Genomic DNA, 112,578 nt, shown 5'->3' with positions numbered 1-112,578 from the left:
TCGAGCAGGGCCAGGTAGCTGGCCCGGCGCAGGATCGCCTGCAGCAGGCCGAGCACGCGGTGCAGGGCGGCATCGGCCTGCGCCGAGCGCGCCGCGGCATGCAGCAGCGCTGGCAGCACCCGATCCAGGCGCGCACGCGCGGCATCGGAGAGCGTGCGCACGCCCAGCGACTGCACGAAACCGCGCAAGGCCTGGTCGGCGCCGTCAGGGTCTGCAAAACCAGCCTCGCGCAGCACCTGCACCTGGCCAGCGTCGGGCAGGCCGCGCCAGTAGTCGGCCAGCGCATCGGGCGCCAGCGCGCGCTCACGCGGCGCCAGCAGTTCGGCGAACTCGGCGGCGACGCGGTCGCGCTGCACCTGCAGCGCTGCGTGCAGCGCGGCCCAGTCGGCATGGCCAAGGCCGAAGGCGATGCGCGCGCGGTCCAGCGGATCCTCCGGCAGCGCGTGGGTCTGCGCATCGCGCAGCATCTGCAGGCGGTTCTCCACGCGGCGCAGGAAGCGATACGCCTGCGCCAGCGCGGCGCCGTCCTCGGCCGCGACCTGGCCGGCGGCGACCAGCGCGCGCAGCGCCGGCAACAGGCGGCGCTCGCGCAAGGCCGCTTCGCGACCGCCGCGGATCAATTGCAGCGACTGCACCAGGAACTCGATCTCGCGGATGCCGCCGGCGCCGCGCTTGATGTCGTCCAGGCGGTCGTGGCGCGCCACTTCGGCGGTGATCGCCGCCTTCATCTCGCGCAGGCCGTCCAGCGCGGTGTAGTCGAGATAGCGCCGGTACACGAACGGGCGCAGCGCCTGCAGCCATTCCTCGCCGGCGGCGATGTCGCCGGCCACCGCGCGCGCCTTCAGCCAGGCGTAGCGCTCCCAGTCGCGGCCTTCGCGCTGGAAATACTGGTCCATGCCGGCGAACGACAATGCCACCCGGCCGGCCGTGCCGAACGGGCGCAGACGCAGATCCACGCGGTGCGCGAAGCCGTCCGCGGTGGTCTCGTCGAGCAGCCGCGCCAGGCGCTGGCCGAGCCGCGCGAAGTATTCCTCGGCGGCCAGCGCCCGCGCGCCGTCGGACTCGCCGCCCTGCGGATAGGCGTAGACCAGATCCACGTCGGAGGAGAAATTCAGCTCGCCGCCGCCGAGCTTGCCCAGGCCGAACACCACCAACCGCTGCACGCTGCCGTCGGCGGCACGCACCACGCCATGGCGCGCGGCGAACTCGCCTTCCAGCGCCTGCAGCGCCAGTGCCAGGCAGTCCTCGGCCAACTGCGTGCTGCCGGCCAGGGTCGCATCGACCTCGTCCAGGCCCAGCACGTCGCGCCACACCAGCCGCGCCGAGGCGGCCGCACGGTAGCGGCGCAGCTGCGCCGGCCACGCCGCCGGCTGCGCCGGATCCAGTTGCGGCAGCGGCAAGGACGGCGGGTCCGGCTGCGCCAGGTGCGCGAGCAGCGACGGCTGCCGGCACAGCGTGTCGAGCAGGAAATCGCTGGCCAGCAGCGCGCGCGCCAGCGCGTCCTCGAAACCGGGATGAGACGGCCACGGCTGCGCGGCCACGGCCTGGCGCAGGCGTGCCAGGCTGCGTTCGAGGGTGGGCTGCAGGGTGGCGGGAACGGCGAAGGGAGCAGAAGCCATCGGCCGATGATGGCATCCCGCGACGACCGCGGACAGGACCGCGGCGTGGATGCAATCAAACGCGCGCCGTCGGACACGGCGAGCGCAAGGGAAGCGTCGTGATTGCAGCATCGGCCCCAGCCAGGGCGGAGCTGTCTGCGCTGCATACGAGGAACTTCATTCCGACGTGTCCGACGCTTGCTGGATCTCCCACCACCGCGCGTCGCGGCTGAAGCCGCTCCCACAGGTGAAGCACCCACATTCTCGGCAACCCCACGGTGCAGCAATGCACTGTGGGAGGGACTTCAGTCCCGACCCGACGGCCCATCCGGCGCCGAAAGGCCGTTCCACCGTCGCACGTTACGACGGAGGCCATTCCCGCACAGCTCCAAAATCCACGCAGAACGCAGCTTTTCAGCACTTTTCGCAACGTTTCGCAGACCTTGTCGCCAGCCCCGTCACGACGATGGTGTATCATGGCCGTCTCGACGGAGCCCCTGTGCGCCCTGCGCCGCCCGCTCCGTTCTTCGATCCTGCAGCGCCGTGGTGTTGACGCGGCCGTCCGGGATCGCCCCCGCAGACCAGTGCGGCGCCCGTGGCGCCCTGTCGTTCCGTCTTGCTTGCCTGACGCGTGCGGGCCGGGGGTCATCACCTCACCGTTCCAGGACAGGAGAAGACATGTCGGAGTTCCACGCCCATTTCGGATGGTTCAAGCGCCGCCGCCAACTGCAGGTGGAAGAAGTCACCGTCGTCGACAAACCCATGCTCAAGCGGGCGGTCGGCGCGGCGGCGCTGGGCAACGCGATGGAATGGTTCGACTTCGGCGTGTACGGCTACCTGGCCGTGACCCTGGGCCACGTGTTCTTCCCCAGCACCAACCCGACCGCGCAGCTGATCGCCACGTTCGCGACCTTCACCGTCGCGTTCCTGGTGCGCCCGCTGGGCGGGCTGGTGTTCGGCCCGCTGGGCGATCGCTACGGCCGGCAGAAGGTGCTGGCCGCGACCATGATCCTGATGGCGCTGGGCACGTTCTCGATCGGCCTGATCCCCTCCTACGCGCGCATCGGCATCTGGGCGCCGATCCTGTTGCTGGTGGCGCGGCTGGTGCAGGGCTTTTCCACCGGCGGCGAATACGGCGGCGCGGCGACCTTCATCGCCGAGTACTCCACCGATCGCAACCGCGGCTTCATGAGCAGCTGGCTGGAGTTCGGCACGTTGGGCGGCTACATCGCCGGCGCCGCCACGGTGACCGCGCTGCACTTTGCGTTGAGCGATGCGCAGATGCACGACTGGGGCTGGCGCGTGCCGTTCCTGATCGCCGGCCCGCTGGGCCTGCTCGGCCTGTACATGCGCATGAAGCTGGAGGAAACCCCGGCATTCCAGGCCTATGCCGAGGAAGCCGAAAAGCGCGAGCACGACGCGCCCGGCCTGGGCGCACTGTTCCGCATCCACTGGCCACAGTTGCTCAAGTGCGTGGGCCTGGTGCTGGTGTTCAACGTCACCGACTACATGCTGCTGACCTACATGCCCAGCTATCTCAGCGTCACCATGGGCTATGCCGAGAGCAAGGGCCTGCTGCTGATCATCATCGTGATGCTGGTGATGATGCCGCTCAACGTGCTCGGCGGATTGTTCAGCGATCGCCTGGGCCGCAAGCCGATGGTGATCGGCGCCTGCATCGCGCTGCTGGTGCTGGCGGTGCCGTGCCTGCGGCTGGTCGGCACCGGCAACGACTGGCTGATCTTCCTCGGCCTGATGCTGCTGGGCGTGGCGCTGGTATGCTTCACCAGCTCGATGCCGTCGACCTTGCCGGCGCTGTTCTACACCCCGGTGCGCTACAGCGCGCTGTCGATCGCCTTCAACGTGTCGGTGTCGCTGTTCGGCGGCACCACGCCGCTGGTCACCGCGTGGCTGGTCGAGCGCACCGGCGATCCGCTGGTGCCGGCGTACTACCTGATGGGGGCGGCGGTGGTCGGCATCGCGACCATGGCCTTCGTGCGCGAAACCGCCGGCCTGCCGCTGCGCGGTTCGCCGCCGGCGGTGGCCAGCGAAGCCGAAGCGCATGCGCTGCTGCGCAGCGACGAGCCGCTGACCGTGGATCCGACCCGGCCGGAACTGCCACCGTCGCCGGAACCGCCGTCGCAGGCCATGCCGACCTGACGCACACGCAACCGGCGCCGCGCACCCCGCTTCGACGACGGTTCGCGGCAGTCGAGGCGCAGCGGCGCTGCCGGCGGCGCATGTGCACGCGCCGTCGCGGACAATCCACGTCCCCGCGCCCGGGCTTCGGGCGCAGCGCACGATGCGGCGCTTCCGTCATGGGCAACCGGCCGAGCGCCTTCGCCTCGGTCGCGCGTCCATCAGGCGACCTCTTTCGACACGGCAGACCGATGTTCGGCGCCACGCCTGCCGAACACGATCACGCTGCAGAGCGCGAAGGTCCAGACACTGATGCCGCCATACAACATCACCCATTGCATGCCGTGGATCATGGCTGCCGCCGCGACGTCGGGCGGAACCGTCGGCGTGGAGAGGCCCTGCCCCGCCGCGTGTGCGGTTCCGCCGGAAAGCCGCTCAGCCAGCCCCCGCAGCAACGTGACGTCGACCGTCGGCAGCGTCCGGCGGAGAAAGGACAACACGCCCTCCACCAGGATGAATCCCATGACCGCGATATTGATCGCAAGGCTGATCAGGCGCGCACTGGTGTCCATGCCGGAGGCCATGCCGGTACGCGCGACGCAGACCGACGCGGTGATGGTATTGGTCACCGGGGTGTTGACGATCCCCAACCCGGTACCGGCCAGTAGGCACCCGGGGAGCATCGTCAACCAACTGGCCCGCACCGTGCCGCTGCCCCACGCCATCAGCAAGAAGCCGGCTCCGATCGCAAACAGACCGGCAGGAATCACGGTATGCGCGCGGTAGCGCAGCGCCAGCCGCTCGCCCAACGGCGGCAGCACCAGGGTCGGCAAGGTGTAAGCCAGCAGCGAAAGTCCGGTGGCCACGTTGCCGTAGCCCAGCCCATGCTGGAACAGCAGCGGCAGATAGATCATGAGCGGCCAGAAGCTGAAGTTCATGCCCATCGAGCCCAACAGGGCGCCGGAAAAGTCGCGGATGCGGAACACCGAGAAGTCGAACATGGGCGCGTCGGCGCGGCGCTCCGCCACAACGAACGCGACGCAGCTGCCGCTGGCGATGATCAGACTCGCCAGCGACGAAACGCTGCCAAAGCCGGCTACCGGCCCTTGCGTGATGAACCACGCCAAGGCGAGCACCGCGACCGACAGCGAGACGATCCCGGCGACGTCCAAACGGCGCCGCTGCGGATCGCGCGACTCCTCGACACCGACAAGCGCCAGTCCCAGGGCGATCGCGGAAATGGGAACGTGCACAAGGAAAACCCATTCCCAACTCCACAACGCGACGATGCCGGCACCGATGATCGGGCCGAAACCCAGGCCGATGCCGAAGACGATCCCCCAGATCCCAAACGCCTTGGCACGGGCCGTCGCGTCTGCGAATTGCTGCGAGAGCACGGCGAACTGGCACACCAGCATGGCGCCCCCGGCCATCCCCTGAAGGAAGCGACCAGCGATCAGCAGCTCCGTGCTCCCTGCCAGGCCGCATACCAAGGAGGTCACGCCGAACAGGAACACGCAGATCAGGAAGATCCGCTTGCGCCCGTAGCGGTCGGCCAGCGTGCCCGTCGCCATCAGCACGGTGGTGCAGGCGATGGTGTAGGCATTCATGATCCACTGCAGATCGCGGAAGCTGCCATGCAGCGCCGCTTCGAGGAGGGGAAGGATCACCGGCACGCTGGAGATCTCCAGACCGAACATCAGCGAAGCCAGGCAGGCGGCCGCCAGCGTGAGGGTGTTCCTGCGCGCGGAAGGAAGGTGCGTCATGGGCTTTTCCTAGAGGGACATCCGCCCGCGGCGCCGAGCGGACCGACCGGTGCACGGCGGGTCGATTCGGGCTTGGGAGCGGCTGACTTCCAGTCTGCGAGCACACAATGGATGATGGAAATGATTTAATTTTCTTGAATTAATTAAAAAATGGACTGAATCGCATGGACTACGATCCGGATCTGTTACGCACCTTCGTTGCGGTGAACGAGACTGGCGGCTTCACGCGCGCAGGCGAACGGCTGCACCTCACCCAGTCGGCCATCAGCCATCACATTCGCAAACTGGAAGCGCAGGCCGGCACGGCACTGCTGAATCGCACAACCCGCCGGGTGAGCCTGACCGAAGACGGCGAAGACTTTCTTCGCCATGCGACGCAGGTGCTGCAGGCGCATGACGCGCTCGCACGGCGTTTCCGGCGTTCTCCGGTGTCCGGCACGGTGCGTTTCGGTGCCCCCGAAAGCTACGTCGGCGATCGCCTTCCGCCGATGCTGGCGCGGTTCGCACGGATGTTTCCGGCGGTGCGGCTGGACGTGACGGTGGATACCTATGCCGCGCTGCACGAGCAGATCGTTGCGGGCTCCCTCGACCTGGCGGTGACACTCGCACTGGAGGACGACCCGACAACGCCCCTGCTGCGCCGGACCCGCTTCGTGTGGGCGGCCGCGCCAGCGTTCGCGCCGGCCGCGAATGCGCCAGTCCCGCTCGCTTTTGCACCCAAGCCCTGCCTGCACCGGCAGGTGGGAACCGCTGCACTGGAGCGCGCCGATCTCGCCTGGCGAGTGGCATTCACCTCGCCAAGTCAGCAGGGACTGCGTGCCGCCGTGAAGGCCGGCCTGGCCATCACCGCCCTGCCCCAGGAAGATCTGGAAGCGGGAATGGTCGCCTTGGACGAGCGCTTTGGATTGCCGCCGTTGCCGCACGCCAGCTTCCGGCTGCTGTGGAGCGAGGCCAACCGAACGCCGGCAGCGGAGGCGCTAGCGCAACAACTGTCGCAATCACCCGAGGCACTTTCCGGCAGCGACGCGATGCCCGCCGACTGAAATAAAAAAGCCCGCTTGCAGCGAACTGCCAGCGGGCTTTGCTCCCTCCCCCACGTCGGGATGCAGGGCGATCTTGGGCGCTTTTTTTGGACATTGCACGCTGCACTGCAAAACGATACCGGGCAGTACATTCTGCGTGGGCGGGAATGGGGAGACGGGAATGGGGAATAGATAAAGCGGGGATACGCGCGTTGCATGCTTTCGCATGCCGGCGTGGCGCGGCGCACAGCGCATCCACCCGCAGCCAGCGAAGCACGCCCAACGCGATCTCTGTCGCGCTAAGGCGATGCCGCCGGTGCCGGGGCCTCCGGCAGCCAGGCCGGCTGCTTGTCGTACCACTCGCGCGCGCCGAGCAGATGCCATTGCCGCTGTTCGCCGCGCAGCGCCACGCCCACGCCGAGCACGCCCCAGCGCGCATACAGATCGCCCTGCGTGCCGGCATCGCCGACGCGCAGGCGAGCGCGCAAGGCCACGCGTTCGTTTTCTGCAGCGACCCGATCCAGCCACAGTGCATCCTTGCGCCAGCGCAGTTGTCCGCTGGCCTGCAGTTGCCCGGCGTCGGCCAGCTTCAGCAACCACGCCGGCGCATCGCTGTGCTGCGCGAACACCGCCAGCACCGGGCCGGCGTCGCGCATCTGCATCTGCACCTGCGCATCGGCCTGCACCGGCGCCGCCGCAGCGATGCGGCCCTGCGGAATGCGCAGCGTCGCCCACCAGTCGCCCTGCCTGGGCTGGGTGCCGTAGCGCACGCCCTGCAGGCGCAGGGTGCTGCCGCTGAGATCGAAGCGCTTGTCCTGCAGCTCGGCGCGCCGCAGCCGCGCGTCCAGGTCGAGATCGCCGGCCAGTTCCAGGCCCGCGGTCTGCAGCCGCGCCTGGCGGCCGAGCACGCGCACGGTGCCCTGGCCGACCTGGCCGGACGCATCCAGCTGCAGATCGCCGCTGAGCCGGCCATCGCCGCCGAGCACACGCACCTGCGCCGCCGGCAGGTAGCGGTTGTAGGCGCGCAGGTCCGGCACGCGCGCATCGGCGAAGCGCAGCCGCGCCTGCAACGAGTCGCGCAAGGTGGCCAGCGCGCCGTCGCCCTGCAAGTCCAGTTGCAGGTTCTCGCCTTCGACGAAGCTGGCATTGGGCGCGTCCAGCGGCGCCAGCGCGAAGCGGCGCATGCGCACGTCCAGTTGCGTGCGCGGCTGTTCGGCGCTGCCGACGATGCGCCCGGCCGCCTGCGCCTTGCCGCTCAGCCGCACGCGCATGATCTCCGCCACCGCCTGCACGTCGGGTACGTCGAGACGGCTGCCGGGCTGCAGCGCGCCCTGCCGCAACTGCAGATCGGCGGCGACGTCGCCGCCGCCATCGAGCTGGAACCACGGCTTGCGCACCAGCAGGTCGCTGATCCAGTTCAACGATTCGAAATGCCAGCGTCCCTGCACGCGGCCGGAGGTGCGCGGCAGCAACGCCGCCGGGTCGTCGAACGGCACCTGGCGCCCGGCGATGCGCAGGTCGGCATCGAGCATGCTGCGCGGATCGACCTGGCCGGGCAGGCGCGCACGCGCGCGGATGTCCTCGCCTTCCACGTCCAGCAGCAGCGTCAGCACGCCGCGATCGGTGGCGCCCACGCCGGCATGCAGCGGCACCCGCCAGTTGAGCGCACTGCCGGGCTGCAGCGCGCCGCGCAGCAGGTGCAGATCGGCCTGCACGTGGCCCAGGCCGGGTTCGGTACTGAGTTTGGTGGTGTCGCCGGCGGTGTCGATGCGCAGGGCCACGCTGCGGCCATGCATGCGCAGCGCCAGGTCGGTGATGCCCAGCTTGCGCAGCCCCGGCGCCTGCGCGCGGTAGTGGCGCGGGAACGAGAAGCGCGCGTCCAGCGTGGCCTGGTCGGCGATCTGGCGCTTGCCGTAGCGCACGCTGGCATCCTCGAACACGATCTGCGAGCGGAACAGTTCCGACGGGCCGCCACGCAACTGCTTGAGGAAACCGACGGTGCCGTGGCCCTTGCCCTCGACCGCAAAATCGCCGAAGCGGGCGCGGCGCAGCGTGCCGCTGTGGATCGCGTCGAAGCGCAGGGTCCAGCCCTGGTCGCTGGGCGGTGGTGGCGGGATCATCTCCTCGACGCGGTCCATCTCGCCGATCACGTTCACCGCCTCCATCCACGGCAGGCGCACTTCGCGATGCAGCAGCGGCAGCAACGCGATGCGCGCGCTGGCGCGGTCGGCGCGCACCTGCCAGACGTTGCGCTGCACGTGGCCGCGCATGCGCACGTTCCAGGCGGTGATGAAGCCGGGCAGCACGGTGACGGCCGGCCCGGTGTGCATGCGGAACTTCTCCGGCTTGCGGTTGGTGGCCAGGTCGAACAGCGGCGTGTTGAGGAACACGTTGCCGGCCAGCAGATACAGCAGGTAGGCGATCAGCAGGCCGCGCAGGAGCAGGCGCCAGCCGCGCGGCAGACGCCGGTAGCGAGCATGGACGGCGGTCAGTGGGCGGGCGGAGAGCGGCACCGCCGCACTATCGCCGCGGCGCGGCGTGGAACGCGTGAAAGCGACGGTGGCGCATACCCGGCGTTGCGTGGCGGTGCACGCAGGGCCGCCAGGCCGCTCCATTGCACCGGCTGCATGCGCGCTGCGTCCTGCCATCGCAAACCAGACCCCACAAGGAGAGTGGAGAAACCAGCGCCCCTCTCCCACCGGGAGAGGGGTTGGGGTGAGGGTCCGGCGCGCGAAGCGCCGCACACATCGCACACACCGTGGCGTACATCCTCATCGCTGCGTCCGTGGCGCCCGCATGCGCCGCCACGCGACAGGCGCAGAAAGTGGGGACACACCCCAACGCGGGCCTCGGCCCGATCCGCGATAATTGCCCTCCCCTTCCCACGCCATGGTCGCCGCATGTCCGCCGAACGTATCCTCCATCCCCGCCTGCGCGAACGCATCGTCAGCGCCGAGGCCGCGGCGGCGTTGATCCAGCCCGGCGAGACGGTGGCGATGAGCGGCTTCACCGGCTCCGGCTATCCCAAGGCGGTGCCGATGGCGCTGGCGCAGCGCATCGAGGCGGCGCATCTGCAGGGCCAGTCGTTCAAGATCCAGCTGATGACCGGCGCCTCCACCGCGCCGGAGCTGGACGGCGCCCTGGCCAAGGCCGACGGCATCGCCCTGCGCATGCCGTTCCAGTCCGACCCGGACGCGCGCCAGCGCATCAACGCCGGCAGCCTGGACTACATCGACATCCACCTCAGCCACGTCGCCCAGCACGTGTGGTTCGGTTTCTATGGGCAGATCGACACCGCGGTGGTGGAAGTGGCCGGCATCCGCGAGGACGGCAGCCTGATTCCGTCGACCTCGGTCGGCAACAACAAGACCTGGCTGGACCTGGCGAAGAAGGTGATCGTCGAGGTCAACGACTGGCAGCCGGCCGGCATCGACGGCATGCACGACGTGTACTACGGCACCGCGTTGCCGCCGCATCGCAAGCCGATCCCGCTGCTGCATGCCGACGACCGCATCGGCGAGCCGTCGCTGCGCTGCGACCCGGACAAGATCGTGGCGGTGGTGCGCACCCACGGCCCCGACCGCAACAGCCCGTTCACGCCCGCAGATGCCACCAGCCAGCGCATCGCCGAGCACCTGATCGCGTTCTTCCAGCACGAGGTCGGCAAGGGCCGGCTGCCGCCGAACCTGCTGCCGCTGCAGTCCGGCGTGGGCAACATTCCCAACGCGGTGCTGGCCGGCCTGGCCAGCAGCGGCTTCCGCGACCTCAGCGCCTTCACCGAAGTGATCCAGGACGGCATGCTCGACCTGTTGCGCAGCGGCGTGCTCAAGGTCGCTTCGTGCACCGGCTTCGCGCTGAGCCCGGAGGCCAACGAGGAGTTCAAGCGCAACATCGACTTCTACCGCGAGCGCATCATCCTGCGCACGCAGGAGATCTCCAACCATCCGGAACTGGTGCGGCGGCTGGGCTGCATCGGCATGAACGGCATGATCGAGGCCGACCTGTACGGCAACGTCAATTCCACCCACGTGATGGGCAGCCGCATCATGAACGGCATCGGCGGCTCCGGCGACTTCGCGCGCAACGGCTTCCTGTCGATCTTCCTCAGCCCCAGCACGGCGAAGCACGGCAGCATCTCCTCGATCGTGCCGATGGTCAGCCACGTGGACCACACCGAGCACGACGTCTCGATCATCGTCACCGAGCACGGCCTGGCCGACCTGCGCGGCCTGCCGCCGCGGCAGCGCGCGCAACAGTTGCTCGCGCACTGCGTGGACCCGAGCTACCGCGCGCAGTTGCAGGACTATTTCGACCGCGCCCTGCACGCCAGCTACGGCAAGCACACCCCGCACCTGCTGCCCGAGGCGCTGTCCTGGCACCAGCGCTGGTTGGATACAGGGACGATGCACGCGGGCGGCTGAGTCACCGATCGGCAGCGGGGCATGCAGCCCTTCCTACATTGCAGCCCTGCCATCCCGACATCTGCGCGGGTGGTCGGCGCCCTTGTAGCAGCGGCTTCAGCCGCGACGCATTTTCCCGAGGTCGCGCTTGAAGGCGCTCCTACGACGGCTGCCGATGATTCTGGAGTGCCGCTGAGCACTGCGGGACCGCGCGTCGGGACTGAAGTCCCTCCCACAGTGCGGTCCTGTGCCATCCCGACATCTGCGCGGGTGGTCGGCGCCCTGGTAGCAGCGGCTTCCACCCGCAACCCGTTTTCCCGAGGTCGCGCTTGAAGGCGCTCCTACGACGGCTGCCGATGATTCTGGAGTGCCGCTGAGCACTGCGGGACAGCGCGTCGGGACTGAAGTCCCTCCCACAGTGCAGCCCTCTCGCATCCAGAATCTGCGCGAATGTGCGGCATCGTCGCGGGAGCGGCTGCGGCCGCGACGGGCGTTACGGGTCACGCTTCTCGCGGCTGAAGCCACTCCTACGACACCGCTGCGGATTCGGTGGTCGCTTGCAGGTTGTCGGCGCCAGATGCGGTCTCGGGCGCGGTCAGGAACGCCAGCTTGCGGCCGCGCGGCAACTGCTTGAGCACGTACTCGGCGCGCGAGGCGGCGGCGCGGTCGGGATAGGCACGGCTTGCCAGCAGCCGCACCGGTGGGTTGGCGCGGGTGTACTTGGCACCGGCGCCGCGCAGGTGCGCCTGGAAGCGTGCCTGCAGGTCCGGGGTGATGCCGGCGTAGTAGCTGCCGTTGCGGCATTCGAGCAGGTACAGGAACCAGGGCGAGTCGGCGGCCATGCAGGCATTATCGACACGGTGGCCGGTTTCGCCAGCAGCGGCGTCCGCACATGCGCGCATGCGACTCGGGCAGCACCTATCGGTCAGACCCCGATGTCGGCCAACGCTGCGCTGGCGGCATCGGCCAGTTGTCGATCTTCGGCGGTCAGCTTGACCCCACGCGCATGGCGCTGGAACAGCGTCGCGCCGAGCAGGGCCTGGTGCGTCCGGCAGGCGATCGCCGCTATGCCCCCGGCCCCTCAATGCGCGGCTTGTACATCCCATCGCGCCACTTCCACGCCGCCGCGCTGAACCGGCGACAACCGGTCTTAACGCCCCGCCAACACCTTGCCAGCCGCTGCCACACACCGGCATACCGTGGTCACCGGATGGGCGGATAACGTCATCACCGGCACGCAGCCGTCGATACCGAAGCTCTCTCCCTTCGCATTCGGCGGCGCGTCCGGCCCCTCTTCCGGGCCTCCCCCGCCCCCACGCACGCAGCCGGTCAGGCTGCGTGCGTTTCTCCCAACAGCGCCCTCAGGCCGCCTGCGCCACGCGCGCCTGGCGCCGTGCGCGCACCGCCTGCGCCAGCCGCTCGAGCACCTGCACCGAGCTGTCCCAGTCGATGCAGCCATCGGTGATGCTCTGGCCGTAGACCAGCGGCTGGCCGGCGACCAGGTCCTGGCGGCCGCCGCGCAGGTGGCTCTCGACCATGGCGCCGACGATGCGGGTCTGCCCAGCCTCGAGCTGACGGGCGATGTCCTCGATCACCTTGGGCTGGTTGTCCGGGTTCTTGCCGCTGTTGGCGTGGCTGGCGTCGACCATCAGTCGCGCCGGCAGGCCGGCCTTCTCCAGCACCTGCGCCGCTGCGGCCACGCTGTCGGCGTCGTAGTTGGGCTGGGTGCCGCCGCGCAGGATCACGTGGCAGTCCGGGTTGCCGGCGGTGGCCGCCACCGCGGTCTGCCCGTCCTTGGTCACCGCCAGGAAATGATGCGGATGCGAGGCCGCGCCGACCGCATCGACCGCGATCTTGACGTCGCCGCTGGTGCCGTTCTTGAAGCCCACCGGGCACGACAGGCCCGAGGCCATCTCGCGGTGCACCTGGCTCTCGGTGGTGCGCGCGCCGATCGCGCCCCAGGCCACCAGGTCGGCGATGTACTGCGGCGAGATGATGTCGAGGAACTCCACGCCGGCCGGCAGACCCAGGCGGTTGATGTCGCGCAGCAGGCCGCGCGCCAGGCGCAGGCCCTTATTGATGTCGAAGCTGCCGTCGAGGTTGGGGTCGTTGATCAGGCCCTTCCAGCCGACCGTGGTGCGCGGCTTTTCGAAGTACACCCGCATCACGATCTCCAGCGCATCGCCGTAGGTCTCGCGCAGCGGGCGCAGGCGCTGCGCGTACTCCATCGCCGCGACCGGGTCGTGGATCGAGCAAGGACCGATCACCACCGCCAGGCGGTCGTCGCGGCCGTGCAGGATCTCGTGCAGCGCCGCGCGCGCGGCGGCGACGGTCTGCGAGGCTTCTTCGTCGCAGGGCAGCAGCGCCTGCAGTTGGGAGGGCGGAGTCAGCGGTTCGATCTTGCGGATGCGCAGATCGTCGGTGTGCGGGGCCATGTGCGTGTCTCGTCGGGGGGCTGGGTGGGGGCCAGATCCGGCGGCATGAAAAAAGCCGCCAGGTTCGCTGGCGGCTTTCGGGATTGCGGCTGAAGTGTCCTTCAGGGTGAACGCGATCCTTCCTCCGCCAGCGGCATCGGAAAACCGTAATACCAAAAGTAAAAGCTGCGGCAGGAAGCGTTCATGGGACGTAGTGATAGCACAGGGTTTGCGGCAGCGCCACAGTTGCATCGGCAACTTGTGGAGCCGGGAAAGGGGAACCGGGAATGGGGAATCGGAAAAGCGGTTCAACGCGGCGGTAGGGCCATGATGTCGCCGTCATCGCGTAGGAGCCTTTGACGCGTGGGTTCTTACGTGGCGCTGCGCGCTCCGGACCCTCACCCCAACCCCTCTCCCGGAGGGAGAGGGACTAGAGCGCATCCCGAATCCCCACTCCCGAATCCCGGCCCCTCAGAAATCCAACACATATTCCATCGCCACCTCGCGGCCGATCGCGTCGTACAGGGTGGTGTTGTAGAACTGGTAGCCGTAGTAGCGCTCCTTGTTGTCGTAGCCGACGGTATCGAGCACGTTGTTGATGTACAGGTTGACCTTCATCTTCGGGGCGATGCGGTAGCCGGCGGTGAGGTTCCAGTACAGCGCAGGGCCGACGCGACCGAAGTAACGCGTGGTGCTCTCGCCGAAGTGGCGGTTGCCGCTGTCGGTGACGCGGCAGGCGTCGGAGGGGCTGGGCTGGTAGCCGTCGTCGAAGCGGGTGCAGGTGCCCCAGTTCACCGCCTGGGTGGAGCCGAAGCGCTTGGCATAGAGAGTGAGATCCAGCGGACCGCCGTTCTCCCAGTGCACGCTGCCGCGCAGCTTGCTGCGGATCTTCTGGTCGCGCAGGTTCTTGTCGTCGTCGGTGCGATAGGTCTGCTCGTGGTAGCCGATCAGATTGTTGTAATCCAGGGTGAAGCTGAAGTTGCCCCAGCGCGCGGTGTTGAGGCGGTACTTCAGCGAGGCGTCGACGCCGGACACGTGCATCTGCGCGATGTTGATCGGCCCCTGCTCGATGCCGGTGACGCGGCCGGCGGCATCGCGCGCCACGCGCGAAAGGATGCGCGCGCAGTACTCGGCGCCGCCGGGATTGACCCACACGCCGCCGGCGGTGGTCAGGCCGGTGCGGCAGCCGGCTTCGGCGCTGAGCACCTCGTCGCGGTTGAGGTCCTTGATCATGTCCTGCAAGCGAATCCGGTAGTAGTCCGCGGTCAGCGACAGGCCCTCGGCGATGTCCCAGACGAAGCCGGCGGTGACCGAGCGGCCGTGTTCCGATTCCAGGTCCGGGGTGCCGCGGCGATTGACCTGCATCAGGTAGAACACGTCGCTGTTCTCGGCACTGCAGCCGCCGGTGAGGTAGTAGCCCTTCTGGATGCAGCGGTACTGGTCGATCACGGTCTGTTGGGTGGAGCTGGGTTCGCCGAGCACGTAGTGCATGTCCGGGGCGCGGAAACTGGTGGCGACGCTGCCGCGCAGCAGCAGCGTGCTCAGTGGCCGCCATTCCAGGCCGGCGCTCCAGGTGGTGTCGCGCTGGGTGCCGATCGCCGCGCCGAGGTCGCTGCCGTAGGCGCGGTAGTCGCCGTAGCGGTCGTGGCGCGCGGCCAGGCTGGCGTTGAGCGTGGACAGCAGCGGCACGTCGAACTCGATGCCGCCGGAGTAGCGCAGGCGCTCGCCGCCGCCGTAGTCGACCACGTCCAGCGGATAGCAAGTATTGGCGCAGGGATCGGGCGACAGCCGGTAGCCCTGCTTGGCCACTTCGCCCACCGCGGCGAACTTGATCGGCCCGGCCCAGCCCTGCAGCAGCTCGCCGGTGATGTTGGCGCTGGCCTGGTTGACCCAGGAATCGGCACGGTTGTGCGCCTTCACCGCCAGGTCGTTGTACTGCGCGCCGGTCAGCGGCTGGTACCAGCGCGACTCGTCGAGATCGTAGATCGGCGTGCCGTCGGCGGTGCTGCCCAGTTGCGGGCCGAGAAAGTAGGCGGTGGCCTTCTGCGTGTCCACGGTGCGCACGTATTCGTCGACGGTGTAGCGCGCGCGGCCCACCGCCACTTCCCAGTCGAAGCGATCGGCGAGGCGGCCCTTGAGGCCGGCACTCAGGTCCCAGGACAGTTCCCTGGTTGTGTTGGCCAGGTTCTTCCAGCCGCCGGATTCGTAGCGGGTGAGCTGGCGGATCGCGTACAGGTCGCGGTCGCTGCCGGTGTCGTGGAACGGGCCGAGGTAGACGTAGGGCGGGTCGTAGGTCCAGTAGCCCAGGCTCTTGGTCGTGGACAGCGTGCTCCAGGCCTGCACGCCGTTGTCGAAGTCGAAGGTGCCGTACAGATACGCCGAGCCGCTGTCGCCGCCGCTGGCGGCCAGCCAGTCGGCGTAGTCGTGGGCCATGCCGCAGTAGCCACCGAGGTTGCGCACGGTATCGCTGTTGTAGTCGTAGTTCAGCCGCTGCGCGTCGACGAACTGGTCGCCGAAGCGCGCACAGGTGCCGCTGGGCGGCGCCAGGCGCGTGTTGTTGCCGGCGTCGACCAGGCTCAGGCCGGTGAATGGATTGAAGCCGTACTTGCGCGCCTGCGCGGTCCAGTTGCTGTAGGACTCGTCGTCCTGGTCGTCCATCTTCGGCCGCTCGCCGACCGAGAGCGGATCGCGCCGGGTCCACTGCAACGCGTAGGTCAGGTTCCACTTGTCGCCGCTGCGCCCGCCGACCCAGGACAGGTCGACCACGTCGCGCCCGCCGGCGGTGGTGGTGCCGCCGCGCAGGCGCACCTGGTTGCCCTCGTAGCCTTGCTTGAGGATCACGTTGATCACGCCGGCGACCGCGTCCGAACCGTAGATGGCCGAGGCGCCGCCGGTGAGGATCTCGATGCGCTCCACCGCCGCGGAGGGGATGTTGGCGTAGTTGGCGAAGTTGCTCTCGCCGGCGTACGGCTGCGGGTAGTCGGCGACGCGGTGGCCGTTGACCAGCAGCAGGGTGCGTCCGGGGCCAAGGTCGCGCAGGCTCACCGGCGAGGCGTTGGGCGTGTGCGAGCCGTACTTGGTGTCGGCCTCGACGCTGCCCTGCTGGTTGAGCGTGCTGAGCACGTCGTAGACGGTGAGAAAGCCTTCCTGCTGGATCTGCTGCGCGCTGATCGTCAGCACCGGCTCGGCGCCCTCCACTTCCGAGCGTTTGATCCGCGAGCCGGTCACCACGACCTGGCCAAGGTCGGTGGCGGCGGCCTTGGGCGCGGCGGTGTCGGCGTCCTGCGCGCGCGCCTCGGCAGCGCCGTACAGCGCCAGCACGATGCCGAAAGCGAGGGTGGTGGATGAGCGAAGTGGCATGCGGTGTCCCCGGCAGCGAATGGAAGCAGCGCCGTGCGAACACGACCTGCGGTGCCCTCTTCGCTGCGCCGCGCCCACGACCGTGCCGCGCATGCTGCCGGCACGCGCCACCCTGCGCCGGCCGCGACGCAAACAAAAGGACGAACATGCGGGCGTGCAGATCCCCCTGGACGCCCGTGCGTCCTAACCTGCATGGCGCTGAAAACGCTGTCAACACGCGGCTACAGCGCACTTGTAGACGATTGCTCGTTGTGCGCGATTCGCCGCGCAGCGCGTCGATTCTCGCCGTATCGCCACCGCAGGCCGTGCCAGCCGCACCTCTGGCGGAGACGCTGCTGGGCAACGATGGACTGCATGCGCATCGCGATCGCGTGCCCCTCTCACGTTGGGAGAGGGGTTGGGGCGAGGGTCCGGCGCGCAGCGTCTCGTGGTGTTTGAGGTGCATGGAGCGAAGCCTGCATTCGCATCCGTCCGGTTGGGTCACTGCCGCCTGGCACGCCTGTGCCGCGCCTCGGTCGGGAAGATCGCACAAGCCCGGCACAGGCAGCTTCCATGACCCGCTTCGCTGCTTACCGCAGCTCGGCGAGAAACGCCGTTGTCCTCGCGGGAGCGGCTTCAGCCGCGACAGGCATTCCCGGTAGCGCCTCGTCGCGGCTGAAGCCGTTCCTGCAACATGGCTCCGCCGTCTTTACCAAAGTGCCCTACAGACGCTCGGTAAAGCAGGTTCTGCCGCGGCGCGATGCGTGGATGCGCCGCGGCGTTGGCCAGGGTGCACGAACGCGCAGACAAACGCATCGGCATGCCGCCATGTCGACAGCACAAAAAAAGAGCCCCGCATCGCTGCGGGGCTCCTTTCGACTGCGTGGAACAGGTCGGCCGAGGCCGGCTGGATCAGAAATCCATGCCGCCCATGCCGCCCATGCCGCCGCCCATGCCGCCCGGGGCAGCCGGCTCTTCCTTCTTCGGGGCCTCGGCCACCATCGCTTCGGTGGTGATCATCAGGCCGGCGATCGAGGCGGCGTTCTGCAGCGCCGAACGGGTCACCTTGGTCGGATCCAGGATGCCGAACTCGACCATGTCGCCGAACTCGCCGTTGGCGGCGTTGTAGCCGAAGTTGCCGCTGCCTTCCTTGACCTTGTTGAGGATCACGGACGGCTCTTCGCCGGCGTTGGTGACGATCTCGCGCAGCGGCGCTTCCATCGCGCGCAGCGCGATCTGGATGCCGTGGGTCTGATCTTCATTGGCGCCCTTCAGCTCGCCGATCGCGCTCAGCGCGCGCACCAGCGCCACGCCGCCGCCCGGGACCACGCCTTCTTCCACCGCCGCACGGGTCGCGTGCAGGGCGTCTTCGACGCGCGCCTTCTTTTCCTTCATCTCGATCTCGGTCGAGGCACCGACCTTGATCACCGCCACGCCGCCGGCCAGCTTGGCCACGCGCTCCTGCAGCTTCTCGCGGTCGTAGTCCGACGAGGTCTCTTCGATCTGCGCCTTGATCTGCTTGATGCGCGACTCGATCGCCGAGGTGTCGCCGGCGCCGTCGATGATGGTGGTGTTCTCCTTGGAGACCTGCACCTTCTTGGCGCGGCCCAGGTCCTTGATGGTCGCCTTCTCCAGCGCCAGGCCCACTTCCTCGGAGATCACGGTGCCGCCGGTCAGCACGGCCATGTCTTCCAGCATCGCCTTGCGACGGTCGCCGAAGCCCGGGGCCTTGACCGCCACGACCTTGACGATGCCGCGGATGGTGTTGACCACCAGGGTCGCCAGCGCCTCGCCTTCCACTTCCTCGGCGACGATCAGCAGCGGCTTGCCGGCCTTGGCCACGCCTTCCAGCACCGGCAGCAGGTCACGCACGTTGGAGATCTTCTTGTCGTGCAGCAGCACGAACGGGTCGTCCAGGTCGGCCTGCTGGCTCTGCTGGTTGTTGATGAAGTACGGCGACAGGTAGCCGCGGTCGAACTGCATGCCCTCGACCACGTCCAGCTCGTTCTCCAGGCCCGAGCCTTCCTCGACCGTGATCACGCCTTCCTTGCCGACCTTCTTCATCGCGTCGGCGATGATGTTGCCGATCGACTCATCGGAGTTGGCGGAGATGGTGCCGACCTGGGCGATGGCCTTGTCGTCGGCGGTGGGCTTGCTGATCTTCTTCAGCTCGGCCACGGCGGCCACGACGGCCTTGTCGATGCCGCGCTTGAGGTCCATCGGGTTCATGCCGGCGGCGACCGCCTTGGAACCTTCGCGGATCAGCGCCTGCGCCAGCACGGTGGCGGTGGTGGTGCCGTCGCCGGCGTTGTCGGAGGTCTTGGAGGCGACTTCCTTCACCATCTGCGCGCCCATGTTCTCGAACTTGTCGGCCAGTTCGATTTCCTTGGCGACGGAGACGCCGTCCTTGGTGATGGTCGGCGCGCCGAAGCTCTTCTCGAGCACGACGTTGCGGCCCTTCGGGCCCAGGGTGGCCTTGACGGCATTGGCGAGGATGTTGACGCCGCGCACCATGCGCGAACGGGCGTCTTCACCGAAACGGATATCTTTGGCAGCCATGTTGAGTTACCTCGGGAATAGGGAATGGAGAACAGGGAATCGGCAGATCAAGAGCGGGCGGTCGGGACGGGACGGAAATCGCGGGCGACGAAGGCGCCTGACCGATTCCCGATTCACCATTCCCGATTCCCACGATCGGCGGCGCTCTTAGCCGACGATCGCCAGAACGTCGTCTTCGCGCAGCACCTTGTACTCGACGCCTTCGGCCTTGTAGCTGGAACCGGCGTACTGGCCGTAGATGACCTTGTCGCCGACCTTCAGCGCCGGGGCGCGCACGCTGCCGTTGTCCAGCGGCTTGCCGGCGCCGACGGCCACGACTTCACCCTTGGTGGACTTTTCCTTGGCCGAATCCGGGATCACGATGCCGCCGGCGGAGATTTCGTCGGCTTCGATCGGCTTGACTACGACGCGGTCGTGAAGCGGCTTGATGCTCATTGAGTGAGACCTCTTAAGTGATTGATTGGTCTAGGAAAGGCCGGCGATGTTAGCACTCGCCCATGACGACTGCCAGCAACGCTCGCGAAAAAACCCGGTAGCGCCGGGATGCGCCTGATGTAGTGCCGCGGCCGGGGCTTTCAAGGGCGAGAGGCAAAAAATTTTTGCCAGGAACGTGCATTCGGTGGCAAGCAGTGACCGAATCCCGTCACAGTGTCACAGAGGCAGGCTAGGCTGAGCGCGGACCCATGGGGGGGATCCGTCACCAAAAGGAGTTGTCGATGAAGCCATCCGCCGTTGCGCTGCCGCTGGCCTGCCTGCTCGCCCTTGCCGGGCCGGCCCAGGCCGCCGTATTCATCAATGAATTGCATTACGACGATGCCACCGCCGCCGGCGACACCGGCGAAGGCGTGGAGATCGTCGCCACCGCCGGGGAGAGCCTGAGCGGCTACCGCGTCTACCTGTACAACGGCAGCAACCCGGGGTCGGCCACCGTCTACGCCAACAGCGCGGTGCCGGCCGGCAACCTGGTCAGCTGCGGCGGGCAGGTGCGCATCGCCACCGTCAGCTACGCCAGCAACGGCATCCAGAACGGGCCCAACGACGGCCTGGCGCTGGTCGACGGCAACGGCAAGGTGGTGCAGTTCCTAAGCTACGAGGGCGCCATCACCGGCGGCGGCGGCCCCGCCGCGGGCATGACCAGCCAGAACCTGCCGGTCAGCGAGAGCAACAGCACCCCGGCCGGCACCTCGCTGCAGCTGCGCGGCAACGGCAGCGCCGCGGCCGACTTCAGCTGGAGCGACAGCGCCACCAGCACCTTCGGCGCCTGCAACAACGGCCAGACCTTCGCCGGCGGCGGCGGCGGCAACGCCGCGCCGACCGTGACCGTCACCACCCCGACCCAGGGCGCCACCGACTTCCCCGCCGCCGGCGACCTGGCGGTGACCTTCAGCGAGGCGGTGAGCCTGGCCAGCGGTGCGTTCGGCCTGAGCTGCCAGCAGTCCGGCAGCGTGGCGCTGACCTACCCCAGCAGCGGCACCCAGTTCGCGCTGTCCACCAACACCGCGCTGAAGGCCGGCGAGAGCTGCACCCTGAGCATCGTCGCCGCACGCGTGAGCGATGCCGACGGCGCGCATCCGGCGCAGGATCGCAGCGTCGCCTTCAACGTCGCCAGCGGCTCGGGCGGCGGCGGCAATGGCGCCGGCAGCTACTACTCGCGGGTCAACACCTCCAGCCCCAGCCAGCTGCGCTGCTCGCTGCACGAGACGATCAAGGGCCACACCGTCTATCCGTACAGCAGCAGCTCCGGCACCGACACCTGGGCCATCCTGGAGATCGCCGACGAGGATCCGAACAACAGCCAGCGCGTCCTCGACGCCTACCGCAACCGCAGCTATGCCAAGGGCACCGACCGTGCCGGCAGCGGCAGCGGCCTGAAGTACAACCGCGAGCACAGCTGGCCGAACTCGCTGGGCTTCGGCACCGCCACCGGCAACAAGGGCCTGCCCTACGCGCCGTACACCGACACCCACATGCTGTACCTGACCGACGCCACCTGGAACGCCGACCGCGGCAACAAGCCCTACGCCAAGTGCGACAGCAACTGCGGCGAGCGCGCCACCGAGGCCAACGCCGGCTTCGGTGGCGGCAGCGGCCGCTACCCGGGCAATTCCAACTGGGTGCGCACCCCGGACGGCAACAGCGGCACCTTCGAGGTGTGGGACCACCGCAAGGGCGACATGGCGCGTGCGGTGATGTACATGGCGATCCGCTATGAGGGTGGCGTGGATGCCAAGACCGGGCAGTCCGAGCCGGACCTGGAGCTGACCGACGACCGCAGCAAGATCGTCAAGACCTCGTCCTCGCCGGCCTACATGGGCCTGCTGTCGACCCTGATCGCGTGGAGCCAGCAGGACCCGCCGGACGACGCCGAGCGTGCCCGCAACGAGGTGATCTACAGCTTCCAGGGCAACCGCAACCCGTTCATCGACCACCCGGAGTGGGCGACCTCGTCGCTGTTCACCTCGGCCAAGCCGGCCAGTTGCCAGTTGCTCAACTGAGCCGTGGTGCCTCGCCCGCTGCATTTGCAGCGGGCGGGGATGATCAGCCATTCGGCTGCTGAAAAACCCGGGATTCGGGATTGGGGATTCAGAGCGGCGCCGGCTTTCCCCGCGGGCGCCGCCAAAGCGCGGCCGGCATCCCTATACTGTCGGCCGCATGTCCGCGCCCGCCCTCCGCTTGCTGCTCAGCACCTGCCCCGATCCGGCCAGCGCCGCGCGGGTCGCCCAGGCGCTGGTCGACGAACGCCTGGCCGCCTGCGTCAGCCGCCTGCCCGGCGTGCAGTCCACCTACCGCTGGCAAGGCGAGGTGGAACAGGGCGAGGAAGTGCTGCTGCTGATCAAGACCGCCGCCGACCGCCTGCCCGCGTTGCGGCAGCGGCTGTGCGCGTTGCACCCGTACGAGGTCCCCGAACTGGTCGAACTCGAGGTCGCCGGCGGCCTGCCGGCCTACCTGCAGTGGGTGCATGCCGAAACCCGTGAGGAACCGTAAGCCGATGACCCTGCTGCACCGCCTCGCCGCCCTGTGCCTGCTGGCCGTGGCCGCTTTCCCCGCCCTGGCGATCAGCGAAAAGGACCTGCTGCCGGTGGACCAGGCCTTCGCGCTGAGCGCACAGGCACCCGAACGCGGCCGCATCGCGCTGCACTGGGACATCGCCAAGGGCTACTACCTGTACCGGCACCGCATCGCGGTGAAGGTGATCGGCGGCTTCAAGCCCAACCCGACCCTGCAGTTGCCGGCCGGCCACAAGAAGACCGACCCGTACTTCGGCGAGGTGGAGACCTACCGCGACGAACTGAACGCGGTGCAGAGCGGCATCGCCGATCCCGGCACCAGCCGCGTGCAGCTGGAGGTACGCTACCAGGGCTGTGCCGACGCCGGCGTGTGCTATCCGCCGCAGAAGCGCCTGCTCGAGGTGACCCTGCCGGCCGCCACGGCCGCCACCGATCCCGCACCGGCACTGCCGCCGCCGGCCGCAACGGGCGGGCTGCCGGGCAGCGGCCCGGGCGCCGGCAACGGCGCCAAGCCGCTGTTCGGTCCCGGCCCCGGCACCGCGGCGGTGCAGGGCCTGCCGCTGCCCTCGGACCAGGCATTCCAGCTCGAAGCCATCGTCGGCGACGGCAATACCCTGCTGCTGCGCTTCACCCCGGCGCCCGGCTATTACCTGTATCGCGACCGCACCGCGCTGGCGCTGGAGGGCGCGCCCGGCATCCGCACCGGCATGCCGCGCTGGCCCAAGGGCAGCTCGCACCAGGACGAACACTTCGGCAACGTGGTGGTGTACTTCGACCAGACCGAGGTCACCGTGCCGCTGCAGCGCCAGCGCGCCGACGCCACCGCCGCGACCCTGGTGGCGACCTTCCAGGGCTGCCAGACCGACGGCATCTGCTACCCGCCGATGACCCGGCGGGTGAAGCTGGCGCTGCCCAAGGGCACCGTCACCCCGGCCGACCAGGCCGAGGTCAGCCCGCTGCTGGTGACGCCGCTGGACAGCCGCCAGGCCGACGCCAACGACGCGGCCGCGGCCACGGCCGCCGATGCCCTGCCGGCGACGCCGGACGCCTCGGCGCACAACGCCGCGCGCAGCGCCGCACCGCCGCCGGCCACGCAGAACCTGCTGTGGATCCTGCTGCTGGCGCTCGGCGGCGGCCTGCTGCTGAACCTGCTGCCGTGCGTGCTGCCGATCCTGTCGCTGAAGGTGCTGGGCCTGGCGCAGAGCGGCGAGAGCCGTGGCCGCGCCCGCAGCCATGCGCTGTGGTACACGCTGGGCGTGCTCGCCTCCTTCGCCGTGGTCGGCGGCATCGCCGTGGCAGCGCGGCTGCTGTGGGGCTTCCAGCTGCAGCGCCCGGGCTTCGTCGCGGTGCTGGTGTACCTGATGTTCGTGGTCGGGCTGAGCCTGTCGGGGGTGTTCACCCTCAGCGCCAACCTCGGCGGCGTCGGCCAGTCGCTGTCCACGCGCAGCGGCCCGGTCGGCGACTTCTTCACCGGCGTGCTGGCCTGCGTGGTGTCCAGCGCCTGCATCGGCCCGTTCATGGGCCCGGCGCTGGGCTATGCGCTGACCGCGCCGCCGGCGATGGCGATGCTGGTGTTCCTGACCCTGGGCCTGGGCCTGGCGCTGCCGTTCCTGCTGATCGGCTTCGTGCCGTCGCTGGCCAGGCGCCTGCCCAAGCCGGGCGCGTGGATGGAGACGCTCAAGCAGGTGCTGGCGTTCCCGATGTACCTGAGCGCGATCTGGCTGCTGTGGGTGCTGGGCAAGCAGCGCGGCGTGGACGCGGTGGCGCTGCTGCTGATCGGCGCCACCCTGCTGGCGCTGGGCCTGTGGTGGTTCGAGCGCGCGCGCTGGCGCGACCACAAGACCGGCATGCGCCTGGCCGCCGTGCTGCTGCTGGCCGCGCTGGTGCCGGCCTGGGGCGTGACCCGGCTGCCGCCGCCCAGCGCCAGCGTCGAGCGCAACACCGTGGCCTATTCGCCGCAGATGCTCGACCGCCTGCGCACCGACAACCGCGTGGTGTTCGTCAACATGACCGCCGACTGGTGCGTCACCTGCAAGGCCAACGAACGCAACGTGTTCGACAGCGACGCGTTCCGCGACACCATCAAGCGGGTGGACGCGGTGTACATGAAGGGCGACTGGACCAACGAGGATCCGCGTATCAGCGCCTTCCTCGCCGAGCACAAGGCAGTGGGCGTGCCGCTGTACGTGGTCTATGGCCCTGGCGCGCCGCCGACGGTACTGCCGCCGGTGCTGAGCCAGGCGGTGGTCGAGGACGCCCTGCTGCGCGCGGCGCGATGACCCCCGCCAGCGCGCGCCTGCTGGCGGTCGCCGCGGTGGCGGCGGTGCTCGGCGTGGCGGCGGCGCACTGGTGGGAACGGCGGACGCCGGCGCTGGCCCCGGCAACGTCCGCCACGGCCAGCGGCCATGCGGCCGCGCCGCCGGTCGCCGCGGCGCGCCCGGGCGATCTGGCCCCCGCGCTGCGCCTGCCCACGCTCGACGGCGGCCACCTGACCCTGGCCCAGTTCCGCGGCCGGCCGCTGCTGGTCAACGTCTGGGCGAGCTGGTGCGAACCCTGCGTGCGCGAGATGCCGGAACTGGACCGGCTGGCGCGCGCGCAACCCAGCGACGGCCTGCAGGTGCTGGGCATCGCCCTGGACCGTGCCGAAGACGTGCGCGCCTTCCTGCAACGGGTGCCGATCGGCTACCCGATCGCGCTGGAGACCCCGGGCCCGGCCGACGCCAGCGTGCGCCTGGGCGACACCCAGGGCCTGCTGCCGTACAGCGTGCTGATCGACGCCGACGGCCGCATCGTCAGGCAGAAGCTCGGCCCGTTCGCGCCGGGCGAAGTGGAGGGCTGGGTGGGCGGCGGCGCGCAGCCGACGCAGTAGCCGGCGAGCCAGCCGCCGATGCGCGCCCTTGTGGGAGCGACGTCCGCGTCGGCGACGCATTGCCGATAGCGCTGTCGCGACCCACCTCGCGCCTCCCAAGCGGCTTGCGGCGAGCCTGCCGGGTTCACTGTGGGAGGGACGTCAGTCCCGACGCATTGGATTATCGGGAAAGCGCACTGCAGCGTCGTGAGAGTTGCCTCCCACGCCACGTCCACGCCGCACCGGATCAGTCCGCTAGAACGCCTGCCGCTGCCGCGCTTCGCCAACATTGCCATTCCCGGTCCGCACCTGCGCCAGCATCGCCAGCTCCTCGGCCAGGCGCTGCGCGGCGGTGCGCAGTTCCGGCACCGCGGTGATCTCCCACAGCACGCCACGCAGCAGCGGCCCGATGCAGTACAGCCCGGCGACCGGATGGCCGCTGCCGTCGCGCACCCGCAGGCGCTCGTCCACCTGCAGCCCCAGGCCCAGTGGATCGGCCTGCAGCAGGCCGGCGTCGCGCATCGTGGCGACCAGCGGATGGCTGGTGCGGGCGACGTCGGTGTCCAGCCCGGTGGCACGGATCAGCACATCGAAGTCCTCGGTGCGCGCGTTGCTGCTGGCGCGATCGCGGATCACCGCTTCCACCGCGGTTTCGCCCAGCCGCGCGCGCAGCAGGCGCCCGGCGCGGATGCGCAGCTGGCCCTGCGCCTGCAGTTGTGCCAGCGCGGCCGCCGCGGCCGGCGCCAGCCGATGCCGCGCCGCTTCCCAGTACGGCCGCAGGTGGCGCAGGAAGCGGGCGCGCGCCGCCGGCGCCAAGCCTTGCCAGAACGGCTGCAGGTGCGGACGCAGCGCATCCACCACGCAGCGCCAGTCCTCCACCACCGTGGTCAGTTGGCGCAGGCTGCGCACCAGGCCGCGCAGGTCGTGGCTGCGCAGCGCCTGCACGACGCTGGGCGGCAGGCTCACCGGCGCGCCCGGCACCGCCAGGTGCGCCTGCGGCGCCAGGCCGCGCCGCGACAGCGCGGTGATCGGGCCGCGGTGTCCGCGCCGGCGCAGGGTCAAGGCCACATCGGCCATGGTCAGGCCGGTGCCGACCAGCAACAGCCGCGCCTGCGGCGGCACCTCGTCCAGCACGCCGTCCTGCCACGGCCAACCGATGTAGCGGCGATGCACCGCCAGGCGCGGGCCGATGCCCGGCAGCGCCGCCGGCGGCAGCGCGCCGATCGCCAGCACCACCACGTCAGCGACTACGGCCTCGCCATTGGCCAGGAACAGGCGGAAGCCGTCGGGATCGCGCTCCACCGCCACCGCCTCCTCGCTCACCCGCGCCACTTCGACCGGCGACGTCGCCAGCGCGTCGTTCAGGTGCTGCTGCAGGTAGCGGCCGTACAGCAGCCGCGGCAGGAACTGCAGGCGTTGCGCGGCATCCAGCTGCAGGGCGTCGGCGAAGCCGCCCGGCTCCTGCGGATCCACGCCCAGGTCCTTGGCGCGCACGTTCAACACGTGTTCCGGCCGCGCCGCACCGTAGGCGATGCCGCGGCCGTAGGTGTCGGCCACGCCGACCAGGGTGATGTGGCGGGCGGCGCCCTGCCTGGCCAGCGTCGCGGCCAGCACGTTGCCGCAGAATCCTGCGCCGATGATCGCAATTCGCATGGCTCGCACCTTGGCCGGTCGGGCGTTCTTTGTGCCCGGGATGCCGGCCGACGGTGTAAACCCTCGGTTAATGCGTGCGCAGATCGCCATGGCAATGCGGCATCAGCACATGGGCGATGTCCATGAGCCAGGCTGCACGGCGATCGGCAAGGCCGAGCCGAAGGCCGCTGACGCCGCGGCAGACACAGAAGCGCTCGGTCCGCACGTACCGACGGCGCGACCCTCGCGGCTCGCGGCTGTGGCCTCCTCGCGCGGCGTCGCCACGGGGCCGATCAAGCTCCGCGCGTTCTCGCCGGCAACGACGCCGTCCGCCGCCTCGTGTCGGACACTGCGCGGGCCGCATCGGCAAGGTGCCGCGCCGGACCCGGCGTAGGTGAGCCGTCGGCAAGGAGCGCCGTGGTGCGCCGATCCGGGCGCTAACGCCCCGGCGGACGCTGCACCAGGCCGGGCGCATCGGCGACGAAGGTGTCGAGCACGCCGTCGGCGACCTTGACCGGGCCGCCGAAGCGGGTGGCGCCGGGGATGGACGGGATCGCCGCGGCCTGCGCGGCGAGTTGCCCGGCGGTGGCGAAGGCCTGCTCGGCCCCCGGATCGCCGGCCAGCGCCTGGTTCAGCCCGTCCACGCTCAGGCGCAGCGCGCGGCCCCACAGCGCGGTCGCGTCCAGCCATGGCGCTGCCTCGGCCACGAACGCGCCGGTGGTGGTGCCGGCACGGATGCGCTGCGGTGCCGCCACCAGGTCGTCGGCGGCGCGGCCCAGCGCGGCCAGCGCCGCACTGCGGGCGGCCGGATCGCCGTCGGCCAGCGCGTCGCGGGCGGCGTCGATCAACGCCTTGAGCCGCGGCGCCTGCGGCTGCCAGGGCAGATGGCCGAAGGTCGGTGCCAGGTGCTGGGTGTCGAAGAAGGTCAGCAGCGCGTCGGCGACCTGCACATCGCCGCCGGCCAGGTCGCGCGCGGCCGCGCGCCAGGTGCGCGGCGCGTCGTAGCCGCGGTCGTTCCAGGCGAAGGCGAGCAGCCCGGCCACCGCCGGCCGGCTGGCCACTTCCTGGTTCATCGGGTTGGACACGATGCCGCTCAACTCAGCCGACAGCCCGGCCTGGCGGCGGTCGTACGGCGCCAGCAGCAGGCGCCCGGCGGTCTCGGCGAAGTCGTTGACCGGGTAGTTGTCCCACAGCAGCGTCTTGCGCCCGAACGCCTTGGTCGCGTTCTTCGCGTCGCTGACCGAGATCGACGCGGGGACCACGTCGGTGCCGGTCCACTGCACCACCACGCGCGGATCCAGCGCCTTGCGCAGCGTCGCCTTGTACGGCGACTCGGTGACGTTGAAGTACTCGGTCGGCACCATGATCAGCGCGCCGTGGCCGGCCGCGGCGATGTCCGCCTGCACCGCGTTGAGCAGCCGCGCCTGCGCGGTGGCCGCGGCCTGCTCGCCGGCCGGGCCGAACGCGGTGGCGTCGCCGGGGCAGTTCCACTTGGTGTATTCGATGTCGTCGAAGGCGATGTAGAAGCTGCGCACGCCGCGCGCGCGCAGCGCGGCGAACTTGCGCCGGATCGCCTGCAGGTCGGCCGCATCGCTGTAGCAGATCGACGGCCCCGGCGAGAGCGCGTAGACGAAGTTGATGTGCTCGCGGTTGGCGACCGCGGCCAGCTTGCCCAGCGCCGCCAGCGTGGCCGCCGGGTAAGGCGCGCGCCAGCGGTCGCGCGCGAACACGTCGTCCTTGGGGCTGTAGATGTAGGTGTTGGCCTTGAACCGCGCCAGGAACGCCAGGTGCGCGGCGCGTTCGGCCATGCTCCAGGGCTTGCCGTAGAAACCCTCGATCGTGCCGCGCACCGGCATCGCCGGCGCGTCGGTCACCGCCACCGAGGCGATGCGCCCGGGCGCGACCAGTTGCCGGAAGGTCTGCGCCGCGTGGTACAGGCCGGCGTCGTCGCGGCCGGCCAGCACGATCAGCGTGCCGCGACCGCGGGCCATGCTGCCCAGCGCATAGCCTTCCGCGCGTTCCGGCACGTCCAGGTCGACGGCGGCCAGCGCATCGCGCACCGGCGCCGCGTCGACGGTGCCGAGCACCACCGACACCGCCTGCGGGTCGTGCGGCAGTGTGCCGGCGCGGCGGATGCGGGAAACCCCGGCATCGCGCAACACCGCACGCACCAGTGCGTCGGTGGCCGGGTCGGCCTTGCCGGCCTGCACCAGCACCACCGACGGCCCCAGCGGCAGCTCCGGCCCGAGCAGGCGCAGCGCGGTCGGCGTCGGGTACACCGCCGGCAGGGTGGCCGGCGCCGCCGCCAGCGCGGGCGCGGTCGCCCCGGCCAGCAGCGCGAACGCCAGGATGTGGCGGCCAAGGCCACAACGGCCAATACGCTCGGTTCGCATGCGCCTACCCTCGACTGGTATTTCAGTTATTTTGAAATGGTATATACCACTTCCGCCGGCGCGTCGACGCGCGGTGGCGATGGCGCTGCAATGTGGCCGGCCCATGCTGCAGCGACACTTGCATGGCCCGCACAAGATGCGACATAACCGCAGGCAGTGGCGCGGCCCGTTGGCCGCCCGCCATGCCTGCGCTGACGCGACGCAGACCGGCGAAAAATCAAACATTTGTTTAAAACACCCGCAACTTCGCCGAACTGGACAGCAATGCCGGCTTCGCGCAGACTGCCGCCCTTTCCGCTGCTTTGTTCCCGATGGCGCGACTGCTGCTGCTGCATGGCCCCAACCTCAACCTGCTCGGCACCCGCGAGCCGGGCGTGTACGGCCATGCCACCCTGGCGCAGATCGATGCCGCGCTGCAGGCCCAGGCCAGCGCCGCCGGCCACGCGCTGGAGAGCCTGCAGTCCAACGCCGAGCACGTGCTGGTGGAGCGGGTGCAGGCCGCGCGCGGCGACGGCACCGCCTTCATCCTGATCAACCCGGCGGCCTTCACCCATACCTCGGTGGCGCTGCGCGACGCGCTGGCGGCGGTGGCGATCCCGTTCATCGAGATCCACCTGTCCAACCCGCACAGCCGCGAGCCGTTCCGCCACCACAGCTATTTCAGCGACCACGCGGTCGGCGTGGTCTGCGGCTTCGGCGCCGACAGCTACCGCTACGCGATGGACGCGGCGCTGACCCGCCTGGGAGCGGCCGCATGAGCCGCGCCCACACCCAACCGGCACCGCACACCCCCGTCTGAGTCCCCGGGCCGCGCGCCCGGTCTTTTTCAAAGTCACCTCACGAGGCCGTTATGGATCTCCGCAAAATCAAGAAACTGATCGACCTGCTGGAAGAATCGAATCTCGCCGAGATCGAGATCAAGGAAGGCGAGGAAAGCGTGCGCCTGGCGCGCACCCCCAAGGGCATGACCGCCAGCGCGCCGCAGTACGTGGCCGCCGCCCCCGCGGCCGCGCCGGCCGCCGCCGCGCCGATGCCGATGAGCTCGCCCACCGAGGCTTCCACCGGCGGCAGCGCCAAGCCCGGCAACGCCCTGCCCGAGGGCCACGTGCTGCGCGCGCCGATGGTCGGCACCTTCTACACCTCGCCGGCCCCGGACAAGCCGGCCTTCGTCAGCGTCGGCCAGGCGGTCAAGGCCGGCGAGACCCTGGCGATCATCGAGGCGATGAAGATGTTCAACCCGATCGAAGCCGACGTCTCCGGCACCATCGTCGCGATCCTGGGCGAAAGCGGCCAGCCGGTGGAGTTCGATCAGCCGTTGTTTGTGATTGGCTGAGACGCCGGAAATCGGGAGTGGAGAATGGGGAATCGTCAAAGCGGCCGCACGAGCGGCTCGACGTCTGGCGCGACTCCATGGATCTGGTGGAAATGATCTACCGCCTCTCCGAGACGTTTCCGGCGACGGAACGTTTCGGGCTGACGGCGCAGCTGCGCCGCGCAGCGGTCAGCATTCCCGCCAACATCGCCGAAGGCGCGGCACGCCGCTCCACTCCCGAATACCTGCGTTTTCTGTCGATCGCACGTGGCTCGCTGTCCGAGGCCAGCACGCACCTGCAGATCGCGCGCCGGCTCGACTACACCTCCGACATCGCGGCACTCGACGGATTGATCGATACGATCTTCGCCAAACTGACCGCATTGATGAATGTTCTGAGCAAGCGCGGAGATTGACGATGCACGCCGTCCTCCATTCCCGATTCTCCATTCCCAATTCCCGGCCTTCCCATGCTCGATAAAGTCGTCATCGCCAATCGCGGCGAAATTGCGCTGCGCATCCTGCGCGCGTGCCATACGCTCGGCATCCGCACGGTCGCGGTGCATTCCACCGTGGACCGCAACCTCAAGCACGTGGCCATGGCCGACGAGTCGGTGTGCATCGGCCCGGCGCCCTCCTCGGAGAGCTACCTCAACATCCCGGCGCTGATCGCCGCGGCCGAGGTCACCGACGCCCAGGCCATCCACCCCGGCTACGGCTTCCTGTCGGAGAACGCCGACTTCGCCGAGCGCGTGGAGCAGTCCGGCTTCATCTTCATCGGGCCCAAGGCCGACACCATCCGCCTGATGGGCGACAAGGTCGAGGCGATCCGCGCGATGAAGGCCGCCGGCGTGCCGTGCGTGCCCGGCTCCGGCGGCCCGCTGGGCGAGGACATCGTCGCCAACACCAAGATCGCCCGCGAGATCGGCTACCCGGTGATCATCAAGGCCGCCGGCGGCGGCGGCGGCCGCGGCATGCGCGTGGTGCATTCGGAGGCCGCGCTGAAGGCCGCCATCGAGACCACCAAGTCCGAGGCCAAGGCCGCCTTCAGCAACGACCAGGTGTACATGGAGAAGTTCCTGGAGAATCCGCGCCACGTGGAGATCCAGGTGCTGGCCGATGGCCAGGGCGGCGCCATCCACCTGGGCGAGCGCGACTGCTCGATGCAGCGCCGCCACCAGAAGGTGGTGGAGGAAGCGCCGGCGCCGGGCATCACTGAGGAACTGCGCAACGAGATCGGCAAGGTCTGCGTGGACGCCTGCATCCGCATCGGCTACCGCGGCGCCGGCACCTTCGAGTTCCTGTTCGAGAACGGCCGCTTCTATTTCATCGAAATGAACACGCGCATCCAGGTGGAGCACCCGGTCACCGAGCGCATCACCGGCATCGACCTGGTCTGCGAGCAGCTGCGCATCGCCGCCGGGCACAAGCTCAGCATCAAGCAGAAGGACATCGTCCTGCGCGGCCATGCGATCGAGTGCCGCATCAACGCCGAGGACCCGGAAACCTTCATGCCCAACCCGGGCCTGATCACCGGCTTCCACCCGCCCGGCGGCCCCGGCGTGCGCGTGGACACGCACATCTACAGCGGCTACAAGGTGCCGCCGAACTACGACTCGATGATCGGCAAGCTGATCGTGCACGGCCCCGACCGCGAGACCGCGATCGCGCGCATGCGCGTGGCGCTGAGCGAGATGGTGGTGGACGGCATCAAGACCAACATCCCGCTGCAACAGCGCATCATGCGCGACAAGGGCTTCCAGGCCGGCGGCCAGAACATCCACTACCTGGAAAAGCGCCTGGCCGAGCGCAAGAACAAGTCGATTGCGTTGGTTTGACAGCCGGGAATGGAGAAACGGGAATCGGGAATCGGCAGTGCCGGCTCCCGATTTTCGACGGAGAAGGCCGCGACCTCGCCGCAGGATCGGGACGGAACGAATAGGTCCCGGGAGCGAATGGGCTTCGATGCAGCGCGTCGGCGCCCGTCGCCGACATCGTTGCGACAACCACCGCGCAGTGCAATGAGGGGCCGGGAACCCGCTCTTGCGATTCCCCATTCCCGGTTCCCCACTCCCGGCTACTTCCCCTGCTGGGTTCCCGCCACCGGCTCCGCGCCCAGGCTCGAGGTCGGGCTGACGATCATCACCGTTTCGGTGGAGCCGTCCGGCCAGACGATCTGGAAGGTGCTGCCCGGGGCCAGGGTGGAGAACGGCATGCCGCTGTTGGCGCGGTAGATCGCCGCCACCTGCGCGGCGCCGGCGCGGCGCACGTCCGGCGCGGCGTGCGCGGTGGTCAGTTCGACCTTGGACAGGCCGCGGTAGCGCTGCTCGGCGGTGTCGATCAGCAACAGGCCCGCCGCCGCCGCCGAATAGGCGACGAAGGCCAGGACCCAGAACCAGAATTTGGCGCCGTGCAGCCATCGCCGGTAATTCATGAGCCTGCTCCCTTGCTGTCCACCAGTCGATTGACCATGTCGTTCATCGTGTCCGTGCCTTGCCGCGGCACCGCGGCGTCGTAAACAAAACTGCTGAAGTCCTGGGTGGGGTCGCGCGAGCAGATCCCGCCGTTGGCGCAATAGCGGGTCATCAACTCGCTGTCCGGGCCGCAATCCAATCCCAGCCTGCAGGCGGCCAACTGCCAGGCCAATTCGGAAAACTGGGTGCCGGCCACGCGCCCGTCCAGGCTGTCGTCGCCGCTGGCGGCCAGGCCCATCGCCGGCGACAGCGCCACGTAGGCATCGGGATCGCCGGAGGCGCGCACCCGCGCGACCAGATCGCGCTTGTACTCGGCGCCGGCATGCAACGGCTGGCCCAGCGCCAGCAGCGCCGCTTCGGCGGCCAGGTTGCCGCCGCGCGCGGCCTGCACGCGCTGGGCGACGATGGCCTGGCGGGTCAGGCCGTCGCCGGGCGCGAAGCCGGCGCAGCGGCGGCCGACGCGGGCGCGCGCCTGCACCATCTGCGCCGAGGTCGGCAGGCGCGCGTCGGCGATGGCGCGGGTATCGGCCCCGTAGCCGACCGGGTCCATCGCATAGCCGGCGCAGTAGTCGTAGATGCGGCTGAGCCGCCAGGACGCCTCGGGGTCGCCGTGCGCGGCGGCGATCGACAGTTGCTGCGCGGCGCGGTAGAGGTCGGCACTGTGTTCGCCCTCCTTCTCCTCACGCAGGCGCGCAGGCGCCGACGCCTGGCGCGACGCCGTGGCCGGCGTGGCGGACGCGGGGTAGGCGTCGGCCGCCACCACGCTCGCCGGCGCGGGCGCCGCCATCGGTGCCGCCGGCAGCGACAGCGCGCGATAGGCGACCACGCCCAGCAACAGCGCGGCGGGCGCCAGCAACAGCCAGGTTGGACGGGACACGACGGGCATGCGCGAAAGAGCCGGACCACGGGCAGAAGCGCAGCCGGACCCCCTGTCGCCCGGCCGCTGCGAGCCGGCAGTCTACCCCAGGCCACGGGCGCGGCATGCGCCAAATGCGTGCCGCGATCCCGACGCATGGACGTGCGGACCGGCGGCACGGACGAACGGCACGGCGTCACGGGCGGCGCGGTGCAGATCGCAGTGCCGGTGCTGGCCCGGCAGCGTCCGAACGCATTGCTGGGCCTGTTCGGCCCGGTGCGGCCAGCGCGACGCCGCGTACCGCCGTCGCGTGTCGCATTCCGAACGGCGCCGGCTGGAGGTGGTTCGCACCCGGCCGAAATGCGTGCCGTCCCCCGCTCCGCCGCAAGTCGGCCTCCAGCGCGAAGCCCGCCGCCCGTCTAAGATGCGTGCTTCCCCTGATTGCCCCACCGACCGATGCCGTTCCTCGAACTGACCCTGCGCTGCACCGACGCCACCCAGCCCCGCTACGAGACCGCGCTGGAGGATGTCGGCGCGCTGGCGGTGACCCTGCTCGATGCCGACGCCGACACCAGCAACGAACGCGCGATCCTGGAACCGGGCGTGGGCGAAACCCCGCTGTGGGGCACGCTGGTGCTCACCGCGCTGTTCCCCGAGGAGCAGGATGCGCTGGTGCTGCTGGCCGCGCTGGAGGCCTTCGACCCCGGGCTGGACTGGACCCAGGCCACCTTCCGCAAGGTCGACGACCAGGACTGGGAACGGGCGTGGCTGGACCAGTTCCAGCCGATGCGCTTCGGCGCGCGCACCTTCATCGTGCCGTGGAACCACGAGCTGCCCGAAGACGCCAGCGGCGCCGATGCCGCCGTGGTGCGCCTGGACCCGGGCCTGGCGTTCGGCTCCGGCACCCACCCGACCACCGCGCTGTGCCTGCGCTGGCTGGATGCGCTGGCCACCGACGGCGTCCTGGCGCAGGCGCGCGTGCTCGATTTCGGTTGCGGCTCGGGAATCCTGGCGCTGGCCGCGCTGAAGCTGGGAGCCGCCGCCGCAGTGGGCGTGGACAACGACCCGCAGGCGCTGCTGGCCAGCCACGACAACGCCGAGCGCAACGCGGTGGGCGAGCGCCTGGCCGTGTACCTGCCTGCCGACGAACCGGCGGCCACCTATCCGGTGGTGGTGGCCAACATCCTCGCCTCGGCACTGGATGCGCTGGCGCCGACCCTGGCCGCGCGCGTGGCGCCGGGCGGGCGCATCGCCCTGTCCGGCATCCTGCATGGCCAGGAACAGGAGCTACTGCAGCGCTACGCCCCGTGGTTCGCTCAGTTGCGCACCGAACAGGACGGCGACTGGATGCGCATCGACGGCGTGCGCCGGGACTGAACCGGGGCACGGCCACGCCGCGGCGTGGCCCATCTCAAGGCCAGCCGGCCCATTGCGCCAGGGACAGTATCGCTAACATTTCACTGATGGACAGCGCTGCGAACCAAGCGCGGCGGCCGGCGCGGCTATATCTCGCCTCCCCTGCGGAGGTGCGTGTGAACAGCAAGCTGTACGAACGGGTGCGCGAAGCGCGCAAGCTCACCGGCCTCACCCAGGAGGCCCTGGCGCTGGACCTGGGCGTGACCCGCAGCGCCGTGGCGCAGTGGGAAATGGCCGAAGGCACGGCGCCGGCGCTGGAGCACCTAATCGCCCTGGCCCGCCGCAGCGGGCTGCATTTCGAGTACCTGGCCACCGGCCGTGGCGAGCGCGTGTTCGGCGAACCGATGGCGGCGGACGCCGCGGCCATCGGCGAGCTGCCCAACCACTACCAGTTCACCGACCAGCAACTGCGCCTGCTGGAGCGCTTCGACAGCCTGAGTCCGCGCCAGCGCGCCGGCTTGCTGGACCTGCTCGACACCCGCAAGTCGCGCTGAGTACGCCGCGGGCCCCTCGCTCCGTAGAGCGTCCAGCGCTCACAAAGGCCGCGATCCGCCGGCAGCGCACTGCAGATCCCGCCGGCGCGTGCTTGAATACGGCTCTCGCCGTCGTCGCCCGCGCGCATGCCCGATCGCACTCCGCCCCGCCCCAGCCTCGCCACCTTGCTGCGTCAGCCCGATCCGTCCGCCACACAGGGCGACACCCCGGTCGCGCCGGCGGCGGGCGGTGACACGTCGGCACCCGCGACGCCGCTGACCGACACTGCAGCGCCGCCCGTGGCGTCGAGCGTCTCACCAGCGCCTGCGAACGTGAAGCCGGCCGAGGAAGAGACCGCCGCACGCGACGCAGCACCTGACGCGGGCGACCTGGAAGCGCTGCCGCCAGCGCCCGCGTCGGCGAGGGATCCGGCACCGGCACCGGCCACGGTCGCGACTCCCGCGATAGCCCCCACCTCGCCAGTGTCCGCCGCCGCGCCCAGCTTCCTGCATGGCCCGCGCGAACGCCGCCCGGTGCTGCGTGCCGCGCCCTGGCAGTGGATCGCACTGGCCGGGCTGGGCCTGCTGCTGGCGCTGCAGATCCTGATCGCCGATCGCCAGCGCCTGGGCGCCGACCCGCGCTGGCGGCCGTGGGTGGCCGGGGTCTGCCAGGTCCTGCGCTGCAGCGTGCCGGCCTGGCGCGAGCCGGCCGCCTTCACCATGCTCAGCCGCGAGGTGCGGCCGCTGCCCGGCCATGCCGGCACCCTGCAGGTGCAGGCGACCTTCCGCAACGACGCGCGCTGGGCACAGGCCTGGCCGCTGCTGCAACTGTCGCTGGCCGACGCCGACGGCCGCACCATCGGCAGCCGCGTGCTGCGCCCGCAGGAGTACCTGGGGCGCGCACGGCCGGACAGCGCCACACTGGCGCCGGGACAGAGCGCACAGATCGCGTTCCAGGTGCGCGAACCGGCCGCCGAGACGGCGGCATTCAGTTTCGATTTCCACTGAGAACGCTGCGTTCGGGCACTACGCCATGGCAGCGGCGCAGGCCACGCGCTAGACTCGTCCCCCCGCGCCGGCCCTCCTGCCGTCCGGCGCCGCTGTCATCCGGGGATCCGTCGAACTTGAACGCCGCCACCACTCGTCCTGACTCCAGTCGCGGCGCGCCGAAGCCGCCGCTGCGCGAACACGTGGCGCAATCGGTCCGCCGCTACCTGCGCGACCTCGACGGCTGCGACGCCGACGACGTGTACGAGATCGTGCTGCGCGAGATGGAGATCCCGTTGTTCGTGGAAGTGCTCAACCATTGCGAAGGCAACCAGAGCCGCGCCGCCGCGCTGCTGGGCATCCACCGCGCCACCTTGCGCAAGAAGCTCAAGGAATACGGGTTGGCCTGAGAGAGGCGGGGATTCGGGATTCGGGATTGGGGATGACCAGCCTGCGGCTGGTGAAAAGTCGGGAATCGGGAATCGGGAATCGGGAATCGGGAATCCAGCGTGCTGTCCTGCATGACTTGAGTGTCAAGCGATCCGAACCCACAGCGACACAGCTTCTAGCGCCTGTGCATCGCCCTCGTAGGAGCGGTTTCAGCCGCGACGCCTGAAACCCACCCAGGCGATCGAACGCATTACCGCAGCGAAGAAAAACACCGAACGCCGAACCGCGCGCCTCGCCATTGTGGGAGGGGCTTCAGCCCCGACGCGACATCGTCTGAAGATGCGGGTGCGGACGCCATGCTGTCCTCCTGCTGCGCGATCGGCCGCGATGCGCGCTCGGTAAAGCATCGCGGCTGACGCCGCTCCTACGCAGGCGCAACACTCGCAGCGCGCGCCACTCCAACGAATCCCCAATCCCGACATCCCCACTCCCCGCCCTCACACCCACCCATAGCGGATCAGGTGGAAGAACACCGGCGCCGCGAAGCACACCGAGTCCAATCGATCGAGCACGCCGCCGTGGCCTTCGATCATGTGGCCCCAGTCCTTGATGCCGCGGTCGCGCTTGATCGCCGACATCACCAGGCCGCCGAAGAAGCCCATCAGGTTGGCGACCAGCGCCAGCGCGAACGCCTGCAGCGGCGAGAACGGGGTGATCCACCACAGCGCCGCGCCGAGCAGGCTGGCCGAGAGGATGCCGCCGACGAAACCTTCCACGGTCTTGGACGGCGACAGCTTGGGCGCGATCAGGTGCCGGCCCAGCAGCTTGCCCCACACGTACTGCAGCACGTCGGAGGACTGCACCACGATCACCAGGAACGCGAACAGCAGCAGGTTGCGGTCCTCGTAGCCGGGAATGCGCAGGTTCAGCAGCGCCGGCACGTGCGAGATGCAGAACACGCTGATCATCAGCCCCCACTGCACCTTGGCGGTGCGCTCCAGGTAGCGCGTGGTGTCGCCGCCGATGGTGGACAGGATCGGCAGCACCAGGAACGCGTAGACCGGGATCAGCAGCGTGTACAGGCCGTACCAGTCGCTCCACACCAGCCAGTACTGCCACGGCAGCACCACGTAGAACGCGGCCAGCAGCGCGTAGTAGTCACCGCGCCGGGTGGGAGTGAGGGTGATGAACTCGCGCAGCGCAAACAGCGACACCAGCGCGAACAGCACGATCACGCCGAGCCGTCCGAAGGCGAACGCCAACGCCACCACCGTCGCCATCACCCACCAGGCGCGGATCCGCGCCACCAGGTTGTCCAGCACCGCGCTGGGCCGTTCGCGCGCGCGCCAGCGCAGGGTCTCGGCGATCAGCGTGGCCACCACCAGCACCGTGGCGATGCCCAGGAACAGCCATACCGTCTGTTGCCGCAGCGAGGATTGCTGCAGGTGTTCGCTCAGCGCGATCGGATTCATCGGGCGGCCTCCGCCTGCTCCGGCGCCAACGCCAACAAGGCCGCGCGCGCGCGATCGAGGAAGGCCTGCTTGTCCTCGCCGGCGCCCAGCCGCAGCGGTTCGCCGAAGGTGGTGGTGCACAGCAACGGCAACGGCAGCCACTTGCCCTTGGGCATCACCCGCTTGAGGTTGTCGATCCACACCGGCACGAACTCCAGTTCCGGGCGCTGCCGTGCCAGGTGATAGAGACCGCTCTTGAACGGCAGCAGCCCCTCCTCGGTATTGCGCGTGCCTTCCGGGAACAGGATCAGCGAGCCGCCGCTGTCGACCGCCTCGCACAGGCAGGCGATCGGATCGCGCTGGCGCTGCTGCGGATCGCGCTCGATCAGCACGCCGTTGAACACCGCGTGGATCAGGTAGCGGCGCAACGCGTCGCGCTGCCAATAGTCGGCCGCCGCCACCGGCCGCACCTCGCGTCGCAGCGCTGCCGGCAACGACGACCAGATCAGCACGAAATCGCCGTGGCTGGCGTGGTTGCCGTAGTACACGCGGCGCTCGCTGGACGGCATGCAGCCGCGCCACAGCGCACGTGCGCCGGTGAGCAGACGGATCGCGGCACTGCAGCCGCGGGCGATCAGACGGGCGATCATTTCCACTCCAGTTCGCGCACGATGGCGCGCACGCGAATCACGATGGTCAGGGCGGCGGCGGCGATCAGCAGCGCCAGCGCCACGGCAAGAAGCATGTAGGCCAGTGTGGCGTGCTGCAGCAGCAATGCAGCGGCCGCCGCCAACGCGGCCAGCGACAGCCAATGCATGCGCTGCACGCGCGCCATCGGCCCCTGCAACGGTTCGCGCACCGCGCAGGCCAGGCCGAGCATGCGCACGTAGGCGGTGCCCACGCACACCAGCGCAGCGGCCCAGCCCAGTTCCGCGCCGACGCCCAGCACCGGCTGCAGGCCATAGCCCACGCCCAGGCACACCGCCACGTCCGACAACCGGTCCGGCGCTTCGTTGTACACCGCGCCGGCACGGCCGATCATCTGCGCCTGCTGCGCCAGCAACCCGTCCAGGCGGTTGCACAGCAGCCGCGCCTGCAGCGCCAGCGCCGCCAGCACCAGCAACGCGGCGGCATTGGCCGGCGGCTCGCGCCAGGCCAGGGCGAACATCAGCGCCGCCAGCACCGCGCACGCCAGTCCGGTCCAGGACACGCCATTCGGCGTGGCCCCACGCGCGCGCAACGCCAGCGCCAGCCGCGCGCGCCACTGCGCGCGCCGCGCCTGCCAGGTCGAAGCGGCCATCAGTCGCCGCCTCCACAGCCGCCGCAGCCACCACCGCCGCAACTGCTGCCGCCCCCATCGCTGCTGCCGCCACCGCCACCGCAACTGCTGGTCGAAGCGCTACAGCCAGCACCGTTGGGCAGCGGCGAACGCAAGGCGTGGTAATCGGCCCAGGGCGTGGTCATCAGCACACTGGTGCCGGCCAGGGCCAGCGGCAACGCCAGATGCGAACCCGGCTCCGGCGACGGAGCGGCGACGCCATCGCGCCAGGCCGCATCGCGCTCGGCCAGCAGCGCGTCGCCGGCAACGCTGCGCCGCGGCGGCGTGAGCAGAAAGCCGAGCGCAACGACCGCGACCACCACCATCGCCGCCACCAGAAAGCCGATCGGGCGCTGCAACTGCAGGCCGATGCGCAGCTTCAGCAGACCCACCATCCACAGCGCCAGCAACGGCGCGGCGCCGAACAGGCGGGCGCACAGCGCCTGCCCGTGGCCCAGCCACAGCCCCTTGGCGACCAGCGACCGACGCAGCGGCGCGGCGTCGCGCCGCAATGCGGCGAGCGCCTGCTGGAGCTGCGGCTGCGCACGCACGGTCGCCAGCGCACGCTGCAGCGCCGGCGGTGCGGCGACGCGGGTGTGCTCCAGCCGCGCGTGGCGGCGCACATTCGGATCGGGCTGCAGGCGCAATGCGCCGGCCGCCAGCAGCAGGGCCAGTTGCTGATCGGCAACGCGCTCGCTGCCACCGGCCAGATACGCCAGTTCGGCCGGGTCCAGCAGCGCCTGGGTGTCAGCGCCGCGCAGTCCGCGCACGGCCAGGCGCAGGCGCGCGCCCAGGCTCCAGGCCAGGCCGATGCCGGCCAGGAACAGCAGCAGGAACGGCGGTCCGGGCCAGTGCAGCGGCGAGCGTGGGCCGTTGCCCTGCCATAGCACCGCGAACAGCAGCGCCACGCCCAGCATCCAGCCCCACAGGGCGCCGCCGCCGCGCGCGCGGACGACGCGGCGCGTACCGGCCTGGCGCGGTGCCGGCGTGGATGGCCGCGTGCCGGCCGGCGCCGGCCAGCATGCCGCCGGCGGCTCGCCGAAGTAGTGCCGGTACTGCGCCAGGGTGGCCGCGTACTGGGCCTGGAAGCGCGCAGCGTCGGCCGGGTCGCCGCGCCCGGGCTGGTGGTGCAGGGTGCGGCGCAGCACCTGCGGACAGAACCGCTGCCAGTACTCGCGGGTGTCGGTGAGGTGCGCGTGCCAGGCCTGGTCGACCAGCGGACTCGGCGTGATCTCCTCACCGGCGACGCAGGCCAGGAAGCAGAAACGCCGGTATTCCTCGACCAGTTGCGTGGCCAGCGCCGGCGACACGCCGGCCTCCTCGGCGACGCGACGCTCGAACGCCGCCAACGCCGTCTCGCCCTCGCCGAAGCCGTCGGCCTGCAGACGCTGCCACAACGCCGCGTGATCGGGATCGACGCTGGCCGGCAGCAGTGGCGTCGGCGTTCGCGTCATCGCAGCGCTCCCAAGCCCGCTGGCGCCGTGCACAGCGCCAGCAGCAGGGCCAGCCCCTGCAGGGCGAAACACAGCAGCTGCCGCCGCAGCAGGCGGCGCATGCCCTGCCAGCGCGCCAGCCAGTCGCGCGGCGGCGGCAGCGTGCGCAACAGGCCCAGCCGCTGCAGGGCCGCGTCCAGGTCGGCGCCGGCGCGCTGCAAGTCCGGTTCGGCCAGCACCGCTTCGAGCAACGCCACGTCCAGGCCGACCCGCGCCGCCCAGTAGCGCTGCAGCAGGCCGGCCAAGGCGGCGACGCCGCAGCAGCACACGGCGAGGACGGCACCGATGCCGGCATACCATGCCGCCAACAGCACGCTGACCGCGAGCAGCAGCAGCGACAGCCGATCCAGTGGCGCGGCTTGGCGCAGCACCGCCGCCATCGTGCGCAGTTCCAGCGGCGTGCTCATGCCGGCAGCTCCTGCACCTGCAGCAGCGCCGGTGATGCGGTGCAGGCGGCGGCGATGGCGGCACGCTGCGCCGGTCCCAGCACGATGCGTGGCGCGCGCGCCCGCAACAGGGCCAGCGCGTCGTCCAGCGTGGCGGCACGGCCGCTGCGCAGCAGCCAGGTGGCGACCGCGGCCGCGCTGCGCGAATAGCCCAGCGCGCAGCAGGCCAGTACCTGGCCGTGCGTGCGCGCCGATTCGATCGCGTCGGCGGCCATGCGCAAGGCCGCGGCCGGCGGCGCCACCAGGTCCAGCATCGGCACCACGCGGTCGTGCGCCTGCGCCTGGCGCAACGACAGTTCCGCACTGACATCGACCACCGCGGCGAAGCGCGCGCGCTCGCCACGGCCGGGGAGGCGCCCGAGCCAGACGCCGTCGGCGATCGCGCGCGGCGCCGGATCGCGCCAGGTCCAGGCGCGCGAGTTGAGCCAGGCGGCGACCAGGTACGGCGCGTACAGCCAGCGCGCGGCCAGGCTCAGGCGGCCATCGTCACGTTTCTGCAGGCCCAGCGGGCCGAGCAGCGCATAACTGAGCGCGACCAGCAGCAGCGACAGCGCCGGCCACAGCAACCACCAGCCGACGCCACCGAGCGCACGTGCGGCAGCCACGCAGGCCGCGCTGCCGAGCAGGTACAGCGCGGCCAGGCGCCAGCGCCGCAGATCGCGCGCGGGCGCCGCGGCCCGCCACGGCGCGGCAATGCGCTCCGGCCACAGCCACACGCACAGCCAGCCCGCGGCCAGGCCGGTGGGCACGTCGAGGAAGTGATGCTGGTAGGTGGTCAGCACCGACAGCCCGATCAGCGCGAACCAGCCGTGCAGGGCCCACCGCGCCAGCCCGTGCAGGTGCTGCGCATAGCGCACCCACAGCACCACCAGCAGCACGATGTGCAGCGACGGCGCCTGGTTGAACGGCTTGTCGAAGCCGAGCAGCACTTCGAACAGCCAGCCGAACACACCCTCGGTCGGCGGCCGCTCGAAACTGAAGCGCAACGGCCACAGCAGGAAGCAGCCCACCGCCAGCAGTTGCGCGGTGAGCAGACGCCGCGCATGCGTGCCCAGTTCGACACGTGTGCGGCAGACGAAGAACGAGATCACGTAGAACAGGTCGATCGACCAGTACGGGACGATGGTCCACGGCCAGAACGGGATCTGGGTTTCCCAGGCGAACGGCAGCGACGGCACGGCGGCGCGACGCGCGGCCAGCGTGTTGGCCAGGCCGTAGCTGAGGAAGAAGAACGGCCCCAGCAGCGCCAGCCAGGCCAGCGCCCGCCGCCACGGCCGCGCGGCCGCGGCGCTCATGGCGCGATCCGCTGCGCCAGCGACACGGTGAAGATGCCCCACTCGTCGATGCGCTGCTCCAGCTTGCGGAAGCCGGCCGTGCGCACCAGTTCGTCCATCTCCTGCTGGGTGCGGCGGCGCATCACCCAGGCCGCGCCGCCGCGGTGGCTGGTCAGCGCGCGGGCGATGAACTCCAGCTGCGGATGCCAGGGCTGGCCGGTGTAGGCCAGGTAGCCGCCCGGTTCCACCGCCGCGGCCACGCCCTGCAGCGAGCGCAGCACCTGGTCGTTGTCCGGGAACAGTTCGTACAGGCCCGACACCACCGCCAGCGTCGGCCGCGGCTGTAGCGCGGCCAGCGCATCGCGGTCGAAGGCATCGCCCTGCTCGAAGCGGGCGATGTCGGTGGCGCCGAGCGTGGCGATCAGCGCACGGCCCTGCTCTACGTTCAACGGGCTGAAATCGCGCAACAGGATCGCGTCGGCGCGCTGGCTGCCGCCGGCCAGCGCTTCGAGCACGTAGCGGCCGTGGCCGGCGGCGATGTCCAGCGCGCGCACCGGCAGGCCGGCGGCGCGCAGCCGCTGCATCGCCAGGCCCAGCAGTTCATGCAGGTGCTGGCGGCGCACGCGGATGCCGCGCCAGCCGATCGCATCCAGGTAGTTGCGGTCGATCATCCGCCCCAGCGGGCCGCGCCCGGCCGCCTGGTCGCGGTAGATGTAGTCCAGCGTGCTGCCGGAATCGAAACCGGTCTGCAGGCCGAGGGCGATGCCTTCGGAGAGCTGTCCGCCCACGCGCAGGCCGGCGCGCACGCCGCGCCAGCGCAGGTCCTGCAGGCTGTAGCGCTGCGGCGGCCAGGCCAGGCGCTCGGCCTCCTCGAAGGTCGGCCCGCGGCGGTGCGCCTGGCGCAGGCTGGGCAATGCCGGTTCATCGGCGAAGCGCTCGCGCACGAAGCGGCGGATCTGCGCCACCGCCGGCGCGCGGTCGCGCTCGCCCAGCGTGTCGTGAAAGAAACCGGGCAGCAGGTGGCGCTCCTTCACCGGCGAGGACAAGCGCTCGTAGAAGCGGTCCTGCGGGCCGCGGTGCACCACGAAATCGCTGCCGGACACCAGCAGCTGCACCGGCACGGTGATCGCCTGCGCATCGCCGACCACGCGGTCGGCCGCCGCGTACAGCCCCAGCAACACCCGCACCGAGATCGGCCGGGTGATCAGCGGATCGGTGCGATAGCTCTCGACCCGCGCCGGGTCGTGGGTCAGCCACTGCGGCCTGACGTAACTGTTGACGAAGAAGTTGCCGCGCAGCGCCTGCATCAGGGCCAGCCCGGGCCGCGCGAACGGCACGTACAGCTTGACCTTGAACGCGGGCGAGGCCAGCACCAGCGCGCGCAGCGGCGGCGCGTAGTCGTGCACCCAGGTGCTGGCGACCACCGCGCCCACGCTCTGCGCCACCACCACGATGTCCTGCACGGCGATGCCGTGGACCTCGCCGATGTGCGCGACGAAGCGGTCCAGGTCGCGCACCAGCGCCGGGAAACCGGGCGCGTCGCCGCGCGCGCCGGGCGAGCGGCCGTTGCCGCGCGCATCCCAGGCGAACAGCGCGCACTCGTCCAGGCCCAGTTCCTCGGCCAGGTGCATGACCCGCCCGGAATGCTCGTGGCCACGGTGCAGCAGCACCACCGCCCGCGGCGGCGCCGCCGGCGTCGTGGCCGGCCAGTGCCGGTAGAACAGCCGTGTGCCATCGAAACTGGCGAATTCGCTTTCGTTGACCTGCCGCATCCGTTGCCGATTCCTTGTCTGTCTTGAATCCCTGTTCGCCGCGGCCACGCCGGCCGCCCCGCTCACGCGCGTGCCGCCGCCTCGCGCAATCCCGCCGCGACCCGGCGCAGCACGGTCGCCGCGCACAACAGCGCCACCGCCATGGCGACGGCCGTGACCGTCGCCGCGCCGATCCAGGCGCCGGCCAGCAGCAGCCCCAGCACGCCGATGACGAAGGCACGGTCGCTCTTGCCCATCGGCCCATCGTAGCGGCGGCTGGCGCCGACCATCAGCCCAAGCACGCCGGCATACTCGGTCAAGGCCGCGGTCAGCACCATCAGCCAGACCCAGCCAGCCATCACACCGGGCACGCCGAGCAGGCTCAGGTACAGCGCCGCATCGGCGACCACGTCGCATAGTTCGTTGAGGTAGGCGCCCAGCCGCGACTGCTGGCCGAACTCGCGCGCCAGCATGCCGTCCACCGCGTTCAAGGCCATCCGCAGCAGCATCCACAGCGGCAGCAGCGCGTACCACAGCGGCTGCGCCGCGCCTTGCGTGTAGACCACCGCGGCGACCAGCAGCGACAGCAGCGCCGCAGCCGCCGTCACCTGGTTGGCGGTGACGCCGAGCCGGTACAGCACCCGCACACCGGGCCGCAGCAGGTTCTGGAAACGTCCTTTGAGGGCATAGATCGACACGCGCGTGGTCCTGACGGCGAGGGCGGGGCGGCGACAGCCTAATGCATCGCAGCGGCTGCGCGCGCGGCCGAAGCCACGGCGCAGGTGTTCTGCACGGCCCGCACGCACCGCGCGCGCGGCTCCACGGCGAGGCGCGCACACCGTGTGCCGGCGCCGCCGCACACGCGATCCGCAGGCCCGTGGGCCCGGCCGGCCGGGCGTCGGCGGGCCTCAGCGCCTACAATGGCGGCCCGTTCCGCTGCCCCCGCCCTGCCCCATGTCCTCCGATTTCCTGCCCGTGCGCCGGGCGCTGCTGTCCGTTTCCGACAAGACCGGCCTGATCGACCTGGCCCGCGCGCTGGCCGCGCGCAACGTCGAGCTGCTGTCCACCGGCGGCACCGCCAAGGCCCTGCGCGAGGCCGGGCTGGCGGTGAAGGACGTGTCCGAACTGACCGGCTTCCCGGAAATGATGGACGGCCGGGTCAAGACCCTGCACCCGCTGGTGCACGGCGGCCTGCTCGGCCGCGCCGGCACCGACGATGCGGTGATGGCCGAGCACGGCATCGCCGCGATCGACCTGCTGGTGCTCAACCTGTATCCGTTCGAGGCGGTCACCGCCAAGGCCGACTGCACGCTCGCCGACGCGGTGGAGAACATCGACATCGGCGGTCCGGCGATGCTGCGCTCGGCGGCCAAGAACTTCGCCCGCGTGGCGGTGGCCACCGACCCGGCGCAGTACGCCGAGCTGCTGGCCGAGCTCGAGGCCAACGATGGTCGGCTGTCGGCGGCCAAGCGCTTCGCCCTGGCGGTGGCCGCGTTCAACCGCGTCGCCCAGTACGACGCGGCGATCAGCAACTACCTGTCCGCGGTCACCGCCAGCGACGCGGCCGTGCCCACGCGCAGCGCGTTCCCGGCGCAGATGAACTCCAGCTTCGTCAAGGTGATGGAACTGCGCTACGGCGAGAACCCGCACCAGCAGGCCGCGTTCTACCGCGACCTCTTCCCCACGCCCGGTACCCTGGCCACCTTCACCCAGCTGCAGGGCAAGGAGCTGTCCTACAACAACATCGCCGACAGCGATGCGGCCTGGGAATGCGTGCGCCAGTTCGACGCGCCGGCCTGCGTCATCGTCAAGCACGCCAACCCGTGCGGCGTGGCGGTCGGCGCCGGCTGCGGCGACGCCTACGAACTGGCCTACGCCACCGACCCGACCAGCGCCTTCGGCGGCATCATCGCCTTCAACCGGCGGCTGGATGCGGCCACCGCGCAGGCGATCCTGGACCGCCAGTTCGTCGAAGTGCTGATCGCCCCCGACTACGACGACGCCGCGCTGGAGTACGCCAAGAAGAAGGCCAACGTGCGCGTGCTGCGCATCCCCGCCGCCGACGGCGCCTACGGCATCGACAGCAAGCGGGTCGGCTCCGGCATCCTGCTGCAGACCAGCGACGCGCGCGTGGTGCCGCGCGATGCGCTGAAGGTGGTGACCCGGCTGGCGCCGACCGAGGCGCAGTTCGCCGACCTGCTGTTCGCGTGGAAGGTGGCCAAGTACGTCAAGTCCAACGCCATCGTCTACGCCAAGGACCACCGCACCATCGGCGTCGGCGCCGGGCAGATGAGCCGGGTGTACTCGGCGCGCATCGCCGGGATCAAGGCCACCGATGCCGGCCTGGCCGTGGAGGGCTCGGTGATGGCCTCCGATGCGTTCTTCCCGTTCCGCGACGGCATCGACGCCGCCGCCGCGGCCGGCATCAAGGCGGTGATCCAGCCGGGCGGTTCGATGCGCGACGCCGAGGTCATCGCCGCGGCCGACGAGCACGGCATCGCCATGGTGTTCACCGGCGTGCGCCACTTCCGCCACTGAGGTCTGCAGCGATGCGCCTGTCCGCTGTCGTGCCGCGTCCGTTCGCCGTGCTGGCCCTGGCCGGCGCCCTCGTGCTGGGCGGCTGCAAGCCGGCCGCGACGCCCGCACCCAGCGCGGCACCTGCGTCGGCCCACGCCAGCGCGGCGGCCCAGCCCCACGTCAGCCGCACCGCGCGGCTGCAGGCGTTCCTGCAGCAACGCTACGGCAGCGCCGCGACGCTGGTCGGGCATTGGCCGGGGCAATGGACCCAGGGGGGCGAGAGTCATGCGGTGGACTGGCAGGTCTGCGCCGAACAGCCGGTGGTCACCGGCGACGGCTGGCAGCAGTTGCTGGCGGTGTGCGGCGCGCTGCGCGATGCCGGCCATCCCGAACCTGGCACCATCGACTTCTACGTGCTGCGCCCCGAGGGCCAGGGCTTCGCCGTCGCCGCCGAGCGCACCGGCGGCACCTACGGCAGCCAGGGCCAACCCGGCGAGGTCGGCATCGTCCGCGCCGGCAGCGATTTCTACGGGTTCCGCGTCGAGGACGGCTGGTTCGGCCAGGGCTATGCGCTGCAATCGCAGACCCTGATCCTGCCCGGCCCCAAGGGCCTGGTCGATGCCGGCAGCGTGCGCAGCCACATCGACAACAGCGCCGCCGCCGACTGCGATGCCGCCGATGCGGCCGCGGACTGCAAGGCTGGCCAGTTCGCCATCGACTTCGCCCTGCGCTTCGACGACCGCGACCACGCCGCCCGCGTCTGGCCGCTGCTGATCGAGGAAACCGGCACGGAGTGCGGCCAGCGGCCGGTGCAGCGCAGCCACCGCTTCGCCCTGGACGCGAAGACCTGGACCTACCATTTCCCCGAGGCGCTGCAGCGCGAAGGCTGCACGTGAGGCGCGCGCGCCCGGCGCAGCCGTTCCCCTTTTCCCTGCAATCTGGAATTCCGCGATGAAACTGCTCGTCATCGGCTCCGGCGGCCGCGAACACGCCCTGGCCTGGAAGCTGGCCCAGTCCCCCCGTGTCGACGAAGTGCTGGTGGCGCCCGGCAATGCCGGCACCGCCGGCGAGGCCAAGTGCCGCAACGTGCAGGTCAAGGTCAACGACCTCGACGGACTGCTCGCGCTGGCCCGGGACGAAGGCGTGGCACTGACCGTGGTCGGCCCGGAAGTGCCGCTGGTGCTGGGCGTGGTCGACCGCTTCCGCGCCGCCGGGCTGCGCATCTTCGGCCCCAGCGCCGCCGCCGCGCAGCTGGAAGGCAGCAAGGCCTACGCCAAGGACTTCCTGCAGCGCCACGGCATTCCCACCGCGTTCTACGCCGTGCACACCGAGGTCGAGGCAGCGCTGGCCTATGTCCGCGACAAGGGCGCGCCGATCGTGATCAAGGCCGACGGCCTGGCCGCCGGCAAGGGCGTGATCGTGGCGATGTCGCTGGACGAGGCCGAGGCCGCGGTGCGCGACATGCTGTCCGGCAACGCCTTCGGCGACGCCGGTGCGCGTGTGGTGATCGAGGAATTCCTCGACGGCGAGGAAGCCAGCTTCATTTCCATGGTCGACGGCCACACCGCGCTGCCGATGGCCACCAGCCAGGACCACAAGCGCGTCGGCGACGGCGACACCGGCCCCAACACCGGCGGCATGGGCGCGTACTCGCCGGCGCCGGTGGTGACGCCCGAGGTGCACGCGCGGGTGATGCGCGAAGTGGTCGAGCCGACCGTGCGCGGCATGCGCGACGACGGCGTGCCGTTCACCGGCTTCCTCTACGCCGGGCTGATGATCGACGCCAGCGGCGCGCCCAAGGTGATCGAGTTCAACGTGCGCTTCGGCGACCCGGAAACGCAGCCGGTGATGCTGCGTCTGCAGTCGGACCTGCTCGACCTGCTCGAGGCCGCGCTCGACGAACGCCTGCACGCCACCGAGGCGCAGTGGGATCCGCGCCCGTCGCTGGGCGTGGTGCTGGCGGCGGCGCCGTATCCGGAAACCCCGGTCACCGGCGAAGCGATCACCGGCCTGGACGCGGTGCCGGGCAACGCCAAGGTGTTCCATGCCGGCACCACGCTGGATGCGCAGGGCCGCGTGCTCAGCGCCGGCGGCCGCGTGCTGTGCGTGGCGGCGCTGGGCGACAGCGTGGCCGAGGCGCAGCGGCATGCCTACGCCGGCGTGGCGCAGATTCACTGGGCCAGCGAATTCCACCGCCACGACATCGGCTGGCGCGCGATCGCGCGCGAGCAGGGGGCGTAACACGTCGCCACGGGCAGGAGCGGCTTCAGCCGCGACGAGCGAAGCCCGAAGCACGGCTGACACCCTCGCTCGTCGGGACTGAAGTCCCTCCCACAAGGCACCCGGACATCGCACCCGTAGGAGCGGCTTCAGCCGCGACAGGGGCATGACCGGGAACGCCGGTCGCGGCTGAAGCCGCTCCTGCGAATGCGCCCACGCACTCTCCATCGGGCCTGCGCTAGCCTGGATCCTCTACCGCTTCGCGCATGCCCATGGCCCTCTCCCCCACCCTCCGCACCCGCTTCCGCGCGCTCGCCGCGCAGACCGATGGCATCGACACCGCGGCCTACGCCGCCTGCGGCAAGGATCCGCTCGACCCCATCATCGGCCTGGGCCGCCGCGATGCGAAGGTGTGCATCCTCGGCCGCGACCCGGGCCGCAGCGAGGTCGAGCACGGCGCGCCCTTTGTCGGCAGCGGCGGCCAACTGGTGCGCAAGGCGCTGTACCGGCACCTGCACCTCGGCGAGGAGATGCCCGACTTCGCGGCCGGGCTCGAGGCCGGCCGCGTCGCCTTCTGGCTCAACACCGTGCCGTACAAGCCGGTGGGCAACAAGGCGTGGTCGATGGCGGTGAAGCGGCGCTTCCACCCGCTGATGCGGCGCCTGCTGCTTGAGCAGTGGCGCGGCGATGCCATCCTCACCCTCGGGCGCGAAGCCTTCCTGTGGTTCGGCATCGACCAGCCGCGCGAGGTGCGCGCGGCGCTGGAGGCGTTCTGGGCGCGTGAGGACCGCTTCCAGGCGCAGACCGAGGTGGAGCTGCGCAGCGAGGACGGCCGCCGCAGCCGCCGCGTGACGCTGTACCCGCTGCCGCATCCCTCGCCGCTCAACCAGACCTGGTACAAACGCTTCCCGGCGCTGCTGGACGCACGCCTGCGACAACTCGCGGTCTGAGCCGGCCTCTAAAAGGGGATCGCATACAGCGACGGTGCGCTATCGTGTTGCCGTGCCGACCCCCTCGATCGAAACCCGCCTCAGCCGCCTGTGGGCCCACGAAAAGGCCAGCTACGGGCTGCGCGTCTTCATCGCGCTGGCGGTGGCGATGGGCGTGTGCTGGCACCTGCAGCAACTGGAGGCGGTGCCGGCGATTTTCCTGGGCACCATCGCCAGCGCCATCGCCGAAACCGACGACAACTGGCTGGGCCGGATCAAGTCGGTGCTGCTGTCGCTGCTGTGTTTCGCCGCCGCCGCGGCCGCGGTGGTGCTGTTGTTCCCGTATCCGTGGCCGTTCGCGGCCGGCCTGGCGCTGTCCACCTTCGCCCTGACCCTGCTCGGCGCGCTCGGCGAACGCTACGCCTCCATCGCCCAGGCCACGGTGGCGCTGGCGATCTACGCGATGATCGGCCTGGACCACGGCACCCAGAACGGCCACGTCGGCGGCAACGCCTGGCACGGCGTGGCCTTGCTGCTGCTCGGCGCCGGCTGGTACGCGGTGCTGTCGGTGCTGTGGACGGTGCTGTTCGCCAACCGGCCGGTGCGCGAGCGGTTGTCGCGGCTGTACCTGGAGCTGGGCCGCTACCTGCGGCTCAAGGCGGCCCTGTTCGAGCCGGTGCGGCAGAGCGACCTGCACGCGCGGCGGCTGGCGCTGGCCGAGCAGAACGCGCAGGTGGTGGCCGCACTCAACGCGGCCAAGACCGCGATCATCAGCCGCTTCGGCCGCTCCGGCCGGCCCGGCGTGCAGTCGGGCCTGTATTTCCGCCTGTACTACATGGCGCAGGACTTCCACGAGCGCGCCAGTTCCTCGCACTACCCGTACGAGGCGCTGACCGACGCGTTCTTCCACAGCGACGTGCTGTACCGCTGCCAGCGCCTGCTGGCCCTGCAGGGCAAGGCCTGCGCGGCGCTGGGCGAGGCGATCCGGCTGCGCCAGCCGTTCGACTACGGCGAGCAGACCCAGCAGGCCACCACCGACCTGCGCCAGTCGCTGGATTTCCTGCACGCCCGTGGCGACCCACGGCAGGCGCGGCTGCTCGGCTCGCTGGAATTGCTGGTGACCAACCTGCACAGCATCGAGCGGCGCCTGGCCGAGGCCGCGCAATCGGACACCACCAGCGACACCCTCGACACCCGCCTGCGCGACTCGTCGCCGCACACCCTGCGCGAGATGCTGCGGCGCCTGGGCCAGCAGCTCACGCCCGGCTCGGTGCTGTTCCGGCACGGCCTGCGCATGGCGATTGCGCTGGTGGTGGGCTACGCCATCATGCAGTCGATCCACGCCAGCAACGGCTACTGGATCCTGCTGACCACCGCCTTCGTGTGCCGGCCCAACTACGGCGCCACCCGCCTGCGCCTGGCCCAGCGCATCGCCGGCACCCTGATCGGCCTGGGCGCGGCGTGGGCGCTGATGCAACTGTTCCCGGGCACCGAGCTGCAGTTGCTGTTCGCCCTGCTCGGCACGCTGGTGTTCTTCGTCACCCGCACCGACCGCTACATGCTCGCCACCGCGGCGATCACGGTGATGGCGCTGTTTTGCTTCAACCTGATCGGCGACGGCTTCATGCTGATCTGGCCGCGCCTGCTCGACACCCTGATCGGTTGCGCGATCGCCGCCGCCGCCTCGTTCCTGATCCTGCCGGACTGGCAGGGCCGTCGCCTCAACCAGGTGCTGGCGACGGTGCTGTCCAGCAGCGCGCGCTACCTGGCGCAGGTGCTGGAGCAGTACCGCAGCGGCATGCGCGACGACCTGCCCTACCGCATCGCCCGCCGCGACATGCACAACGCCGACGCCGCGCTGTCGGTGGCGCTGTCGAACATGCTGCGCGAGCCCGGCCGCTACCGCCGCAACCTGGATGCCGGCTTCCGCTTCCTGGCTTTGTCCAACACCTTGCTCGGCTATCTGTCGGCGCTGGGCGCGCATCGGGCGGCGCTGGCCGGCGAGACTGATCCGGACATCGCCCGCGCCGGCGACTACCTGCCGCAGGCGCTGGGCGCGCTGGCCGACGCGCTTGCGGAACGACGTGCGCTGCCGGCCGCCGACGAGCCGGCCGAGATCGCACTGGCCGAGGCGCTGGAGCGCGAGGACGGCATCGACGAGGCCAAGCGCCGGCTGGTGCGCAACCAGCTCGCGCTGACCCTGCGCCTGCTGCCCAAGCTGCGCGACGCCGCGCAGGCGGTCACTGCCGCGACGGTGCCGCCGGCGCCGGCGCCGGCGCTTGCCGCCCCGGCCGCACGCTGAGGCCCATCCACAGCAGCGCCACCACCGCCAGCGCCGCACCGCCGAGCGCCACCCCGCGCCAGCCGGCGTAGGCATAGGCCGCGGTGCCGAGGCTGGACCCGATCGCACCGCCGATGAAATAGCAGGTGACGTAGGCCGAGGTGATGCGGTTGCGCGCGGCCGGATCCAGTTGGTAGATCACGCTCTGGTTGCCGATGTGCACGCCCTGCACCGCCACGTCCAGCAGCACCACGCCGGCGATCAGCAGCCACAGCGAGTGCGGCGCGCCGAGCAACAGCAACCACGACAGCAGCAGCATGACCAGGCCGCCCCAGCCGACCAGATGGCCGGCGCCGCGGTCGGACAGCTTGCCGGACAGGTTGGCGGCGAACGCGCCGGCCGCGCCGATCAGCCCGAACAGGCCGATGGTGGCGGTGCCGTAGCGGTAGTCCGGGCCGGACAGCAGGAACGCCAGGGTGGTCCAGAACATGCTGAAGCCGGCGAACAGCAGCCCGCCCAGCACCGAGCGCGCGCGCAGCACCGGCTCGTCGCGCAGCAGCGCCAGCACCGAACCGATCAGGTGCGGATAGGACAGGTGCGGGTTGCCCGGGTGCCGTGGCAGGCCGCGCCACAGCAGCCCCGAGGCCACCAGGATCAGCGCCGCCGCGACCCAGTACACGGTGTGCCAGCCGCCGATCCCGGCCAGCAGGCCGGAGGCCGTGCGCGCCAGCAGGATGCCCAGCAGCAAGCCGCTCATCACCGTGCCGATGACTCGGCCGCGCTCGTGCGGCGCGGCCAGGGTCGCGGCGAACGGCACCAGGATCTGCGCCGCCACCGAACTCAGGCCGGTGATCAGCGTACCCAGCAGCAGCAGCGCGAAGCTGTGCGCCATCGCGCTGACCAGCAGGCCGACCGCGCTGAGCGCGTACAGGCCGACGATCAGGCTGCGGCGCTCGAAACGATCGCCCAGCGGTACCAGGAACAGCAGGCCGGCGGCGTAGGCCAACTGCGCGGTGGTGACCACCGCACCGGCGCGGCGCACGTCGATGGCGAAGGTCTGCGCCAGCACCTCCAGCAGCGGCTGCGCGTAGTAGTTGCTGGCCACCGCCAGGCCGGTGGCGGTGGCCATCAGCAGCACCAGGCCGCGGCGCATCGGCGGATGCGAAGTCGTTTCCATGGACGGACACCGGATCGTGGGGAGGGGCGCAGTCTGTGGCGGTGGCAGCGATCTTTCAAACGCATTTTTTTCACCACTGCCATCTGTTTTCGAGATAGTGTGATTCCCGCGCCGACAGGCCGGCCGGTTCCCCGGGGCCGCCGCTTCGAACGCAGGCGGCGTCCGGACTGGAGCGCCGCCCCACCACCGCCCCCGCGCCGAAGGAACCCGCACCATGCCCAGCACCGACATCGCCGAGGCGCTGCAGCAGCACGGGTATGCGGTGGTCCGCGGCTTCCTGGGCGACGGCGACATTCCCGACAGCCTGCTGCGCTTCCTGGAAGGCGCCGAGAAGTTCCACGACGGCGTGATCGGCGACCTGCCGGCGGCGGACATGCAGCGCATCCAGGCCCGCATCGCCGCCACCGTGCCGGCGGTGGCCGCGGCCATGGGCCTGGCGATCGCCGTCGACCGCTTCGGCTACTGCGCCATCCGCATCCGCGAAAGCCATGCCGCGCCAAGCCTGCGTCTGCCGTTCGACCAGCACCGCGATCCGAAGGCCGCGCCGGGCGGCGCGCTCAACTGGCACCTGGACCACTTCAGCTATTTCCTGCATGGCGACCACCGCAACTACCTGATCTGCTACATGCCGGTGCGCAAGCCCGATGCCGGCCTGGCCAACGTGGCCATCGTCGCCGACGACGTGGTCGCGCGGCTGGATCCGCAGCTGCACCAGCGCATCCAGGGCCGCGGCGCGCTGCGCTTCCGCTGCGTGGAGGCCGACACGCTGGACTGGTTCCGGCTGCGCTTTCCTGGCGAGGCCCTGGCCATCGGCGACTGGTACGCGATCGAGGATCTGTACGACGCCAGCCCCGGCTGGAAGATCGGCTTCGACCTGGAAGCGCACAAGGTGGTGCCGCACCTCGCGGTCGGCGACCTGCTGATCATGCGTGCCGACGTCATCCACCGCACCCACGACGCCGGCTGTGACCGCATCTCGGTGCGCTGCGACGCCCTGCCCGCGCAGGCGCCGCGGCTGGACACGCTGCGCGGCCTGCTCGGCATCACCCTGCGCTACCCGTTCATGAGCCGCAAGCGCCGCTACAACATCCGCCTGTGGCTGCGTCAGCAATGGCGCAAGCGGCTCGGGCGCACAGCATGAGGCGTGCACTGCGACAGACGCCGCGTGGCGCATGCAGCCCCGGCGCGGATCGGCTGCGGCATTGCCACCGTGCGCGCCAGGCAGCGCCATGCTGACCCTGCGCCAGCTCGAATTCGCCGTCGCCGTCGCCGAGGAAGGCAGCTTCACCGCGGCCGCGCGCCGCTGCCACACCGTGCAGTCGGCGCTGAGCCACCAGATCGCCAAGATCGAGCAGGCGCTGGGCGCGCGCCTGTTCGAACGCGGGGCGCGCCACGTGCGCGCCACCGCCGCCGGCGAGGTGTTCCTGCACAACGCGCGCGCCACCCTGCGCGCCGCCGAACGCCTGCACGAGGAAATGGCGCAGACCCTGGGCACGGTGCGCGGCCGCCTGCAGATCGGGCAGATCTCCTCGTTGAACGCGGTGCAGGTGCCGGCGGTGCTGCGCCGCTTCCGCGAGGCACACAGCGCGGTGGACGTGCACCTGCGCACCGGCATGAGCGATGAGCTGCTGCTGGAACTGGGCGAAGGCCGGCTCGACGTGGCCCTGGTCGGGGTCGGCCCGCACGTGGCGCTGCCGCCGCAACACCTTCTGCTGCACGAGGAACCGCTGGCGCTGATCGCCGCACCCGGCAACCGCTTCGCCGCGCGCCGCCAGGTCTCCCTGCGCGACCTGGAAGACGCGCCGATGGCCGGGCTGATCCCCGGCGCCGGCGTGCGCGGCATCATCGACCGCGCCTTCGCCGCCGCCGGCCTGCGCCAGCGACTGCAGTACGAGGTCACCCATGCCGACCTGCAGCGGCAACTGGTGGCCGAGGACCTGGGCCTGGCGGTGGTGCCGCAGACCATGGCCACCGGCATGCACGGTGTGGCGACGGTGGCATTGCGCGAGCGCTTCCGCTTCCTCACCTACGCCGTGTGGCGGCCGGATCCGACCCCGGCCGCACGCGCCTTCATCGCCCTGCTGCGCGCCCAGCGCGACGCCCTGCAGGCCGCAACCGACAGCGCCAGCACCGGCCGCCGCGCGCCGCGCCTGAGCGCGCGGCGAACCTGCTAGGCTGCGCGCGTTCGCAAAGGAGCCTGCATGTCCGCCCACAGCCAGTTCGCCCTGTTGCGGCAACGCCGCTTTCTGCCGTTCTTCGCGGTCCAGTCGCTGGGCGCGTTCAACGACAACGTGTACCGGCAGGCGATCATCGGCCTGCTGTTCTATCTGGGCGTGACCCCGGAGCAGCGCACGCTGTACACCAACCTGGCGCCGGCACTGTTCATCCTGCCGTACTTCCTGTTCTCCTCGCTGGCCGGGCAGATCGCCGAGAAGCTGGAAAAGTCGCGGCTGGTGGTCATCACCACCACGATGGAGATCGGCATCATGTCGCTGGCCGCGGTCGGCTTCCTGACCGAGAACATGGCGGTGCTGCTGGTGGCGCTGTTCTGCACCGGCCTGCAGTCGACCCTGTTCGGCCCGGTGAAGTATTCGATCCTGCCGTCGGTGCTCAAGCCGGAGGAACTGACCGGCGGCAACGGCCTGGTCGAGATGGGCACCTCGATCTCGATCCTGTGCGGCATGATCCTGGGTGGGCTGATCTTCCAGATCGCCGGCAGCCACGGACCGGTGGCCGCGGCCACCGCGGTGGTCGCGCTGGCGGTCACCGGCAACCTGATGGCGCGCTGCATCCCCAAGGTCGACGCCGGCGCACCCGAGCTGAAGATCAACTGGAACCCGCTGCCGGAATCGCTGGCGATCATGCGCCTGACCCGGCGCCAGCTGGCGGTGCGCAACGCCGTGCTCGGCGTGTCCTGGTTCTGGTTCGTCGGCACCGTGCTCACCGCGCAGTTGCCGACCTACGCCGAACTCAACCTCGGCGGCGCGCAGGACCTGTACATCTTCGCCCTGGCGCTGTTCTCGATCGGCACCGGCACCGGCTCGTTGCTGTGCGAGAAGCTGTCCGGGCGCACCGTCGAGATCGGCCTGGTGCCGCTGGGCGCGTTCGGCATCAGCGCCTTCATGCTCGACCTGTACTTCGCCCGCCCTGGCGCCGCGCTGCAGACCGGCCTGGGCATCGGCCAGTTCGTCCACCAGGCCGGCAGCTGGCGGATCATGCTCGACCTGGTCGGCATCGGCCTGTGCACCGGACTGTTCGTGGTGCCGCTGTTCGCGCTGATCCAGAGCCGCACGCCGAAGGCGGAACTGTCGCGCGTCATCGCCGGGCTCAACATCCAGAACTCGCTGTTCATCGTGCTGGCCGCGATGATCGGCATCGCCCTGCAGATGCAGCAGTTGCACCTGTTCGGCGTGCGCATCCCGATGCCCGGGCTGAGCATCCCGCAGGTGCTCCTGGCGCTGGCCATCGCCAACGCGGTGGTGGCGATCTGGATCTTCAGCATCGTGCCCGAGTTCCTGATGCGCTTCCTCAGCTGGGTGATGGTGCGCACCCTGTACCGGCTGCGTCTGCACGGTGTCGAACGCCACGTGCCCGACGAGGGCGCGGCGCTGATCGTGTGCAACCACGTCAGCTACATGGACGCGCTGGTGCTGGCCGCGGCGATCCCGCGACCGGTGCGCTTCGTCATGTACTACCGCATCTTCAACATTCCGGTGATGCGCTGGATCTTCCGCACCGCCAAGGCGATTCCGATCGCCGGGGCGCGCGAGGATCCCGAGCTGATGCAGCGCGCGTTCGACGCCATCGACGCCGCGCTGGCCGAGGGCGAGCTGGTGTGCATCTTCCCCGAAGGCGCGCTGACCAAGGACGGCGAGATCGCCGCGTTCAAGTCCGGCGTGGAGAAGATCCTGGCCCGGCGCGCGGTGCCGGTGGTACCGATGGCGCTGCGCAACATGTGGACCAGCATGTGGAGCAAGCGCGATTCGCGGCTGCGGCGCATGCGCGTGCCACGGCGCTTCCGCGCCCACATCGAGGTGATCGCCGATGCGCCGGTAGCCGGGGCCCAGGCCACCGCCGAGACGTTGGAGGCGCAGGTGAGAAGGCTGCGTGGCGATGCCGCCTGAGTGCGGCGCAGGTGCCCTGGGCACGCGCTTCGGGTAAATTAACCGCAGGGGAGACGCCACAGGCCGTGGCGTCCAGTGCGAAGGACCGAGCGGACAGTGAACCAGCCCGAACCACCAACAGCGCCCAACGCGGGCGTCTATGTGCCCAACAACATGGTCTGGGCGATCCTCTCCACGCTGTTCTGCTGCCTGCCGCTGGGCATCGTGTCCATCGTCTACGCCGCGCAGGTGGATGGCCGCCGCGCTGCCGGCGACATCGAGGGCGCGCGCGCCGCCGCACGCAAGGCCGGCTGGTGGGCGCTCGCGTCGCCGATCCTGGTCGTCGTGTGGATCTTCGTGGCCGTCCTGCTGGAGGCGATCGGCAGCCTGGCCGGCAACTGACCCCCACCGTTTCCCGTTCCACCACCCAACCACCGGAGTAACACGGATGAATACCACCGCACCGCAAGTGTCCAACAACCTCGTCTGGGCGATCCTGACCACGCTGTTCTGCTGTCTGCCGCTGGGCATCGTGTCCATCGTCTACGCCTCGCAGGTCAACACCAAGCTCGCCGCGGGCGATGTGGCCGGTGCGCGCGATTCGTCGGACAAGGCCAAGAAGTGGGCGATCTACTCGGCGGCGACCTCGGTGGTGCTGATCGTGCTGTACCTGATCTTCATCTTCGCCCTGGGCGGCCTGGGCATGATGCAGCAGTCGTCCATGTCCTGAGCGCCGCGGCCGCCGTCGCCTGCGACGGCGGCCGACCACGCGATCGTCCGCCTGCCATGTCCCTTCAGCGCCTGCAGTCCCTGCCCCGCTGGTTGCCGCTGGTCGCACTGAGCGGCGCCGCGGTGGTGGCCACCGTGGTGCTGCGTCGGATCGATCCGAATGTCCCCGGCAATCCGCTGCCGGGCTGCCCGTTCCGCGCCCTTACCGGCCTGTATTGCCCCGGCTGCGGCAGTACCCGCTGCCTGCACGCGCTGGTGCACCTGGACCTGGCCCATGCCTGGACCAGCAATCCCCTGCTGGTGGTGGCACTGCCGCTGCTGGCGATCATGGCGCTCAACGCCGCCGGCCTGCGCCTGCGCCCGCTCGCGCCGCTGCTGAAGATCCTCGCCGACCCGCGATTATGGCTATGGGTGCTGCTCGGCTATGCGCTGCTGCGCAATCTGCCCTGGTATCCCTTCACACTGCTCGCGCCGCACTGACGGCCCGCCACCTCCGCACCGCAGCGACTCGTCTAGACTCACCGACTGCCGTGCACCACCCATCCAGGAGATCCACATGAGTACCGTCAGCCCCGTCGCGCCCCCGCCGCCTCCCGCCTCCGGCGTCCCCGGTCCGGTTCCCAACCACCTGGCCTGGGCGATCATCTCGACGGTGCTCGGCTTCTGCCTGTGCTGCCCGGCGCTGATCACCGGCATCGTCGCCATCGTGTTCTCCAGCAAGGTCAACGGCCTGCTCAACCAGGGCGACCTGGAAGGCGCGCGCCGCGCCTCCAACACCGCCAAGACCTGGTGCTGGGTGACCACCGCACTGGCCATCATCGGCCTGCTGATCAATGCCGTCATGGTCGCCACCGGCGGCATGCAGAGCTACATGGACTACATGCAGCAGATCCAGCACGCGAGCTGATCGGCGTGCGCGCCTGGCAACAACGGGCGTGCCTTGGCGCCGCCGCCGCATTCGCGGCCGGCGGCGCCACGCTGCTGTACCGCTTCGATCCCAATGCCGCGAACAACCCGTTCGCACCGTGCATGTTCCATGCGCTCACCGGCTATTACTGCCCGGGCTGCGGCATGACCCGCGCCCTGCATGCGCTGGTGCACCTGGACCCGGTCGGCGCGTTCGCGATGAATCCCGGCGCTATGCTGGGCCTGGCCCTGTTGCCGGGCCTGATCGCCTGGAAGGCCGGCTGGCGCGCGGCCTGGTTTGCGCCAGTCGTGAGCGTGGTCTCGCGGCCGAATTTCTGGCTGGTCGCGCTGCCGGGCTACTGGATCGCGCGCAACCTGCCGTGGTTCCCGTTCACCCTGCTGGCGCCGCACTAGCCGGACGCAACACCTTGCGATTCGCACCTGGCACGAGCAAGCGCCTGCGCATAGGCGATCTCGGCGCCTGGCTCAGCTGACCCAGCCGGCGATCACCAGCAGCGCCAGCAGCACCAGCCACAGCAGCAGCACCCTCCACACCTGGCTCATCGCATCGCGCAGTTCGGGCAGGCGCCGCAGCGCCGGCACCACCATGCCCGCGTCGCTGTAGTCGTGCGCCTCGGCATCGAGTTCGCCGCGCACGCTGGCGCAGGCCACCGGCCCGAGAAAGCCGGTGTCCAGTTGCCACCGCTTGCCGCCGGCGGCGCGCCAGGCGCCGAACACCGCTTCGAAATTGCCGACCAGGGCCAGCGAGAAGGTCATCAGGTGCGCCACCGGCCATTCCAGCGCCGCCAGCAATGCGCGCGCGCCGGCGGCGGTCGCCGGCGGCAGCCGCGCGGCATAGGGGCCGACCGCGGCCAGCGCCAGCAGCCGATAACCCAGCGCACCGAACGGCCCCAGCAACAGGAAACAGAACAGCACCGCGAACCAGCGGCGCAGCGCGCTGACCGCCACCGCCTCGACCAGCCCGGCCGGATCCTCACGCAGCGGCCCGCCATCGGCCTGCAGTTGCGCCACCGCCAGGCGCCGCGCGCTGGCGTCATCGGCGTCGATGATCGCCTCGACGTCGGTGTCCAGGTCGCGCGGGCCCCAGCTGAAGGCCAGCACCACGATCCCGAACAGGAGGGTCAGCAGGCCCAGGTGCGGCGCGGCCAGCAGCCACTGCAGCAGGCCGACCAGCAGCAGCGGCGGCAGCAGCGCCAGCGCGATGCCGTAGCGGCCGCGCCAGGCGCCGCCCTCGCCGGCATGCGTGTCCAGCCAGCTCAGCCAGTCGCCGAAGGCGTCGAAGCGGCGCAACGAGGCCACCATGCCAGGCGCGACATGGCCCAGCACCAAGGCGACGATCACAGCGACGAGGGTCGTGAACATGCAGGTCCTCCGGGACCGTTCTGAAGCGGATGCGCGCAACGCGCCGGCGCGGTCAGGCCGGCGCGCCGTGCCGGTACCAGTCCTCGATCAGCGCGCGGGCGATGGAGATGCGCGGCGGCAGGCGCAGGCCGTGGCCGTCGTCGGCGCTGTCGCCGTGCGCGGCCAGGCGCGCCAGCGCGGCGCCGACTTCCTCGCGCTCGAACCAGCGCGCGTCTTCCAGCTCGCCGTCCACCTGCGGCGTGTCCGCCTCCGCCTGTGCGGTAAAGCCGAGCATCAGCGCGCCCGGAAACGGCCACGGCTGCGCGCCGAAGTAGCGGCAACTGCCGGGCCGTACCCGCACCTGGGTCTCTTCGGCCACCTCGCGCGCCACCGTCTGCTCCAGCGATTCGCCCGGCTCGACGAAGCCGGCGATCACCGAGTAGCGCCGCGCCGGCCAGCTCGCCTGGCGCCCCAGCAGCAGGCGCCGGCCATCGCTGACCGCGACGATCACCGCCGGATCCACCCGCGGATAGTGTTCGCTGGCGCACTGCGTGCAGACGCCGAGGAAGCCGCCGCGCTGCAACGCGATGGTGCCGCCGCACACGCCGCAGAAGCGGGTGCGCGATTGCCAGTGCAGCATCGCGCGGGCGTAGGCGAACAGGCCCGCCTCCGGCGCCGGCCACTCGGCCGCGGCGCGGCGCAGGTCGATGCGCTGCGGCGGCGCCAGCGCCTGCGGCAGCGCGTCGGCGGCCAGCGCGAACCAGGCCTGATCCTGGTCCAGGCCAAGGAAGATGGCCTGCTCTGCCAGCGCGCCCAGGGCGGCGGCGCTGGCGATCAGCGGGCGTCCGTCGGCATCGGCATGCGCCTGGCCATCGGCTTCCAGCACCAGCACCCTGGCCTGTTCCCAGGCCTGGCGCAGCGCGGCCGGGTCGTTGCGTACGGCATCGGCACGGTCGATCGCAGGACCGGCGAAGGCGAAAGAGGCAGGCGTCGGATCGGACATGCGCCGCAGGGTGCAGGCAAACCGTGCGTCCCGCAAGCCGCAGCGTGTCTACACGCTGAAGCTGCTGCCGCACCCGCAGGTGGTCTTGGCGTTGGGATTGCGGATCACGAACTGCGCCCCGTGCAGGCCTTCGCTGTAATCCACTTCCGCGCCCATCAGGTATTGCAGGCTGAGCGGGTCGACCAGCAGGGTGACCTGGTCGGTCTGCACCGCCAGGTCGTCCTCGGCGCGGTTCTCGTCGAACTCGAAGCCGTACTGGAAGCCGGAACAGCCGCCGCCCTGGATGTAGACGCGCAGCGCCAGCGCGTCGTTGCCTTCCTCGCGGATCAGCTCGCGCACCTTGGCCGCGGCGGCCGCGGTGAAGTTCAACGGCCGGTCCAGGGACTGGTAGTCGGGCGTGGGCGCGGCGCCGGGCAGGGAGACGAGAGTGCTCATGGCGGGAGAATGGGGACGGCGGACGGCCGAATCAAGCCTCGGCGGTGAGCGCGCGCGGCGGCTCGGCGTCGCCGGCGGCCTCGCGGTGCGCTTCCGGCGGCGCCAGTGCGGCCAGGCTGCCGGCGTGGATCAGGCGCCCGGTCAGCTGCGCGCCGGCGTTCATCTCCACCACCTGGTAGTGCACGTTGCCCTGCACCCGCGCCTTCGACGCCAGTTCCACGCGCTCGGCGGCATGCACGTCGCCGATCAGCTGGCCGTTGATGATCACCACCGGTGCGCGCACCTCGCCCTCGATGCTGCCGTGCTCGGACAGGGTCAACGTGGCCGGCGCGCCGTCTTCGGCGACGACCTTGCCGAGGATGCGCCCTTCCACGTAGAGGCCACCGCTGAACACCAGGTCGCCGCGGATCACCACCTGCGCGCCGATCAGCGTATCGACCACGGTCTGGCCGCTGTTGCGGCTGTTCTTGTTCCCAAACATAGGCTGATTATTCCCCTTTGCCGTTACCGGCCAATGTCCAATCGAAGGTCTGGCTGACCGGCGCCCCGCCGCCGCTCAATGCCACCCGCACCCGCTGCGGGGTGAAGCCCTTGGGCAGGATCACGCTGCCGTCCAGTTGCTGGAAGTAGCGGAACGAGTAGTCCTGCCCGGGCACACCGGTCTTCTGGTGCAGTTCGTCCCAGCCGACGCTGGTCAGTTTGCCGCCGCGCACGCCTTCCACGGTCAGCCGCAGCTGCCCCTGGCTGATCGCGCCGCGGTTGAGGTTCTGGGTCAGCACCACGTTGTAGCGCCAGGTGCCGCCGGCCTCGGCGGAGAACTCCACCGAATGCACGCTCAGGCCCTTGCGCTGGCTGGTCGCGCCGACCAGGCGCTCGTAGAACGCCACGTCGGCACGCAGCCCGGCGATCTCCTCGTCGCGCTCGGCCAGCGAACTCTGCACCTCGTTGTTGGCGGCGCGGCTGATCTGGTCGGAACGGGCCAGGGTCGCCTGGCGCTGGTTGAGCGTCTCGATCTGCCGCTGCTGCGCCTGCAGGTTGCGTTCGGCCTCGCGCAACTGCGCGCTGACCGCACCGAGCCGCGGCGCGGCCTGGCGGCTGGCCAGCCACCAGGTCAGCGCCAGCGACAGCAGCCACAGCCCGGCCAGCAGCAACCACAGCCCGCGGCCGCGGCGGGGCGCGGCGCCATTGGCCACGATCTGGAAACGGGGAACGGGTCGGTTCATGCGCGCTGCCGCGCCACCGAGGCGGCGCCGGCGTCGATCCTCGCGGGTCGGCCTGCTGGGCCACCTAGTGTAAGCCACCCTCCTGAGCGGCGCCGGACTGCGCGGCCGGCCCGCGCCGCGGGCTGGCCTTCGTGGCGGGCTTGGCCGATAGTGGCCGGCATCCGTGCAGTTGCAGGAGCGCCTGCCATGACCGACGCCCATCTCTTCGTAATCGGCATCCTGCTGGCCTGGCTGGCCGGCATCCGCGTCTACCTGACCGTGTTCGGCATCGGCCTGGCCGGCCTGCTCGGCTGGCTGGAGCTGCCGCCGGCACTGCAGGCGACGCAGTCGTGGTGGGTGCTCGGCACCTCCGGCGCGCTGGCGCTGGCCGAGTTCTTCGCCGACAAGATCCCCGGCGTGGATTCGGTGTGGGACCTGCTGCAGACCCTGACCCGGATTCCGGCCGGCGCCTTCCTGGCCGCGGCCACGCTTTCGCCCGACGGCCAGCTGAGCGCCGGCGCGCTGGCCACCGGCGCGGGCGTGGCGCTGACCAGCCACGCGCTCAAGGCCGGCACCCGCGCCCTGCTCAACACCTCGCCGGAACCGGCCAGCAACTGGATCGCCTCGCTGGCCGAAGATTCGGTGGTGATCGCCACGCTGGCCCTGGCCCTCGCGCACCCGTGGCTGGCACTGACCGTCGTGCTGGCGGCGAGCGCGCTCGGCGCGTTGCTGGTGTGGTGGACATGGCGCCTGCTGTGGCGGGGCATGCGCCGCCTGCTGGCCTCGCCGACGGCACCGACCGGCAACCCCTCGCAGCCCGGCGCACAGCCATCGTGAACTTCGTCGCATAATTGGACGCGCCCCAGGAACCAGACGCGATGCCCGCCAACGACACCGCTCCGCTTTCCCATCGCGAGGACGCGCGCGCGCGCCATGTCCGCGCCGAGACCCCGCCGCCGCACTACTGGCGGCGCTGGGTCGGCGATGCGGAGCGCGCGGCGCCCGCCGACCCTGTCGCCGGTGACGGCCTGGCCGCTCCGGTGCCCACCGAACTGGCGGCAGCCGCCACGCCACTGGCCGCAAGCGAGCACGACGACGGCACCGCCGACGCCAACGCGGCCGCCTTCGTCGTCGCCGACGCCGCCCCCGATCCCGCCGCACCGGCCGCGGCCGCGCCGTACCGCGTGCTGATCGTCGAGGACGACCGCGCGCAGGCGCTGTTCGCGCAGAGCGTGCTGCATGGCGCCGGCATGCATGCGCAGGTGCAGATGCAGGCCGAAGGCGTGCAGCAGGCCATCGTCGACTACCGGCCGGACCTGATCCTGATGGACCTGCACATGCCGGGACTGGACGGCATGCGCCTGACCGCGCTGATCCGCCAGCAGCCGCAGCACCAGCTGCTGCCGATCGTGTTCCTGTCCGGCGACGCCGATCCGGAACTGGAATACGAAGTGCTCGACAGCGGCGCCGACGACTTCCTGACCAAGCCGATCCGGCCGCGGCACCTGATCGCCGCGGTCTCCAACCGCATCCGCCGCGCCCGCCAGCAGGCCCAGCAAGGCCACGCCGAGGCGGTGCCGCTGAACAACCCCGAGACCGGCCTGCCGACCCGCGCCCACGTGCTGCAGTTGCTGGACACGACGCTGCGCGCGCGCCGCCCCGGCAGCCTGTACTTCATCGAGATCGCCAGCGCGCTCGGCCTGCGCGAACGCTATGGCTACGCTGCGTTCGAGCGGCTGATGGTGCAGGCCGGGCGCCGCCTGGCCGGCATCACCGCGCCGCAGCCGCTGGCGCGGCTCAACGACAACAGCTTCCTGTTGCTGGCCGACGACGCCGATGCCGACGCGCAGCGGCAACGCGCGCAGAGCCTGCGCGACACCCTGTCCGGCCACGCCTTCCCGTTGCGCGAGGACGAGGCGCTGCACCTGCGCTGCGCGATCGGCTACGCCGACTTCGGCCATGGCTTCGAGGACGCTGGCAGCGCGCTCGAAGCGGTCGAACGCACCGCGCTGCAGGCGCGGCTGCATCCGCAGAGCATCGCCGCCTACGTGCCGCCGCGCACGGACGAGGACCTGCAGCGCATCGCAATGCTGGAGGGACAACTGGAACCGGCCTACCAGCCGATCGTCGCCGTCGCCGGCGGCGACATCGCCCAGTACCAGGTCCTGCTGCGCCTGCGCCAGCGCGACGGCAGCCTGCTCTCGGCCGGCCAGGTGCTGCCGGCCGCCGAGGCCGGCGGACGCCTCGCCGACCTCGACCAGCAGGTGCTGGACCACGCGCTGGGCCTGCTGCACCTGTACCAGCACGCCACTCCGCCGCTGCGCCTGTTCGTCTCGCAGTCCACGCGCACGCTGGCGCGCACCGCCTTCGCCGAATGGCTGATCGACACCATCGGCCGGCGTGGCGTCACCGGCACCTCGCTGGTGATCGACCTGCGCCTGGACGATGCGCTGGTCCACACCGCCACGCTGCAGCAGTTCTGCGCACGGCTGATGCCGCTGGGCGTGCAGTTCTGCATCAGCCAGTTCGAACCGGGCGCCGAGGCCGAAGCGCTACTGGCGCATCTGCCGCTGGGCTATCTGCGCCTGTCGGCACGCTTCGCCGGCGCGCATGCCGATCCCGAACTGCGCGACCAGCTGCGCGCCACCATCGACCTGGCACACCGCGCCGGCCTGCTGATCATCGGCCAGCAGATCGAACAGGCGCAGGCCGCGGCCGCGATGTGGATGGGCGGGGTCGACTTCATCCAGGGCAACCTGGTGCAGTCGGTCGGCGACCAGCTGAACTTCGACTTCCAGAACGCGGTGCTCTAGCCATGTCCGTCCGCAGACGTCGGCCCGTTCCGCGGCCGGCGACCTTCGCCGCGGCGCTCGCCGTCGCCGGCACCTTGCTGGCGCTGCCGCCGCTGGCGCTGCCGTTGCCGCCGCTGTGGCATTGGCTGGCGCCGCTGTGCATGGCCGCCGCCGCCGCGCTGGCCACCCTGGCTGGCTGCCGCGCGCGCCAGCAGATCGAACGCCTGGATGCGGCGCTGGCGCGTGCCGCGCTGGCCGAGTCCGAGCGCAACGCCCTGCAGCACGACGTGCACGTGCGCGAGCGGCTGGAACAGGAACTGCTGCAGGCCAAGCAGGCCGCCGAGGCCGCCGTGCTGGCCAAGGGCGAGTTCCTGGCGACGATGAGCCACGAAATCCGCACCCCGCTCAACGGCATCATCCCGATGCTGGAACTGATCGGGCGCGGCCCACTCGGCCTGGACCAGCGCGAGATGCTGCGCGCGGCCAACACCTCCTCGCTGCAACTGCTGCGCATCGTCGACGACATCCTGGACTACTCCAAGCTGGAAGCGAACCGGCTGGAGCTGGAGATCACCACCTTCAACCTGCGCGAACTGCTCGACGGCGTGCTGGAGCTGATGCAGCGCGCGGCCGAGGCCAAGGGCCTGCGCATGGCGCTGCAACTGGACGCGGCGGTACGCCTGCCGGTGCGCGGCGACCCGGTGCGCCTGCGCCAGGTGCTGAGCAACCTGCTCGGCAACGCGGTCAAGTTCACCGCGCGCGGCGGCATCGACCTGGGCGTGCGCCGGCTCGGCGAGACCCCGGCACAGCACCTGCTGCGCTTCGAGGTGCGCGACACCGGCATCGGCATCAGCGCCGAGCGCCAGGAGCACCTGTTCCAGGCCTTCACCCAGGCCGACGCCTCCACCACCCGCCTGTACGGCGGCACCGGGCTGGGCCTGACCATCTGCAAGCGCATCGTCGAACTGATGGGCGGGCGCATCGGCGTGGCGTCGCGGCAGGGCCAGGGCGCCACGTTCTGGTTCGAGATCCCGCTGCTGAAGGTGATCGGCGACCTGCCGCAGAATCCAGGCGGCCTGCCGCGGCTGCATGCGCTGCTGGTCGGCGCCGACCAGCGCCTGCAGCAGCGCCTGAGCGTGCTGCTGCCGAACTGGGGCGTGCAGGTGAGCAAGGTCGATTCGACCCAGGAGGCGCTGGAGCGGCTGCGCGGCAACGGCAGTGGCGGTAGCGTGCGCCCGACCTACGATCTGGTGATCGGCGACCTGGACGGGCTGCGGCAGAGCGCGCGCGCCTTGCAACGGGCGGTGGCGCGCCTGCCGGCGCCACAGACCGCACGGCTGATCTGGCTGTACGGCGAGGCCGACATTCCCGAGGAAATCCGCGCGCACGGCGCGCTGCTGTCGCGGCAGGCGGCGGACATCGACCTGCGCAGCATGCTGGCGCTGGCCCCGGCGACGCCGAGCCTGGCCAGCGAGACCGCTGGCGATGGCGCCGACACCGCCGACGCGTTCTACCACGACGCCTTCGCGACGGACCTCATGGACGCCCCCGCGCCGGCCCGCGCCGCGGAACCGACGACCGTCGTGGCCGAAGCGCCGCCGCCGCGCAGCGGCTACCGCCTGCTGCTGGTCGAGGACAATCCGGTCAATCTGATGGTGGCGCGGCGGCTGCTGGAATCGCTCGGCCACCACGCCGACAGCGTCGAGGACGGCGCCGCCGCATTGGCGCAGTTGTCGCGGCAGCCGTACGACCTGGTGATGATGGACTGCCAGATGCCGGTGCTGGACGGCTACGCCGCTACCCGGCAGTGGCGCCAGCGCGAGGCCGATGCGTCGCGCCCGCGCCTGCCGATCGTGGCGATGACCGCCAATGCGATGGCCGGCGACCGCCAGCGCTGCCTCGATGCCGGCATGGACGATTACCTGTCCAAGCCGCTCGACCGCGCGCGGCTGGAGGACTGCCTGCAGCGCTGGCTGCCGCTGCAGCCGGCGGCCGCGCCGGCCAGCGCGGCGTTCGCGCCGGAGGCGGATGCAGCCGCGGACGGATCCGCGGCGATCGCCAGCGGGCCAGCGGCGGGCGCGCTCGCCGACGTGGTGCACGTCGAAGCGCAGGACACTCGCCACACCACCCTGCACACGACGGACGCCGCCACGGCGTCCAGCCCCACCACCACGTCGACCGCCTCGCTGCCATCGCCCGATCACGCCACGCTCGACTCCCCCCCGGCAGCGCCTGCGTTGGAACAGGACCTGGCATCGCGCGGCGCCACCGCAACGTCGACGCCGCCGCTCGCCGCGCCGGAGGCAGACGATCCGGAACCGCCATCAGCGGTACCGGCGCCGGTGCTGGAGATCGCCGTGCTCGACGAGTTGCGCGAGGTCATCGGCTCGGCCAGCGTGGCGCAGATCGTCGAGCTGTTCCTGGCCGATGCGCCGCTGCTGATCCAGCGCCTGGAGCAGGCTGCGGCGACGGCGCAGAGCGACGTGCTGCGCGAGGCCGCGCACACGCTGAAGTCCTCGGCCGCCAACCTCGGCGCGCTGGCGCTGTCGGCGGCGGCGCTGCGCATCGAGTCGGGCGTGCGCACCGGCACGCTGGATCGCCCCGTGGTCGCGGTCGCCCTGGTGATCGCCGAGTTCGCGCGTGCGCGCCTGGCGCTGAACGGCTACCGCGCCAGCGTCCGCGACACCGCCGAACCCGCCGAACCCTAGCGCGGTATCGCGCTACGGCGCGTCTGCAGGCACACGATCGCCCGCAAGACCCGGCCACAGTGCATCGAAGACATCGACGCACGGCCTACTGCCTTTCTTGTAGGCCCGCTTCAGCGCGACAAGACGCTACCGGTAACGCCATCGCGGCTGAAGCCGCTCTTACAGGAACAGTGGCGCTGTGTATGCATGGCTGTCGTGGTGCACCTGCATGATCTTCGCCAAGCCGCATGCTCCGCCCGCGATCACGCGCAGAGGACGCCGCGAGATTCAACAGCGACGTGTTGCGGCGGTCCGCACAGGAAGGTCTCGCTGCGCTTGCGCCGTACCGCCGCAGTCGCCGCCTGCCCGGTGCGTGCGGAAACGGCTTCAGCCGCGACGATCACCATCAACGCGTCGCGGCTGAAGCCGCTCACACAGGAGAGCGAGGTGGTGCGATGCCGATGCCATGTCGGCCGCATGGATTCGCGCAGGAGCGGCACGTGCTGCTGTTCGGGATCAGCGGCGACTTTCGGCCCTGCAACGCGTCGTGGCGGAAGCCGTTCCAACAGAAAGGGCAACGCCGCACGATGCGGGTGCCATGTCGTCACCATGGATTCGCGCAGAAGCAGCGTGTGCCGCTGCGCTGGATCAGCGGCGTCCTTGCGCCAGCCACGCGTCGCGGCCTCATGCGCCGACGATTCAGTCGTCGAGCTTGGTCAGCAGGTAGTTCGGCTCGCCGATCCGGTCGATCAGGTCGAGCTGGGTTTCCAGCCAGTCGATGTGCTCTTCTTCCGATTCCAGGATGTCGGCCAGGAGCTGGCGGCTGACGTAGTCCTGGATCGATTCGGCGTAGGCGATGCCTTCGCGCAGGGTGACCGTGCCGTCCTGCTCCAGCGCCAGGTCGCACTCGAGGATTTCCTTGGGGTTCTCGCCGATGCGCAGCTTGCCCAGCGCCTGGAAGTTGGGGAGCCCCTCGAGGAACAGGATGCGGTCCGCCAGCTTGTCGGCGTGCTTCATCTCGTCGATGGATTCCTTGTACTCGTGCTCGGCCAGTTCCTTCAGGCCCCAGTTCTTCAGCATCTTGGCGTGCAGGAAGTACTGGTTGATCGCAGTCAGCTCGTTGTAGAGGACCTTGTTGAGGAACTCGATGACTTTGCTGTCGCCCTTCATTGCATCGCTCGCGTAAGCCGGAAAGCGCAGACTCTAGCGAATCGCGCTGCGACGTGAAGGAACGCGAATCGTGATCATCCCGCGCTGCAGCGCGGCGACGGCCTCAGGCGGCGCGGGCCAGGCCGCCGAGCACCGGCAGGGGCAGCTCGCGGCTCAGCGCGCGCTCCAGCAGGTCGCCGGCCATGTCCAAGCAGGAGCCGCAGGTGGCCCCGCAGCCCGTGCGCATGGTCAGTTCGGACACGCTGCGGCAGCCGGCTTCGGCGGCTTCGCGGATCTGGCGATCGGTGACCCCATTGCAGATGCAGACGTACACGGCGGGCTTGGCGGCGGACGGCGCGGACTGCGCCTGGCGCCCATTCAAACCAAAGTGAGAATGGTTGTCAATTCCGCCCGTTAATCGTTATTAATCCGCGCCGCCCACGGTCCGCCGCGCTTGCGTGGACGCTTGCGCGGCCGCTCGTGGCCCGCCGTATTGCCCGGCAGCCAGGCCTCCTGGGCCAGGGTCGGCATGGCGCGGATGCCGGCGCCGGCGATGGTCTGCGCCAGCGGCGCCAGGTGGCGCAGCGCCCGCGCATAGACCCCGCGCTTGAACAGCACCACGTGCTCCACCGGGTACCAGAAATCGACCCAGCGCCAGTGGTCGAACTCCGGCGTCTCGGTCAGTTCCAGATTCAGCTGGCTCTCGTCGCACTGCATCCGCAGCAGGAACCAGACCTGCTTCTGGCCGATGCAGACCTGGCGCTCGTTGCGGCGGATAGCCCGGCTGGGCAGGCGATAGCGCAGCCAACCGGGGGTGGCGCCGAGCACTTCCACATGCTCGGGCAACAGCCCGGTTTCTTCGCGCAACTCGCGGTACATGGCCTCCACCGGGGTCTCGTCGGTGTTCATGCCGCCTTGCGGGAACTGCCAGCCGTCCCGGCGCACACGGCGTGCCCAGAACACCTGACCATCCGGCCGCATCAGCACGATGCCTACGTTCGGTCGATAGCCGTCCGGATCGATCACGATGCGGACTCCTGAAAAATCTACTGGCTCCGACTCTGCCATGGCTGCGGCCGGGCCACAAGCAGCGCAGAAACCCGTTGACAGCCGCCCGCTTCTCCATAAGAATTGGCGGTTCACCAGGGCTATGTAGCTCAGCCGGTTAGAGCACAGCACTCATAATGCTGGGGTCGGTGGTTCGAGTCCACCCATAGCCACCATGGTGTGTACGCCCAAGGCGTGCGATACTTGCAGTCCACATTGCCCCGTCGCCAAGCGGTAAGGCACCTGACTCTGACTCAGGCATTCGGTGGTTCGAATCCATCCGGGGCAGCCAAACAAAAAAGAAGGCCGATCGAAAGATCGGCCTTCTTTTTTTGTTTGGCGCGGGGTTTGCGCAGGCGCTTCGCGCCTACGCCCCACATCTTGCTGCGCAAGATGTGGGCCCCAGCCCTTCCGCTTCCACATCCCCGCGCCTGTCGGCGCGCGCCCTTGGACTCCAAGGGGGCTACTCCACCAGATGGAATGCGGATCGTTGGAAGCAGGCGCGAGCCTATGAACTTCATCGGAAGCATTTCGGCAGCAGGGCGCGCGACCTCGAGCGTGAGGCAGGAAACCTCCCAGCGACCCCGGACCTCCAATCAGGCCGGCGACCGCCCAAGCCCGTGAGTAGATCCAACGAGGCAGAGCCTCGACGACCACCACTGCACTTGCCAGCACAAACCACAACCCTAGAACGACAAAAGCCCGGCCGAAGCCGGGCTCTTGCTTGGTCCCCAGCAGGCTCCCGAGGGAGCCCACGCCAGGCGCGATGGATCAGCGCTTGGAGAACTGGGTGGCGCGACGGGCCTTGTGCAGACCGACCTTCTTACGCTCGACTTCGCGGGCGTCGCGGGTCATGAAGCCGGCCTTGCGCAGCTCGGTCTTCAGGGTTTCGTCGTACTCGACCAGCGCACGGGCGATGCCCAGGCGGATCGCACCGGCCTGGCCGGTGGTGCCGCCGCCGGTGGCGGTGACCAGGATGTCGAAGCTCTCGGTGTTCTTGGTCAGTTCCAGCGGCTGGCGCACGATCATGCGCGCGGTCTCGCGACCGAAGAACTCGTCCAGCGGACGGCCGTTGACGGAGATGTTGCCGGTGCCCTTGCGCAGGAACACGCGGGCGGTGGAGGACTTGCGGCGGCCAGTGCCGTAGTTTTGCGAAATCGCCATGATTAGATATCCAGAACCTGCGGCTGCTGAGCGGCGTGCGGATGCTCCGCACCGGAATAGACCTTGAGCTTGCGGTACATCGCGCGGCCCAGCGGGCCCTTGGGCAGCATGCCCTTGACCGCGATTTCGATCACGCGCTCCGGGTGGCGCTCCAGCGCCTGCTCCAGGCTCTCGGTCTTCAGGTTGCCGATGTAGCCGGTGAAGCGGTGGTACTTCTTGTCCTTGAGCTTGTTGCCGGTGACGACGATCTTCTCGGCGTTGATCACCACCAGGTAATCGCCGGTATCGACGTGCGGGGTGTAGACCGGCTTGTGCTTGCCGCGCAGGCGGCGGGCCAGTTCGGTGGAAAGCCGGCCCAGCGTTTTGCCGGCGGCGTCGACGAGATACCAGTCGCGCTGGACGGTCTCGGACTTAGCAGTGAAGGTGCTCATGATCAGACTCGGTTGGTCGGGCGGATTCCTGCAGCGAACGGCCGGAACTTTGCCACGCGTTGTGAATTGCAAAAACGCAAGAGGCGGAATTCTACGTGGCCCGGCCGCCGCGCGCAAGTGCGCCCTAGACCTGCGGTGCCAGGGTCGGTGGCGCGCTTGGCAGCACACCGGCCGGCGGCGAAAATCGGGATCCCCACTGCTTCCGGGCTTCCCCCATGACGACCAGCCGCCAGCACTCCCCGCTCGATCGCGCCCTGGTCGAGGCCCAGCGCGCGCTGGAGACCGTATTCGGCGACCCGCCGGCGCAGCGCCCCTACCCGGCCGCGGCCACCGCCGATGAGGTGCTGGCGCCGGACGAGCGCCGCCATGCCGCCGGCCTGATGCGCATCAACCACGTCGGCGAGGTCTGCGCACAGGGCCTGTATTTCGGCCAGGCCGCGGTCGCGCGCGATCCGGCCACCCGTGCGCACCTGCTGGAGGCGGCGCAGGAAGAGACCGACCACCTGGCCTGGTGCGCGGCGCGGCTGCGCGAGCTGGACAGCCGCCCCAGCCTGTTCAACCCGCTGTGGTACGCCGGCAGCTACGCGATCGGCACCCTGGCCGGGCTGCGCGGCGACGGCTGGAACCTGGGCTTCGTGGTCGAGACCGAGCGCCAGGTCGAGGCGCACCTGGACGAGCACCTGCAGACCCTGCCGCCGGCGGACCTGCGCAGCCGCGACGTGCTGACAGTGATGAAGGCCGACGAGGCCCGCCACGCCGAGCATGCCGAACAGGCCGGGGCGCGGCGCCTGCCGCCGCCGATCCCCACGGTCATGGCCGCCGCCTCGCGGCTGATGAAGGCCGTCGCCTATCGGCTGTAGCCGCCCGCCGGTCGGGCCGATGCCGCCCCGGCTGGCATTGCCGGCCCGATCGCGTTAAAGTGAACGAACGCTGACTGATTCCACGTCGGCGCCCGCCGTTCCGGCTGCGGTATCGCCATGTGCCGCAGCCACCGATGTACCCGTGCCGAGTCGCGCCCGTGTGCGCTCCGCCTGCAGACTGTCATGCCCGCATCCTCGCCCCATCTGCCATCGCCCCGGACCCGCTGGTTGTCGCGCCTGCTGTTCGCGACCCTGTTCGCGATCGGCGGCGGCGCCCTGCTGCATCACCTGCTCGGCGACTACCGCCAGGCCAGCGCGATCCTGCGCGACCATTCCGTCGCCACCGTCCCGGTGATCGCCGACGGCGCCTTCGGCGTGCAGACCGAGCCACTGGTGCGCTACCGCTTCCACTATGTGTTCGAGAGCAAGGGCCGCCTGCACAGCGGCGCCTTCGAGGCCAGCGGCGCGGAGGCCGCGCCGTTGCTGCTGGACGGCGCCACGGTCGAGATCGCCTACGCCAATGCCGATCCCGCACGCTTCGGGCGCCTGGACCAGCTGCAGCACGCCGGCAACCTCGGCAGCGTGTTCACCCGCGCGCTGATCGCGCTGTCGATCGCCGCCCTGCTGGCGGTGGTCGCGCACCGGCTGCTGATCGGCCGGGTGCTGACCCGGCGCCGCATCGCCGCCGCCTGAGGCCCACGCGCGCGCGGGCTGCGCTCAGTGCCCGACCAGCTTCAGGCCGATCACCCCGACCACGATCAGGCCGATGCAGGCCAACCGCGCCGGCGAGGCGCTGTCGCCGAACAGGGCGATGCCGAGCACCGCCGTGCCCAGCGCACCGATCCCGGTCCAGATCGCATAGGCGGTGCCCAGCGGGATGTGCTTGAGCGCCTGGGTCAGCAGCCACAGGCTCAGGCCCGCACCGGCCAGGGTGGCCACGGTCGGCCACGGCCGGGTGAAGCCTTCGCTGTACTTCAGGCCGAGGGCGAAGCCGATCTCGAACAGACCGGCGAGCAGCAGGTAGATCCAGGGCATTGTCTTTCTCCGTAGACAAATGAAAACGAAAACGGCCCGATGTCTGCACATCGGGCCGCCGTCGGCAGGGGTCGCAGCGCGTGCTGCGGGCGGGCCGTCCCGCCGGTGTGGAGCGCTTACTCGGACAGGTTGCGCCCGTGGAACAGCTCCTCGATCTCGCGCTTGAGCAGCGCCTCGATGCGCATGCGCTCCTTGAACGAGAGATTCTTGGCCTTTTCCTCGAACAGGTACTGGTCCAGGTCGAAGTCCTTCAGGTGCATCTTGGTGTGGAAGATGTTCTCCTGATAGACGTTGACGTCGAACATCTCGTAGCGCGACTTGACGTTCTTGGCCAGGAAGTTCTGGATCGAGTTGATCTTGTGGTCGATGTAGTGCTTCTTGCCCTTCACGTCGCGGGTGAAGCCGCGCACGCGGTAATCCATGATCACGATGTCCGATTCCAGGCTCTCGATCAGGTAATTGAGGGCCTTCAGCGGCGAAATCACGCCGCAGGTGGCGACATCGATGTCGGCGCGGAACGTGGCGATACCGTGCTGCGGATGGGTTTCCGGGTAGGTATGGACGGTGATGTGGCTCTTGTCCATGTGCGCGACCACGGCGTCGGAAATGATCTCCTTGCCCGCCGCCTTCTTGTCGATGACCGGCTCCTCGGAGATCAGGATCGTCACCGAAGCGCCCTGCGGATCGTAGTCCTGGCGCGCGATGTTCAGGATGTTGGCGCCGATGATCTCGGCCACATCGGTGAGGATCTGGGTCAGGCGATCGGCGTCGTACTGCTCGTCGATGTACTCGATGTAGCGCTGGCGCTCCTCTTCGGAGATCGCGTAGCAGACGTCGTAGATGTTGAAGCTCAACGCCTTGGTGAGGTTGTTGAAACCTTGCAGCCTCAGGCGAGGCAACGGTTTGACCACGGCGTGGATCCTCTGGAAGTGGGTCGGGGGGAAAGCCAATCAATTATGAGCCAAATGGCCGCGCTGCGAAACGTGGCGTCCGTCTCTTGTTTGCCGCCGCGAACGCGTCCCGTTAAGCTTCGGGAATTACGCCGTAGCGAAGCCGCCATGAGCCCCGGAAACACATCCACTGCAGCACCTGTGCGCATCGCTCCAAGTCCTTTGACGTTGGACACCGCCACCATCGACCGCTTCCTGGCCCACAGCCACCGTCGCCGCTATCCGGCGCGGACGGACGTGTTCAGGCCAGGCGATCCGGCCGGCACCCTGTACTACGTGGTCAGCGGCTCGGTCAGCATCATCGCCGAGGAAGATGACGACCGCGAGTTGGTGCTGGGCTATTTCGGCAGCGGCGAGTTCGTCGGCGAGATGGGCCTGTTCATCGAGTCCGACCAGCGCGAGGTGATCCTGCGCACCCGCACGCCCTGCGAACTGGCCGAGATCAGCTACGAGCGCCTGCACCAGCTGTTCCTGGGCTCGCTGTCGTCCGATGCGCCACGGGTGCTGTACGCGATCGGCGTGCAGCTGTCCAAGCGCCTGCTGGACACCTCGCGCAAGGCCAGCCGCCTGGCGTTCCTGGACGTGACCGACCGCATCGTGCGCACCCTGCACGACCTGGCCCAGGAGCCGGAGGCGATGAGCCACCCGCAGGGCATGCAGTTGCGCGTGTCGCGGCAGGAACTGGCGCGACTGGTCGGCTGCTCGCGCGAGATGGCCGGCCGCGTGCTGAAGAAGCTGCAGGTCGACGGCATCCTGCACGCCCGCGGCAAGACCGTGGTGCTGTACGGCGCGCGCTGACCGCCATGGGTCGATAGGCCCGGCACGATGGTGCTGAGCGAGACCTTCTACTGGTTCGTGCTGGTCGGCCTGGCCGCCCAGCTGGTGGACGGCGCGCTGGGCATGGCTTTCGGCCTGGTTTCGTCCTCGGTCCTGCTGAGCCTGGGCCTGCCGCCGGCGGTGGTCAGCGCCAGCGTGCACAGCGCCGAGGTGTTCACCACCGGCGCCTCGGGCCTGTCGCACCTGGCCCTGGGCAACGTCGACAAGCGGCTGTTCCTGCGCCTGGCGCTGCCGGGCATGGTCGGCGGGGTCGCCGGCGCCTACGTGCTGACCCAGTTGCCGGGCGAGCTGATCCGCCCCTTCGTCTATCTGTATCTGCTGGCCCTGGCGGTGCTGATCCTGCTGCGCGCGGCCGGCCGTGCGCTGCCGCGCCGCGAGGTGCGGCGGGTGCCGCTGCTGGGTTTCGTCGCCGGCCTGCTGGACGCCAGCGGCGGTGGCGGCTGGGGCCCGGTGGCGACCTCGACCCTGCTCGCCCACGGCGGCCAGGCCCGCACCACCATCGGCACGGTCAACGCCGCCGAGTTCCTGGTGACGCTGTCGATCTCGCTGACCTTCCTGCTGACCATGGGCGTGCAGCACCTGGACATCGTGCTCGGCCTGCTGGTCGGCGGCATGCTCGCCGCGCCGCTGGCGGCGCTGCTGGTCAAGCGCGTGCGCGAGCGCTGGGTGCTGGTGGCGGTGGGCCTGCTGGTGCTGGGCATCAGCCTGTATCAGGTGGGCGGGGCGCTGTATCGGTGGTTGGGGTGAGGCCCGGGATTTGGGAGTCGGGATTGGGGATTCGCAAAGGCGGTCTCCGCGGCGCCTGAAGCCGTTGCGCTGGTGACCCGATCTGCGGTCAGGCCGCGTTCGCTTTTGCCGGGGTGGGCCGCGCGATGATCGCGGCCGGGATGCCGCCGCAGATGGCTGCGCGTCTCGCCCCTCCCTGCCCCGCGAGACCGCCATGCGCCGTGCCCTTCCGCTGTTCCTGGCCTTGCTGTGCCTGGTGCTGCCGGCGCCGCGCGCGCAGGCCGACGACGCCTTCGCCCGGCTCGGGCGCGGGGTCAACATCCTCGGCTACGACCCGCTGTGGAACGATCCGGCGAAGGCGCGCTTCCGTCCGCCGCTGTACCGCACGATCCGCGACGGTGGCTTCCGCACGGTGCGGGTCAACCTGCAGGCGTTCGCACACATGGACGCGGACAACCGGCTCGACCCGACCTGGCTGAAGACGCTGGACACGGTGGTCGACCAAGCCACCGCCGCGGGCCTGAACGTGATCCTGGACGAACACGACTTCCACCCCTGCGCGGCCGACGCGGCGGTGTGCCGGACCAGGCTGCTGGCGTTCTGGAGCCAGGTCGCCCCGCGCTACCGCCATGCGCCGCCGTCGGTGCTGTTCGAGATCCTCAACGAGCCCAACGGCCAGATGACCAGCGCGGTGTGGAACGACCTGCTGCGCGATGCGCTGCAGATCATCCGCCGCGACAACCCGACCCGCACGGTGGTGGTGGGCCCGGCCAGCAGCAATTCCTTCACCGCGCTCGACAGCCTGCGCCTGCCCGACGACGATGCGCACCTGCTGGTCACCGTGCACTACTACAACCCGTTCCGCTTCACCCACCAGGGCGCGCCGTGGGCCCCGGCGGACATCCGCGACCACACCGGCGTGAGCTGGGGCAGCGCAGCCGACCGGACCAAGCTCTACGGCGAGTTCGACCGCATCGCGGCCTGGGCCAAGGCGCATCACCGGCAGGTACTGCTGGGCGAGTTCGGTGCCTACGAGCAGGCGCCGCCGGCCGATCGCCTGGCCTGGACGGTGGCGGTGGTCAACGCCGCCGAGAAACGCCATTTCGCCTGGGCGTATTGGGAGTTCGAGGGCAGCTTCGGCGCCTACGACATCGACCGCGGGCAATGGATCGCGCCGCTGCACCATGCGCTGGTGGGCAGCGACAGCGCTTACCGCGGGGCTGCCGGCGGCTGACGCCGGCCTTCCCCGCCGCGGCGCGCGCTAGCGGGAACCGCCAGCGTCGCCGGCGCGGTCGCGGCAGCCCCAGTTGAGGATCGGCGTGCCGGACGGCAACAGCCGGCGGAACACCGCCACCGCGCCGTGCTTGGGATTGACCACCACCGGCGCGGCCGCGGCCTGCAGCAGCGGCAGATCGGCGGTGCTGTCGGAATAGGCCATGGCGATCTCGCCGTAGCCCAGTTCGCGCAGCATGCGCATCTTTTCCTCGTTGTGGCAGTGGCGGGTGGCGGTGACCGCGCCCAGGCGCGGGCCGATCAGGCTGCCGACCACCGGCACGTCCTGGTGCGCGACGAAGCCGAGGATGGCGCGCGCCAGTTCCGGCGGCGCGCCGGTGGCGACCACCACGCGATCGCCGGCGGCGCGGTGCCGGGCGAACACCTCCAGCGCCTGCGGCAGCAGCCGCTGGCGGATCTGCGCCTGATGCTGCAGCACGTACTGGTCGATGATGCGGTTGAACGCGCGCGCGCGGCGCAGGCCGAAGCTGGCGATCCAGACGTAGCCGGAGATGCCGGTGCGGCGGGTCGGCAGCATCGCCACCAGCGGCCCCAGCAACGGGGTGGCCAGCACCGCGGCGGCCAGGCGCAGCGGATTGCGCTTGATCAGCCAGGCGAACAGGTGGCTGCCGGAGTCGCCGTCGTACAGGGTGTGGTCGAAATCGAACACCACCAGCGGCGCATCGGCGCGCGGCAGCGGGTACGGACTGGCGTCCTGCCCGCTCATGCCGCGAAGAACAGCTGGCGCAGCGCTTCGCCCGGCTCCTCGGCGCGCATGAACGCCTCGCCGACCAGGAACGCGTGCACGCCGGCGCCGCGCATCAGCGCCACGTCGTCGGGGCCGAGGATGCCGCTTTCGGTGACCAGCAGGCGGTCGCGCGGCACCGCGTCCTGCATCGACAGGGTGGTCTGCAGCGACACCTCGAAGGTGCGCAGATTGCGGTTGTTGATGCCGATCAGCGGCGCCGGCACCTGCAGCGCGCGCTCCAGTTCGTCGATGTCGTGCACTTCCACCAGCACGTCCATGCCCAGCTGCAGGGCCAGCGACGACAGCTCGGCCAGTTGCAGGTCGTCCAGCGCGGCCACGATCAGCAGGATGCAGTCGGCGCCGAGCGTGCGCGCCTCGTACACCTGGTATGGATCGATGGTGAAATCCTTGCGCAGCACCGGCAGCGTGCAGGCATCGCGCGCCTGCTGCAGATAGCGGTCGTGGCCCTGGAAGAAGTCCTCGTCGGTCAGCACCGACAGGCAGGCGGCGCCGCCGAATTCGTAGCTGACCGCGATGTCGGCCGGGTGGAAGTCCGGGCGGATCACACCCTTGGACGGGCTGGCCTTCTTGACCTCGGCGATCACCGCCGGGTCGCCGTTGGCGATGGCCGCCTGCAGCGCGCGGGCGAAGCCGCGGGTGGGCGGCATGGCCTCCGCGCGGGCGACCAGCTCGGCCAGCGGCACGCGCGCGCTGCGCTCGGCGATCTCGTCGGCCTTGCGCGCGAGGATGGTGCGGAGAATGTCGCTGCTCATGCGGTGGGAATCCTGGGGGATGGCCGGATTATCGGCGATGTGGGGTAAAGAAGGGACCCGGGACCCGGGACCCGGGACCCGCAACAGCCTAAGCCGCCATGCACGCGTTGCAACTGACGACGGGATGGCCGGACGCCAATCGCCGCAGATCGGCGAACTGCGCTCCTACCGGGCCCCGGGTCCCGGGTCCCGGGCCCCCACCAGACCCTGCGTACACGCCACATACGCCTCCAGCTTCGCCCGCGCACGCCCATCGGCGATGGCCGCACGCGCCAGGGCGATGCCGGCGCCGATGTCTTCGGCCAGGCCGGCCACATACAGTGCCGCGCCGGCGTTGAAGGCGACGATGTCCAGGGCCGGGCCGGGCACGTTGTCGAGCACGGCGCGCAGCATCGCCATCGATTCGGCGGCGTCGGCGACCTTGAGGTTGCGGCTGGCCGACATGGCGATGCCGAAATCCTCCGGGTGCACCTCGTACTCGCGGACCTGGCCGTCGCGCAGCTCGCCGACCAGGGTGCCGGCGCCGAGGGAGAGTTCGTCCATGTCGTCGCGGCCCCACACCACCAGCGCGCGTTCGGCGCCCAGTTCCTGCAGCACGCGCGCCTGGATGCCGACCAGGTCGGGGTGGAACACGCCCATCAGGATGTTCGGCGCGCCGGCCGGGTTGGTCAGCGGGCCGAGGATGTTGAAGATGGTGCGCACGCCCATCTCGCGCCGCACCGGCGCCACCACCTTCATCGCCGGGTGGTGCACCGGGGCGTACATGAAGCCGATGCCGGTCGCCGCCAATGCCTGCGCCACCTGCTCGGGCTGCAGTTCGATCGCCGCGCCCAGCGCCTCCAGCGCATCGGCGCTGCCGGACTTGGAGGAGACGCTGCGGTTGCCGTGCTTGGCGACCTTGGCGCCGGCCGCCGCGGCCACGAACATCGCGCAGGTGGAGATGTTGAAGGTGTGCGAGCCGTCGCCGCCGGTACCGACGATGTCGACCATGTGGGTGCGGTCGACGACCGGCACGGTGCGCGAGAACTCGCGCATCACCACCGCCGCACCGGCGATCTCGCCGACCGTTTCCTTCTTGACCCGCAGCCCGGTGAGGATGGCCGCGGTCATCATCGGCGACACCTCCCCGCGCATGATCTGCCGCATCAGCCCCACCATCTCGTCGTGGAAGATCTCGCGGTGCTCGATGGTGCGTTGCAGGGCTTGCTGGGGGGTGATGGTCATGGGAGAGGAGCTGCTCGTAGCTGGGGAAGAAGTAGATCTTTTCGGGTTTCCCAGGGGCGTTTATCTTCTTCGCTCATGGGGTAAAGAGGGTGTCCAATGCCATATTCCGAAATTACTACCTTGACTTTATGGCCTGGATAAAAATGCACTTGAATATCCCCGCCTTGGCTTGGATATTGGGGTAGATCAACAATTGCTTCTTGCGGCGATGGGGGCTGCGGGCCATTTTGCGTGGTGTCATAGGCCCATTGGATCTTGACCTTCATTCCCGGATGCCAATGCCTTGGAATGGACGCACAACATGACCCCCCACCACCCCCTTCCTCAGGCGAAAGGTTGGGTCCACTTGCGCCGTCGACTGTAAATCTCTCGATGCTCCAATCGCTCATGTGATTGTAGCCAGTCACAGATGCGGGCAAGCGATCATTGCCGCAACCACTTAATGAGATGCAGGCGACAAGCATGGACAATGAATTCCAGTACTGGATGTGTTTTTTTGTTTTTCTGTTTTGCATGTGATGGGCTCAGCGCGCCTGCGTCGGCCGCGACATGCGCAGGCGCCCTTGCGCCAGCACCTCGAAGTAGTCGGCCGGGCCGCCGGCGCGCAGCAGGGTGGCGACCGCGGCCGGGTCGTAGATGCCGTCGTGCAGGGCGTGCTCGGCGATGTGCACGCCGACCACCTCGCCCAGCACCAGCCAGGTCTGGATCGGCTCGCCGCGTGCGCTCTGCAGCGGCAGCAACTGGCTGAGCCGGCATTCGAAGCTGACCGGGCTGGCGGCCACCCGCGGCGCACCGATCAGGCGCGAGGGCGCGGCGGTCAGGCCGGCCAGCGCGAACTCGTCCACCTCCGGCGCCACCGCGGCGGAACTGGCGTTCATCGCCTCGGCCAGCGGCCGCGTGGCCAGGTTCCAGGTGAACTCGCCCGTGGCCTCGATGTTGCGCACGCTGTCCTTCCAGCCGATGCTGGCGAAGCCGACGATCGGCGGGACGTAGTTGAAGGCGTTGAAGAAGCTGTAGGGCGCCAGGTTGGCGACGCCGTCGGCGCCGCGCGAACCGATCCAGCCGATCGGCCGCGGCCCGACGATGGCGTTGAACGGGTCGTGCGGCAAGCCGTGGCCGTTGGCCGGTTCGTAGAAATGGAAGGCGTCGGTGCGCTCGTGCATCGGCAGGGTCCGGCAGTGACGGGAAGTGGGCGACGCCGGCGCGGCGCGCTCAGCGCTCCAGGAAGTTCTTCAGCAAGGCGTGGCCATGCTCGGTGAGGATGGACTCGGGATGGAACTGCACGCCCTCGACCGGGAACTGACGATGGCGCAGGCCCATGATCTCCTCCACCGTGCCGTCGTCGTGTTCGGTCCAGGCCGTCACTTCCAGGCAGTCGGGCAGCGTGGTCTTCTCCACCACCAGCGAGTGGTAGCGGGTGGCCTCGTAGCGGTCCGGCAGGCCGGCGAACACGCCGCGGCCTTCGTGACGGATGCGCGAAGTCTTGCCGTGCATGATGGTGCCGGCACGCACCACCTGCCCGCCATAGACCTGGCCGATGCTCTGGTGGCCCAGGCACACGCCCAGGATCGGCGTGCGCTGGCCAAGCCGCTCGATCAGTTGCAGCGACACGCCCGCCTCGTTCGGCGTGCACGGCCCCGGCGAGATGACGATGCGCTCGGGCGCCAGGCGCTCGATTTCGTCCACGCTGAGCGCGTCGTTGCGCACCACCTTGACCTCGGCGCCGAGCGCCTGCAGGTACTGCACGAGGTTGTAGGTAAAGCTGTCGTAGTTATCCAGCATCAGCAGCATGGCGAAGGACTCATTGCGCGATCAGGAAGACCGCATAGACGTTTTCGGAGAGGGTGAGGGTGCCGGCTTCGAGTGAGTCGACGATCGCGCCAACGTCGCTGGCTGGCGCAGGCGGCTCTGGAGAGGACACAAAGCCGGCGCGGACGTTGCGCGCGGCTGGCCAGGTGCCAGCCTGGATGCCATAGGAAAAGCTAGGCGCGACATCGGAGATGGTGTAAAGCCCCTGGATACGAACGCCATAGGCCTTGGCAAGCCCCTCTGCCGAAACACGGGTCTGCTCGGCGGCTTCCCGCTTGAGCTGCATACGTATCTCGTCCTCCTTGCTGTACGAAGTCTGGATTCCAGACAATTCGACCTCACGGCTGGTCTTGAATCCGCTTAGGAACTGGCGCGCATCGTCGAGCGACCGGAACGTGGCACCAATGCTGCGCTTGACCTCGGTACCCTCGAACTCCTGAGTTCCTCCTTGCGGCGAGAAGCGATACGAGGGTTGGATCTGCAAAGAGGAGGCCATGATGCTGTCCTGCAAGGCACGATTCCTTTTGAGTGCTGAAAGAATCTGCTCCGCCGATGCCTGGATTCGCTTGCGAGCAAGGTCGGGCTGCATATCCACAGCGCGCAGGTTGATGCGTAGCGAGAACCTGTCCGGCACCACCTCGCGCTGCGCCTCCCCCTTCACCAACAAATGCGGCTGCGACGGCAGGCTGTTGACCTGCGCGCTGGCGACGGCCGGCAAGACCAGCACCGCGGCAAAGGCCCAGGCAACGAGCGTACGGATTTTCATCTTCCTCTCCTTGGCGGAATGTCAGCCGGCCGCACGCGGCGTGCCGGAGTGGATCAGCGCGGCGAAATCCGCGATCAACGTGTCGACCGCATCGGCCTGCGTCGCCCACGAGGTCACGAAGCGGATCACCCAACGGCCGTCGCCCAGTACCTGCCAGCGCTCGAAGTCGTAGCGCTGTGCCAGGGTCTCGACCGCGGCGGCAGGCAGGATCACGAACAGCTGGTTGGTCGGCGAATCCGAGGCGAACTGCGCACCGGCGGCGGTCAATCCGTCACGCAGCCGCGCGGCCATGCGGTTGGCATGCGCGGCCAGTTCGTAGAACAGCCCGTCCTCGAACAGCGCGGCGAACTGCGTGCCCAGCACCATGCCCTTGGCCAGCAGCGCGCCGCGCTGCTTGAGCAGGTAGCGAAAATCCGCTTTCAACACCGGGTTGAGGATCACCAGCGCCTCGCCGAGCAGCGCACCATTCTTGGTGCCGCCGATGTAGAACGCGTCGGTCAGCGCGGCGACGTCGGCCATGCGCAGATCATTGCCCTCGGCGGTAAGCGCGCTGCCGATGCGCGCGCCGTCCAGGAACAGCAGCAGGCTATGCGCGTCGCAGAACGCGCGCAAGGCCTGCAGTTCGTGCTTGCGGTAAATCGTGCCGACCTCGGTGGTGTTGGACACGTAGACCAACCGCGGCTCCACCATGTGCTCGTTGCCGTGCTCGGCCAGCAGCGGCGCGATTCGCTCCGGCGTGAGCCGGCCGTCGGCCGCGTCCACGGTGAGCACCTTGTGGCCGGTGGCCTCGATCGCGCCGGTCTCGTGGGTGGCGATGTGGCCGCAGGCCGCGGCGATCACCGCCTGGTGCGGACGCAGGAACGCGGCGATGGCGGTGAGGTTGGTCTGGGTGCCGCCGACCAGCAGGTGTACGTCGGCGTCGGCGCAGCCGATCTCGGCACGGATCAGCTGCGCGGCGCGCGCGCTGTGCCGGTCCAGGCCATAGCCGGCGTTCTGCTCGACACTGGCGGCGGCCAGCGCGGCGAGCAGGCGCGGATGCGCGCCTTCGCTGTAGTCGTTGCGGAAGCCGATCCGCGGCGATGCGGCGGCGTTCACAGCCCCTTCGCCGCTTCGGCGACCGCACGGAACAGCGCGCGGCCCTTGTTCATCGTCTCGTCCCATTCGGTCTGCGGATCGGAGTCGTAGACGATGCCGGCGCCGGCCTGCACGTGCAGGCGGCCGTGCTTGATCACCGCGGTGCGGATGGCGATGGCGGTATCGGCGTCGCCGTGCCAGCCGAGGTAGCCGATGCTGCCGGCGTAGACGTTGCGCTTGATCGGCTCCAGCTCGCGGATGACTTCCAGCGCGCGGATCTTCGGCGCGCCGCTGACGGTGCCGGCAGGGAAGGTGGCGCGCAGCACGTCGGCGTAGCTGAGGCCGGGCAGCAGGGTGCCGGTGACTTCGCTGACGATATGCATGACGTGGCTGTAGCGCTCGATCACGAAGCGCTCGCCGACCGCGACGCTGCCGGCCTGCGAGACCCGGCCGGCATCGTTGCGGCCCAGGTCGATCAGCATCAGGTGTTCGGCGCGCTCCTTCGGATCGGCCAGCAGTTCCGCCTCCAGCGCCTGGTCCTCTTCCGGGGTCTTGCCGCGCGGGCGGGTGCCGGCGATCGGACGCACGGTGACCTGGCCGTTCTCCAGCCGCACCAGGATCTCCGGCGAGGAACCGACCACCTGGGTGTCGCCGACATCGAGGAAATACATGTAGGGCGACGGGTTCAGCGCACGCAGCGCGCGGTACACGTCCACCGGGCGCGCGGTGAACGGCACGCTCAGGCGCTGGCTCAGCACCACCTGGAAGATGTCGCCGGCGCGGATGTAGTCCTTGGACTTCTCCACCGCGGCGATGAAGCCCTCGCGGGTGAACCCGGAGACGAAGTCGCTCTCGTCCAGCACGTCGCGCGCCAGCGGCGCGGGGTAGCCGGCGCCGGGCTGGCGCAACGTCGTGGTGAGCGTATCCAGGCGCGCCTGCGCGCGCTCCCAGGCGTCGGCTTCGGCCGGGTCGGCGTGCACGATCAGGTACAGCCGGCCCTTGAGGTTGTCGAAGACCGCCACTTCCTCGGACAGCATCAGCAGGATGTCAGGCGTGTCCAGTTCGTCGCGTGCCACAGCGCCGGCCAGGCGCGGCTCGATATAACCGATGCATTCGAAGCCGAACCAGCCGACCAAGCCGCCGGTGAAGCCGGGCACGCCCGCCAGCTTGGGCACCACATGCTGGGCGCGCAGCGCCTCGACCTCGGCGAAGGGATCGGCGACCTCGCGGCGCTCGATCAGCTCGCCATGGTCGCGCACCTCCAGGGTGTGCCCGCGGAAGGTGTACACGCGGCGCACCGGCAGGCCGATGATCGAGTAGCGCCCGAAGCGTTCGCCGCCTTCGACCGATTCGAACAGGTAGGTATGCGGGGCGTCGGCGAGCTTGAGATAGACCGACAGCGGCGTGTCCAGGTCGGACAGCACTTCGCGGACGACGGGGATGCGGGTGTGACCTTCAGCGGCGTAGCGCTGGAACTGCTCGCGGGTAATCAAGACGGCTTTCCTTCCGGGACTCGGTGACAGGGCGGACGACGGCTACAGGCCACCATCGCCACGCACGGCGAGCGGAAGTGAAGGAAAGCGGGGTCGTCAGGCTGGACACGGCGGCTACTTTACCGCAACTGCGGCGACTGGCAACGGTTGCAGGCGCGACCAATCGATCGCGCTGTGGAAGCGGTCGGCGAGGGCGTCGCGTCGGGACTGAAGTCCCTTCCACATGGGCGCCGGCCTTCGGGCTGGCCCTCGACCTGCGGTTAGCGCTCTGGCGCCTGCAGCAGCGGCGAGTCCGGCGGCAGATGCATGCGCAGGCGCCCGGGCACGCAATCGATGCGGAAGTGGCGCGAGGTTTCCGGCTCGCCGTCCAGGTTCAGGGTCAGCGGCTGCGCCGCTTCGATCCGCAGCCACGGCAGGCGCGCGCGCACCGCCACCCGCTCCAGCGCGGCCTGCTTGCCGGACGTGACCAGGGTGCCCAGGGTCGCGGCGACCTCGCCGGTCAGCTCCGGCACCAGGGTCAGGTCGAGCAGGCCGTCGTCGAGCAGCGCGTCCGGGCACAGCACCTGGCCGCCACCGGCCTGGCGGCCGTTGCCCAGGCCGAGCGCGATGAAATCGCCTTCCCAGGCAAAGTCCGGCCCTTCGAAGCGGGCCCGGATCGGATCGATCCGGCCCAGCCGGCTCATGCCGGTGACCAGGTAGGCCAGCCCGCCGAGCATCTTCTTCAGGCCTTCGTCGGTCTCCACCGTGACCTGGGTGCCGAAGCCGCCGCTGGCGACGTTGGCGCACCAGTGCGGGCCGTGCTCGGCCTCGATGCGCAACAGGTCGATCGGCAGCGCCGGCGTGCGGGCGATCAGCTCCAGTGCCTCCAGCGGTGGCAGCGGGATACCGGTCGCGGTGGCGAAATCGTTGGCCGTGCCCAGCGCCACCAGCCCCAGGGCCGGCAGCGCGTCGCCCGGTTCCTGGCGATGCGCCAGCGCCGTGGCGACCTCGCTGAGGGTGCCGTCGCCGCCGGCGGCGACGATGCACGCAGCACCATCGGCCACCGCTTCGGCCACGTAGCGCTCGGCATCGCCCTGCTCCCAGGTCACCCGCACCTGCAGCGCCACGCCGCGCGTACGCATGGCCATGACCGCCTCGCGCAACGCCTCGTCGCCGGCCGATTTGCCGTTGAGGATCAGACGCCAATGCGCTGCAGCCATGCGAACCATCCCGGGGTGAGGCGCCCAGGCTAACGGGCGCGGCATGCGCGATGCGTGAATCCAGGCGGGTGCGCTGTCATACGCACGTCACCGTGCGTCCGGAACATGGAAGACCATAGCAAGGAAGACGGATGGAGGCAGGATCAGCCTCCGATTTCTCTCCCAGGGGCCGCACCGGCGACGGTGCGGTTCTTTTCTTTTGGCCGTCCGGCGCCGCTCAGCCGGCCGCGAACCTGGCCAGCGCCTCGCCCTGCAGGCGGTAGACGGTCCACTCGTCCTGCGCGCGGGCGCCGACCGCTTCGTAGAAGTCGATCGCCGGCTGGTTCCAGTCCAGCACCGACCATTCGAAGCGGCCGCAGCCCTCGGCCACCGCCTGCCGCGCCAGGTGCTGCAGCAGCGCCTTGCCGGCGCCCACGCCGCGGTGCGCCGGGTCCACGTACAGGTCTTCCAGGTACAGGCCGTTGCGGCCGAGCCAGGTGGAGTAGTTATAGAAATACACCGCGTAGCCGATCGGCTGGCCGTCGGCCTCGCAGATCAGCGCCTGCGCGCGGGCATCAGCGCCGAACAGGGTCGCGCGCAGGCCGGCCTCGTCGGTCTGCACCGCGTCCTCGGCGCGCTCGTAGCGGGCCAGGTCGCGGATCAGGCGCAGGATCAGCGCCGCATCGTCGGCCACCGCCGGGCGGATGTGCAGCGCCGCCATCTCAGCGCCCCGCCACCGCGGCGCGCATCTGCGTGATCACCTCGGCGTAGTCCGGCGCGTTGAAGATGGCCGAGCCGGCGACGAAGGTGTCGGCGCCGGCGGCGGCGATCGCGGCGATGTTGTCCGGCTTGACCCCGCCGTCGATCTCCAGCCGGATCGGCTTGCCGCTGGCGTCGATGCGGGCGCGGATCGCGCGCAGCTTGTCCAGCGCCGAGGGAATGAAGGCCTGGCCGCCGAAACCCGGGTTGACCGACATCACCAGCACCAGGTCCAGCTCGTCCAGCACCCAGTCGAGGATGTCCACCGGGGTGGCCGGGTTGAGCACCAGGCCGGCCTTGCAGCCGTGCGACTTGATCAGCTGGATGCTGCGGTGCACGTGGCGGCTGGCCTCGGGATGGAAGCTGATGATGCTGGCGCCGGCCTCGGCGAAATCCGGGATCAGCCGGTCCACCGGTTCCACCATCAGGTGCACGTCGATCGGCGCGGTGACGCCGTGCTTGCGCAGCGCCTGGCAGACCATCGGGCCGATGGTCAGGTTCGGCACGTAATGGTTGTCCATCACGTCGAAGTGGATCCAGTCGGCGCCGGCGCGCAGCACGGCATCCACTTCCTCGCCGAGGCGGGCGAAATCGGCGGACAGGATGGACGGGGAGATGATGCAGTCGGACATGGCGGGATCTCAGCGCTTGCGCAGGGTGCGGATACGGTCGTAGGCGGTGTTGAGCTGGCTGGCCTTCTTCTCGGCGCGGGCGCGCAGCTCGGGGCTGGCGCTGGCGACCTTGTCGGGGTGGTACTGGGACATCAGCCGGCGATAGGCCAGTTCGATCTCGGCGTCGGTGGCGTCGCGGGTCAGGCCGAGTTCCCGGTAGGGATCCTCGCGCTGGGACAGCTTGAACCAGTCGGCGTCGAAGGCGTGCCCGATCAGCAGCCCGATCAACGCGCCCAGCACCGGCGTGGGCCGCAGCAGCAGGGCCCCGGCGATGGCGCCGAGCAGTTTTCCGTACCAGGGCATGGGGCAAGGGCGGGCGCGGCGTCAGGGCCGGCCATTTTACGGCACAGCGGGGCATTCCGGCCGTACACTACGCGGCCCGCCGTCCGCCGCGGGCCCGCCGGGTCCCGGGACGGTCGCCATTGCGAAGTCCGTAGGAGTGCCTGTGTCCACCACGCTGTTGCAATCCGATCTGCCCGGCCTGCCCTTGCGCCACCGCGGCAAAGTCCGCGACGTGTTCGATATTCCCCGCGAGCGCCTGCCGGCCGACGCGCCGCCCGGCGACTACCTGCTGATGGTGGCCACCGACCGCCTCTCCGCCTTCGACGTGGTGCTGCCCGACCCGATCCCGGGCAAGGGCGAGATGCTGTGCCAGGTCTCCAACTTCTGGTTCAAGAAGACCGAGCACCTGATGCCCAACCACCTCACCGGCATCGACGTGGCCGCGGTGCTGCCCGAGGGCGTGGACAAGGCCCTGTACGCCAAGCGCGCGGTGGTGACCCGCAAGCTCAAGCCGGTGCCGGTGGAAGCCATCGCCCGCGGCTACCTGATCGGCAGCGGCTGGAAGGACTACCAGCGCACCGGCAAGGTCAGCGGCATCGAACTGCCCGACGGCCTGCGCCAGGCCGAGAAGCTGGCCGAACCGATCTTCACCCCGTCGACCAAGGCCGCGGTGGGCGATCACGACGAGAACATCGACTTCGACGCCATGGTCAAGACCGTGGGCGCCGAACTGGCCGAGCGCGTGCGCGACGCCACCCTGCGCATCTACCGCTTCGCCGCCGACTTCGCCGCCGAGCGCGGCATCCTGCTGGCCGACACCAAGTTCGAGTTCGGCACCGACGCCGACGGGCGCCTGTACATCATGGACGAGATGCTGACCCCGGACTCCTCGCGCTACTGGCCGGCCGACCAGTACGAAGTCGGGACCAGCCCGCCGAGCTACGACAAGCAGTTCGTGCGCGACTACCTGGAGACGCTGGACTGGGGCAAGACCGCGCCCGGCCCGCGCCTGCCGCAGGAGGTGATCGACCGCACCCGCGCCAAGTACGCCGAAGCGCTGCAGCGGCTGGCGGGGATTTCGGTCGACTGAGTGGATCGTGCGCCGGGCGCCGGCGCGTGAGGGTGGTCGCGGAAGGCGGCCGCCTTGCGGCCCGTGAGGTAATCGCTCCCGCTTCACGAGCAGATGGTCATGGATGTTCCTCGCGAACCAGCTGTGATCCGTCGCGATGTGCTGGTGTTTGATAGCGGGTTGCTCGGGCTACTTTCCGCCCTTGCATTGTCAGTTGTAGCGATGGCGGCAATGCCCCGCCCCGACTTCACGACATGATGATCCTGGTGAACTAAACTCATCCGCCCGCGGGGCGATTGCCCGCCCGACCCGATCAGAAAGATCCGTTGGCTACCGCACGCCCCATTCTGATGTCCCTGGCATTGGCCGCGGCCCTGGTTGCGTGCAAGGCGCAACCGGCTGGCTCCACGGTCACTGCGGCGGCTGGCGCGCCCGCGCAGACCGCACCCGCCGCAGCCGCCGCAGCCGCCCCGCGTTGCCAGGACGCCGATTTCGATGCCTTCCTCAAGCGCTTCAGCGCCGACATCGCGGTCCAGGAGAAGGCGACCGCCAACCCGTTGACGATGATCCACATCGACCCGGACGCGCAGCCGGAACCGGCGCCGGTGACCCGCAACGTGCCCCTGGCCGAGGTCGAATGGCCGGTGATCCCGAACCTGGAGGCAGCCCGCAAGGGCGGGCGCGAGGTCGTGGTGACGCAGAACGCCGAGGGCCGGCAGGTCCTGGTGCGCACGCCCGATACCAGCGACCAGCAGGTCTACCAGTTCGCGCAGAAGCCGTGCTGGACGCTGGTTCGCGTAGACGATCAGGCCGTGTAACCGACGCGCTCTGGCCGCATGGCGCGGGCACTCCCTCAGCCCTCATTTCCTTCACCAAGCTGTATCCCTCCAGCGTTACATTTCCGCGATCCTGCTCGCACGTGAGGTAAAGATGCGTTCGTCCCGTCCTTCCCGCCGCCTCAGCAATCGCGTTGTGTGGCCTGCCGTTTCGGTGTTGCTACTCGCGCTGAGCGCATGCAGCAACGGCCAATCCGCTGCCCCTGCCGCCGTGGCCGCAACCGACCCCGCGCCCGCCAAAGCTCCTCCCGCCGCAGCCCCAGTTGCGGACGCCACGTCGAACGACGAAGTACAGCAACTGCTGCAGTCGAGCGGCGTGCAATGCGAAGACAGCAAGACGGCACGGAACTGCACGGCAGGCAATCTGGACGCGGGCGACTACTACGACGTCGAACTGACCGCAGACTGTGGCGCGCAGGGATTCTTCGCAGGCGTTGCCAACGCCAAGGGCACGCCTGCGCTGAATGTCGTGCCGACCACGGGGAGCCATGCCGCACCGAGGGCCACTTTCTCGCAAGGGCAACTCGTTTGTGTCCAAGGCATCGCCCGCGCCGGCCAAAATCCTATGTACTACTACGTCGTCGCGATTCCGGCAGACAGCGTGGCGCAATGCAAGGGCAATGCGCTATGCCAGCAGTATGGGGACCGCCCGATCCAGTGGTCCTCCCGTGCAAGCGGCGATGCCTGCCATGTCGCCGCGCCGGGTCGCTATGCTGGCAACTGCGCGCAAGGCTGGGTCAGCGCCAGCGCGCTGGACGTGTTTTCAAACGGAATGTAGCAACCGTCCCCACAAGCACGCGTGCTTGTCCATTCGCAAGGAGAGCAAGGTATGTCGGACCCCAAAATCACTCGACTCGTCAGCAGCGTCGGCACCACGCGCACGGTAGAGATGGACGATGGAAGTACCGTCAGCCGATCAGGTGGATCGGTGTCGTGGCGTAACAACAACCCCGGCAACCTCAAGTTCGAGTTCGCTGGCAGCGCAGACAAAACAGCCAACAGCCAGCGTACACGCGAGGAGGCATTGCAGTCAGCGCAGAGCACCTATCGCGGCGTCGTGGGTCTCGACCAATGGGGCAATGCTGTTTTTGAAAGCTACGAGGCGGGCCGTGCTGCCAAGATACAACTGCTGGAGCGACGCTTCGGCAACGACACGGTCGAACAGATGCTGCCGCGCTACTCGAAGGCCGATTACAGCGGCACCACGCATCATCGCGAACAGGCCGCCACCATTTTCACGGAGGGCGACCGCCAAGGCGTGGACCTGCGTAATAAAACGGTTGCGCAGATGAGCGAGCGCGAGCGCGAAGCGCTGGCCGACGGCATCAGGCGCTTTGAGGGTTGGCGAGCGGGCGAGGTCACAGTCCAAACACCCGCTCAGACCACGGCACAGACCGTGGCGCAACCGACGTCCCCAGCTACGCCCGCTGCATCGAGTCCTGCCCCCGCGACATCCGATAGACCCAGCGCGGCGGTCTACAACGAGGCGTACCAGCACTTCTTCAACGAAGGCCGGCACTACGAATACGGTCGTCCGGACCATCCCAGGCCCGGGCGCGACAGCAGCCGCCTGGAGCGCGATGGCGATGGCGACGGTCGCCTTGGCGTGGATTGTTCGGCCTTCGTGTGGCGCGGACTCAAGAACGCCGGCTACGACGTACCGGGCGAGAATGCCGCAGGATTCACCACCGCCAAGCTCTTCAATGGCTCGCAGGTCACACCGTATGCGCGCGAGCATTTCGATGTCACCTCCGCGGCGGAAGCACGCAAACCCAATGGCTCATTGCACCAGGGCGATCTGCTGCTGTTTTCTTCGCCGAAGGGGCAACACATCGGCATCTTCAAGGGGTACGACGAGGCGGGAAACATCCAGTTCATCGGCTCGCAAGGCAGGACCGGACCGGCGGAGGTCACGATTAGCCCAGGCGGCTACTGGGATGGAGGCGGCACCCGCATCGTGGGCGCGTTGACCCCCAAGCCGGAGTTCCAGGTTCGTGCACCATTGCATGGCAATGGCGAAGTTCCTGCACGGCAAGCATCCGCCGCACCTGCAGAAACCCACGGCGCCAAGAGTGTCGCCATGGCCGATGGTCTGCTCAAGCAGGGCGAGCGCGGCAATGAAGTGGAAGCGTTGCAGCGTCAGCTCAACCGCATGGGCGTGCGAGACGCGCAAGGCAAGGCGTTGGCCGAGGATGGACGCTTTGGCGAGCACACCCGCGAGGCGGTCATCGCCTTCCAGAAACAGCGCGGCCTCACCCAGGACGGCATCGTCGGCCGCGACACCCGGGCCGGGCTGGCCGCCGCCGAGCAGGCCCAGGCCAAGCCGGCGAAAGGCCTGCAGCTGGGCGAGCCGGGGCATCCGGATACGCCGCTGTACGACAAGATGCGCACGGAAGCCGATCGCGGTGCCGAGAAGGCCAATCCGCCGCACGCCAAGCTCTCGAACGAGGCGGTGGCCAACCTCACGCTGCAGGCCAAGCAGGCCGGGATCGACAGTCCCGACAAGCTGAAGGAGGTCAATGTAGCCAACGACAAGGCCTTCGTCGCCGGGACCACGCCGGGCTTCCGTGCGGTGGTGGACCTGCAGCAGCCGGCACCGCCGCTGGAGCAGACCAGCGCGCAGCTGGCCCGCCAGTCCGCGCAGCAGCAGGAAACGGTGCAGCGCGAGCAGCAGCAGGAGACGAACAGGAGCATGGCGCGCGCCTGAGTGCAGGCGTGATGGAGCGATCGCGCCGGTGTGGCGCGATCGCTCTTTTCCCCGGCACTGCGTTCCCCAGCATTGCGGCATCTCGCCGCCCTCTGCGCAGCGAGGACGCCAGCAGCAGGCACCGCCAAACGCCATCGCAGGTCGCCGCCGGAGCGCGTGGCCGGCAACCGCACCGCACGACGTCCCTCGCCCCACGCACACCGGTGTCTCCGCATCGCGCCGGCGATGGCGCTATGCTGGGCCGGTTCCTGGGAGGGAAGATGGATACCACCGCCTACGCGCGCCCGATCGACCGCTATTTCGCCAGCTATTCCGACGATCACCGCAATGCCGCCAACCAGCGCATCCACGTGGTCGCGGTGCCGGCGATCCTGTGGTCGGTGGTGGCCCTGCTGTGGTGCATCCCGGTCGGCGGCACCTGGTTCCAGAGCGGGCTGTGGGCGGCGCTGGGCATGTTCGCGGCATGGATGTATTACAACCGCCTGTCGCGCCCGCTGGGCTACGGCATGCTGGCGGCGTTCTTCTTCTGCGGCTGCCTGTGCCGGCTGCTGGAAGCGCACCTGGGCCTGCAGGGGCTGCTGTGGCTGGCGATCGGCGTGTTCGTGGTGGCCTGGATCGCGCAGTTCATCGGACATGCGCTGGAAGGCCACCGACCCAGCTTCCTCACCGATCTGACCTATCTGCTGATCGGCCCGGCCTGGGTGCTGGCCAAGCTGTACCGGCGCATGCACTGGCGCTACTGAGCGCGGCCAGCAACACCACCGCGCATCGCCAGGCGGACGCAGGCGCTGCCGGGATTCCTCCACCCGCCGCGCCTACGCGCTGCCCGCATCGCGCCAGCGGGGACTCGACGCCGTGTCAGCCCTACTGCGCCGTGCCCCCGGCCTCCAGGCCCAACATCGCCGCATCCGGGGCGAAGGCGCGCGGCGCGTAGCCGAAATCCTGCTGCGCCGGTTGCAGATCGAATGCCAGGTCCTCGCGCATGCGCTGCAGCGCGGCGCGGTTCATGCCCTGCAGGCGCCCGCAGGCGTGGGCCAGCGTCAGCGCCAACGCGAACGCCGCATGTGGCAGCGATAGCAGCCGCGCCGGCGGCCGCAGCGCGGCCAGCACCCGCCGCACCATCTCACGGTAGCTGAGCGTCTCGCCGCCACCGAGGGCATAGCTGCGCCCGTGCGTGGCCGGGTGCGCCAGCACCGCCAGCGCCGCGTCGGCCAGGTCCTGCACGTGCACCGGCTGGCGCAGGCCGCTGGCGCTGCGCGGCAGCACGAACCAGCCGGTGCGCCGCGCCAGTGCCGCGATCGCGCTGAGGGTGCGGTCGCGGCCGGCGCCGTAAACCAGGGTCGGCCGCAAGACCGTCGCCGCCGCGCCGCGTTCGGCGGCCACCGCGAACACGATGGCTTCGGCCTCGCGCAGGCGCCGGGCGACGTCGCGTTCGGCGGCGTCCAGCGAGTCGCGCTTGACCTCCAGGCTGGTGGAGCCGAAGGCGACCACGCGCGAAGCGGCGACGGGCGCACGCCGATACCAGTCGGCGAAAGCGTCCAGCGGCCCGCAACTGAACACCACCTCCGCCACCACCGGCGGCGCCTGCAGCGCGCTGAGTTCGCCGGCATGCCAGTGCAGGCCGGGGTGCGCCGCGCGCGCCTGCCGGGAGTAGGCGTGCACCTCCCACCCGTCGGCCAGCAGGCGGTGCAGCAGGCGCTCGCCGATCTGGCCGCTGCCGCCGAACACCAGTGCGATGCGCGGTGGCGCGACGGTCGTCGGAGAAGCGGAGGCAGCGGCAAGCGAATCGGTCATCGGCACAGGATAGTGCGTACGCCGCCGTTTGCGTCTGGAATCACGCGGCATCCGCACGCTGCACGGCACGCAACGGCCGGTGGCGGCGGACAAGGCGACGCGTGGCGCGGACACACGTAGCCGCCAACGATCGCCAAGCGCACCGGCGACCTGGCACGGGCCGCACGCACCAGCACCCGGATGGAGAGCGACGCGCTGCAGAACCCGCTCACCCACGGCGATGCTTGCGCCGCACGCAAAGCGCACGCCGCATGGCGCGCATGGCGTGTGGCGTATCGCGCAGCACCAGCGTTCGATCGCTCCCCTCCCACCCGCACTCGCAAGCGCATCACCTGCCCGCCGCTACGCTGTCGGCATGACCGTGCACGCCTTCCGTTCCCGCGCCGGCCACCGCCGTGATGCGCCTGTTACACTCGGGCTCCTGCTCGCGAATCTCGTATTCCCTGCATGATCCCCGCCCTCGACATCCTGCTGGCCCTGCCGTTTCTGATGGCGGCGGCCGTGGTGGCCCTGCGCCACCGCTCGCGCGCCACCCTGGCCTGGGCCGCGGCGCTGGCGCCGTTGGCGGGCCTGGCGGTCCTCGGTGCGCTGACGCCTACCGTGCTGGAGGGCGGCATCGTCCGCGCCGACCACGCCTGGCTGCCGCAGATCGGCCTGCAGTTCTCGCTGCGCCTGGACGGGCTGGCCTGGATGTTCGCCGGCCTGGTGCTGGCGATCGGTGCGCTGGTGGTGATGTACGCGCACTACTACCTCAGCGCGCGCGAGAACGCGGCGCGCTTCTACGCCTACCTGCTGCTGTTCATGGGCGCGATGCTGGGCATGGTCATCGCCGGCAACCTGTTGCTGCTGATGGTGTTCTGGGAACTGACCAGCATCAGCTCGTTCCTGCTGATCGGCTTCTGGTCGCACCGGCAGGACGCGCGCGACGGCGCGCGCATGGCGCTGGTGATCACCGGCGGCGGCGGCCTGGCATTGCTGGGCGGCGTGCTGCTGCTCGGGCGCATCGTCGGCAGCTACCAGCTCGACGCGGTGCTCGCCGCTGGCGATTTCATCCGCGCCAGCGCGCTGTATCCGTGGGCGCTGGGGCTGATCCTGCTCGGCATCTTCACCAAGAGCGCGCAGTTTCCGTTCCACTTCTGGCTGCCGCACGCGATGGCCGCGCCCACCCCGGTGTCGGCGTACCTGCACTCGGCGACGATGGTGAAGGCCGGCGTATTCCTGCTGGTGCGGCTGCATCCGGCGCTGGCCGGCAGCGACCTGTTCTTCTACACGGTCAGCGGCATCGGTGCGGTCACGCTGGTCACCGGTGCCTGGTTCGCGATCTTCCAGCACGACCTGAAGGGCCTGCTGGCGTATTCGACGATCTCGCACCTGGGCCTGATCACCATGCTGTTCGGGCTGTCCACGCCGATGGCGGTGGTGGCCGGCGTGTTCCACATCCTCAACCACGCGGTGTTCAAGGCCTCGCTGTTCATGGCCGCCGGCATCATCGACCACGAGACCCACACCCGCGACATGCGCCGGCTCGGCAACCTGCGCCGCTGGATGCCGATCACCAGCGCGCTGGCGATCACCGCCTCGCTGTCGATGGCCGGCATCCCGCTGCTCAACGGTTTTCTGTCCAAGGAGATGTTCTTCGCCGAAGCGCTGGGCGCCGACGGCCCGGCCGCGATGCGGGTGTTCACCGCGACTTCGGCGTTGCTGGCCGGCGTGTTCGGCGTGGCCTACAGCCTGCGCTTCGTCTATGAGACCTTCTTCGGCCGCGGCCCGCGCGACCTGGACACGATGCCGCACGAGCCGCCGCGCTGGATGAAGATTCCGGTGGAGATCCTGGTGCTGGTGTGCGTGGCGGTCGGCATCGTGCCGGCGCTGACCGTGGCGCCGGTGCTGCGCGCCGCCGCCGGCGCGATCCTCGGCGACGCCCTGCCCGACTACAGCCTGGCGGTGTGGCATGGCTGGAACGCACCGCTGGCGATGAGCATCGCCGGCGTGGTCGGCGGCGTGGCGCTGTATTTCGGCCTGCGCCGGCTGACCGCGCTGTATACCGAAGTGCGCCGTTCGCTGGGCAAGCGCGTGTTCCACTGGCACGTGCAGACCCTGTTCGGCCTGGCCGCGCGCTTCACCCGCGTACTCGCCAACGGCCGCCTGCAACGCAGCCTGCGCTGGCTGGTGCTGGCCGCGGTGGTGGTAGTGGCCGCACCGCTGCTGCGGGCGCCGCCGCTGTGGCAGCAGTGGCCGGCGCCGCAGGGCATGCCGCTGTTGGGCTGGGGGCTGTGGCTGCTGATCCTGAGTTGCGCACTGTCCACGCTGTTCCTGTACCGGCAGCGGCTGCTGGCGGTGCTGGTGCTGGGCGGCAGCGGGCTGGGCGTGAGCCTGGTGTTCGTGTTCCTGTCGGCGCCGGACCTGGCGCTGACCCAGTTGCTGGTGGAGATGGTGACCCTGGTGCTGATGCTGCTGGGCATGAACTACCTGCCCAAGGCCTCGCCGCCGGAGCCGCGGCGCTGGCGCCGCTGGCGCGATGCGGCCCTGGCCATTGTCGCCGGCGGCGGCATGGCGCTGCTGGCGTATTCGGTGATGACCCGGCCGGCGACGACCATGGCCGGCGAGCTGCTGCAGCGCGCGCTGCCCGAAGCCTACGGCCGCAACGTGGTCAATGTGATCCTGGTGGACTTCCGCGGCTTCGATACCTTCGGCGAGATCACCGTGTTCGGCATCGCCGCGCTGGTGGTGCACGCGCTGCTGCGGCGCGCGCGGATGGCGCCGGAGAAGGTGATGCCGGGGCCGCCGATCAAGCTGCCGGTGCCGGCCGATCTGGCGCAGCTGATGTTCCCGCTGACCCTGACCGTGTCGATCTTCCTGTTCCTGCGCGGCCACAACGCGCCCGGCGGCGGCTTCATCGCCGGGCTGGTGCTGGCGGTGCCGCTGCTGATGCAGTACGTGATCCAGGGCGCGGCCTCGGTGGAGTCGCGCTTCGGCTTCGACTACATCCGCTGCATCGGCCTGGGCCTGCTGCTGGCCACGTTCGGCGGCATGGCCTCGATGCTGTTCGGGGTGCCGTTCCTGACCAGCGGCCATCTGGATCTGCAGTTGCCGCTGATCGGCAGCGTCCCGCTGGCCAGTGCGCTGGTCTTCGATACCGGCGTGTACCTGGTGGTGTTCGGCGGGACCATGCTGACCCTGTCGATGATGGGCACGATCAAGCCCTCGCGCACCCGCGACTCGCAGCGCGGGCAGATCGATCCGGCGCGCCGCTCGGCCATCACCGGGGAGATGCACTGATGGAATTGGCACTGGCGAGCGCGATCGGGGTGCTGACCGCGGTGGGCGTGTACCTGCTGCTGCGCGCGCGCAGCTTCGACGTGATCCTGGGCATGACCGTGCTGTCCTACGCCACCAACCTGCTGATCTTCGCCGGCGGCCGGCTGGTGCAGGGCAAGGCGCCGGTGCTGCGCGACGGCATCGCCCCGACCCTGGCCGAGCACGCCGATCCGCTGCCGCAGGCGCTGGTGCTGACCGCGATCGTGATCGCCTTCGCGATGACCGCGGTGAGCATCGTGCTGGCGATGCGCAGCCGCGGCGACAACCACAGCGACCACGTCGATGCGCGCCCGGACCCCGACCCCACCGACGGGGAGGCGCCATGACCCATCTGCTGATCCTGCCGATCCTGATCCCCTTGCTCGGCGCGGCGCTGTCGCTGTTCGCCGAGCACCGCCGCTACGGCCGCAAGGTGCGCCGCGCGGTGGCGTGGACCGCGATGACGGCGCTGGCCGCGGCGGTGCTGGCGCTGTGCGTGCAGGTGAGCGACGGCCAGGTCCATGCCTACCTGCTCGGCGACTGGCCCTCGCGGCTGGGCATCGTGCTGATGGCCGACCGCCTGTCAGCATGGATGCTGGCGACCACCACCCTGCTCGCCGGCGCCTGCCTGCTGCACGCCTGCGCCGGCTGGGACCGGCGCGCGCCGCATTTCCATGCGCTGTTCCAGTTCCAGCTGGTCGGTCTCAACGGCGCGTTCCTGACCGGCGACGTGTTCAACCTGTTCGTGTTCTTCGAGGTGATGCTGATCGCCTCCTACGGCCTGCTGCTCAGCGGCGGGCGTGGCCTGCGCCTGCGCGTGGGCTTCCACTACGTGGTGTTCAACGTCACCTCCTCCACCGTGTTCCTGATTGCGCTGGGCCTGCTGTACGCGCTGCTCGGTTCGTTGAACATGGCCGAGCTGTCGCAGCGCGTGGCGCAGGCGCCGCCGCAGAACGTGGCGCTGATCAAGGCCGCGTTCGGCCTGTTGCTGCTGGTGTTCTGCGCCAAGGCCGCGCTGCTGCCGCTGTACCTGTGGCTGCCGGAAACCTATGCGCGCGCGCCGGCGGCGGTGGCGGCGCTGTTCGTGATCATGACCAAGGTCGGCCTGTACGCGGTGCTGCGGGTGAGCACGCTGATCCTCGGCAGCCAGGCGCAGGCGCTGGACGGCTATGGCCGCGACTGGCTGCTGTGGCTGGGCCTGGCGACGCTGCTGCTGGCCGCGCTGGGGGTGCTGGCGGCGGTGCGCCTGCGGGTGCTGATCGGCTACCTGGTGATCGTGTCGGCGGCGACGCTGTTCGTGGCCTTCGCGCTGGACTCAGCCGGCACGCTCGGCGCCGGGCTGTATTACCTGGCGCACAGCAGCTTCGTCGCCGCGGCGCTGTTCATGATCGCCGACCTGATCCGGCGTCGCCGCGGCGGCGCCAGCGACCGCAAGGAGATCATCGCGCCGCTGCCGGGCAAGACCGTGCCCGGCGTGCTGTTCCTGATCGCGGCGATCTCGGTGGCCGGGCTGCCGCCGCTGTCCGGCTTCCTGGCCAAGGTGGCGATCCTGAGCGCGACGCCGGGCGGGCTGACCGCGCCGGTGTGGGCCGCGGTGCTGCTCAGCAGCCTGATGGTGATCATGGGCCTGACCCGCGGCGGCGTGCGCCTGTTCTGGCGCGTGCCCGGCGACCAGGACACGGCCGAGGACGGCACCGTGGAATTGCCGCGCCCGGCGCCGCGCAAGGCGCCGGCACGGCCGCTGGAAACCGCCGCCACCGTGCTGCTGCTCGGCTACGGCGTGGCGATGACCGTGGCGGCCGGGCCGCTGCTGCGCTACAGCGAGGCCGCCGCCGCACAACTGCTGCACCCGGCCGACTACACCACCCAGCTGCGCGGCACCGCGCCGATCCTGCGGGAGCCCTGACATGTCCGCCCGTCCCTGGTCGCGCCGTCTGTTCCCGTCCTGGCCGCTGAGCCTGACGGTCACCGCGTTCTGGCTGCTGATGAGCGACAGCTTCAGTCTCGGCCAGGTGCTGCTGGGCGCGGTGCTGGGCGTGGCGGTGCCGCTGTTCGCCGCGCGCCTGGACCGCGAGTTCGCGCGCATCGGCTCGCTGCGCCCGGTGCCGAAGATGCTGTGCGTGGCGGCCTGGGACATCGTGCGCTCCAACGTGGTGGTGGCGCTGCAGGTGCTCGGTCCGGAGAAACGCATCCACCCCGGCTTCATCTGGGTGCCGCTGGACATCGCGAACATCCACGGCATCGCCGCGCTGACCAGCATGATCACCCTGACCCCGGGCACGGTGTCGGCGGCGCTGTCGGACGACCGCAAGTACCTGCTGGTGCACGTGCTGCACCTGGACGATGCCGAGACCGTGATCCGGCAGATCAAGACGCGCTACGAAGCGCCGCTGATGGAGATCTTCCCATGACCAGCCACATGTTCATCGAGACCACGATCGTCGTGTGCATGCACGTGGTGGCGCTGGCGATGCTGCTGGCGCTGTGGCGGTTGCTGCGCGGGCCGGCCGTGCCCGACCGCATCCTGGCGCTGGACACGCTGTCGGTGACCGCGATCGCCGAATTGATGCTGTTCGGCATGTACCTGGATTCGCCGGTGTATTTCGAGGCGGCGCTGATCATCGCCATGCTCGGCTTCGGCAGCACCGTGGTGCTGAGCAAGTTCGTGCTGCGCCGGGACATCGTCGAATGATCGGCGTGCTGCAGGTCGGGCTGTCGCTGCTGCTGATCGTCGGCTGCTTCTTCATCCTGGTCGGCGCGCTGGGCCTGGTGAAGCTGTCGGACTTCTTCAAGCGCCTGCACGCGCCGACCAAGGCCAGCACGCTGGGCGTGGGCTGCGTGCTGCTGGCCTCGGTCGGCTACCACCTGTTCCTGGGCCAGGACCCGCAGCCGCGCGAGTTGCTGATCACCGCATTCCTGTTCATCACCGCGCCGATCAGTGCGCACATGATGGCCAAGGCGGCGCTGTCGCTGATGCTGGAACAGCGCCCGCAGGTGCCGGGCAGCGACCACGCCGAGCAGGAAGGGCTGCCGCCGCCGGAGCAGCCGGAGGAGCGCTGAGCGCGCGGGTCTGCGTAGAAGCGGCTTTTCCGATTCCCGATTCCCGATTCCCCACTCTCGGCACTCACGCCACCAACGCCAACTCCAGTCCCACCCACGCCAGGAACGCCACCAGCAGCACCGCGCCCTCGCCGCGACTCAACCGCATGTCGCCGCGCAGCATCGGGTACAACACCGCCGCCAGCGCGATCGCTGCCGGCAGTTCCAGGCGCACGAACGAGGCCGGCAACGGCAGCGGCCGCAGCGCCGCCATGCCGCCGATCACCACCAGCAGGTTGAACAGGCTCGAGCCCAGCACATGGCCGACCACCATGTCGCCCTGGCCCCGGCGCGCGGCGGCCACCGCGGCGGCGGCTTCCGGCAGCGCGGTGCCGATCGCCACCGGCAGCAGGCCGACCAGCAGCGGCGACAGACCCCAGGCCGCACCCAGCCGCGGCGCGTGTTCCACCACCAGGTTGGCGCCGGCGTTCAACAGCACGAGGGCGATCAGCAGGCGCAGCAGATTCAGCACCAGCCCGGTGCGGGTCACCGCGTAGCCGGACACGCCGAGCTGGCGCGCGGCCGGTTCATGCCGCGCGCGCAGCAGCAGGAAGGCGACCACGCCGACGAAGGCCAGCAGCAGCGCCACGCCCTCAGCGCGCGAGATCGCGCCATCCAGGCCGAAGCCGATCAGCGCCAGCGTCGCCAGGGTCAGCAGCACCAGCAGTGGCGGCAGCAGGCGCGTGCGCAGCAGCAGCGGCGCCGCCAGCGCGGCCAGGCCCAGGGTCAGGCCGAGATTGGCCAGGTTGCTGCCGATCGCGTTGCCCAACGCCAGGTCCTGCGCGCCGGCGGCGTAGGCGCGCGCGTTGACCGCCAGTTCCGGCAGCGAGGTGCCGAAGGCCACCAGCAGCAAGCCGGCCACGAACGGCGAGGCGCCGCAACGCTGCGCCAGGCCAGAGGCCGCCTTCACGATCGAGTCCCCGCCCAGCGCCAGGAACGCCAGCCCCAACAGCACCAATCCGATCGCACCGGCCATCGCCGACTCCCTGCCCGCAAGATGCGGCGATTCTATGCGCAGCGCCGATGACGCCGCCGTGGTCGTGCCTGCCCGGCCATGGCAGGCTGCGGCGGCCAGTCCCGCGCACAACCCGCCGCCACTGCACTGCGTTCATGCCCGACCGTGTCTGCTAGCGCCTGCCGCGCGCCCAACCGCGTTCCTCCCCTCGCCTTCGCCACAGGAGCCGCCCATGTCCCGTCCCGATCCCACGCCGCCGCCGCGGCGGCCCTGGCTGGCGCTGGCCGGCATCGCCGCGATCGCCGCGGCACTCGTCGCCGCCTTCGCCTGGAGCGCCGGCTGGCTCGGCGGCCCGCAACGGCTGACCGCGCAGCGCATGACCGACGCCATCGAAGCCGGCGGCCCGCCGCATCCGGGCTTCCGCCGTGCGCACAGCAAGGGCGTGTGCGTCAGCGGCCATTTCGAGGGCAACGGCCAGGGCAGCGCGCTATCCTCGGCGCGGGTGTTCGCGCAATCCTCGGTGCCGGTGCTGGGCCGCCTGTCGATCGGCGGCGGCGACCCGCATGGCGCCGACGGCGCCGCCCGCGTGCGCAGCATGGCGCTGCAGTTGCGCAGCGACGACGGCCAGGAATGGCGCACGGCGATGAACAGCTTCCCGTTCTTCGTGGTCGCCAGCACCGAGGGCTTCATGGCGCAGACGCTGGCCGCGCGGCCGGATCCGGCCACCGGCAAGCCGGACCCGGCGAAGATGGCGGCGTTCCTGCAGCGCTATCCGGAAGCGAAGAAGTTCCAGGAGTGGGCCAAGACCGCACCATGGTCCAACAGCTGGGCCAACACCCAGTACAACGGCGTCAACGCGTTCCGCTTCACCGCCGCCGACGGCAGCACGCATGCGGTGCGCTGGTCGATGCGCCCGCAGACCCCGTTCGCGCCGCTGTCGGCCGAGCAACGCGCCAAGGCCGACGCCGACTTCCTCAGCGAAGACCTGCAGGCGCGGCTGGCGCGCGGTCCGCTGCGCTGGGATCTGGTACTGACCGTGGCCGCGCCCGGCGACCCGGTCGACGATCCGTCGCAGCCGTGGCCGCAGGACCGCCAGCAGGTGGTCGCCGGCACCCTGGTGCTGGACCATGCCGAGCCGCAGGCCACCGGGCCGTGCCGCGACCTCAACTACGATCCGCTGATCCTGCCGCACGGCATCGCCGGCTCCGACGATCCGATCCTGGCCGCGCGCTCGGCGGTGTATTCGCAGTCCTTCAACCGCCGCGAGCGCGAGATCGCCCGCGGCCAGGCGCCCGACGCCACCGGCACGCCGCACGGAGGTGCGCAATGAACCGCGACGATCGCTCCGCGCACTTCAACCCGCTCGCGCGCGTGCTGCACTGGCTGATGGCGGCGATGATCCTGACCATGCTGTTCGTCGGCGTGGGCATGGTCGCCTCGGTGTCGCAGCGGCCCTGGCTGCTGAACCTGCATCGCCCGCTCGGCATCGCCATTCTGCTGCTGGTGCTGGTGCGCCTGGGCAACCGCCTGCGGCACCGGCCGCCGCCGCTGCCGGCCGACCTGCCACGCTGGCAAAAGGCCGCCGCGCATGCCTCGCACTGGCTGCTGTACGCGCTGATGCTGGCGATGCCGCTGCTGGGCTGGTCGATGCTCTCGGCCGGCGGCTATCCGATCGTGCTGTGGCCGGGCGTGCAGTTGCCGCCGATCGCCCCGCACAGCCCGGCGCTGTATGCCTGGCTGCGCAGCGCGCACGGCTGGCTGGCCTACCTGCTGTTCGCCACGGTGCTGGCGCACCTGTGCGCGGCGCTGTTCCATGCCTGGGTACGCCGCGATGGCGTGTTCTCGAGCATGGCGCGCGGCGCGGCGACGCCTGCAGCGCCACGCGACAAGGCGTAGTCCACCCGACGACGCGACACGCGGGGCGCAGCGCGTGCGTCCCGCGCTGCGCACGCTAGCGCCGGCACGCGCACGTCGATCGGCCAGTGCGGTACGGCCTGTCTCACGGGCGACGCCACGCGTTTGTGTCGCTCCCGACATGGTCCCGGCCCCGGGCCGCCGTTACACTTGTCGGCGGACGGGCGCGCTGGTCAGCGCTTTCGCGCGCTACCGCCTGTCGCCGGCCTTCTCGGTGCAGCTCAACCTCAACAACCTGCTGGACAAGCGTTACTACGCGCAGATCTACGGCTACGGTGCCTGGGGCGAACCGCGCAACGGCACGCTGAGCTTCAGCTGGTCGTTCTGAGCCGGCAGGCCGCGCGCGGGTGCTGACGCTGGCACGGCCGCGGCGCAGGCGCGCGACCGCGGCACTGCATGCACGGGATGGAGGCGGCCTAGGCCTCGGCGATGCGCAGCGGTGCGTCGCCAGCGGCAGCGACCCGGTTGCGGCCGCTGCGCTTGCCGCGGTACAGCGCCGCATCGGCGCAGCGCAGCAGCTCCTCGGTGCTGCGGCCGTGGTCCGGATAGGCGGCCACGCCGATCGACACGGTCACCGGCGGCAGCGCCTGACCCTGGTGCTGCACCTGCAGGTTCGCCACCGCGGCGCGGATCTGCTCGGCGCGGCGCTGCGCCACGTCGGCGGCGGCGCCCGGCAGGATCACCGTGAACTCCTCGCCGCCGTAGCGGCAGGCGATGTCCTCCGGCCGCACCAGCCCGGCCAGCAACTGACCGAACGCCGCCAACAAGGCATCGCCGCCGGCGTGGCCAAGGCGGTCGTTGAGCGCCTTGAAGTGGTCCAGGTCCAGCATCATCAGCGCCAGCGGCTGGTCGCGTCGCTCGCAGCGCGCCAGTTCGCGCACCAGCGACTCTTCCAAGTAGCGGCGGTTGTACAGCCCGGTCAACGGATCGCGGATCGACTGCGTGCGCAGGCGCTGGCGCAACTGCAGGTTGTGCAGCGCCATCGCCAGCTGTTCGGCCACCACCTCGACCAGGGGCAGGCGTTCGAGCAGGGCCGGATCGCGGCTGGACAGATGGATCAGCCCCTGCGGCTCGCCCTGCACCATCATCGGCACGCAGGTGCCATGGCGCGCCACGCCGGCGGCGTGCGCGCAGGCCGGCGCGGCACCGGGCCGCTGGATCTGGGTGGCGCGGCTGCGCAGGCCTTCGCAGCCGCTCAGCGACAGCGACGGCGCGCACACCGCATCCTCGCCCCAGTGCGCGACGCAGACCGCCTGCTCGCCCGCCGCGTCGGTGCAGTACACGCTGCAGCCGGCGTCGCCGAGCAGGCGCTCCAGCGCCTGCCGCGCGACCTCCACCGCCTCGTCCTGCTGCACGCAGCTCTGCAGTCCGCGGCTGCAGCGGTTGAGCGTGCGCAGATCCTGTTCGGTGCGCTGCATCTGCTGCACGGTGCCCACCAGCAGCGCATTGGCATGGTGACCGCGCTGCTCGGCCTGACTGCGGCGGCCGATCTCGCGGCGCAGCAGCAGGTACAGGCCCAGGGTCAGCGCACACACCGTGGGGATGCCGATCACCGCCAGCCGGCGCAGCAGGTCGGCGTTGGCGGCGGTGGAGCGGGCGCTGCTGGCCAGCGCCGCGCGCTCGCTGCGCACCAGGCTGTCGGTGTTGCGCCGGATCGCCTGCGACATCAGACGGCCCTGGCGGGCGCGCTCCGGGTCCGGCTTGCGCATGCCTGCCGCCCTGCCCTGGAAGCGGGCCACGGCGAGCGCGCTGTCGCGTATGCGCGCCTCGATCTGCGCCTGGACCTCCTGCAGCCGCTGCTGCTGCGCGGGGTTGCCCTGCAGCAGCGTGGCCAGTTGCTGCAGCCGCGGCGGCAGCGCGCGCTGGCACGCCCGGAAATCGGCCAGGTGTTCGCGGCTGTCCAGCAGCAGGAAGCCGCGCAGCGAGGCATCGCAGTCGGCGAGGTTCAGCTGCAGGCCGTTGATCTCGGCAATGACCCGGTGGCTGCGCTGCACCGCGGCCGCATCGGCGAGAAAGCGCTCGCTGCCCACCAGCACGCCGCCACTGATGCCCAACAGCAGCAGCAGGGCCAGCGGCACGCCATAGCGGTTGATCGTGGTGGAGGGCATGGCGTTGGCCAATGGGAGGAAGGAAGGCCGCGCGCGCCCTGCACTGCGCCGCGCAGTCAAGCGCAGGGAGCCATGCAAGTTTCAGGCCGAACCGCGCGCCGCGTCACAGCCAGCCCTTCTGCCGGGCCAGCCGCGCCGCCTCGATGCGGTTGCCGACCCCGAGCTTGCCGATCGCCTCGGACAGGTAGTTGCGCACCGTGCCCGACGACAGCCCCAACTGCGTGGCGATGTCGCCGGCCGAGGCGCCCTCGCCGGCCAGGCGCAGCACCTGGCGCTCGCGGTCGTTGAGCGGGTCGGCCTCGGACCAGGCTTCCAGCGCCAGTTCCGGGTCGATCGCACGGCCGCCGCGGTGCACCTGGCGGATCGCCTCGATCAGCCGCTGCGGCGGCGCATCCTTGAGCAGGTAACCGCCGACCCCGGCGTCCAGGGCGCGGCGCAGGAAGCCGGGGCGGGCGAAGGTGGTGACGATGATGACGCGCACCGGCAGTTGCTGGCGCTGGATGCGCTGGGCCAGCTCCAGGCCGCTGAGGCCGGGCATCTCGATGTCGGTGACCAGCAGGTCCGGCGCATGCGCCTGCAGCGCGCGCCAGGCGGCTTCGCCGTCGGCCGCGCTGGCGACCAGGTCGAGATCCGCTTCCAGGCCCAGCAGTGCGCCCAGCGCACCGCGCACCATTGCCTGGTCCTCCGCCAGCACTAAACGAATCACGGCACCCCCCGGTCCTTGTCGGCCCATTGTAGTGCCCGGGCCGGGCCGGCGCTCAGCCGAGCGCGGCGTCCTGGTCCACCGGGGACTGCATCCGCGCCGCCGGCGCGGCGTCCGCCATCGCCGCCTCGACCCGCGGCAACGGCGCGGCGGCGACCAGGCAGGTGCCCAAGCCGCGCTCGGAGGCGATGCGCAGGCTGCCGCCCACCGCCTCCAGCCGCTCGCGCATGCTGCTCAGCCCGGTGCCCGGCTGCAGCGCGCCGCCGCGGCCGTCGTCGCGCAGTTCCAGCAGGGCCTGGCCGCGCTCGCACCACAGCCGCAACTGCGCGTGGCTGGCACGCGCGTGGCGCTGGATGTTGGTGGCGGCCTCGCGCAGCACCAGCGCGAACACCGTCTCCAGTTGCGGGCACGGCGGCAAGGCCTCGACCTGGTAGCGGAAGGTCACTCCCGACGACTCCAGCAGCAGCTTGGCCGAGGCGATCTCCGCCGCCAGCTGCGCCGCGCGGATGCCGCTGACCGCGCGCCGCACCTGGCCCAGTGCCTCGCGCGCGACCTGGCCCACCTCTTCCATCTCGCGCTGCGCCGCGGCGGCGTCGTGGGCGAGCAGGCGCGTGGCCAGGTCCGACTTCAGCGCCACCAGCGACAGGGTGTGGCCGAGCAGATCGTGCAGGTCGCGGCCGATGCGCTCGCGCTCGGCCACCGCCGCCAGGCGCCGCACTTCCTCGTGGCTCAGGCGCAGCTGCGCCTCGCCGCGCGCACGGCGCTCGAAGCTGATGTTCATCAGCCCCACCGACAGGCCGACCACCACCGCGCTGACCATGTACAGCGGCGACCAGCCGCGCATCGTCCAGGCCAATGCGAACGAGGCCAGCACCAGCAGCATCGCCGCCACCGCCCGCTTCGGCTCGAAGCAGAACGCCAGGAAGGCGCAGGCATAGATGATGTAGCACTGCGCGCCGGGGTTGTACGGCAGCACCACGAACGCCAGCGCCGCCATGCCGGCCACGCACCAGGGCAGGTAGCGCCGGTGGCGGTAGTAGGCCACGTAGTACAGGGCCAGGAACATCAGATAGCTGGCCAGCGTCGGCGGGAACCAGTTGCGGAAGTAGTACGGCTCGTACAGCGGAGTGACGAACAGCCAGATCGACCACACCAGCGACAGCCACACGAACCAGTGGGTGCTGGGCTTGGCCGAGCTCCAGCCGATGCGGCGGGCGATCAGCGAGTCGGGCGAGGCGTGCAGCAAGGCGATCACGTCGGGCTCCCAGGGCGGCACGGCCGCCGCGGCGCATAGCTTAGCGAAGGCGCCGGCGCGCGAAACCGCGCGGCGACGCCGGGATCGGCACGGCGCACCATCAGCCGCGACGCAAGCGCCGCTGCGCCAGTGCGTAGAACACCACCGTCACCGCCAGCAGCGCGATGACATGGCCGGCACTGCCGTGGCCGTCGCCCTGCCCGACCACGCGCAGCGCCAGCTGGCCCAGGTGATACGACGGCCACAGCGGCGCCAGCGTGGTCAGCCACGCCGGCAGCAGTTGCAGCGGGATCCACAGCCCCGACAGGAACGCCATCGGCAGGTAGATCAGGTTGACCAACGCCGGTGCGCCGCTGCCGCCGGCATAGGCGCCCAGCGCCAGCCCGATCGCGCAGAACGGCAGCGTGCCCAGCACGTCCACCAGCAGCAGCCCGATCCGCTGCGCCGGCGTCAGCATCACCCCGCCGAGCAGCGCGGCCAGCGCCTGCAGCAATATGCCGATCGCCAGCGCGAACGCCATCGCCAGCGCGGTGCGCGCCAGCAGCAGGGCCAGCGGCGGCACCGGCATCGCCCGCTTCAGCGCGAGCAGGCCGCGATCGCGGTCCAGGGCCAGGCCTACGCCGAACCCGAACAGGGCCGGCGCCATCACCCCGAACACGCTGTAGCTGGCCATCAGGTACACCGCCGCGTCGTGGCGCCCATGATTGAGCAGCACGCCGAACAGCAGGTAGAACAACGGCGGGAACAGCAGCGTCGGCAAGGCGAACGACGGCGTGCGCAGCCAGCGCAGCACCTCGTAGCGGATCTCGCGCAACAGCAGCGCGCCCTGGTCGCGCAACGACCAGGCGGCCGCCGGGGAAGCAACGGACAGATCGATCGGATTCATGCGGCCTCCGCACGGGTGATGGCGAGAAAGGCGTCGGCGAGGCCGGCACGGCGCACTTCCAGCGCCGTCAGCGCCGGATCGCCGGCGAGCAGCCGCGCCACCACCGGCTCGGCCGGCTCGGCGACCACCTCCAGCACCCCGTCGCGGCTCTCGGCGCGACGCACCTGCGGCCACTGCGCCACCTGCGCCGCCGGCAGCGCGCTGCGGCAGCGGATGGTGCATTGTTCGAAGCGCGCACGCAGTTCGGCGACGCTGCCCTCGGCGATCAGCGTGCCGCGCTGCAGCACCGCCACCCGGTCGGCCAGCGCCTCGGCCTCTTCCAGATAGTGCGTGGTCAGCAGCACCGCGCAGCCGTCGGCGACCAGCTCGCGGATCGCCCGCCACAGGCCCTGCCGCGCCTCGATGTCCAGGCCGGTGCTGGGCTCGTCCAGGAACAGCACCCGCGGCCGCCCGCAGATCGCCATCGCGAATTGCACGCGGCGCTGCTGGCCGCCGGACAGTTGGCCGTAGCGGCGTGCCATCAACCCGTCCAACCCGGCCAGCGCCACGCAGTCGGCGACGCTGCGCGGCTGCGGGTAATAACCGCGCGCCTGCAGCAGCAGTTCGCCCACGCGCAGGGTGTCCGGCAGCCCGGCGGTCTGCAGCATCGCCCCGGCCTGGCGGCGTGCGGCCAGCGCCCGCGGATCCTGCCCGCACAGGCGCACGCTGCCGGCGTCGGGCGTCTGCAGCCCGAGCAGCAGGCTCACCGCGGTGCTCTTGCCGGCGCCGTTGGCGCCCAGCAGCGCCAGCAACTGGCCGGGCCGCAGCTGCAGGTCGACGCCGTCGAGCGCGACCAGCGTCCCGTAGCGCTTGTGGACGCCGCTGAGCTGCGCCAGCGGCAACGCATCGTGATCGGGCATGGGACACTCCGGTGGTGGCAGGGAGTGCCTAGGCTGCGCCGCGGCGGAGTCGCCGCCCAGTGCGGCGCGTCAGCTGCAGTGGATGACATCTGTCACTGGCAGCCCCCGCACGATTGCCGCATGCTGCGATCCACGCCGAGGGGCGGCGTTCTCCCGCTACAGCGCATCGCAGAAAGTGACTTCCGGCCATGCCCACAGCGGCCGGTGGCTCGCACACTGCAGCGCGCCGACCGTTTCGTTCAAGGACACGATGAGTACTTCCTCCGACCTGCTCAAGGAACTCCGTATCGACCGCAAGGCGCCGCCGAGCGAGCCGCCGTCGCGGCGCGGGCTGTGGATCGCCGTGGTGCTGCTGGTGGTGCTGCTCGCCCTGGGCGCCGGCGGCTGGTGGCTGTTCGGCCGCAGCAAGCCGCTGGAGGTGCGCACCGCTGCGGTGGTGGCGATCGCCCCCGGCAGCAGCAGCGCCTCGGTGCTGGACGCCAGCGGCTACGTGGTGGCGCGGCGCATGGCCACGGTCTCGGCCAAGATCACCGGCAAGGTCCGCGAGGTGCGCATCGAGGAAGGCATGCGCGTGGAGGAAGGCCAGGTGATGGCGACGCTGGATCCGATCGACGCCAACGCGCAACGGGTGCTGTCGGCCTCGCAGCTGGAGGCGGCGCGCAGCCTGGTCGCCAACATGCAGGCGCAGGTGCGCCAAGCCGATGCCGACGCGCAGCGGCTGCAGACCCTGGCCGGCCAGCAACTGGTCTCGCGCTCGCAGTACGAGCAGGCGGTGGCGCAGCGCGATGCCCTGCGTGCGCAGTTGCAGAATGCGCAGCGCAACGTGGCGGTGGCCGGCAACCAGTTGTCGATCTCCGATCTCAACGTGGACAACACCATCGTGCGTGCGCCGTTCTCCGGCGTGGTCACCGCCAAGGCGGCGCAGCCGGGCGAGATCGTCTCGCCGCTGTCGGCCGGCGGCGGCTTCACCCGCACCGGCATCGGCACCATCGTCGACATGGATTCGCTGGAGATCGAGGTCGAGGTGGGCGAGTCCTACATCGGCCGGGTCAAGCCGGGCATGCCGGTGGAGGCCACGCTCAACGCGTATCCGGACTGGAAGATCCCGGCCGAGGTGATCGCGATCATCCCCTCCGCCGACCGCGGCAAGGCGACGGTGAAGGTGCGCGTGGCGCTGAAGCAGAAGGACGCGCGGATCGTGCCGGAGATGGGCGTGCGGGTCAGTTTCCTGGAGGCGCCGCAGCCGCAGGCGCAGCACACGCCGCAGGGCGTGCGGGTGCCGGGCGCGGCGATCGTCAAGCGCGCCGGCCAGGACGTGGCGTTCGCGGTCAAGGAGGACAACACGGTCGAGCAGCGCGCGCTGAAGACCGGCATCGCCCTGGGCGACGACCGCCAAGTGCTGTCCGGCCTGGCCGCCGGCGACACGGTGGTGCTGGATCCGCCAGAGGCCTTGCGTGCCGGCATGCAGGTGAAGACGGCGGAGGCCGCTGCGCAGTAGCCCACACCGGTGTGCCACACATTGCGCAAGCGCCCGATGTCGCACTTGATGTAGTCGCTTTTCAACTGCACCCAGCGCCGTCACACCGCTCTTGCTCTGCTGTTGCTGTTGCTGTTGCTTGGCTTCGGCTCTTGATTTACCGGGTTCCCTTCCGCAGCGGCGGATGGACCGGGGAAAAACCCGAAGGGCGGCGCACATGGATGTGCGT

104 protein-coding genes, 2 tRNA genes and 2 pseudogenes (1 of these 108 only partly in view) are annotated in these 112,578 nt (G+C 70.2%); 53 read left to right on the top strand and 55 right to left on the bottom strand.

Annotated features, from left to right (window positions below; all coding sequences use genetic code 11):
- Positions 1-1,619: the 5' portion of a bifunctional [glutamate--ammonia ligase]-adenylyl-L-tyrosine phosphorylase/[glutamate--ammonia-ligase] adenylyltransferase gene (gene glnE / locus SLW56_RS14565; RefSeq protein ID WP_320695031.1), read on the bottom strand. It extends 1,222 nt beyond the left edge of the window; the window shows 1,619 of its 2,841 coding nt (coding positions 1-1,619); the start codon lies at positions 1,617-1,619; the stop codon falls past the left edge of the window.
- Between the two features lie 657 nt (positions 1,620-2,276).
- On the opposite strand from glnE, the gene proP reads away from it, so the two are divergent.
- Positions 2,277-3,758, top strand: a complete 1,482-nt coding sequence (proP, locus tag SLW56_RS14560) for a glycine betaine/L-proline transporter ProP (protein ID WP_152182048.1) — start codon at positions 2,277-2,279, stop codon at positions 3,756-3,758.
- Positions 3,759-3,958: 200 nt separating this feature from the next.
- On the opposite strand, the gene SLW56_RS14555 is transcribed toward proP, so the two are convergent.
- The gene (locus SLW56_RS14555; RefSeq protein WP_267083849.1) at positions 3,959-5,503 is read right to left on the bottom strand and encodes an MFS transporter; all 1,545 of its coding nucleotides are present in this window, start codon (positions 5,501-5,503) and stop codon (positions 3,959-3,961) included.
- A gap of 164 nt (positions 5,504-5,667) precedes the next feature.
- On the opposite strand from SLW56_RS14555, the gene SLW56_RS14550 reads away from it, so the two are divergent.
- Positions 5,668-6,546 carry a LysR substrate-binding domain-containing protein gene (locus tag SLW56_RS14550; protein ID WP_152182046.1) on the top strand — a complete coding sequence of 293 codons (879 nt, stop codon included), beginning with the start codon at positions 5,668-5,670 and terminating at the stop codon, positions 6,544-6,546.
- Positions 6,547-6,824: 278 nt separating this feature from the next.
- Here SLW56_RS14550 and SLW56_RS14545 read toward each other — a convergent pair whose 3' ends face one another.
- The gene (locus tag SLW56_RS14545) at positions 6,825-9,140 is read right to left on the bottom strand and encodes a hypothetical protein (RefSeq protein ID WP_320695030.1); all 2,316 of its coding nucleotides are present in this window, start codon (positions 9,138-9,140) and stop codon (positions 6,825-6,827) included.
- A 285-nt stretch (positions 9,141-9,425) separates the two neighbouring features.
- Between SLW56_RS14545 and SLW56_RS14540 the strand changes: the two genes are divergently transcribed.
- Complete coding sequence (locus SLW56_RS14540) at positions 9,426-10,946, top strand: acetyl-CoA hydrolase/transferase family protein (RefSeq protein ID WP_152236712.1); 1,521 nt, start codon at positions 9,426-9,428, stop codon at positions 10,944-10,946.
- 506 nt (positions 10,947-11,452) lie between these two features.
- Here the strand turns inward: SLW56_RS14540 and SLW56_RS14535 are convergent.
- From SLW56_RS14535 to SLW56_RS14510, 6 genes and pseudogenes are all read right to left on the bottom strand, one after another.
- Complete coding sequence (locus tag SLW56_RS14535) at positions 11,453-11,767, bottom strand: GIY-YIG nuclease family protein (RefSeq protein ID WP_150409732.1); 315 nt, start codon at positions 11,765-11,767, stop codon at positions 11,453-11,455.
- Positions 11,768-11,859: 92 nt separating this feature from the next.
- Positions 11,860-11,967: pseudogene (locus SLW56_RS14530) on the bottom strand (LysR family transcriptional regulator); the annotation flags it as partial.
- A 319-nt stretch (positions 11,968-12,286) separates the two neighbouring features.
- Positions 12,287-13,360, bottom strand: coding sequence for a 3-deoxy-7-phosphoheptulonate synthase (locus SLW56_RS14525; RefSeq protein WP_267082172.1), 1,074 nt, complete (start codon positions 13,358-13,360; stop codon positions 12,287-12,289).
- A gap of 450 nt (positions 13,361-13,810) precedes the next feature.
- The gene (locus SLW56_RS14520) at positions 13,811-16,720 is read right to left on the bottom strand and encodes a TonB-dependent receptor (protein WP_320695054.1); all 2,910 of its coding nucleotides are present in this window, start codon (positions 16,718-16,720) and stop codon (positions 13,811-13,813) included.
- An 870-nt stretch (positions 16,721-17,590) separates the two neighbouring features.
- Positions 17,591-19,237, bottom strand: coding sequence for a chaperonin GroEL (gene groL / locus SLW56_RS14515; RefSeq protein WP_010340980.1), 1,647 nt, complete (start codon positions 19,235-19,237; stop codon positions 17,591-17,593).
- A gap of 147 nt (positions 19,238-19,384) precedes the next feature.
- The gene (locus tag SLW56_RS14510; RefSeq protein ID WP_010340979.1) at positions 19,385-19,672 is read right to left on the bottom strand and encodes a co-chaperone GroES; all 288 of its coding nucleotides are present in this window, start codon (positions 19,670-19,672) and stop codon (positions 19,385-19,387) included.
- A 281-nt stretch (positions 19,673-19,953) separates the two neighbouring features.
- Here SLW56_RS14510 and SLW56_RS14505 point away from each other — a divergent pair, with 281 nt between their 5' ends.
- The 4 genes from SLW56_RS14505 to SLW56_RS14490 all read left to right on the top strand — a co-directional run bounded on the left by SLW56_RS14505 (position 19,954) and on the right by SLW56_RS14490 (position 25,114).
- Complete coding sequence (locus SLW56_RS14505) at positions 19,954-21,732, top strand: endonuclease (RefSeq protein WP_295946481.1); 1,779 nt, start codon at positions 19,954-19,956, stop codon at positions 21,730-21,732.
- A 157-nt stretch (positions 21,733-21,889) separates the two neighbouring features.
- Positions 21,890-22,222, top strand: coding sequence for a divalent-cation tolerance protein CutA (gene cutA, locus SLW56_RS14500; protein WP_017907317.1), 333 nt, complete (start codon positions 21,890-21,892; stop codon positions 22,220-22,222).
- Between the two features lie 4 nt (positions 22,223-22,226).
- Positions 22,227-24,524 carry a protein-disulfide reductase DsbD gene (locus tag SLW56_RS14495; protein ID WP_320695029.1) on the top strand — a complete coding sequence of 766 codons (2,298 nt, stop codon included), beginning with the start codon at positions 22,227-22,229 and terminating at the stop codon, positions 24,522-24,524.
- Positions 24,521-25,114, top strand: coding sequence for a TlpA disulfide reductase family protein (locus SLW56_RS14490; protein ID WP_295952824.1), 594 nt, complete (start codon positions 24,521-24,523; stop codon positions 25,112-25,114). Before SLW56_RS14495 ends, SLW56_RS14490 begins: the two co-directional genes overlap by 4 nt.
- Positions 25,115-25,348: 234 nt before the next feature.
- Here the strand turns inward: SLW56_RS14490 and SLW56_RS14485 are convergent, their stop codons facing one another.
- The gene (locus SLW56_RS14485; protein ID WP_320695028.1) at positions 25,349-26,746 is read right to left on the bottom strand and encodes an FAD/NAD(P)-binding protein; all 1,398 of its coding nucleotides are present in this window, start codon (positions 26,744-26,746) and stop codon (positions 25,349-25,351) included.
- A 416-nt stretch (positions 26,747-27,162) separates the two neighbouring features.
- Positions 27,163-29,118 (bottom strand): beta-N-acetylglucosaminidase domain-containing protein, encoded by a 1,956-nt coding sequence (locus SLW56_RS14480; protein WP_320695027.1) that lies wholly within the window; start codon positions 29,116-29,118, stop codon positions 27,163-27,165.
- Positions 29,119-29,429: 311 nt separating this feature from the next.
- Between SLW56_RS14480 and aroQ the strand changes: the two genes are divergently transcribed.
- From aroQ to accC, 4 genes are all read left to right on the top strand, one after another.
- The gene (aroQ, locus tag SLW56_RS14475; protein ID WP_010343847.1) at positions 29,430-29,876 is read left to right on the top strand and encodes a type II 3-dehydroquinate dehydratase; all 447 of its coding nucleotides are present in this window, start codon (positions 29,430-29,432) and stop codon (positions 29,874-29,876) included.
- A gap of 92 nt (positions 29,877-29,968) precedes the next feature.
- Entirely contained in the window at positions 29,969-30,451 is a 483-nt protein-coding gene (gene accB, locus SLW56_RS14470) for an acetyl-CoA carboxylase biotin carboxyl carrier protein (RefSeq protein ID WP_148827977.1), read from the top strand.
- 17 nt (positions 30,452-30,468) lie between these two features.
- The gene (locus SLW56_RS14465) at positions 30,469-30,846 is read left to right on the top strand and encodes a four helix bundle protein (protein ID WP_026143397.1); all 378 of its coding nucleotides are present in this window, start codon (positions 30,469-30,471) and stop codon (positions 30,844-30,846) included.
- Positions 30,847-30,900: 54 nt separating this feature from the next.
- The gene (accC, locus tag SLW56_RS14460) at positions 30,901-32,268 is read left to right on the top strand and encodes an acetyl-CoA carboxylase biotin carboxylase subunit (protein WP_017911501.1); all 1,368 of its coding nucleotides are present in this window, start codon (positions 30,901-30,903) and stop codon (positions 32,266-32,268) included.
- Between the two features lie 239 nt (positions 32,269-32,507).
- Here the strand turns inward: accC and SLW56_RS14455 are convergent, their stop codons facing one another.
- Entirely contained in the window at positions 32,508-32,864 is a 357-nt protein-coding gene (locus SLW56_RS14455) for a hypothetical protein (RefSeq protein WP_152236725.1), read from the bottom strand.
- Positions 32,861-33,790: a hypothetical protein gene (locus tag SLW56_RS14450; protein WP_267121500.1), complete on the bottom strand. Its 930-nt coding sequence runs from the start codon at positions 33,788-33,790 to the stop codon at positions 32,861-32,863. The genes SLW56_RS14455 and SLW56_RS14450 overlap by 4 nt, the downstream gene beginning before the upstream one ends.
- A gap of 426 nt (positions 33,791-34,216) precedes the next feature.
- On the opposite strand from SLW56_RS14450, the gene prmA reads away from it, so the two are divergent.
- From prmA to fis, 4 genes are all read left to right on the top strand, one after another.
- Positions 34,217-35,137, top strand: a complete 921-nt coding sequence (gene prmA, locus SLW56_RS14445; protein ID WP_017908171.1) for a 50S ribosomal protein L11 methyltransferase — start codon at positions 34,217-34,219, stop codon at positions 35,135-35,137.
- An 86-nt stretch (positions 35,138-35,223) separates the two neighbouring features.
- Complete coding sequence (locus SLW56_RS14440; RefSeq protein ID WP_295910069.1) at positions 35,224-35,670, top strand: helix-turn-helix domain-containing protein; 447 nt, start codon at positions 35,224-35,226, stop codon at positions 35,668-35,670.
- A gap of 312 nt (positions 35,671-35,982) precedes the next feature.
- Positions 35,983-36,657: a DUF3426 domain-containing protein gene (locus SLW56_RS14435; RefSeq protein ID WP_320695026.1), complete on the top strand. Its 675-nt coding sequence runs from the start codon at positions 35,983-35,985 to the stop codon at positions 36,655-36,657.
- A gap of 116 nt (positions 36,658-36,773) precedes the next feature.
- Positions 36,774-37,046, top strand: coding sequence for a DNA-binding transcriptional regulator Fis (fis, locus tag SLW56_RS14430; protein WP_010343856.1), 273 nt, complete (start codon positions 36,774-36,776; stop codon positions 37,044-37,046).
- 477 nt (positions 37,047-37,523) lie between these two features.
- On the opposite strand, the gene SLW56_RS14425 is transcribed toward fis, so the two are convergent.
- The 8 genes from SLW56_RS14425 to SLW56_RS14390 all read right to left on the bottom strand — a co-directional run bounded on the left by SLW56_RS14425 (position 37,524) and on the right by SLW56_RS14390 (position 45,457).
- A complete protein-coding gene (locus SLW56_RS14425; protein ID WP_017909398.1) occupies positions 37,524-38,498 on the bottom strand; it encodes a phosphatidate cytidylyltransferase in 975 nt (324 codons plus the stop codon).
- The gene (locus SLW56_RS14420; protein WP_152237847.1) at positions 38,495-39,127 is read right to left on the bottom strand and encodes a lysophospholipid acyltransferase family protein; all 633 of its coding nucleotides are present in this window, start codon (positions 39,125-39,127) and stop codon (positions 38,495-38,497) included. The genes SLW56_RS14425 and SLW56_RS14420 overlap by 4 nt, the downstream gene beginning before the upstream one ends.
- Positions 39,124-39,777: a CDP-alcohol phosphatidyltransferase family protein gene (locus tag SLW56_RS14415; protein ID WP_295910067.1), complete on the bottom strand. Its 654-nt coding sequence runs from the start codon at positions 39,775-39,777 to the stop codon at positions 39,124-39,126. Before SLW56_RS14415 ends, SLW56_RS14420 begins: the two co-directional genes overlap by 4 nt.
- Entirely contained in the window at positions 39,777-41,249 is a 1,473-nt protein-coding gene (locus SLW56_RS14410) for a TIGR04222 domain-containing membrane protein (protein ID WP_295910066.1), read from the bottom strand. The genes SLW56_RS14415 and SLW56_RS14410 overlap by 1 nt, the downstream gene beginning before the upstream one ends.
- Positions 41,246-41,695 carry a hypothetical protein gene (locus tag SLW56_RS14405; protein ID WP_267083863.1) on the bottom strand — a complete coding sequence of 150 codons (450 nt, stop codon included), beginning with the start codon at positions 41,693-41,695 and terminating at the stop codon, positions 41,246-41,248. The genes SLW56_RS14410 and SLW56_RS14405 overlap by 4 nt, the downstream gene beginning before the upstream one ends.
- On the bottom strand, positions 41,692-43,029 hold the full coding sequence (locus tag SLW56_RS14400; RefSeq protein WP_320695025.1) for a phosphatase PAP2/dual specificity phosphatase family protein: 1,338 nt from the start codon (positions 43,027-43,029) through the stop codon (positions 41,692-41,694). The genes SLW56_RS14405 and SLW56_RS14400 overlap by 4 nt, the downstream gene beginning before the upstream one ends.
- A complete protein-coding gene (locus SLW56_RS14395) occupies positions 43,026-44,780 on the bottom strand; it encodes a bifunctional alpha/beta hydrolase/class I SAM-dependent methyltransferase (RefSeq protein ID WP_320695024.1) in 1,755 nt (584 codons plus the stop codon). The genes SLW56_RS14400 and SLW56_RS14395 overlap by 4 nt, the downstream gene beginning before the upstream one ends.
- Positions 44,781-44,842: 62 nt before the next feature.
- A complete protein-coding gene (locus SLW56_RS14390; protein WP_320695023.1) occupies positions 44,843-45,457 on the bottom strand; it encodes a CDP-alcohol phosphatidyltransferase family protein in 615 nt (204 codons plus the stop codon).
- A 256-nt stretch (positions 45,458-45,713) separates the two neighbouring features.
- Here SLW56_RS14390 and purH point away from each other — a divergent pair, with 256 nt between their 5' ends.
- The 5 genes from purH to yccS all read left to right on the top strand — a co-directional run bounded on the left by purH (position 45,714) and on the right by yccS (position 52,727).
- Complete coding sequence (purH, locus tag SLW56_RS14385) at positions 45,714-47,297, top strand: bifunctional phosphoribosylaminoimidazolecarboxamide formyltransferase/IMP cyclohydrolase (protein WP_320695022.1); 1,584 nt, start codon at positions 45,714-45,716, stop codon at positions 47,295-47,297.
- Positions 47,298-47,308: 11 nt separating this feature from the next.
- A complete protein-coding gene (locus SLW56_RS14380) occupies positions 47,309-48,172 on the top strand; it encodes a hypothetical protein (RefSeq protein WP_267124656.1) in 864 nt (287 codons plus the stop codon).
- A 55-nt stretch (positions 48,173-48,227) separates the two neighbouring features.
- A complete protein-coding gene (gene purD, locus SLW56_RS14375; RefSeq protein WP_267104187.1) occupies positions 48,228-49,517 on the top strand; it encodes a phosphoribosylamine--glycine ligase in 1,290 nt (429 codons plus the stop codon).
- A gap of 251 nt (positions 49,518-49,768) precedes the next feature.
- Positions 49,769-50,446, top strand: a complete 678-nt coding sequence (locus SLW56_RS14370) for a uracil-DNA glycosylase family protein (RefSeq protein ID WP_267104070.1) — start codon at positions 49,769-49,771, stop codon at positions 50,444-50,446.
- A 52-nt stretch (positions 50,447-50,498) separates the two neighbouring features.
- Positions 50,499-52,727 (top strand): YccS family putative transporter, encoded by a 2,229-nt coding sequence (yccS, locus tag SLW56_RS14365; RefSeq protein WP_267083872.1) that lies wholly within the window; start codon positions 50,499-50,501, stop codon positions 52,725-52,727.
- Here yccS and SLW56_RS14360 read toward each other — a convergent pair.
- A complete protein-coding gene (locus SLW56_RS14360; RefSeq protein WP_148829495.1) occupies positions 52,666-53,883 on the bottom strand; it encodes an MFS transporter in 1,218 nt (405 codons plus the stop codon). The genes yccS and SLW56_RS14360 overlap by 62 nt on opposite strands.
- Before the next feature lie 214 nt (positions 53,884-54,097).
- On the opposite strand from SLW56_RS14360, the gene SLW56_RS14355 reads away from it, so the two are divergent.
- From SLW56_RS14355 to SLW56_RS14320, 8 genes are all read left to right on the top strand, one after another.
- Positions 54,098-55,024, top strand: coding sequence for a hypothetical protein (locus tag SLW56_RS14355; RefSeq protein ID WP_267083873.1), 927 nt, complete (start codon positions 54,098-54,100; stop codon positions 55,022-55,024).
- Between the two features lie 88 nt (positions 55,025-55,112).
- The gene (locus SLW56_RS14350; protein ID WP_320695021.1) at positions 55,113-56,057 is read left to right on the top strand and encodes a LysR family transcriptional regulator; all 945 of its coding nucleotides are present in this window, start codon (positions 55,113-55,115) and stop codon (positions 56,055-56,057) included.
- A 27-nt stretch (positions 56,058-56,084) separates the two neighbouring features.
- A complete protein-coding gene (locus SLW56_RS14345) occupies positions 56,085-58,007 on the top strand; it encodes an MFS transporter (RefSeq protein ID WP_320695020.1) in 1,923 nt (640 codons plus the stop codon).
- A gap of 153 nt (positions 58,008-58,160) precedes the next feature.
- The gene (locus SLW56_RS14340; RefSeq protein WP_267084041.1) at positions 58,161-58,388 is read left to right on the top strand and encodes a CD225/dispanin family protein; all 228 of its coding nucleotides are present in this window, start codon (positions 58,161-58,163) and stop codon (positions 58,386-58,388) included.
- Between the two features lie 46 nt (positions 58,389-58,434).
- On the top strand, positions 58,435-58,716 hold the full coding sequence (locus SLW56_RS14335) for a CD225/dispanin family protein (protein WP_043093563.1): 282 nt from the start codon (positions 58,435-58,437) through the stop codon (positions 58,714-58,716).
- Between the two features lie 56 nt (positions 58,717-58,772).
- Positions 58,773-59,195, top strand: coding sequence for a DUF2752 domain-containing protein (locus SLW56_RS14330; protein ID WP_043093564.1), 423 nt, complete (start codon positions 58,773-58,775; stop codon positions 59,193-59,195).
- Positions 59,196-59,271: 76 nt separating this feature from the next.
- Positions 59,272-59,622 carry a CD225/dispanin family protein gene (locus SLW56_RS14325; protein WP_017912540.1) on the top strand — a complete coding sequence of 117 codons (351 nt, stop codon included), beginning with the start codon at positions 59,272-59,274 and terminating at the stop codon, positions 59,620-59,622.
- A gap of 5 nt (positions 59,623-59,627) precedes the next feature.
- The gene (locus SLW56_RS14320) at positions 59,628-60,035 is read left to right on the top strand and encodes a DUF2752 domain-containing protein (RefSeq protein ID WP_017908847.1); all 408 of its coding nucleotides are present in this window, start codon (positions 59,628-59,630) and stop codon (positions 60,033-60,035) included.
- Between the two features lie 72 nt (positions 60,036-60,107).
- Here SLW56_RS14320 and SLW56_RS14315 read toward each other — a convergent pair whose 3' ends face one another.
- Genes SLW56_RS14315 through SLW56_RS14295 form a run of 5 tightly spaced genes read right to left on the bottom strand, consistent with a single transcriptional unit; the run spans position 60,108 to position 63,644 of the window.
- Complete coding sequence (locus tag SLW56_RS14315) at positions 60,108-61,004, bottom strand: hypothetical protein (RefSeq protein ID WP_320695019.1); 897 nt, start codon at positions 61,002-61,004, stop codon at positions 60,108-60,110.
- Positions 61,005-61,056: 52 nt separating this feature from the next.
- Positions 61,057-61,986, bottom strand: a complete 930-nt coding sequence (gene nudC / locus SLW56_RS14310) for an NAD(+) diphosphatase (RefSeq protein ID WP_295910052.1) — start codon at positions 61,984-61,986, stop codon at positions 61,057-61,059.
- 48 nt (positions 61,987-62,034) lie between these two features.
- Entirely contained in the window at positions 62,035-62,421 is a 387-nt protein-coding gene (gene erpA / locus SLW56_RS14305) for an iron-sulfur cluster insertion protein ErpA (protein ID WP_017908990.1), read from the bottom strand.
- Between the two features lie 31 nt (positions 62,422-62,452).
- Positions 62,453-62,902: a polymer-forming cytoskeletal protein gene (locus SLW56_RS14300; protein WP_017908989.1), complete on the bottom strand. Its 450-nt coding sequence runs from the start codon at positions 62,900-62,902 to the stop codon at positions 62,453-62,455.
- A 7-nt stretch (positions 62,903-62,909) separates the two neighbouring features.
- On the bottom strand, positions 62,910-63,644 hold the full coding sequence (locus tag SLW56_RS14295) for a DUF6776 family protein (protein ID WP_043093568.1): 735 nt from the start codon (positions 63,642-63,644) through the stop codon (positions 62,910-62,912).
- Between the two features lie 186 nt (positions 63,645-63,830).
- Between SLW56_RS14295 and SLW56_RS14290 the strand changes: the two genes are divergently transcribed.
- From SLW56_RS14290 to SLW56_RS14280, 3 genes are read left to right on the top strand one after another with little or no spacing between them, the layout of a single operon-like run.
- Positions 63,831-64,460 carry a DUF4126 domain-containing protein gene (locus tag SLW56_RS14290; protein WP_320695018.1) on the top strand — a complete coding sequence of 210 codons (630 nt, stop codon included), beginning with the start codon at positions 63,831-63,833 and terminating at the stop codon, positions 64,458-64,460.
- 41 nt (positions 64,461-64,501) lie between these two features.
- On the top strand, positions 64,502-66,436 hold the full coding sequence (locus SLW56_RS14285; RefSeq protein WP_295910049.1) for an EAL domain-containing protein: 1,935 nt from the start codon (positions 64,502-64,504) through the stop codon (positions 66,434-66,436).
- Between the two features lie 2 nt (positions 66,437-66,438).
- Positions 66,439-69,123 (top strand): ATP-binding protein, encoded by a 2,685-nt coding sequence (locus SLW56_RS14280; RefSeq protein ID WP_320695017.1) that lies wholly within the window; start codon positions 66,439-66,441, stop codon positions 69,121-69,123.
- Positions 69,124-69,365: 242 nt separating this feature from the next.
- On the opposite strand, the gene SLW56_RS14275 is transcribed toward SLW56_RS14280, so the two are convergent.
- The 4 genes from SLW56_RS14275 to SLW56_RS14260 all read right to left on the bottom strand — a co-directional run bounded on the left by SLW56_RS14275 (position 69,366) and on the right by SLW56_RS14260 (position 71,277).
- The gene (locus tag SLW56_RS14275; protein ID WP_267083882.1) at positions 69,366-69,713 is read right to left on the bottom strand and encodes a hypothetical protein; all 348 of its coding nucleotides are present in this window, start codon (positions 69,711-69,713) and stop codon (positions 69,366-69,368) included.
- A gap of 88 nt (positions 69,714-69,801) precedes the next feature.
- Positions 69,802-70,272, bottom strand: coding sequence for a bacterioferritin (bfr, locus tag SLW56_RS14270; RefSeq protein ID WP_017910327.1), 471 nt, complete (start codon positions 70,270-70,272; stop codon positions 69,802-69,804).
- 103 nt (positions 70,273-70,375) lie between these two features.
- Positions 70,376-70,585, bottom strand: coding sequence for a (2Fe-2S)-binding protein (locus tag SLW56_RS14265; RefSeq protein ID WP_017912292.1), 210 nt, complete (start codon positions 70,583-70,585; stop codon positions 70,376-70,378).
- Between the two features lie 80 nt (positions 70,586-70,665).
- Positions 70,666-71,277 carry an RNA pyrophosphohydrolase gene (locus SLW56_RS14260; RefSeq protein ID WP_010341422.1) on the bottom strand — a complete coding sequence of 204 codons (612 nt, stop codon included), beginning with the start codon at positions 71,275-71,277 and terminating at the stop codon, positions 70,666-70,668.
- 120 nt (positions 71,278-71,397) lie between these two features.
- Here SLW56_RS14260 and SLW56_RS14255 point away from each other — a divergent pair.
- Positions 71,398-71,474 (top strand) — tRNA-Met (locus tag SLW56_RS14255).
- Positions 71,475-71,515: 41 nt separating this feature from the next.
- Positions 71,516-71,590, top strand: a tRNA-Gln gene (locus SLW56_RS14250).
- Positions 71,591-72,069: 479 nt separating this feature from the next.
- Here SLW56_RS14250 and rpsI read toward each other — a convergent pair.
- Together rpsI and rplM are read right to left on the bottom strand one after the other, a co-directional pair.
- Positions 72,070-72,462, bottom strand: coding sequence for a 30S ribosomal protein S9 (gene rpsI, locus SLW56_RS14245; RefSeq protein WP_010341421.1), 393 nt, complete (start codon positions 72,460-72,462; stop codon positions 72,070-72,072).
- Positions 72,463-72,464: 2 nt separating this feature from the next.
- Complete coding sequence (gene rplM / locus SLW56_RS14240; RefSeq protein WP_010341420.1) at positions 72,465-72,893, bottom strand: 50S ribosomal protein L13; 429 nt, start codon at positions 72,891-72,893, stop codon at positions 72,465-72,467.
- A gap of 215 nt (positions 72,894-73,108) precedes the next feature.
- Here rplM and coq7 point away from each other — a divergent pair, with 215 nt between their 5' ends.
- Both coq7 and SLW56_RS14230 read left to right on the top strand, forming a co-directional pair.
- The gene (gene coq7, locus SLW56_RS14235) at positions 73,109-73,753 is read left to right on the top strand and encodes a 2-polyprenyl-3-methyl-6-methoxy-1,4-benzoquinone monooxygenase (RefSeq protein ID WP_320695016.1); all 645 of its coding nucleotides are present in this window, start codon (positions 73,109-73,111) and stop codon (positions 73,751-73,753) included.
- A gap of 228 nt (positions 73,754-73,981) precedes the next feature.
- Positions 73,982-74,446: a hypothetical protein gene (locus SLW56_RS14230; RefSeq protein ID WP_017910330.1), complete on the top strand. Its 465-nt coding sequence runs from the start codon at positions 73,982-73,984 to the stop codon at positions 74,444-74,446.
- A gap of 24 nt (positions 74,447-74,470) precedes the next feature.
- On the opposite strand, the gene SLW56_RS14225 is transcribed toward SLW56_RS14230, so the two are convergent.
- Both SLW56_RS14225 and speD read right to left on the bottom strand, forming a co-directional pair.
- Entirely contained in the window at positions 74,471-74,788 is a 318-nt protein-coding gene (locus SLW56_RS14225) for a multidrug efflux SMR transporter (RefSeq protein ID WP_017910331.1), read from the bottom strand.
- A gap of 116 nt (positions 74,789-74,904) precedes the next feature.
- The gene (gene speD, locus SLW56_RS14220) at positions 74,905-75,699 is read right to left on the bottom strand and encodes an adenosylmethionine decarboxylase (protein ID WP_017910332.1); all 795 of its coding nucleotides are present in this window, start codon (positions 75,697-75,699) and stop codon (positions 74,905-74,907) included.
- Positions 75,700-75,846: 147 nt separating this feature from the next.
- Between speD and crp the strand changes: the two genes are divergently transcribed.
- The 3 genes from crp (at position 75,847) to SLW56_RS14205 (ending at position 78,535) form a co-directional block, all read left to right on the top strand.
- Positions 75,847-76,536 carry a cAMP-activated global transcriptional regulator CRP gene (gene crp / locus SLW56_RS14215; protein ID WP_010341415.1) on the top strand — a complete coding sequence of 230 codons (690 nt, stop codon included), beginning with the start codon at positions 75,847-75,849 and terminating at the stop codon, positions 76,534-76,536.
- A gap of 27 nt (positions 76,537-76,563) precedes the next feature.
- Positions 76,564-77,322 carry a sulfite exporter TauE/SafE family protein gene (locus SLW56_RS14210; protein ID WP_017913961.1) on the top strand — a complete coding sequence of 253 codons (759 nt, stop codon included), beginning with the start codon at positions 76,564-76,566 and terminating at the stop codon, positions 77,320-77,322.
- 193 nt (positions 77,323-77,515) lie between these two features.
- Positions 77,516-78,535, top strand: coding sequence for a glycoside hydrolase family 5 protein (locus SLW56_RS14205; RefSeq protein ID WP_267098771.1), 1,020 nt, complete (start codon positions 77,516-77,518; stop codon positions 78,533-78,535).
- Positions 78,536-78,562: 27 nt separating this feature from the next.
- Here the strand turns inward: SLW56_RS14205 and SLW56_RS14200 are convergent, their stop codons facing one another.
- The 13 genes from SLW56_RS14200 to SLW56_RS14140 form a co-directional block, all read right to left on the bottom strand.
- Positions 78,563-79,300 carry a haloacid dehalogenase-like hydrolase gene (locus SLW56_RS14200; protein WP_267098772.1) on the bottom strand — a complete coding sequence of 246 codons (738 nt, stop codon included), beginning with the start codon at positions 79,298-79,300 and terminating at the stop codon, positions 78,563-78,565.
- Positions 79,297-80,094, bottom strand: a complete 798-nt coding sequence (trpC, locus tag SLW56_RS14195; RefSeq protein ID WP_017910188.1) for an indole-3-glycerol phosphate synthase TrpC — start codon at positions 80,092-80,094, stop codon at positions 79,297-79,299. Before trpC ends, SLW56_RS14200 begins: the two co-directional genes overlap by 4 nt.
- A 165-nt stretch (positions 80,095-80,259) precedes the next feature.
- On the bottom strand, positions 80,260-81,318 hold the full coding sequence (trpD, locus tag SLW56_RS14190; protein ID WP_267098773.1) for an anthranilate phosphoribosyltransferase: 1,059 nt from the start codon (positions 81,316-81,318) through the stop codon (positions 80,260-80,262).
- Positions 81,315-81,833: a DUF3304 domain-containing protein gene (locus SLW56_RS14185; protein WP_320695015.1), complete on the bottom strand. Its 519-nt coding sequence runs from the start codon at positions 81,831-81,833 to the stop codon at positions 81,315-81,317. Before SLW56_RS14185 ends, trpD begins: the two co-directional genes overlap by 4 nt.
- Positions 81,834-81,842: 9 nt before the next feature.
- Positions 81,843-82,481 carry a flavin reductase family protein gene (locus tag SLW56_RS14180; protein WP_152238971.1) on the bottom strand — a complete coding sequence of 213 codons (639 nt, stop codon included), beginning with the start codon at positions 82,479-82,481 and terminating at the stop codon, positions 81,843-81,845.
- 49 nt (positions 82,482-82,530) lie between these two features.
- Positions 82,531-83,109 carry an aminodeoxychorismate/anthranilate synthase component II gene (locus SLW56_RS14175; protein WP_017913955.1) on the bottom strand — a complete coding sequence of 193 codons (579 nt, stop codon included), beginning with the start codon at positions 83,107-83,109 and terminating at the stop codon, positions 82,531-82,533.
- A 10-nt stretch (positions 83,110-83,119) separates the two neighbouring features.
- The gene (locus SLW56_RS14170) at positions 83,120-83,887 is read right to left on the bottom strand and encodes an SIMPL domain-containing protein (RefSeq protein WP_267098992.1); all 768 of its coding nucleotides are present in this window, start codon (positions 83,885-83,887) and stop codon (positions 83,120-83,122) included.
- 27 nt (positions 83,888-83,914) lie between these two features.
- Positions 83,915-84,988, bottom strand: a complete 1,074-nt coding sequence (locus SLW56_RS14165) for an aminotransferase class I/II-fold pyridoxal phosphate-dependent enzyme (protein ID WP_320695014.1) — start codon at positions 84,986-84,988, stop codon at positions 83,915-83,917.
- Complete coding sequence (trpE, locus tag SLW56_RS14160) at positions 84,985-86,460, bottom strand: anthranilate synthase component I (RefSeq protein ID WP_026143672.1); 1,476 nt, start codon at positions 86,458-86,460, stop codon at positions 84,985-84,987. The genes SLW56_RS14165 and trpE overlap by 4 nt, the downstream gene beginning before the upstream one ends.
- A 260-nt stretch (positions 86,461-86,720) precedes the next feature.
- The gene (yegS, locus tag SLW56_RS14155) at positions 86,721-87,659 is read right to left on the bottom strand and encodes a lipid kinase YegS (protein ID WP_267093046.1); all 939 of its coding nucleotides are present in this window, start codon (positions 87,657-87,659) and stop codon (positions 86,721-86,723) included.
- Between the two features lie 217 nt (positions 87,660-87,876).
- The gene (locus SLW56_RS14150) at positions 87,877-88,359 is read right to left on the bottom strand and encodes a GNAT family N-acetyltransferase (RefSeq protein ID WP_017913951.1); all 483 of its coding nucleotides are present in this window, start codon (positions 88,357-88,359) and stop codon (positions 87,877-87,879) included.
- Position 88,360: 1 nt separating this feature from the next.
- The gene (gene rpe / locus SLW56_RS14145; protein WP_152236626.1) at positions 88,361-89,029 is read right to left on the bottom strand and encodes a ribulose-phosphate 3-epimerase; all 669 of its coding nucleotides are present in this window, start codon (positions 89,027-89,029) and stop codon (positions 88,361-88,363) included.
- Between the two features lie 9 nt (positions 89,030-89,038).
- Positions 89,039-89,371, bottom strand: coding sequence for a DnaJ domain-containing protein (locus SLW56_RS14140; RefSeq protein ID WP_010341396.1), 333 nt, complete (start codon positions 89,369-89,371; stop codon positions 89,039-89,041).
- 142 nt (positions 89,372-89,513) lie between these two features.
- On the opposite strand from SLW56_RS14140, the gene SLW56_RS14135 reads away from it, so the two are divergent.
- From SLW56_RS14135 to SLW56_RS14115, 5 genes are all read left to right on the top strand, one after another.
- On the top strand, positions 89,514-90,440 hold the full coding sequence (locus SLW56_RS14135; RefSeq protein ID WP_191091472.1) for a phosphoribosylaminoimidazolesuccinocarboxamide synthase: 927 nt from the start codon (positions 89,514-89,516) through the stop codon (positions 90,438-90,440).
- 329 nt (positions 90,441-90,769) lie between these two features.
- The gene (locus SLW56_RS14130; RefSeq protein ID WP_150410974.1) at positions 90,770-91,237 is read left to right on the top strand and encodes a hypothetical protein; all 468 of its coding nucleotides are present in this window, start codon (positions 90,770-90,772) and stop codon (positions 91,235-91,237) included.
- Between the two features lie 112 nt (positions 91,238-91,349).
- Positions 91,350-92,033 (top strand): hypothetical protein, encoded by a 684-nt coding sequence (locus SLW56_RS14125; protein WP_267093047.1) that lies wholly within the window; start codon positions 91,350-91,352, stop codon positions 92,031-92,033.
- Positions 92,034-92,084: 51 nt separating this feature from the next.
- Positions 92,085-93,962, top strand: a complete 1,878-nt coding sequence (locus SLW56_RS14120) for a peptidoglycan-binding protein (RefSeq protein ID WP_191091471.1) — start codon at positions 92,085-92,087, stop codon at positions 93,960-93,962.
- Positions 93,963-94,222: 260 nt separating this feature from the next.
- Positions 94,223-94,705, top strand: a complete 483-nt coding sequence (locus SLW56_RS14115; protein WP_152236627.1) for an Mpo1-like protein — start codon at positions 94,223-94,225, stop codon at positions 94,703-94,705.
- Positions 94,706-94,826: 121 nt separating this feature from the next.
- On the opposite strand, the gene SLW56_RS14110 is transcribed toward SLW56_RS14115, so the two are convergent.
- Positions 94,827-95,756, bottom strand: a complete 930-nt coding sequence (locus SLW56_RS14110) for an NAD-dependent epimerase/dehydratase family protein (RefSeq protein WP_295924516.1) — start codon at positions 95,754-95,756, stop codon at positions 94,827-94,829.
- A gap of 447 nt (positions 95,757-96,203) precedes the next feature.
- Here SLW56_RS14110 and SLW56_RS14105 point away from each other — a divergent pair, with 447 nt between their 5' ends.
- Genes SLW56_RS14105 through SLW56_RS14080 form a run of 6 tightly spaced genes read left to right on the top strand, consistent with a single transcriptional unit; the run spans position 96,204 to position 102,113 of the window.
- Positions 96,204-99,035 carry a monovalent cation/H+ antiporter subunit A gene (locus SLW56_RS14105; RefSeq protein WP_267083892.1) on the top strand — a complete coding sequence of 944 codons (2,832 nt, stop codon included), beginning with the start codon at positions 96,204-96,206 and terminating at the stop codon, positions 99,033-99,035.
- Positions 99,035-99,400 carry a Na+/H+ antiporter subunit C gene (locus SLW56_RS14100; RefSeq protein ID WP_152236631.1) on the top strand — a complete coding sequence of 122 codons (366 nt, stop codon included), beginning with the start codon at positions 99,035-99,037 and terminating at the stop codon, positions 99,398-99,400. The genes SLW56_RS14105 and SLW56_RS14100 overlap by 1 nt, the downstream gene beginning before the upstream one ends.
- Entirely contained in the window at positions 99,397-100,959 is a 1,563-nt protein-coding gene (locus SLW56_RS14095) for a monovalent cation/H+ antiporter subunit D (protein ID WP_267083893.1), read from the top strand. The genes SLW56_RS14100 and SLW56_RS14095 overlap by 4 nt, the downstream gene beginning before the upstream one ends.
- 1 nt (position 100,960) lies before the next feature.
- Complete coding sequence (locus SLW56_RS14090; RefSeq protein WP_010341382.1) at positions 100,961-101,464, top strand: Na+/H+ antiporter subunit E; 504 nt, start codon at positions 100,961-100,963, stop codon at positions 101,462-101,464.
- The gene (locus SLW56_RS14085; RefSeq protein ID WP_320695013.1) at positions 101,461-101,745 is read left to right on the top strand and encodes a K+/H+ antiporter subunit F; all 285 of its coding nucleotides are present in this window, start codon (positions 101,461-101,463) and stop codon (positions 101,743-101,745) included. The genes SLW56_RS14090 and SLW56_RS14085 overlap by 4 nt, the downstream gene beginning before the upstream one ends.
- Positions 101,742-102,113, top strand: a complete 372-nt coding sequence (locus tag SLW56_RS14080; protein ID WP_017908202.1) for a Na+/H+ antiporter subunit G — start codon at positions 101,742-101,744, stop codon at positions 102,111-102,113. The genes SLW56_RS14085 and SLW56_RS14080 overlap by 4 nt, the downstream gene beginning before the upstream one ends.
- Positions 102,114-102,177: 64 nt before the next feature.
- Here SLW56_RS14080 and SLW56_RS14075 read toward each other — a convergent pair whose 3' ends face one another.
- Positions 102,178-103,128, bottom strand: a complete 951-nt coding sequence (locus tag SLW56_RS14075) for a calcium/sodium antiporter (RefSeq protein WP_152236633.1) — start codon at positions 103,126-103,128, stop codon at positions 102,178-102,180.
- Between the two features lie 211 nt (positions 103,129-103,339).
- Between SLW56_RS14075 and SLW56_RS14070 the strand changes: the two genes are divergently transcribed.
- From SLW56_RS14070 to SLW56_RS14060, 3 genes and pseudogenes are all read left to right on the top strand, one after another.
- On the top strand, positions 103,340-104,437 hold the full coding sequence (locus SLW56_RS14070; RefSeq protein WP_320695012.1) for a catalase family peroxidase: 1,098 nt from the start codon (positions 103,340-103,342) through the stop codon (positions 104,435-104,437).
- Positions 104,434-105,003, top strand: coding sequence for a cytochrome b (locus SLW56_RS14065; RefSeq protein WP_320695011.1), 570 nt, complete (start codon positions 104,434-104,436; stop codon positions 105,001-105,003). The genes SLW56_RS14070 and SLW56_RS14065 overlap by 4 nt, the downstream gene beginning before the upstream one ends.
- Positions 105,004-105,187: 184 nt before the next feature.
- Positions 105,188-105,349: pseudogene (locus SLW56_RS14060) on the top strand (TonB-dependent receptor); the annotation flags it as partial.
- A gap of 88 nt (positions 105,350-105,437) precedes the next feature.
- On the opposite strand, the gene SLW56_RS14055 reads toward SLW56_RS14060, so the two are convergent.
- The 5 genes from SLW56_RS14055 to SLW56_RS14035 all read right to left on the bottom strand — a co-directional run bounded on the left by SLW56_RS14055 (position 105,438) and on the right by SLW56_RS14035 (position 110,872).
- On the bottom strand, positions 105,438-107,129 hold the full coding sequence (locus SLW56_RS14055; protein WP_295921966.1) for a diguanylate cyclase: 1,692 nt from the start codon (positions 107,127-107,129) through the stop codon (positions 105,438-105,440).
- 103 nt (positions 107,130-107,232) lie between these two features.
- Complete coding sequence (locus SLW56_RS14050; RefSeq protein ID WP_026143841.1) at positions 107,233-107,835, bottom strand: response regulator transcription factor; 603 nt, start codon at positions 107,833-107,835, stop codon at positions 107,233-107,235.
- 52 nt (positions 107,836-107,887) lie between these two features.
- Positions 107,888-109,087: a sensor histidine kinase gene (locus SLW56_RS14045; RefSeq protein WP_150410688.1), complete on the bottom strand. Its 1,200-nt coding sequence runs from the start codon at positions 109,085-109,087 to the stop codon at positions 107,888-107,890.
- A gap of 100 nt (positions 109,088-109,187) precedes the next feature.
- Positions 109,188-109,973: an ABC transporter permease gene (locus tag SLW56_RS14040; RefSeq protein WP_320695010.1), complete on the bottom strand. Its 786-nt coding sequence runs from the start codon at positions 109,971-109,973 to the stop codon at positions 109,188-109,190.
- On the bottom strand, positions 109,970-110,872 hold the full coding sequence (locus SLW56_RS14035) for an ABC transporter ATP-binding protein (RefSeq protein ID WP_267098789.1): 903 nt from the start codon (positions 110,870-110,872) through the stop codon (positions 109,970-109,972). Before SLW56_RS14035 ends, SLW56_RS14040 begins: the two co-directional genes overlap by 4 nt.
- A gap of 250 nt (positions 110,873-111,122) precedes the next feature.
- Between SLW56_RS14035 and SLW56_RS14030 the strand changes: the two genes are divergently transcribed.
- On the top strand, positions 111,123-112,370 hold the full coding sequence (locus tag SLW56_RS14030) for an efflux RND transporter periplasmic adaptor subunit (RefSeq protein ID WP_295954793.1): 1,248 nt from the start codon (positions 111,123-111,125) through the stop codon (positions 112,368-112,370).
- The last annotated feature ends 208 nt before the right edge of the window (positions 112,371-112,578 follow it).

This window comes from Xanthomonas sp. LF07-6 (assembly GCF_034105445.1).
In the GTDB taxonomy this organism is placed as follows: domain Bacteria; phylum Pseudomonadota; class Gammaproteobacteria; order Xanthomonadales; family Xanthomonadaceae; genus Xanthomonas_A; species Xanthomonas_A sontii.
Note: the sequence above shows the minus strand (reverse complement) of the source record. Positions and strands in the feature narration are given on the sequence as shown.

Bases quoted from the DNA above. Each gene is read 5' to 3' on its own strand.
- SLW56_RS14290 (WP_320695018.1), top strand. From the start codon at position 63,831: ATGACCGACGCCCATCTCTTCGTAATCGGCATCCTGCTGGCCTGGCTG.
- SLW56_RS14130 (WP_150410974.1), top strand. From the start codon at position 90,770: ATGTCCCTGGCATTGGCCGCGGCCCTGGTTGCGTGCAAGGCGCAACCG.
- accC (WP_017911501.1), top strand. From the start codon at position 30,901: ATGCTCGATAAAGTCGTCATCGCCAATCGCGGCGAAATTGCGCTGCGC.
- SLW56_RS14490 (WP_295952824.1), top strand. From the start codon at position 24,521: ATGACCCCCGCCAGCGCGCGCCTGCTGGCGGTCGCCGCGGTGGCGGCG.
- SLW56_RS14330 (WP_043093564.1), top strand. From the start codon at position 58,773: ATGTCCCTTCAGCGCCTGCAGTCCCTGCCCCGCTGGTTGCCGCTGGTC.
- SLW56_RS14455 (WP_152236725.1), bottom strand. From the start codon at position 32,864: ATGAATTACCGGCGATGGCTGCACGGCGCCAAATTCTGGTTCTGGGTC.
- SLW56_RS14140 (WP_010341396.1), bottom strand. From the start codon at position 89,371: ATGCCCTGGTACGGAAAACTGCTCGGCGCCATCGCCGGGGCCCTGCTG.
- SLW56_RS14415 (WP_295910067.1), bottom strand. From the start codon at position 39,777: ATGGCCGCTTCGACCTGGCAGGCGCGGCGCGCGCAGTGGCGCGCGCGG.
- SLW56_RS14540 (WP_152236712.1), top strand. From the start codon at position 9,426: ATGTCCGCCGAACGTATCCTCCATCCCCGCCTGCGCGAACGCATCGTC.
- SLW56_RS14315 (WP_320695019.1), bottom strand. From the start codon at position 61,004: ATGTTCACGACCCTCGTCGCTGTGATCGTCGCCTTGGTGCTGGGCCAT.
- SLW56_RS14085 (WP_320695013.1), top strand. From the start codon at position 101,461: ATGACCAGCCACATGTTCATCGAGACCACGATCGTCGTGTGCATGCAC.
- SLW56_RS14360 (WP_148829495.1), bottom strand. From the start codon at position 53,883: ATGGAAACGACTTCGCATCCGCCGATGCGCCGCGGCCTGGTGCTGCTG.
- SLW56_RS14485 (WP_320695028.1), bottom strand. From the start codon at position 26,746: ATGCGAATTGCGATCATCGGCGCAGGATTCTGCGGCAACGTGCTGGCC.
- erpA (WP_017908990.1), bottom strand. From the start codon at position 62,421: ATGAGCACTCTCGTCTCCCTGCCCGGCGCCGCGCCCACGCCCGACTAC.
- proP (WP_152182048.1), top strand. From the start codon at position 2,277: ATGTCGGAGTTCCACGCCCATTTCGGATGGTTCAAGCGCCGCCGCCAA.
- rplM (WP_010341420.1), bottom strand. From the start codon at position 72,893: ATGAGCACCTTCACTGCTAAGTCCGAGACCGTCCAGCGCGACTGGTAT.
- SLW56_RS14110 (WP_295924516.1), bottom strand. From the start codon at position 95,756: ATGACCGATTCGCTTGCCGCTGCCTCCGCTTCTCCGACGACCGTCGCG.
- SLW56_RS14225 (WP_017910331.1), bottom strand. From the start codon at position 74,788: ATGCCCTGGATCTACCTGCTGCTCGCCGGTCTGTTCGAGATCGGCTTC.
- accB (WP_148827977.1), top strand. From the start codon at position 29,969: ATGGATCTCCGCAAAATCAAGAAACTGATCGACCTGCTGGAAGAATCG.
- SLW56_RS14425 (WP_017909398.1), bottom strand. From the start codon at position 38,498: ATGAATCCGATCGCGCTGAGCGAACACCTGCAGCAATCCTCGCTGCGG.
- SLW56_RS14400 (WP_320695025.1), bottom strand. From the start codon at position 43,029: ATGAGCGCCGCGGCCGCGCGGCCGTGGCGGCGGGCGCTGGCCTGGCTG.
- purD (WP_267104187.1), top strand. From the start codon at position 48,228: ATGAAACTGCTCGTCATCGGCTCCGGCGGCCGCGAACACGCCCTGGCC.
- nudC (WP_295910052.1), bottom strand. From the start codon at position 61,986: ATGTCCGATCCGACGCCTGCCTCTTTCGCCTTCGCCGGTCCTGCGATC.
- SLW56_RS14505 (WP_295946481.1), top strand. From the start codon at position 19,954: ATGAAGCCATCCGCCGTTGCGCTGCCGCTGGCCTGCCTGCTCGCCCTT.
- aroQ (WP_010343847.1), top strand. From the start codon at position 29,430: ATGGCGCGACTGCTGCTGCTGCATGGCCCCAACCTCAACCTGCTCGGC.
- SLW56_RS14535 (WP_150409732.1), bottom strand. From the start codon at position 11,767: ATGGCCGCCGACTCGCCCTGGTTCCTGTACCTGCTCGAATGCCGCAAC.
- SLW56_RS14185 (WP_320695015.1), bottom strand. From the start codon at position 81,833: ATGCAAAACAGAAAAACAAAAAAACACATCCAGTACTGGAATTCATTG.
- SLW56_RS14200 (WP_267098772.1), bottom strand. From the start codon at position 79,300: ATGAGCGGGCAGGACGCCAGTCCGTACCCGCTGCCGCGCGCCGATGCG.
- SLW56_RS14090 (WP_010341382.1), top strand. From the start codon at position 100,961: ATGTCCGCCCGTCCCTGGTCGCGCCGTCTGTTCCCGTCCTGGCCGCTG.
- SLW56_RS14410 (WP_295910066.1), bottom strand. From the start codon at position 41,249: ATGACGCGAACGCCGACGCCACTGCTGCCGGCCAGCGTCGATCCCGAT.
- SLW56_RS14350 (WP_320695021.1), top strand. From the start codon at position 55,113: ATGCTGACCCTGCGCCAGCTCGAATTCGCCGTCGCCGTCGCCGAGGAA.
- SLW56_RS14280 (WP_320695017.1), top strand. From the start codon at position 66,439: ATGTCCGTCCGCAGACGTCGGCCCGTTCCGCGGCCGGCGACCTTCGCC.
- rpsI (WP_010341421.1), bottom strand. From the start codon at position 72,462: ATGGCGATTTCGCAAAACTACGGCACTGGCCGCCGCAAGTCCTCCACC.
- SLW56_RS14370 (WP_267104070.1), top strand. From the start codon at position 49,769: ATGGCCCTCTCCCCCACCCTCCGCACCCGCTTCCGCGCGCTCGCCGCG.
- SLW56_RS14120 (WP_191091471.1), top strand. From the start codon at position 92,085: ATGTCGGACCCCAAAATCACTCGACTCGTCAGCAGCGTCGGCACCACG.
- yegS (WP_267093046.1), bottom strand. From the start codon at position 87,659: ATGGCTGCAGCGCATTGGCGTCTGATCCTCAACGGCAAATCGGCCGGC.
- SLW56_RS14150 (WP_017913951.1), bottom strand. From the start codon at position 88,359: ATGGCGGCGCTGCACATCCGCCCGGCGGTGGCCGACGATGCGGCGCTG.
- SLW56_RS14405 (WP_267083863.1), bottom strand. From the start codon at position 41,695: ATGAGCACGCCGCTGGAACTGCGCACGATGGCGGCGGTGCTGCGCCAA.
- crp (WP_010341415.1), top strand. From the start codon at position 75,847: ATGAGCCCCGGAAACACATCCACTGCAGCACCTGTGCGCATCGCTCCA.
- cutA (WP_017907317.1), top strand. From the start codon at position 21,890: ATGTCCGCGCCCGCCCTCCGCTTGCTGCTCAGCACCTGCCCCGATCCG.
- SLW56_RS14065 (WP_320695011.1), top strand. From the start codon at position 104,434: ATGAACCGCGACGATCGCTCCGCGCACTTCAACCCGCTCGCGCGCGTG.
- SLW56_RS14285 (WP_295910049.1), top strand. From the start codon at position 64,502: ATGCCCGCCAACGACACCGCTCCGCTTTCCCATCGCGAGGACGCGCGC.
- SLW56_RS14055 (WP_295921966.1), bottom strand. From the start codon at position 107,129: ATGCCCTCCACCACGATCAACCGCTATGGCGTGCCGCTGGCCCTGCTG.
- SLW56_RS14175 (WP_017913955.1), bottom strand. From the start codon at position 83,109: ATGCTGCTGATGCTGGATAACTACGACAGCTTTACCTACAACCTCGTG.
- SLW56_RS14125 (WP_267093047.1), top strand. From the start codon at position 91,350: ATGCGTTCGTCCCGTCCTTCCCGCCGCCTCAGCAATCGCGTTGTGTGG.
- SLW56_RS14555 (WP_267083849.1), bottom strand. From the start codon at position 5,503: ATGACGCACCTTCCTTCCGCGCGCAGGAACACCCTCACGCTGGCGGCC.
- SLW56_RS14380 (WP_267124656.1), top strand. From the start codon at position 47,309: ATGCGCCTGTCCGCTGTCGTGCCGCGTCCGTTCGCCGTGCTGGCCCTG.
- SLW56_RS14525 (WP_267082172.1), bottom strand. From the start codon at position 13,360: ATGGCCCCGCACACCGACGATCTGCGCATCCGCAAGATCGAACCGCTG.
- SLW56_RS14275 (WP_267083882.1), bottom strand. From the start codon at position 69,713: ATGGTGACGACATGGCACCCGCATCGTGCGGCGTTGCCCTTTCTGTTG.
- SLW56_RS14030 (WP_295954793.1), top strand. From the start codon at position 111,123: ATGAGTACTTCCTCCGACCTGCTCAAGGAACTCCGTATCGACCGCAAG.
- purH (WP_320695022.1), top strand. From the start codon at position 45,714: ATGTCCTCCGATTTCCTGCCCGTGCGCCGGGCGCTGCTGTCCGTTTCC.
- SLW56_RS14395 (WP_320695024.1), bottom strand. From the start codon at position 44,780: ATGCGGCAGGTCAACGAAAGCGAATTCGCCAGTTTCGATGGCACACGG.
- SLW56_RS14075 (WP_152236633.1), bottom strand. From the start codon at position 103,128: ATGGCCGGTGCGATCGGATTGGTGCTGTTGGGGCTGGCGTTCCTGGCG.
- SLW56_RS14035 (WP_267098789.1), bottom strand. From the start codon at position 110,872: ATGCCCGATCACGATGCGTTGCCGCTGGCGCAGCTCAGCGGCGTCCAC.
- trpD (WP_267098773.1), bottom strand. From the start codon at position 81,318: ATGACCATCACCCCCCAGCAAGCCCTGCAACGCACCATCGAGCACCGC.
- SLW56_RS14040 (WP_320695010.1), bottom strand. From the start codon at position 109,973: ATGAATCCGATCGATCTGTCCGTTGCTTCCCCGGCGGCCGCCTGGTCG.
- rpe (WP_152236626.1), bottom strand. From the start codon at position 89,029: ATGTCCGACTGCATCATCTCCCCGTCCATCCTGTCCGCCGATTTCGCC.
- SLW56_RS14325 (WP_017912540.1), top strand. From the start codon at position 59,272: ATGAGTACCGTCAGCCCCGTCGCGCCCCCGCCGCCTCCCGCCTCCGGC.
- SLW56_RS14480 (WP_320695027.1), bottom strand. From the start codon at position 29,118: ATGCGAACCGAGCGTATTGGCCGTTGTGGCCTTGGCCGCCACATCCTG.
- SLW56_RS14105 (WP_267083892.1), top strand. From the start codon at position 96,204: ATGATCCCCGCCCTCGACATCCTGCTGGCCCTGCCGTTTCTGATGGCG.
- SLW56_RS14345 (WP_320695020.1), top strand. From the start codon at position 56,085: ATGTCCGCCCACAGCCAGTTCGCCCTGTTGCGGCAACGCCGCTTTCTG.
- SLW56_RS14300 (WP_017908989.1), bottom strand. From the start codon at position 62,902: ATGTTTGGGAACAAGAACAGCCGCAACAGCGGCCAGACCGTGGTCGAT.
- coq7 (WP_320695016.1), top strand. From the start codon at position 73,109: ATGACGACCAGCCGCCAGCACTCCCCGCTCGATCGCGCCCTGGTCGAG.
- SLW56_RS14545 (WP_320695030.1), bottom strand. From the start codon at position 9,140: ATGGAGCGGCCTGGCGGCCCTGCGTGCACCGCCACGCAACGCCGGGTA.
- SLW56_RS14355 (WP_267083873.1), top strand. From the start codon at position 54,098: ATGCCCAGCACCGACATCGCCGAGGCGCTGCAGCAGCACGGGTATGCG.
- trpC (WP_017910188.1), bottom strand. From the start codon at position 80,094: ATGAGCAGCGACATTCTCCGCACCATCCTCGCGCGCAAGGCCGACGAG.
- SLW56_RS14450 (WP_267121500.1), bottom strand. From the start codon at position 33,790: ATGCCCGTCGTGTCCCGTCCAACCTGGCTGTTGCTGGCGCCCGCCGCG.
- SLW56_RS14495 (WP_320695029.1), top strand. From the start codon at position 22,227: ATGACCCTGCTGCACCGCCTCGCCGCCCTGTGCCTGCTGGCCGTGGCC.
- groL (WP_010340980.1), bottom strand. From the start codon at position 19,237: ATGGCTGCCAAAGATATCCGTTTCGGTGAAGACGCCCGTTCGCGCATG.
- SLW56_RS14100 (WP_152236631.1), top strand. From the start codon at position 99,035: ATGGAATTGGCACTGGCGAGCGCGATCGGGGTGCTGACCGCGGTGGGC.
- SLW56_RS14440 (WP_295910069.1), top strand. From the start codon at position 35,224: ATGGACAGCGCTGCGAACCAAGCGCGGCGGCCGGCGCGGCTATATCTC.
- SLW56_RS14295 (WP_043093568.1), bottom strand. From the start codon at position 63,644: ATGAACCGACCCGTTCCCCGTTTCCAGATCGTGGCCAATGGCGCCGCG.
- SLW56_RS14180 (WP_152238971.1), bottom strand. From the start codon at position 82,481: ATGCACGAGCGCACCGACGCCTTCCATTTCTACGAACCGGCCAACGGC.
- SLW56_RS14335 (WP_043093563.1), top strand. From the start codon at position 58,435: ATGAATACCACCGCACCGCAAGTGTCCAACAACCTCGTCTGGGCGATC.
- SLW56_RS14420 (WP_152237847.1), bottom strand. From the start codon at position 39,127: ATGATCGCCCGTCTGATCGCCCGCGGCTGCAGTGCCGCGATCCGTCTG.
- SLW56_RS14080 (WP_017908202.1), top strand. From the start codon at position 101,742: ATGATCGGCGTGCTGCAGGTCGGGCTGTCGCTGCTGCTGATCGTCGGC.
- SLW56_RS14115 (WP_152236627.1), top strand. From the start codon at position 94,223: ATGGATACCACCGCCTACGCGCGCCCGATCGACCGCTATTTCGCCAGC.
- SLW56_RS14205 (WP_267098771.1), top strand. From the start codon at position 77,516: ATGCGCCGTGCCCTTCCGCTGTTCCTGGCCTTGCTGTGCCTGGTGCTG.
- SLW56_RS14210 (WP_017913961.1), top strand. From the start codon at position 76,564: ATGGTGCTGAGCGAGACCTTCTACTGGTTCGTGCTGGTCGGCCTGGCC.
- SLW56_RS14070 (WP_320695012.1), top strand. From the start codon at position 103,340: ATGTCCCGTCCCGATCCCACGCCGCCGCCGCGGCGGCCCTGGCTGGCG.
- SLW56_RS14095 (WP_267083893.1), top strand. From the start codon at position 99,397: ATGACCCATCTGCTGATCCTGCCGATCCTGATCCCCTTGCTCGGCGCG.
- SLW56_RS14550 (WP_152182046.1), top strand. From the start codon at position 5,668: ATGGACTACGATCCGGATCTGTTACGCACCTTCGTTGCGGTGAACGAG.
- SLW56_RS14340 (WP_267084041.1), top strand. From the start codon at position 58,161: ATGGTCTGGGCGATCCTCTCCACGCTGTTCTGCTGCCTGCCGCTGGGC.
- bfr (WP_017910327.1), bottom strand. From the start codon at position 70,272: ATGAAGGGCGACAGCAAAGTCATCGAGTTCCTCAACAAGGTCCTCTAC.
- prmA (WP_017908171.1), top strand. From the start codon at position 34,217: ATGCCGTTCCTCGAACTGACCCTGCGCTGCACCGACGCCACCCAGCCC.
- SLW56_RS14510 (WP_010340979.1), bottom strand. From the start codon at position 19,672: ATGAGCATCAAGCCGCTTCACGACCGCGTCGTAGTCAAGCCGATCGAA.